This is a genomic window from Paenibacillus sp. TSA_86.1, assembly GCF_052691815.1.
This window is the reverse complement of record NZ_JBQZGE010000012.1, coordinates 1-115343: the sequence shown is the minus strand read 5'-3', so window position 1 is coordinate 115343 and position 115343 is coordinate 1. Positions and strand designations below refer to the sequence as shown.

Sequence of the window (115343 nt, the reverse complement as noted above, 5' to 3'; positions counted from 1 at the left end):
ATCCATATGCGTAATCAAGTCACCCAATTTGATACCCGCAGCTTCACCTGGAGATTTTTGTTCATCCGGATTAGAACGTACCAGATGATGTCCAACAACCAGAATACCCGCAGATTTAACTTTAACGCCAATGGTTTGACCCCCGGGAACGACACGTAAATCAGGAATTACTTTGACATTTACGGTTTTGACAGGAATTTTCCCCCATAATTTCAAGGTTAATTTGGCATGTCCCGTCTGTTGAGGATGAAGATGCAAGGGTTGCTGCCGATTGAGCTTCAACGCAGATTGATGATCCAGTCCAACGATATCCGGCCGATCAACGACTGCGCTTGAACCGGCAGGTACTGCAAGCCTGACGTCTGCTTGCCTGCCTGCAAATACCTGAACTTCATCAGGCAAGGAAGCATAACTTTGCATCGGCTGAATAACCTGGCTGAGTACACATAGAAAGAAAGCAAATAAAAGACCTAACAATTTTCTCCTGAGGGGGGAATTCAATGGCTGTCACACTCCCTTTGCTTCTTTCGCTTGACGAAAGGTGGTCGCCAATTGCGTACCTTTAAGATAACCCTGCCCCCAGGCTTTTATTACTGTCAAACATTACGCCAGCCGTTCGTTTCACCCTTTTTTGGCTTCCGCCAAATTCAGCATTTCCTGTGCATGATGCAATGTTTTTTCTGTAATTTCCACACCACCAAGCATACGTGCCAACTCCTTCACTCGCCCTTCATCAGACAGCGATTCCACTTGAGTCATCGTACGTCCGTCGTACACATGTTTCTCGATCAGATACTGATGATCAGCCATACAAGCCACTTGTGGCAAGTGAGTAATGGAGAACACCTGGCACGTTGAAGACAAACGATGAAGCTTCTCTGCAATGGATTGTGCTGCCCGGCCGCTAACCCCTGTATCCACTTCGTCAAAAATCAATACCGGAATCCGATCATGACGAGCAAAAATACTTTTCATCGCCAGCATCATTCTGGATAATTCTCCACCCGAAGCGATTTTGCCTAATGGACGGAGAGGCTCTCCTGGGTTGGGTGATATCAGGAATTCCGCACTGTCGGCACCTTGGCGGCTTAAACGTATACGGCGTCCATTCCATTCGATGCCTTTTGTATCTTCCGCTGGCACAATCTGAACCCGAAGTGACGTTCTCTCCATCTGTAAGTCCTTGAGCTCGCTCTCCACCTGAGCAGCCAGTTCCTCTGCACATTGCTTGCGTACTTTACTAAGCTCCTCAGCCGATTCCATCACAAGCAGCAATAATTTGTCTCGTTCAGAACGGAGCTTCTCCAATCGTTCATCCTTGTTCTCGAGCTGGTCGGTTTCATAGCTGATCTGTTCATAATAATTCATAATAAGTTCTACACTGTCCCCATATTTACGCTTCAGGCCGGAGAGAAGATTCAATCGCTGCTCGACTTCCTCTAATCTGCCAGGATTGAATTCGATGCGTTCACGGTAATCCCGCAACTGAAACGCGGCATCCTCCAGTTGATAAAAAGCAGACTGTAATTGCTCCAGAATAGGCTGCAATCCTTTGCTGTCATATCCGGAAATATCCTCAATCCGGGATAAAGCGATACTTACCGCCTCTAACCCTCGTTGACCACTCAGCAGCTCATATGCACCAGCAACGCTGTCCATCATTTTCTCGCTATGGGATAGTTTGACCCGTTCTTCGCCGAGTAATTCATCCTCCCCGCGGGTAAGGCCAGCAGCGGCAATCTCTTCCAGTTGAAAACGATACATGTCGAGCAGCTGGTAAGCCCGCTGGCTTGACTCCTGAAGTGCGCGCAACTCTTTCTCGGCCGCGATAAATTTGCTGTATCGCTCCTGATACCCTGCTTTAACCGGACCGATGATATCGGAGCCGTACGTATCCAGTAGTCCGAGATGACTTTCTGCACGCAGCAGACTCTGATGCTCATGTTGACCATGTATGTTGATCAGCTTCTCGCCCACTTCGCGTAGCATCGTCAAGTTTACAAGCTGCCCGTTAATCCGTGACGTACTTTTGCCCTGTGTGTTCAATTCACGCCGAATCACCAGATGCTCTTCAGGCTCACAATGAATACCCAGCTTTTCTAACGTGCTCCACACCGGATGACTGGGTTCCATTTCGAACAGCGCTTCCATCTCTGCCTTGTCACATCCATAACGGATCAGATCGGCTGAACTTCGTCCCCCGGCAATCAAACCGAGAGCGTCTATAATAATGGATTTACCTGCACCGGTTTCCCCGGACAACACATGAAATCCCGGATGAAAGACCACATCCACTTCTTCCACCACGGCGAGATTGCGAATCGATAACGTAACTAACATCTGCAAAAACACCTCCGGCTGATTTAAGCAATATATCCCATGATGCGCTCAATAACAGTGACGCTGTTTTCTTCTGTACGGCAAATAATAAGAATGGTATCGTCTCCACAGATCGTGCCCATCACTTCAGTCCACTCAATATTGTCAAGCAGTGCAGCAATGGAGTTCGCTGTTCCCGGCAAACATTTCATGACCACGAGATTGTTCGTGTGATCAATGTGAAGAAAGTTATCCACGAGAGCACGCTTAAGCTTTTGAATCGGATTATAGCGTTGATCAGTAGGCAAGGAGTATTTATATCTCCCGTCATCCATTGGAATTTTGATTAACAGGAGTTCCTTGATATCCCGAGATACTGTTGCCTGCGTAACCTGAAAACCCGATTTACGAAGCGCTTCAACCAGATCATCTTGGGTTTCTATTTCATTTTGACTAATAATTTCACGAATCTTAATATGTCGTTGTCCTTTCATATATGCCTCCAATTAAAATATATTGCAATTCAGCGGCATTTGCTTCGCCGCAGTGCTGTTCGATCCATTATTTATGCTTGCTATATATTAGTCCATGTCCTCTCCATCATACACGTCTTCCTGATAATCCATAAGCCTGATTACAATAATATCGGAATCTTCGAGGTCTACATACAGTAATCCTTCACATCCGGGATATAATAACAGATACGGAAGGAAACGATCCCTGATCGCAGGCCCGCTCAGTTCGATCGGTTGTCTGCGACGAGATGTTTTGACCAAGTACCTGGCATCTTCCCGCTCCGCGACATAATCAATAAATAACCTGCTGTATAATACAGAATCATCTGTTTCAAAGGCTAGAGGTACTTTCATTTTCCCGCTGATCACGTCATACCCATTTGCTTCAAGCAAAGACAGGGCTGGAGAATCTTGAATGTTCTCATTGAGCTGCAATTCTGCCAAGCTTACCGGGATCGGCCGATTCATCCAACTACGCAATCCGATAAACAACCATACGATCAAACAGACAGCAAAAACACCAATAACGATGGTGTCATATTGACCATTCATCACGGCTCACCTCGATGACATATTCGAGATTGAACAACCGTTTTCCTTTATCCCAAAACATCTTTCCAGCGAAAAGAAACCCATCCTATGATGAGTTTCCCGTAAAAGTATGTGCAGCTTCTTTTGCCACCTGATCTGCAAGTGCATCAAGTGAAGCCTCGTCGTTCTCTGGTTGTGTTGCCTCCGGTGCTTCCAGACGCCAGTGTGCGAGAAATTCGATATTGCCCTCCCCGCCTGTAATAGGCGAGAACGTCAGACCTTTCAAATTCAACCCGAGTTGATTCGCAAAATGTAACATCGTCTGCAAAACATCTTTGTGCACCTTTGGATCACGAACAACCCCGGATTTCCCCACTTTATCTCGCCCCGCCTCAAACTGTGGTTTAATTAACGCCACAATATCCGCAGGTTGCTGCAACAGAGCGAGCAGAGGCGGAAGGATAATTCGCAAGGAAATGAAGGATACGTCAATGCTTGCAAAGTTTGGCACAGGACCATTTAAATCCTCAGGTGTGACATAACGAAAATTCGTTCGTTCCATAACGGTGACCCGCTCATCATTACGCAGGGACCAGTCCAGCTGGTTATATCCGACATCAATAGCGTATACGTGAGATGCACCATGCTGAAGAGCACAATCTGTAAAACCACCGGTGGATGAACCGATATCCAGCATGACAAGATGATTCATATCCAGACTGAAGTGACGGATTGCCTTTTCAAGCTTTAGTCCACCTCTGCCTACATAAGGATGCACCGAGCCTTTTACCTTCAGTTCAGCATCCCTGGGAATTTTCATGCCCGCTTTTTCAATCGGTTCGTTATTGGCGTATACAAGTCCAGCCATAATTGCAGCCTTTGCCTTCTCACGGCTTTCGTAGTAACCCTGTTCCACCAGCAGCACATCAATTCGTTCTTTCGGGAGTGACATGTCTTTCTCCTATCCGCTAATAATTCATTACGTTTTGATACTATGATTAGGAAGGGAACCGTGTTTTGGACATTCCGTATGAAGATTGAACCGCCATTTTGCGCAATTCGGCGCATACATTCTCCAATGTAAGACCTACTTCTTCACGCTGTTCCTTGATGCTGCCATGCTCGATAAAACGATCCGGGATGCCCATCAAGTGCACATGAACATCATGCATTCCTTGCTCAGCATAGAACTCCAACACCGCACTTCCCATACTGCCCGCTTGAGAGGTCTCTTCAAGTACAATCAGTTTTGTCCCCCGGACAGCCAGATCGCGCAGCATTTGTTCATCTAACGGCTTGAGAAAACGTGCATTAATTACGCCAGCATTCATTCCATCACGCTTAACGGTATCTGCTACTTCCTCAGCCAGCTGAACCATCGATCCTGATGCTATAATGGCATACCCTTCTGCTGGCCGTAACTGTTCCCAAGTTCCGATTGGAATTGGCACCAGAACATCGTCCAAAGGTACACCTACCACATTATTACGCGGGTAACGATATGCAATCGGACCTTCATTATAATCAAGCGCCGTTTTCATCATGTGGCGCAGTTCATTCTCATCTTTTGGCATCATTAGTACGATATTCGGAATGTGACGCATAAACGCAACATCGTATACCCCTTGATGTGTCTCACCGTCAGGCCCAACGAAACCTGCACGATCAATTGCAAATATCACATTTGCATTATGGCGACAGATATCATGAACGATCTGGTCATATGCACGTTGCATAAACGTAGAGTAGACGGCATAGACGGGTTTCAGCCCTTCCATGGCCAGTGCCGCGCACATTGTGGCTGCATGCTGCTCAGCAATCCCCACATCAATCATGCGATCCGGAAACTCTTTGCTGAACGGAATCAAACCCGAACCTGTAGGCATGGCAGGTGTAACAGCAACAATACGTTTATCCTGTTTGGCAAGCTCAATCAGTGTCTGACCAAACACTTCCGTATACATCGGTTTGCCAACCGCTTTAAGCACTTGACCTGATTCAATTTTGTATGGTGAAATACCGTGCCACTTATGAGAATCGGCCTCAGCAGGCTGGTAACCTTTGCCCTTGGTAGTAAGCACATGAACCATCACAGGACCATCCACATTGTCAGCCTGTTTGAACGCTTCAACCAATTGTGATATGTCATGACCGTCAATTGGTCCTAAATACGTGAAACCCAGTTCTTCAAAAAGAACACCAGGAACCATCATATATTTGACGCTATCCTTAATCCAGCTCGCTGACTTCGCCAGACGATCACCAATGGCCGGAATCTTTTTGAGAATTCCTTCTACATCATCTTTTGCTTTCAAATAATGACGATCTGAACGAATTTTACTCAAATATTTGTGCATCGCTCCAACATTGGGTGCGATAGACATTTCATTATCATTCAGGATAACCATCAGCTTCCGCTGTTCATGACCGATATGGTTCAAAGCTTCAAACGCCATCCCCCCCGTAAGCGCTCCATCACCAATGATCGCGATAACTTGATTATCCTCACCTTTTAGATCACGAGCGAGAGCCATACCCATAGCAGCTGACAAAGAAGTACTGCTGTGTCCGGCTTCCCATACGTCATGTTCACTTTCGTTCCGTTTGACAAATCCGCATAATCCGTTCTGTTGGCGCAAGGTATCAAAGCGATCCATTCGCCCCGTCAGAACTTTATGAACATATGCCTGGTGCCCTACATCAAAAATCATTTTATCCGTTGGACTATTGTAGCAGTAATGCAGGGCCACCGTGAGCTCAACCACTCCTAAGTTCGGCGCAAGATGCCCACCTGTAACAGACAGCTTTTCAATTAGAAACTGCCGGATCTCTGCTGACAAAAGAGCAAGATCATCCTGTGACATCACCTTTAGATCACTGGGTTGTTTAATTTGTGGAAGCAGCACGAGAATCTCCCCGCTTTCCTAGAATGTTTGTTTATTGGATGTATATCATTTATTATGCGTAATGGATTGAATAACATTGAATCATTATACCATAAAAGAACAAGAATCATAATTTACAGCCCATTACATCCGATTACGAGTTATTCGTTCACGGATCATATCCGACGCTCTGTACTATGTATTCTTGAATAATGGGAACATGCTTACGTACGTTTAATGACGTGAAAAGACCATTATTACCATTACACCGCTCATCTCACATTGAATCAGTTGACTTCGTCAAATCTTAATGATCACGACTCATTAAGTAATCGGCAATCTCCATTAACCGTGAAGCATCCGGCAATTGCGCTCGTTCCAGTGCATCTTTAGCAGATTGCGTGAGTGATTTCACCTCGGCGATTGAAGCTTCCATCCCAATAAAGTACGGATAGGTTACCTTCTGCTGATGGACGTCACTTTGCGTTTTTTTTCCCATCTTCTGCTCGTCGCCTGTCAGATCCAAAATATCATCCTGAATCTGGAATGCCAAACCCAAGTCACGCCCGAATACTCGCAGCGCCTCAAGTTGACCTTCTGTCGCTCCACCGATTCGGGCACCTGCAAGAAGGGAGAAAACAATCAAATCGCCTGTTTTATGCAAATGAATGTACTGGAGCTGTGACAGATCCGTCATCCCCTGCTCACCTTCCATATCCGCAACCTGACCGCCAACCATACCTCTGGCCCCCGCAAGTTCTGCTAAATCCTGGGTAATAGCTAACACTGCCTCAGCACGTACCCCACCATGAAGCCCCGCCTGAACAATGCTGTAAAAAGCATGGGTCAACAGTGCATCACCTGCAAGAATGGCTGTAGCTTCGCCATAAACTTTGTGATTCGTTAATTTTCCCCTACGGTAATCATCATTATCCATAGCAGGCAGGTCATCGTGGATCAAAGAATACGTATGAACCATCTCCACGGCGCAGGCTACCGGCATCGCAGCTGTCCGCTCCGCTCCGAAGGCTTCCGCCGCGGCAACGACCAAAAGTGGACGAAGACGTTTACCGCCGGCCATCAAGGAATACTGCATGGATTCCGTTAGCGAACGTGGCACATCCCAGTGTTCAGGAAGGATATGCTTCAGCGCTTCGGTGACTTCACCAGTAATCTCCTGAAGATAAGCTTCGAATGATACACGGTTACTCATGAATCTCACCGCTCTCATCGTCAGCCGTGCCAAATGGCTTCTTGCGAAGCTCTCCATCTTCTTCTACGATCATTTCAATCTTACGTTCCACTTGTTCCAGCTTCAGACCGCATAACTGGGAAAGTTTCATTCCGCGCTGAAACAAATCAATCGCCTGCTCCAGAGGAACATCCCCATGTTCCAGTTGACCTACGATTTCTTCCAGTGCCGCCATTGCCTCTTCAAAATTCAGTTCCGGTTCATTCGCCATGGTTGTTGTCCTCCTTCATTCCCCAGACCTGACAGTCCAGCTGTCCGTCCGCTAATTTGATTTTCACCGAGTCACCCGGCTGTACGTCATTTATGGATTTGACCAGTTGCTGCTCGTGCTCATCGTAGACGAGACTATAACCACGTGACATTACTTTCAGCGGACTAAGGGCGTCGAGATGCCGAACCACTGATTTCCATTGTTGCTGTTTGCTACGCGTGATCGACCTCATCGCAAGTTCAAGCTGCTTTCGCGCCGCCGCGTTATCCCGGCGAGCTGTGTTCACCTGTTCCCGAGGATTGAAGCGCTGCAAAGCTGTACGCAACCGTTCTTGCTTTTCCACTGTCCATTTCATACGAGTATTCACGCTACGTTGCAAGCGTTGATGAAGCATATCCAGTCGTTCGGTGTGCTGCATCAACGTTCTGCGCGGATGCACCAACACTGGTGAGCGCTGAAGACGAGTTAGGCGTTCACGATGATATACAGCACGTTGCTTCAGACTGTTTTGTAACTGACGCTGTCTTCGTGCAATCTGTTCCAGTAGCTCTGCACGATTCGGCACAGCAAGTTCCGCTGCCGCTGTTGGTGTCGCAGCACGCAAATCCGCAGCAAAGTCTGCAATCGTAAAGTCCGTTTCATGACCAATCGCAGATATTACTGGAATGGTTGAAGCCGCAATGGCGCGAGCTACAATTTCTTCGTTAAAAGCCCACAGTTCTTCGAGTGATCCACCACCCCGCCCGACAATAAGCACATCTGCTTCATCCATATGGTTAAAGTTGTTTATCGCTTTAACGATGGATGGAGCTGCTCCCTTGCCTTGAACGAGTACAGGATATAACACCACTCTTGCCGATGGGTATCTGCGCTGGAGTGTGATCATGATGTCACGAACCGCAGCTCCTGTAGGAGACGTTATAACACCGATCGTTTGTGGATAACGCGGAATAGGTCTTTTGCGAGCAGGAGAGAACAAACCTTCATCCTCAAGTTTCTTTTTCAGTTGTTCATAGGCCAAATACAGACTACCAATACCATCTGGCTGCATATGTGTCGCGTAAAATTGATACTGCCCGTCCCGTTCATACACCGAAACATTGCCACGCGCAATAACCCTTGCACCCTCCTTCGGTACAAAGGGTAACCGCTGATTATGGGATGCAAACATGATCGATTTGATCCGGCTGTCCTTGTCTTTTAACGTAAAATACATATGGCCGCTGGAGTGATGCGTGAAATTGGAAATCTCTCCGCGCAGCCAGACGTCCGACAGAACCTGATCCGATTCCAGTTTCATCCGGATATAACGGTTCAGGTCTTTGATAGAATAGATTTTCTGATCTGCCACAGATCGATACCTAGGCCAATCCGTGAGCGCGCTTCGCGGCGACCAAAGTGTTCTTCATCAGCATTGTGATGGTCATTGGACCCACGCCACCAGGAACAGGAGTAATTGGACCAGAGACTTCCTTTACACTTTCAAAATCCACATCACCTGCAAGTTTTCCGTTATCCAAACGATTCATGCCCACATCGATAACAACAGCGCCTGGTTTTACATAATCTGCGTCCACAAAATTAGCACGACCAATCGCCACGACAAGAATATCGGCCTGACGCGTAATTTCTTTCATGTTGGCCGTACGGGAGTGGCACATCGTCACGGTTGCATTTTCACGCTGTAGCAGCAAGGATACCGGTTTGCCTACAATGTTACTGCGACCGATAACTACTGCGTGTTTACCGGACATTTCCAAACCTGTTCGTTTAATCAGTTCGATGACACCTGCCGGAGTACATGGCAGCAAGCTGTCATCACCAATAACCAGATTCCCTACATTCACAGGGTGAAATCCATCTACGTCTTTCTCTACAGCAATCGCATCGATGACCGCTTTTTCTTCAATATGGCCTGGTAATGGAAGCTGCACCAGGATGCCATTTATCGATTTCTGATTGTTCAGCTTGTCCACAAGAGCAAGCAGATCAGCTTGAGATGTACCTGCATCCAAACGATGTACTTCGGAATAAAAACCGAGGTCGTGACATGCTTTTTCCTTATTACGCACATAAACCTGAGATGCCGGGTCTTCACCGACGAGCACAACTGCCAGACCAGGTACTACCCCCTGTTCGCTAAGCTGTTTCACTTCTGCAGTCATGCTAGCGCGGAGCTCTTGGGATACTTCTTTGCCGTTAATAATAGATGCTGTCATTGTACTCTCTCTCCCTTATATGAACATATATTAGATAAAACGATCTAGATACATTCTTACAGAAAAGCTCATCAGTCCACTCTACTTTATCGAGGACGTTCCACTAGGATAATTTTTGCTTGATACTATCCACTTCCTGAATCATACGGCCAAGAACACCATTGACGAACTTTCCAGACTCATCTGTACCAAAATACTTCGAGAGGTCAATCGCTTCGTTAACCGAAACTTTGGCCGGAACATCGTCACGGAACACCATTTCATACGTAGACAAACGTAAAATTTGACGGTCTACACGAGACAACCGGCTGAGCTGCCAGCCTTTCAAATAATCCACAAGCAAACCATCAATCGCTTCCTTATGACTCCATGTACCTTGTACTATTTCAGTAACATAGCTACGCATCACTTCTTCATCACGAATGACAACTTCTGTTTCATTATCCTCAGCCGCCTCTGTAATCAGCATGTTCACCGCTTCTGCTGCGCTTACTTCGTTCATTTCCATCTGATACAGGCTTTGTACTGCAATTTCCCTCGCCAAACGTCTTTTCATGTCCTGCCTCCTGCAGCGCTCTATCCTGAGCGTCATCATGCTTATTTTAAATTCAAGAAACCACTATTTTCCCCTACCCTATACAGGATACCCATGGCTCTTTCAGATATTGCGATCTCTTCTCACAAAAAAACCTGCAAAACGTTTCCTCCGAAAATCGGGCAACTCAAACTACAGTTCTATTTTCGGAGGAAACATATTGCAGGGTTCTGATAGGCTCATTTGAACGGGCGCCAGCGATCCCCGAGCCATTGTCGTAACTCCACCCAGGGAATAAACGAACCAAGCTTCTCATCGCTTCGTCTGCCAAATGTATAACCAATGAACACCAAAAGTGCAAAGAACAACATATCCCAAAAACCGATCCATACATAAAGAAATCCTAGCAGGATACCAAAGGCAACGCCAAGAATCCGTCCCTTGTAGCTATCCCAAATCTCTCTCCACAACATCAGTGAAACTCACCTCATTCCACGCGACTCTTGTAGTTAGGCGACTGGGTCACATTAGCGATATACACTGTTACAAAAGAAACCGGAATCCCTGTAATCTCCTGAACATGATCGTGTATAGCCTTTTGCAGATCCGTGGTCAGTGCCGGAATAGGTGTCTCCCCATCCACAACGGCCCGAATCTTAATTTCCAGTCCTGACTCAACCACGCGAATGCGCGCTTTGACGTCACGTACTCCACGAAAGCGGGATGTTGCCTTCAGACAGAGGTTCTCAATCGTCTCCATCGAAATCTGCACATCCCCGAACTCGGTACGTTGATCCACAGACGGCAACGAGCCGCGCTCACGCCGAATCGAGATGTAGAAAAAACGTAAACTCAGGACAAACAAAATCGCAGCTGCGACAATGGACGCAACAATGACATTTTGTTCCTGCTGGTAATTCAATTCGTATGGCAGCACACCGCTAATCAGTAAGATGACCGCTGCCGATATTGCTCCTACGCTTATGCTGTATATAAACAACAGAAGCCGATCCAGTATTTTAGCCACGAACTGCACAGCCTCCCTTGCTCACTCACATTGCTTAACTTGCTGAATGGCATAACGTTCATCACCTTGTCCAGCCGAAGTGCATAACCAAAGACCTGTCCAAGACGGGATAACCCCCGACAGGAGTGCCGGGGGAAATCTGTCTTTTTTATTTTACACGTTGCGTGTTCAGGTCGATCTCTTCCACTTTTTCAGCACTCTTGAACTGAACGTCGTGGATGTGCACATTCACTTCATTCACGTTAAGTCCTGTCATATTCTCAATGGAGCGCTTTACGTTTTGTTGGATTTCAGTAGCAACCTGTGGCAGACGGTATCCATACTCAATAATAACGGAAACGTCCACTGCAGCTTCGCGTTGACCTACTTCAACCTTAACCCCTTTTGAAAGGTTTTTGCGGCCCAGCAGTTCTGCGAATCCACCTGCGAATCCACCGCTCATTCCTGCTACTCCCTTTACCTCCACTGTTGCAAGTCCAGCGATCACTTCAATTACTTCAGGTGCGATCTGGATTTCACCGATATCCGTACGTTCAAATTCTGTCGGTAGTGTACTCATAATGTTTAACACACCTTTCGCGAGATAAGTTTGCGGCCATCCGTCAGGGCGCCGGTTCATTTTCATAAACGCTGGAACCCCTCCGGTCCGGCTTTACCGGAACTCCTGCAGCCATCCGCTGGTGTGCGGGCTTATCCGATGCAGGAGACATGCGCTCTTATTATTCATACTATATCATTTGGGCTGCTTTATGACAAACAAGCCCAATATGACTATTAAATCTCGTTTTCCTCAAGGAATTTGATGTCAAAATCTCCGCGGATAAACGTTGGATGCTCCAGAAGTTTCTGATGGAAAGGGATCGTTGTAGAGATACCTTCAATCGCAAACTCTGCCAAAGCACGCTTCATTTTGGCAATCGCTTCATCGCGGGTTGCACCCCAGACGATCAATTTTGCAATCATGGAGTCATAGAACGGTGAAATCGTATAACCAGGATAGGCTGCGCTATCCACACGAACCCCTGGGCCGCCCGGAGCAAGATAAAAACCAATCTTGCCTGGTGCAGGCATAAAGTTCCGATCAGGATCCTCAGCATTAATCCGGCATTCAATCGACCATCCATTGATGACGACGTCTTCTTGACGGAAAGAAAGCGGATTCCCTTCGGCAACAGAGATCATTTCACGGATCAGATCCACACCAGTTACCATTTCGGTTACCGGATGCTCAACCTGAATACGTGTGTTCATCTCCATAAAGTAGAACTCGCCATTTGGGCTAAGCAGGAATTCCAGTGTACCCGCTCCGGAGTAATTCACCGCAAGGGCAGCACGGACAGCAGCGTCACCCATCTGGGTGCGTACTTCCTCGTTCAGCACAGGGCAAGGCGCTTCCTCAACGAGCTTCTGACGACGGCGCTGAACGGAACAGTCACGCTCACCAAGATGAACAGCATTGCCATGCTTGTCAGCCATAATTTGAATTTCAACGTGTTTCATACCTGTCAGGAATTTTTCCAGATATACACCGGCATTACCGAATGCTTTCTGAGCCTCCTGCTGCGCTGCTGTAATCTGTTTCACTAGCTGATCTTCGTCTTCAGCAATCCGAATCCCTTTACCTCCACCACCAGCGGTAGCTTTGATAATGACAGGGTAACCGATATCACGGCCAATCATAATCGCTTCTTCCGTTGTTTCTACAAGGCCGTCTGATCCAGGAATTACAGGCACGCCTGCATCTTTCATGGTCTGTTTGGCTACAGCCTTGTCACCCATTTTAGTGATGGCTTCCGGTGAAGGCCCAATAAATGTAATGTTGCAGGAATCACAGATTTCCGCGAAATCAGCATTCTCTGCCAAAAAGCCGTATCCCGGGTGGATGGCATCACACTCCGTCAAAGTGGCAACACTCATCAGGTTGGTAAAGTTAAGATAACTGTCCTTGGACAGCGTTGGTCCGATACAGTAAGCCTCGTCAGCCAGACGGACATGCAATGAGTCCTTGTCCGCTTCCGAGTAAACAGCCACTGTCGATATGCCAAGCTCGCGGCAAGCACGAATAATGCGCACAGCAATCTCGCCACGATTGGCAATCAATATTTTATGAAATTTCATTTCGTTATTGTCCTCCTTCGAAGCTCATGCGGCTGCTGTTAACCAGTTATAACCGTTATTCGGGTTTTACCAGGAACAGGGGTTGTCCATATTCAACAAGCTGTCCATTTTCAACCAGCACCTCAACGATTTCTCCCTTGATGTCCGCATCAAGCTCGTTCATCAGCTTCATGGCTTCGATGATGCATACGGTTGTTTTCTCAACAACTTTATCACCCACGCTCACAAAAGAACCTGCTTCCGGTGAGGAAGCTCTGTAAAATGTACCTACCATGGGAGATACAATTTTATGTAAATGACTTGTTGTATCGGCTTGTGGAGCAGACTCACTTACAACTGCAGCAGCAGGTTGTGCCTGCGGAGCAGCAATCACTTGCGGTTGTACGGCAGCAGCCTGTACAAACTCCGTTTTGCCCGGTTTGCGGATCGATAAACGCGATCCTTCATTTTCAATTTCCAATTCCTGAACGGAACTTTCATCCACCAATTTGATCAATTCTTTAATTTCACTCAATTTAAACATTTCCATTATTCACTCCTTCGGCATCATGCCAGTCTCACTAGGACGGTCATATGGCTTTTAGTATTATATCATAATCATTAAAAATGGAAAGAGCCCGAGAGTCGAACAAGCTCCCGGGGCTTCCTTATCACATTTTCGCTTACTGTTCTGTGACATATTGCACGCTAATTTTGTTCTGGGATACAGACAATTCTTTCATAACCAGATCAACGATAGAAACCGCCTGTTTAACGTCAAGTTTGTCACTCAGAACCACCACTTTATACTTGTCAGCCTCTTCCTGAACGACTGCATTTGCGTACTGTTGGGAGAGCGTTTCTTCGATACCTGTAATTTTGGCCTGTTTATCTTCGAGCACCCGTAACTGCTCTGTCGCTTTTGCATTCTCTTGCGGTGTTTTACTCAGATCACCTGCAACGGTCATCAATTCCTCGTATTTGCGATTGTTGCTCTCCTCACGTTGCCACTGGTAATTCTGGAACTGACTGCTTGCGGACACAGCGGTATTTTGCTGTTCCATCTCTTTGAGCACTTCCTCGTCCGTCTTGGCAGCCTCGCCCTCTGTTTTCCCTTCGGTCTTCGGCGTGGTCATTGCTCCGTTTTCGGCACTATTCTCTGACTTTTTATCGGTTTCCCCTTCTTTTGCACCTGGCTCAGCTACAGGTGTTTTTTCAGTTTTTCCCGCTTCCTGTCCGTTCGCACCCGTCGTATTTTCAGCCGGATCATCGGCTACACCCGAATCGCCCGTCACTTCTCCGCTATTCACAACTTCGTTAATGACCAAACCCTCTGTTGGATCCACAATACCGGCCGTTTCCTTCGCTTCTCCCTGTTTCATACCATTCACTTGCTGACTATCAGCAACAGGCATTTTTACAGGTCCCGAATCTTCAGTAAACAGATAATATGCGGACAAAATAACCATCAGACTCAGCATGGAGACGAGCCATATCGTTTGACGTTTGTTATTCATTTAGTACATCCTCCTCAAAATAGGGTTGACTCTGGCAACACTTTTCATGTGATCCGTCGTGAATGATTTCTTCAATCCTGTTTGCGCGGAACGACCGAGATCCGGTACGCAGCAACGTTTAAACCTTTTTCAACAGCATCTGTAATCAAGTCTTTCACAACCTTGTTCTCTGCACCTTTTGCCACGACGAGTACACCACGAATCTGCGGTTTTAGTTTTTTCGTGACAATCGGCGTCTGATTTCCTGATATTTCATACGTAATGATCTCTCCGTCACGGGTATATTGCGTCATATGTCGTTTGCCACCATTGGCATCCGTCTCTTCAGTAAGCTGCTGTGAATCTTTGACGTTCCGCTGCACCACCAGTTCTTCGGTGGAATCTACGGTGACCATCACATCAACGGTGCCCACGCCTACGATATTTTCCAGCACCCCTTTGACCTTGTCTTCAAATGCCATTTCGATCGCCTGAAAAGGATTCTCTTCCATTAAATCATTCTGGATGGCTGACATGGAGGAGGCTTGTTCCGGTGGTTCCCGACCGATGTTTTCGGAATCTATTTTTTTGACATTGACAAAAGAATTAAACAGCATGATGCCCACACCGATCAGTCCCAGAATGATCAGCCAACGCAAGGTTTGACTGCGCTTTGCACCACCTTCACCGCCGCCCATCCAGTTTTCCAGCTTTTTGAACCATGGTTTCATCGGATCCCCTCCTTCTCAGAGCACTTCTGCATTTTTCGTCTCAGTCACCTGAACTTGACTCGCATCAATCTTCCATTTTTCTTGTAACAGTTTAATAATCTGTACAGCATGTTCAGACCGTGAAACACTTGTTTTCTCTGCGTCGGAATCTTCACTATCGCCGGGTGTAACAGGTAATTCGGATACAGGATGAGCAGATAATTGATCCTCATCCGTATTTGACTGCTCACCGTTCGACTTAATCTGTACATTAGCAATTTCAATCGGATCAATCTGGATCGATGGAGCACTCCGCTGGTTTCCGTCTTGTTCTGCAAGTTCTTTCGTTTCTGATATCGGATGACTATTGACAGGTTCTGCCCCTCCTGAATCCGGTTTGGATTTTGCCGGCTTACCCGCCATCTTAACCACAACTTGCTGAATGACAGGTAGTTCAACAGAAGTGGTTGCCCCAGTATCGACATCTTGTTTTTTCATTGCCAGCTGCACCTCGACAGACTGAACTTTCGCGCCGATCATTTCTTCAATCTGTCCTTTCATGTTGCTCGCCACTTCCTTGGCCGTCCACTTCAAGGACTGCTGTTGCTCGCTCGCTTGCATTTGCTTCCCCCGAGCAAGTATCTGTTCGAGTGTTGCCTGGCCATCTGTCGGAGCATCCATGGCTGTCATGGCTCGTTTCAGTTCGCCTACCGGATCACTTCGCAGCAGTTTGGTGATGGGTGATAATAGAGTCAGCAGGATGAGAAGGCTCAGCACAAGCTTGACGTACCGTTCCATAGATCGATTTGGAAGCAGCATATCTACAAACGTTGCGAGTAGAACGATCATGATCAGATCCTGCAGCCAGCTGCTCAGCCACCCCATCCTCTCCAGCCCCTTTCTCATGGAAGCACTAACGCATCATAACGGTCAGGTTACCTGCGGTCAGCAGAATTGTAATCGCCAGGAAAAACATAAGTCCCACCGCAGCTAGCGCAGCGAATACATAAATCATGCTTTTACCAATCGCTTGCAGGCACTCTACGATCGGAGTATCTCCGAGCGGCTGCATAATCGCTCCGGTTACGTTGTAGATCAAAGCCAGAGCCAGAATCTTAATGGCTGGGAACGCACACAGGAACAATATAATAATGACGCCCGTCAGTCCGATCGCATTTTTCACAAGCAACGATGCCGTGATGACTGTATCTGTTGCGTCTGCAAATGTCCTTCCTACAACAGGCACAAAGTTTCCTGCGATGTATTTGGCTGCTTTCAAACTGACACCATCGGCAACAGATCCCGATGCGCCTTGTACTGAAATGACACCCAGAAACATCGTCAGCAATATGCCCAGCAAGGCTACGCTAATGTTGCGCAGCAGGTCCGCCATTTGTGTCAATTTGTATTTATCAGAGAGTGAACTCACCAGATGCAGTACAGCCGAGAAGAAGAGTAGCGGGAACACCAGCAGATGAATTAGCGTACTTACGAGGTGAATCATGAAAATAATCAACGGATGTGTCACTGACACGGTGACGACATTTCCCATCGAAGCTAGCAATGTGAATAGAAGCGGGACCATCGCCATCATAAAGTTGATCATGCTGGATATCGCTTCTTTCGCGTACCCTATCGCCACGCTGAAGCTGTTGATCGCAAGAATAATAATGACCAGATAACAGATAGAATAGGCGATTTTACTAATATTATTTTTCTCAAATGCGGTCTGTAGTGTCTCCAGAATCATACTCAGCACGGTTAACATGACGATGGTAACCAGAAGTTTGCCGTTATACAAAACCTCGTGTAGCGCATACGTACCAACCGCAGTGAACACGGATTTCAGACTGAATCCTGTATTCCCGGGAATTAACATATCCATGAAGGATGGCGTTTTTCCTTCTGGAAAAAAACCACCATATTGTTTCATCAACTGGTCCCAATATTTCTCCACCTGATCCTTCGGCAGCTGATCTGCCTGTTGCTGCATCCACTCATTTGACGGGGAACTAGCCGCAACCTGTCCAATTACAGCAAACATTAAACAAACCATCAGCACAATCATGAGACGCCAGCGCGGCTTGTCATGCAGGTATTTCATCTGTTATCCGCACGCCCTTTCTACACCGGCATCAGTTTCATGACCGTTTCGATAATGATGCTGATGATCGGGATGGCAAGTACAAGGATCAATACCTTGCCAGCCAGTTCAATCTTGGATGCAATGCTCTCTTGTCCTGAGTCTCTTACAATCTGTGCACCGAACTCCGCAATGTAAGCAATGCCTATAATCTTCAACACGGTTTTCAAATAGATGCTCTCCATACCGGAATTTTCAGCAAGACGTTTTAACACCTCGATCACTGCACCGATCTTGCCAATCAAGAGCATAAAGATCACAATACCGGTTGCTGCCGCGATCAGAAAAGCAAACATCGGCTTCTGTTCCTTAATCACTAGAATCAGTACGGTTGCAATGAGTGCCAGACCAACAACTTGAATAATCTCCATGGGTCACCACCATCCGGCTTCATGACCATTTTTATTGAAAAAGAAATATGGACTTAATCTCCTGCAGCAGGCTGTCCAGCATCCGGACGACCATGAACAGTACAACGACAAATCCGATTACAGTCACCCAGTGAGCCATATCTTCCTTTCCCATTTGTTTCAGCACGGTATGAATCATCGCTATAATGATCCCTATGCCCGCAATTTGAAAGATTGCGTTCACTTCTAAATTCATGACCTTGGCACCTCGCTATCCCGGCTATTTCAGAAGATCAGAATGACGATTAACGCTCCGACTAGCATCCCCAGGCTGCGGCTCATTCGTTCGTATTTCACTTGATCGGCCTGTGCGCGGGATTCCTCATGCATGAGTTGCTGAATGGCTAACGAAATATGTTTCGTCTGATCCTGACGATCACTGGTGCCAAGGCTGAAACTCAACTGCAGCATAACTTCCCGCTCGTCTGACTTCATCGCAGATCTCCCCCACGTCTGTTCTACACCGGCCTGAAGACTCTCTCGGGCAGTAAGGCCATGCGGAGGTTCCATCTGTGCAGCTGCGTGTAAAAAAAGGGTCTTTATCGGGTCTTTTGTCTGAGCTCCCATCTTCTTCATCGCGTCAGGGAGCGGTGTTAAGCCGTAATTAATCTCTGTCATCAACCGCTGCAGGGCAGCAATCAATTCACGCAGCTGTCTGGGTCGCAATGCATACTGCCTGGCTTTGTAAAAACCGGCGAGTGTGCTAGCTAGCAGAATCAGCAGCGCGCCAAACATATTAACCAAAGGCTTCACCTCCAGCCCCGGCTTGCTGCAGTCCGCGCATCTTGCTATCCGCCAGTCGGAAGCTCAACCCTCGGCTCGTCCTTTGCAACAGCACATAGCGCTGGAACATTTGCTCTGTAATCAGCGTTCTCAGAGCAGGTCTTGCAGACAGTTCAGACAAATCCCGTCCATGGGCAGTGGCAATAACGGAAACCCCTGCATGCAGAGCTTCCATCACGGCTTCGGCATCCTCCGGACGACCAATCTCGTCCACAATCAGAACATCCGGTGACATGGAGCGAAGCATCATCATCATGCCTTCTGCCTTCGGACATCCATCCATGATGTCTGTTCGTGGACCTACATCGAAACCAGGGACACCTCTGTAACTGCCAGCAATTTCAGAACGCTCATCCACAATTGCAACTTTTAGCCGAGGACGTATGCCTTGTTTCCATTCGTCGCCACTAGACAGCTTATTGCCGTTGCTGATCTGTCTTGCCAAATCTCGCAGTAATGTTGTCTTGCCATGCTGGGGCGGGGATAGAATCAGCGTATGCAGCACCTGCCCATTTTTCATATCCAGTAAATACGGAAGAATTGGATCAGCAATCCCCTGCACTTCTCGTGCAACACGGACATTAAAACCGTTGATGTCCCGTAAATATTCTACACGCCCTCCGCTGAGTACCGTCCGGCCTGCGAGTCCGATTCGGTGCCCCCCCGGGATCGTGATGAATCCCTTTCGCAGTTCTTCTTCCAAGGTATAGAGCGAGTGATTGCTTATCAGATCAAGCAGTCTGTGCGTCACTTCTTTTTGAGGAATATACGCTTCCTCAGGTTTTCCTGTGGCTACACCTTCTGATGTGAGGAACTGATAATTGTTCCCTGCATTAATTTCCAAGGGCCTGCCTTCTCGAATACGGACTTCTTCCACTTGTTCCAATAGATCGGGCGGCATTCTGCCCAAGATGGTTCGGATGGGTTCCGGAAAAAGATCCCTCCATTTCACTTTCATGAGTAGGCTCCTCCAACTTTATAATTCATCATGATTGCTTCTCTGATCTTGTTCATATCTCAAGTTTATGCCTGTACATTCATTTTATGACGCTGAAATCTATCATTTCTTCACGATGGCGGTGAGAGCCAAAATTCATAGATACCTGTGATCTAGGCACCTGTCTAGGTATGCATGCATATAATGCTTACAGACAGAATGGACTGTTCCGGTTGAGAAGCAGTTGCATCATTACCAGGAACAGAAAGGAGTTGTGGAGTGTGCGTGTCGACGTTGTAGGTAATGTGAATGAAGTGCGTACTATAGATATTGAGGGTCGGAGTGTAGTGGTGATTGATGTTTTGCGGACGACAAGTACGATTGTGACCGCCCTTGCCCATCAGGCCGCAGGTGTTATTGCTGCAGAGACTGTTCCGCAAGCCAAGCGGATGGACGTACGGAACAGCATTCGAGGTGGTGAACGTTTTGACAAAAAAATTACTGGATTCGAGGCGGGTAATTCCCCCTATGAATATATGAGCCCTGACATTGCGCACAAAGTCATCATCCTGACCACGACAGACGGTACAAGAGCTCTGATCAAGGCATCTAGAGCCAGACATATTCTTGCCGGAGCTTTATTAAATGCAAAAGCTGTTGCTGCCGCTCTGATCGAGTTGCAACGGGATATCTTGTTATTGTGTGCAGGTGAGCAGGATGAGTTTGCATTAGAGGATGGCTTATGTGCCGGATGTATTATTGAAGAGTTGTATCGTCAGACCCGTTCTCCTTTGCAGCTGAATGATCTTGGTATCATTCTTCATCAAGCCGTATCTCAATGTCAGGATCGAATTACCGACTTGGTTCGAACATCATCCAGTGCACGAAGGCTCGATAAGCTGGGGAGAATGCATGATGTTACCTATTGTTCCCAATTAAATCTATTGGATTGCGTGCCGGAAATGCGGGTAGGGAATGAGTTAAAGCCTTACCGTAAATTACGAGGAGGTCATATGTGCAAACAGCTGTAGTACAACAAAAGAGGCGTACTGCGGCCGGTTGGCAACAGTACACCTCTTTGTATTTATGACTATATATCTTCGATCTGTTATCTGCGAACTTGTGGTCCACCAATGACTGCTTGCTCTGCAGTATCCAGATCATACGCTGTATGCAGTGCTTTAATGACATCGTGGAGTTTTTCTCCGTCAATAACACAGGACACCTTGATCTCAGACGTGCTGACCATCTTGATGCTTACGCCTTCACCAGAGATAACCTTAAACATTTTGGCAGCCACACCTGGATGACTCACCATACCTGCACCAACAATCGAGATTTTAACCAGATTCTCTTCGGAAGTCACTTCACGGTAAGGCAAACGGCTATGCAGACCTTCGATGACGCGAAGTGCCTTTTCACGATCAGACAGGGCAACCGAGAAGGAAAAGTCTGCTTTGCCATCTTGTACTCCGCTCTGAACGATAATATCTACATCCAGTTGCTCGGACGCCAGTTCGCCGAATACTTCAGCGAGAACACCCGGGACATCCGGCACACCCAGAATACTGATACGAGCTACGTTTTTGTCATAGGCAATGCCACTTACTACTACCCCTTGTTCCATTGTTGCTTCCTCCTTCACAACCGTTCCTTCATTATGGTTAAAGCTTGATCTAACAATCAGAGGCACACCGGAATGCTTCGCGTACTCTACAGCACGAGGATGCAATACCGCTGCTCCCAGATTCGCAAGCTCCAGCATTTCATCGTAAGATATTTCCTTTAGTTTGCGTGCCACTTTGACGATTCTCGGATCTGTGGAATAGATCCCGTCCACATCCGTATAAATCTCACAAGCGTCCGCTTGAATGGCTGCTGCAAGCGCTACAGCTGTTGTATCCGAACCACCGCGGCCCAGAGTAGTGATCTCACCATCTTCGGTCATGCCTTGGAAACCGGCAACAATAACAATATTGCCTGCAGCCAGAGCAGCATTGACACGCTCAGGACGAATATCCTGAATTCGAGCTTTACCGTGCACCGGCTCTGTTCGGAAACCGGCTTGCCATCCTGTAAAGGATACGGCCTTGCGCCCAAGTGACTGGATTGCCATGGACAGCAATGAGATCGAGATCTGTTCCCCTGTCGTCAGAAGCATATCCATTTCACGAGCAGGCAAATCACTGTTCAGCAGCTTCGCCTGATCAATCAACTCATCTGTAGTATCCCCCATGGCCGAAACCACAACGACACATTGATGTCCTTCATCCGCTTTTTCCACAACACGTCCGGCCACACGCTTCATGCGTTCTGTATCTCCGACCGAGCTGCCCCCAAATTTCATGACGTACAATGACAACGCAAATCCACTCCCTACCTTGTGCAGTATGCATAAATTGATATCATTCGTCATTATTCTCTACGAGAAATGACTTTAACCCAGTATATTACGAAAGCGCCTCTTAGGCTAATCTTTTTTCAAAAAAACCCTTTGCCACATGCATGGCAAAGGGTTTTCATCCGTACCTTCAAGCTTACAGCAAGTTAAAGTTACGCACGGGAAGAATATTTACCTTCACGTGTATCAATCAGAAGCACGTCGCCTTCATTGATGAACAAAGGCACTTGTACATTCAGACCTGTTTCTACTTTTGCATTTTTAGTCGCACCTTGTGCCGTGTTACCTTTAACGCTTGGCTCGGTTTCAATAACTTTCAACTCAACGCTTGTAGGCAGGTCGATACCCAGGATTTCACCTTTGTAGCTAACGATTTTCACGTTCATGTTTTCTTTCAGGAAGTTCAATTCCCATTCCAGTTGCTCACTTGTCAAAGTGAACTGATCGTAAGTTTCGTTATCCATAAACGTGTGCTCTGAACCACTTGCATATAGATAAGATACACCACGGTTCTCGATAATTGCACGGCCAATCGTTTCACCTGCACGGAATGTACGCTCAACGGTGTTACCGTTACGCAGGTTTTTCAATTTGGAACGTACGAAGGCTGCGCCTTTACCTGGTTTTACGTGTTGAAAGTCAATTACAGTGAAGATGTCTCCATCTACTTCTACGGTCAAACCTGTTTTAAAATCGTTAACTGAAATCACAAAAAATCCCTCCTGAATATAAATAAAAATTAGCTGGTGTATTACCCAATAACGGTGAACTTTTTGTCCGATTTCGTAAGAATATGGATACCTGTCTCGGTAATCACAACGTCATCTTCAATCCGTACGCCGCCAAGTCCATCGATATAAATCCCCGGTTCAACCGTAACCACCATGCCCGGTTTCAATACATCATCGCTAAGCTTGGACAAACGCGGAGCTTCATGAACTTCCATGCCCAGGCCGTGGCCTGTACTGTGTCCGAATTGTTCTCCATATCCATAACCTGCAATGATATCTCGAGCAAGTGCATCCGCTTCCCGTCCGGTCATACCTGGTTTCAGGTTCTCCAGCGTATGTAACTGTGCTTCCAGTACGATGTCATAAATTTTGCGCAGCTCAGGTACAGGGTTGCCCGTTGCAATCGTACGTGTCAGATCTGAACAGTATCCGTCCAGCAACGCACCAAAGTCAAACGTAATCAGTTCGTCCTGTCCAATTACCTTGCTACTTGCTACACCGTGAGGCAACGCAGAACGTTCGCCTGAAGCGACAATCGTGTCAAAGGAAGAGCTGGTTGCCCCATGCTTGCGCATGAAAAATTCCATTTCCAGATCGACTTCACGTTCAGTCATACCCGGTTTCGCAAATTGCAAAACGTGGCTGAATGTGGCATCTGCCAAATCTGCCGCCCTCTGCATTACTGCAATTTCGTCATCATCTTTGAACATACGAAGCTGCTCAACAATGCCGGATACTGCGGTAAGTTTAACCGATTGCAACGATTCCGCATAAGAAGCATGCGTACCGAATGTGACCGAATCCTGTTCAAAGCCAACCTCGTTGATATTCGCTTTAACCAGTAAATCACGTACGGAATCCATCGGTTTTGCACCGTGTTCCACAACGTTGAAACCTTGAGCTTGCGAGGATGCCTGTGCCATATAACGGAAATCAGTAAGCAAATAAGCCTCCTGCTCTGTGATAAGCACATATCCCGCCGAGCCGGTAAATCCCGTCGTATAACGACGGTTAATCGGGTTCGTAATCAGCATTGCTTTGAGTTCACGCTCAGCCATTGCCTCGCGCAACTTGTGTACTCGTTTGTTTTCCATCGGTAACCCTTCTTTCTCTCACATTCCCGGGTTTCCGGCTCAGGTTTGTTTGTCCAGATGACGCACGAGAGCCAGCAGTCCCAGTTCATAGCTTACTTCGCCAAATCCGGCAATCTGCCCGATCGTTTCCGCTGCAAGTACTGAATGATGTCTGAATGCTTCGCGTGCATGAATGTTGGATAGATGAACTTCCACGGTAGGAACTTTCACGGCATTGATTGCATCACGTATAGCATAGCTGTAATGGGTAAACGCCCCGGCATTTAACATAATCCCGTCCGACTCACCCATTGCGGCATGAATGCGGTCAATAATGTCCCCTTCATGGTTGGATTGATAAAAAGCGATGGAGACTCCCAGTTCTTCAGCCTGTCTGCGAATTTTGCCTTCAATATCCTTCAGACTAAGCGTTCCATAAATGCCTGGTTCACGTACGCCAAGCATGTTTAGGTTCGGGCCATTGATCACAATAATTCGTTTCATCGCTGCTCCACCCTCTCTGCAAATAACCATCTGCTATTTTAACACAGCCATGACCGGATTGAGAAGCTTTTTTGCGTCTAGGCGCCTGCGTGCTCCGGCTCCCGCTTCCGCTCGTCGGTATACTCCATCGCTACGGTATAACCGATGAACAGTCCCCAAAGGAGAAAGAAACAAAATTCGGTGAAAATTGAATCCCATGTCAACTGGTTTAGCGGCTTCATCATTCCCAGTTTGGGGCCAAGCAATATAAAGAGGATGATCCACCACACGATCCCGTACACCATACCAGGGAACGGCCCTTTTAATTTCCGGATGGTAAAGGTATATAACAGCGAAGCAAGGATGGAGAATACAATAAAACATAGCCAGCCCGTTAAATGACCTGCCGGAGTATAGATATATTTATGTTTGAAGAACGGCTCCGCCAGAAAACCGACAGGTACTACAGTAAAATGCAGCAGATGGAACAGCCAGTGGATGCCGCCCCAGATCAAACCGGCAAAGAATCCCAACTCTAGTGCAAAGGAAAACCGGTTCGTATAATAGTGCGCATCCCCCTGCTTCGGTGCGGAACGCCGCTTCATTACTTTATCATCACGTTCTTGCGAGTGTTGCTCATGTTTATGCTGATCTGATTTTTCTTCGTGATTACTATTCGTGGATACTTTCTCATGGTTATGATCGTTCATCACTAACGTCCCCTTCTTCGCAAGATCATCTCGCAGGCATGCCAGATATTTTCTTACAGTTCTAGGCCGTAGTATGTTCAAAACAGGACAATCTTAACAGCTTCTCCTGCGGATTGGTCTCTAAACTAGAAATTGCTCTCCAAATTCGATACAATAGGGATATTAGACTGCCTTTCACTGTAAAGGCTTAGAACAGAATAGGAAGGTGAATAATTTGCCTCAACAATCCAAGCCTGTCAGCTACGGGGGGCAAGCCGTTATCGAAGGTGTAATGTTCGGCGGTAAACACGTCAATGTTACGGCTGTTCGCAGAAAAGACGGCGAAATTACGTATCTGGAAGTTCCCAAGCAAGACAAGACCTGGGTCATGAAATTGCGGCGGATTCCTTTATTGCGCGGAATTGTCAGCATTATAGATTCAAGTGTCAAAGGCAGCAAACATCTGAACTACTCTGCTGACGCTTATGCTGATGATGAACTGGAACCGGAAGAAAAGGCCAAACAAGAGGAGAAGCAAGGGTCCGGCTGGAGCCTTAGCATGATTATTGGGGTAACAGCTGTCGCCATCCTGTCCTTCCTTTTCGGCAAAATTGTGTTGACGCTGCTTCCTGTTGTGATCGAGGACTTCTTATTTAAAAATGTATTTGACAATCAATTCCTGCATAATGTATTGGAAGGTGTCATCAAACTGATTTTGTTACTCGCCTATCTGTGGTTAATCTCGCAGACGCCGATGATCAAACGTTTGTTTCAATACCATGGGGCAGAGCATAAGGTTATCAGTGCATATGAGGCTGGAGAAAAGTTGACCCCGGAAAATGTTCAGAAATACAGCAGACTGCATTACCGTTGTGGAAGCAGCTTTATCATGTTGACCGTTATTATCGGTATATTCCTGTACTCCGTGTTCACCTATGATAATTTATGGGAACGGATGGGACAGCGTCTGTTGTTGCTGCCAGTCGTGCTGGGTGTTTCGTTCGAACTACTCAAGATTACGAACTCGCTTCGTGATATTCCCATTCTTCGTTATTTGGGATATCCGGGTCTGTGGCTGCAACTACTCACAACGAAAGAACCTACCAACGCTCAAGTGGAAGTTTCCATTGCATCGTTTAACCGCATGCTTGAGCTGGACGCCAAACTTGCCAACGTTTCATCGACAACTGAAGTTCCTGTAGCTACATTTGATCCTGTGAAAGGGTGAATGATATGAATAAGCAGGCCATTATATTTTGGGCATTCATTGTACTGGCCGCTCTTGGAGTCATCAGTTTTTTGACTAGAGCCTCATTGACCAGTATTCTCATCCCTCTGATTGTGTTCGGAGTGGTGTTCCTGTTGTACAAATATCCGCCTGCCCGTTGGTCGAGAAAAGCAAAGACACCAAAGATCAAACCTTCGGCTAAAACGATGGCTAAAGTGAATGCACAGAATAATGTCCAGGCCAGAAAAAGCAGTTCGTCCAAGAAACGCAAGGACTATCCTTTCCAGGTGATTCAAGGCCAAAAAGGGAAAAGCAACGACGAGGACATTCCCAAGTATCACTAAGTTGTCGTCGTGTTAAGGCTGTGTTCCAGTTTTACGGTAAAATAAAACCCAAAAAGCAATTCTCCTCAGCTAAGGAGAATTGCTTTTTTAAGTCTTTACACGGGAATCAGCGGCAGTGCATCCGCCTGTTTCTTGCGAAGTTCTTTTCGCTGCTTTTCCAATTGCTCGTTATACATCTTTGTATTCCACGTGTTGAAAAACTCCAGGCCAGAGGCAACGCCAGACCGATATAAGTTGGTACTGTCCTGAACGGAAAGATTAAACTGGGTTGGTTTAATGCCAAGCGTAGGAATCTTGACTGTTCGAAACCGGTTAATCTGCTCAATGTAACGCTCATCGTGAGCCGTCAGCATTGTCTCAACAAGCGCTTGTAACATCGTTAGCGGACCTTTGATCCGCGTAGGCTCTACCTCGGTTTTGCCTACCATCTTGAAGCCGACTACCGGAATGATAGCCCCTCCTGACTCCGAGCGTTCTCCATCAAACAACCAGAGCGGAAAATTACTAAGCAGCCCTCCGTCCACAACATACACAAACTGATCCTGAAAAGCTAATCCCTTGGACATGATCGGTGATTTCCGGATAATAACCGGATCAAAAAAATAGGGGATGCTGCAGCTCATTCGCACCGCCTTGGCAACCTCAAGTTTCGTCGGTTCGATCCCAAAGCGCCGGATATCATCAGGCAGCACAAGAATGTTGCCGTTAGTAATGTCGGAAGCGGTAATCAGCAGCTTTCCGGGTGGCAAATCGGCGAAGGTTCGTATTCCTTTTTGCGCCAGCATCTTACTTATCCATGATTCCAGCGCTTCTCCCGAATATAGGCCTTTTTTCAAAAACAGCCTTGCTGCCGGGCCGATCCAGCGTGTATTAAATATAGGTGACCGTTGCAATAGCGAAGCAAACGGCGTGCTCTCAATAATCACTTTCATCTCTTCGGCCCGATATCCCGCAGCCAGAAGCGCAGCAACAATCGAACCGGAAGATGTGCCGGCAACCCGATTAAATTGCATCCCGCAGTCCTGTGCTCCCTGTACAGCCCCTGCGAGTGATATTCCTTTCACGCCTCCACCCTCAAATACTCCGTTAATTAACATACCAAAAACCCCCGTTCTCCAGGCAGCCATGCTTGCTACTGCCACTGTATGAGAACAGGGGTTGGTCATATAACTATGATGTGATGAATAAGAGAATGTTTATATGGAAACGTTACCGTGTGGGCCTACATTCCATAGTAGGTTTTCAATCGGTCGATCAAGCCCAGCGGGTTTTTGGTAAGATACTGGGAACTGAAATAGATATCTCCACCGATGGATGGATACTTCTTATTATAAGTCAATTGATCAATGATTTCTTGGGAGGTCTGCCATCCAATCTCTGGTGTTCCCAGTTTATAAGGAGAATGGCCAATGTACAGTTTTACATCGGTATTCGCTACCTCATTAACCCACCAATCTACAACCTTATCGTATCTTGCGGCACTTAGCGTCATACTCCAATACACTTGAGGTGCCACGTAGTCGATCCATCCTTGTTTGATCCATGTCCGAACATCTGCATTCATGCTGTCATATGCCGTCACGCCTGCTTTGGTGTCTGATCCCGTAAAATCATTTGCTTTGTTACGCCATACGCCAAATGGACTGATCCCATACTCTACTTTCGGTTTCACTTGATGGATGCTCTGTCCAAGCTGTTGCACAAACTGATTAATATTGTCACGGCGCCATGCTGCGCGATCTGCAGTCTTTAACGTATTATACATTTTGTAAGCAGCATCATCATTGAAGGTAACATTTGATGGGTAGAAATAATCGTCCAGATGTACACCATCGACATTATACTTATTCACAACTTCCATAATGGTATCCATAATATGCTGTCTTGCTTCTGGAACACCCGGATTAATATATAATTTGCCTGATGCATTTACAATCCAATCTGGATGCAGCTTAGACACGTGGTTTGCTGCCAGATTCGTTGTTGCTGCCGAGTTGGTAGCCCGGAATGGATTGAACCAAGCATGGAATTCAAGCCCGCGCTTGTGTGCTTCCTCAATCATAAAAGCCAGTGGATCGTAGCCAGGGTCTTTACCTTGCGTGCCTGTCAGGACACTATTCCAAGGTGCGAGGCTAGAAGGATAGATGGTGTCAGCATTTGCTCTGACTTGTACAAATACAGCATTGATACCCACATCCTTCAATTGATCCAGTTGACTCGTATACTCCTGCTTCTGTTTCTCTACATTGCCTTTTGCTCCAGAAGAAGGCCAATCGCCATTAACCGTCGAAATCCAGGCTCCACGCATCTCTTGGGTTACTGGCGTTACAGTCCCTCCTGGCTCTGCCGGAATTGCTGGTGTTGGTTCAGGTGTTGGCGTTGTTCCATCTCCGGTATACAGATCGATCGTCTGAGCAGCCTGATTCCAGCTCACTTGAATTCCTAAATTTTCACTTACAAAACGAATGGGAACCATGACACGCCCCTGTTTTAGTTGCACAGACGCATCCAGATTAACCAATGTGTTGTCGACGGTCGCTTGCTGGCGTCCACTCGTCATCGTAATCGTTGAATCCGATTTCTGAATCGTCACCGTCCGGGTTGCCTGAGACCATAACACAGAAGCACCCAATCCTTCACTAATGACACGCAGCGGCACCATCGTGACATTCACCTTTGGTAGTATGTACGGTGAAACATCCGATTCCAGACGCTGACCATCCAGAAAAATAGAAATCTCTTTCGGAGATGCCGCCTGTGCAGTCAAACCTACTGTCTGCAGACCAAGGACAAAAATAAGCAGAAGCACTAAACCTTTACGCAATTTCATCAATACAATCCTCCAACATCATTAAATTTGCGGTAAATTCTACTAGTTTAATAGACGCTTGGGAGACCGGTTTAGTTGCGATATTGACCAATTTTTGGGCGGATTTGATTAGCATAACAAAAAAATGCTCCTCACCTTAGCACTGGGCGAGAAGCATCTCTCTCTTTGTTAACGTATGAATTCAAGGTTCAAGAGTCCGTGTTGCTCATGATATCCTGAAGGTTTTTGAGATCTTGAAGACGACTCTCGTCCTGACGGAAATATTCTACAAGAGTCTCTATACAAGTGATGGAATCCCAGCTCAAATGATGCTCAATACCTTCTACATCATTGTAAATGTTCTCTTCCTGCACACCGATGGTGGTTAAAAACTGCTCCAGCAGATGATGGCGTTCCATCAACCGTTTGCCCATCTTTTTTCCTTTTGGTGTCAGCACCAACCCGCGGTACTTCTCATAGATCAGGTACTCGTCCTTATCCAGCTTTTGGATCATCTTCGTCACGGATGAAGGATGCACTTCCAGTCCTTCAGCTATATCAGACACACGAGCATAGCCCTTTTCATCAATCAATTTGTATATACGCTCCAAATAGTCTTCCATACTGGGCGTTGGCATCTGCTTCCCTCTCTTCTCTCTGACCGGTTCTACGTACCTGGTCCCTATCTTCTAATGATACATGTTATCAATACGCATTGGCAAGTCCTGCCGAATTCACGCCATGCAGCACACAAGGATTTGGCAGGCGTGACTTCTCTTCAAACGAGGCAAACTAAGTTCAGATTCGTACTGAAAGGAGTGATTCTGTGAGCACAAGCGTTGCCCAGCCCCCTGTTCGAAAAGCAAAGTCTACTAAACCCTTTATTCCCGATTTGGTGTATTTTGAACCCGGAGCGCTTGAATATGATAAAGGCAAACGAATTATGGAATGGGTGACATCTCAAAATATTCCTTATCAGATGACCACATCGCACAATCGTATCACAAACCTGCCCGGAGAGACGGAACAGGAGAAATATCGAATGGCCAAACGAACTTTGGTTGTTGGCGTACGCAAAACGCTTAAATTTGACCAGTCCAAACCTTCAGCAGAGTATGCCATTCCAGTCTCAACGGGTTGCATGGGGCATTGCCATTATTGTTATCTGCAGACCACTTTGGGCGCCAAACCTTATATCCGCGTGTATGTAAACACGGAAGAGATTATTGAGGCTGCCAAAGGATACATCGAGGAACGGAAACCTGAAATCACCCGTTTCGAGGCAGCTTGTACATCCGACCCTGTTGGTCTGGAACATATTACGGAAAACCTGAGCGATCTCATTCGTTTTATGGCTGATGAGGAATACGGCCGTTTACGCTTCGTTACGAAATATCATCATGTTGATCCGCTGCTTGACATCAAGCACAATGGTCACACGCGTATCCGGTTCAGCGTCAATTCGGACTATGTTATCAAAAATTTCGAACCTGCAACTTCCCGCTTTGAAGAGCGTATTGAAGCCGCAGGCAAAATTGCCCGTGCGGGTTATCCGCTTGGTTTCATCATAGCTCCCATCATCTGGTACGATGGCTGGCAGGAAGGTTATGCGGAGTTACTGCAAAAGCTGGCAGAAACCCTGCCTGAAGAAGCTACCAGAGATCTTACGTTTGAGATGATCCAGCATCGTTTTACCAAAACGGCGAAAGCCACCATCGAGAAGCGATATCCCAAATCGAAGCTGGAGATGGATATTGAGAAACGTAAAATGAAATGGGGCCGTTGGGGTCAATACAAATACGTTTATAAAGATGATCAGCAGGATGCTCTACGCGAGTTCATTACAGAACGTATTTTCGAACATTTCCCGTTAGCTAAGATTGATTACTTCACCTAACTGAAGAAAACTCCCGTTCTCATGAGATTAAAAAGCAGGTCGCATATTCCAGAATCGTTCTGGTTTATGAGGCCTGCTTTATGTACTTTATTGAAAATTAGTCCTTCGTATTTTCATCTCACATGAAATTTTACATGATTAGTGTTAAATAATCATCCACTGCGGTGTAATTTCCTGAAGCCATATGGTTATTTTGGTCATCTGATTCGTGAACAGCAATATGCCCATTAACAACATTAATGCTCCGCCAATCTTCATCATGATGTTGGAATAACGCAAAATCCACCGTGTGGAGCCAATGAAGAATGCTAGAACAAAGAAAGGCAACGCAAATCCAATAGTATAACCGGTAATCAGTTTAAGCCAAGTGGACGGTTCACTCGCAGCCATCGCAATAATAGCTGTCAGGATCGGCCCTATACAAGGTGACCATCCCGCCGAAAAACCGATGCCAAAAATAAAGGAACCTACATAACCGGCTGGTTTCCACTTCATGTCAAGTTTTCGTTCTTTCATCAAAAACTGCGGTTTGAAAATGCCTAACAGAAACAAGCCCATCAACATAATCAAAATCGCCGACAATTGACGAATCAAATCACGGTTATCGTTAAAGAATTGACCAAACAATCCTGCGCCAAGACCAAGCGAATAAAATACAGCCGAGAAACCGAGAATAAACGCCAGTGTATGCGTTAACGTCTTGAACCGCACCTCGCGCTGATTACGATCATCCTTCAACTGTTGCACGGTCATTCCCGTGATGTACGAGAGATACGAAGGATACAGCGGAAGGCAACATGGAGATATAAAAGAAGCGAGGCCGGCTACAAAAGCCAGCCATACATTAACATCAGGCATGAGGCAATGTCTCCCTTCCTTGGGCTCACTTTCTCGTTAATCGTTAAATGATAAGCATTAGAATATCAGGCACGAAAGCCTTTTTTTGCAATCATCGTTAGAATCAACATGCCAATCAGCAGCAGCACAATCGTTGCTCCCGGCGCCAGGTTCCAGATCCCCGCCGTAACCAGTCCAATCACTACAGCAATCTCTCCAATCACCACAGACAGAATGATAGCTGATTTGAAGCTTCGAGCCAGGAGCAGACTGACGGCAACGGGAATAGTCAACAATGCAGATACCAGCAAAGCGCCCACGATTTTGATCGCTGTACTGATCACTAGTGCTGTCATAACCGTAATTAACATATTCAGCATTTTGACTGGCAATCCCGTCACTGCAGCTGCATCCTCTTCAAAACTGAGCAGGAAAAACTCCTTATGTAAGAAGGCCACCACAATAACAACGATCAGTGTCACGACTCCAACCAGCTTCAGATCCGTTGCATCCAGTGTGTAAATACTGCCGAACAAATAACTCATAACATCCGCGTTATACCCTTTACCCAGTGTAAAAAACAGCGAAGCCAGCGCTACGCCTCCAGACATAATAATTGCAATAGACAACTCTGCATAGGTTTTATATGCTTTACGCAGCTTTTCAATGGCAAATGACGCCAGTACCGCAAAAATCAAACCTACACCAATGGGGTACACTTCTATCAGAAAACCAAGCGCTACTCCCGCAATCGTTACATGGGACAAAGTGTCCCCGATCATCGATAGTCTCCGCAACACCAGAAAAAGTCCGATCAGCGGAGCGGTGATGCCGATAAGCAATCCGCCTGCAAGGGCACGCTGAAAAAAATCACTCCATAATATTTCCAAAACAAACACGACTCCTTCAGCCTGGTTAATCTAATGGCATACAAACATAACTAGCGTACCTGTGCGGTAGTATGCTGCAGGTTAGTCTCTGCACAATCTTCGATCTCATGCGAATGACGCACATGGAAATGGATCTTACCATTCGTTAGGGCCGCTTCCGCGCCCAGATAACTCTCCATTCGATCCATATCGTGAGACACCATCAGGAACGTCATCCGATGATGTTCATGCATGTGGGTAATCAGTTCAAAGAAACTGGCTTGTGACTCTGCATCGATCCCTACTGTAGGTTCATCCAGAATCAAAAGATCCGGGTGATTAATTAGCGCACGAGCCAAAAAGACACGTTGTTGCTGACCGCCGGACAGTTGTCCAATACGTTTATGCGCTATATCCTCAATCCGCATCACCTGCATCGCATCAACGCACTGTTGTTGGCCTTGACGGGAGATACGGCGGAACATGTTCTTGTTGTTATACAAGCCAGACATGACAACTTCACGAACAGTCGCCGGGAACAGCGGATTAAACGCATTTTTTTGGGGCACGTACCCGATCCGGTTCCAGTCCTTGAATCTGCGAATCGACTGTCCAAACAGCTTGATATCTCCTTGTGCAGGAGGCAGCAGTCCTACCAGCATGCGAAGCAACGTTGTTTTTCCCGCTCCGTTCGAACCGATAATCCCTACAAAATCCCGCTGCTGAACCATAAAATTGAGATTTTGTATCACACGCTGATCCCCATAGGAAAAAGACAGATTCTCAATCTCGATAATCGGATCATGACATAATGGCATGATTTGCTGCATGGCAAAGCCGCCCTTCATAATAAATAAAAAACTGTAAATATGCTGCTGAACATTCCAAAAGTCTTCGCCGATGGGACAGCAAAGACTTCTGGATGTTTAACCTTCATTCTTCTTATTTTAATGCGATCAGCAGATTTTGCAAATTTTTCTCCATCAGGGTGAAATAATCATCTTTGTTGTTAACCTGTTCTTGGGTTAGGCCTTCCACCGGGTTCAACACCATGGTTTCAACTCCTGCTTCGCTCGCAAGCGTTTTAGCTAATTTGTCCGATACAAGCTCTTCAAAGAAAATGTACTTGATCCCCTCATCTTTCACCAGTTTAGCAAGCTTCACAATATCTTGCCCTGTTGGCTCAGCATCTGGGGAGAGCCCCATGATGGCATGTTGCTTCAAACCATAATCACGTGCAAGATAACCAAACGCTTGATGTGACACTACAATTTCCTTATTTGGTACAGACGCCAATTCATTGGTAAACCGCTGGTCAAGTGCTTCAAGTTTTGTACGAAGTTCTTCGTAACGTTTCTCATAACCTGCCTTGTGCGCAGAGTCCACTTCCGTCAGACTATTCTTAATATTTTCCGCCATAATTAATGCAGATTTGGGACTGACCCATGTATGAGGATCGATATGATGGTCAGCTACCTGTTCCTCGTTGCCACTCTCGTCTGCATGGTCATCCGCATGTTGGTCCTCATGTTCTTCTCCATGTCCGTGACCGTCATCGCCTTCTGCCGATAAAAGCTTGACACCTTCGCTAACCGCAACGGATTTCACTTTGCTATCACTGTTCAGCGATTTCAGAAAGTTCGGCACCCATCCTTCCAGACCTGCGCCATTGTATAGGAAAAGCTGTGCTTTGGACGTGTTCACGATGTCTTGACTCTTCGGTGTCCAGTCATGCGGTTCTACCCCTGTAGGCAGCAGGTTAATGACATTGGCATCCTCTCCGCCAATCGCCGCAGTAAATGCATATACCGGGTAAAATGTCGTCACTACATTCACTTTGCCTTCAACAATCTTGGCTGTATTCTCGCTGTTCTGTCCACAAGCGGACAATACCAGCAAACTGAGTATCAGCAAACCGCTCGAAAGCAGCCTCATTGTGCTCCGTTTACTGCGTTTGTTGGATCGATCCAATCGAACTTGTCTCTTCGTTTTAAATAATGTCATGTATAATTCACTCCGCATCACTTAATCGTAAATATTACTAAAAGAATTATAGGTAACATCCCTTTGCTTGTCAAGGTCATGCCCTATACATTCTTTCCCGAAGTTCGGAGTTCATAACAATATATGCTTGTTCTCCTGCCAACAGATCATTTTTTCGGCATAAAAAAAGCGGTCCGAATCACTTCGGACCACTCTCGGTTCCAACTTGTGACAATCTCTGTAAGATTGATCACCCTAGTTGCGTTATCTTGCTCTTGGGAGCTGTTATTTCACTTGCGCGCCGTTAGGCATGCTATCCGGCACGGTAGCCAGGGTTAACTGATCCCCATGGGAAGCTGCCAGGATCATACCTTGAGACAGTTCCCCACGCAGTTTTACTGGTTTGAGGTTGGTCACACAGATGACCTTACGTCCAACCATCTCCTCCGGCGAATAAAACTTCGCAATACCAGATACAACCTGACGTTGCTCATAGCCAAGATCCAGTTGCAGTTTGAGCAACTTATCTGCCTTTTTAACTGGCTCACAAGCGATAACTTGTGCCACACGCAGCTCAACTTTGGCAAAATCATCAATACCGATCTCTTCCTTGCCTTCAGGTGCAGTTACCGGTTCTACTGCGGCCGAAGCTTCCGATCCTGCTTCTGGCTGATTCGCATCAGGCTGTGCAGCCTTTTGCCCACCTGTCATCGCTTCGGAGATATAAGCAATCTCCTGTTCCGCATCCAGACGCGGGAAGATCGGCTCACCTTTGCGCAATGCGTTACCCGCAGGTACGATTCCCCATTGTTTCGCTGAATCCCAAGCCGTCAGTTCGCCTTCTTGGATGCCCAGCTGTTCCCAAATTTTGCGCGGCGCACGAGTCAGGAACGGCTGCAACAGAATGGAAGCAATTCGCAAGCTTTCGATCAGATGAGACATCACAGATGCCAGCTCCTCACGTTTCGCTTCATCACGCGCCAGAGCCCACGGTTGAGTCTCGTCAATATATTTGTTACTGCGGCTAACAAATTGACTTATAGCCGTAAGCGCTACAGAGAACTGCAAGTTCTCCATCGCCTGCTCCACTTTTTCCACCGTTGCATGTCCAGCCTCTTCCAGCGAAGCATCAAACTCGGTTACATTGGAAGCAAAAGCAGGAGCTTTGCCTTCAAAGTACTTATCAACCATCGCTACAGTACGGTTCAGCAGGTTGCCCAAATCGTTCGCAAGATCGGAGTTCACACGCTCTACGAAACTTTCCGGTGTAAACGTTCCATCCGAACCAAACGGTACTTCACGTAGCAAATAGTAACGAAGGGAATCCAGACCGTAGCGATCGATCAGGGTTACCGGATCCACTACATTGCCTTTCGATTTGGACATTTTGCCATCTTTCATGAGTAACCAGCCATGTGCAAATACTTTTTTCGGTAAAGGCAGATCCATCGCCATGAGCATGATTGGCCAGTAAATCGTATGGAAACGAACGATCTCTTTCCCCACCAGATGAACATCTGCAGGCCAGAACTTGTTATACAATGAAGCATCCGAAGAACCATAGCCCAGTGCTGTAATGTAGTTGGATAACGCGTCAATCCATACGTAAACGACGTGTTTCGGATCGCCTTTAACTTTGACACCCCACTCAAAAGTTGTACGCGATACAGCCAAATCCTCAAGACCCGGCTTGATGAAGTTGTTGATCATCTCGTTTTTGCGGGATTCCGGTTGGATGAAACCAGGATTCTCTTCATAATATTTCAACAAACGATCCGCGTATTTACTCATACGGAAGAAGTATGATTCTTCTTTGACGAGTTCAACCGGATGGCCGCTATCCGGACTTTTGGCCGAGATAATCTCACCTTGTTCATTTTTTTCTACATCCACCAGTTGTGTCTCTGTGTAATAAGTTTCATCCGGAATGCTATACCAGCCTTCGTACTCACCCTTATAGATATCACCCTGCTTTAGCAAACGGTCAAAGATATCCTGCACAACCGTTTTGTGACGCTCCTCGGTTGTGCGAATGAAGTCATCATTGGAGATGTCCAGCTTGTTCCACAGTTCCTTAATGCCTACGACAATCTCATCGATAAAAGCCTGTGGAGACAATCCTTTCTCCTGAGCCTTGCGCTCAATCTTCTGGCCATGCTCATCGGTACCTGTCAGATAACGCACCTCGTATCCACGCAAACGTTTGTAACGAGACATTGCATCACCTGCTACCGTTGTGTACGCATGCCCGATATGTAGCTTGTCGCTTGGATAATAAATCGGTGTTGTCAAATAAAATGTTTTTTGATCCGTCATGAATGACTTCTCCTCCTTCAATTGTTCTCCTGAATACATGCAATTTTTCGAACGGTTACCTGTTCCTGATCTGAAAATGAACACAAAAAAACTCCCGCCCTGTATGGGACGAGAGTATCTCTCACGTGTTACCACCCAAATTCCCCGCATTTTTCACAAAACACAGGCTCTTCCGGTCCTTCGACCGCCCATTAACGCTGGATCACGCCTCAAGCTTACGACAATAGCGATAATTCACTGATTGCACGCTCGAAAGAGGTTCCTCCGGGACCATTTTCCATCCTCCTCCCAGACCGGTTCTCAGCTTCTCCGGCTCTCTGCACTGGGGGTGTGTCTGTACTTATCCCTTCAATGGAAAATCATATACAAAAAATATACTGAAATGCTGACCTTGTTGTCAAGTACACCGACGATCAGAGCGAGTTTCCCGTTTACAATTACATAGTCTTTAACACTTAGATCAGTCAGAAAATGAAAATCAGGTTTTTCTTCACGTTACGGTTCAGATATCACTACATTTTTCTCCACCTTAGGCGGAACCAGATCTACACCGCCTGGATGAAACGGATGACATTTGGCAATCCGTTTCGCCGTTAGAAGCGAGCCTTTAAGTGCACCATGTACTTCTATTGCCTCCATCGCATATGCCGAACAGGTAGGATAGAACCGACATGTCGGCGGTTTTAACGGAGAGATATAATTGCGGTACACCCGGATCGGAGCTTGCACGATTCTACGCGAAAGTTTCATCTTCAGTTTTTCCCGTGGCTGTGCACATGCTGGTGTGCAGATGTCTTCTTGGCTGGAGCATGTTCGGCACAATCCTTACAGTAACCAAACACTTCAAACTTGTGATCCACGACCTGAAACTGCTCTGGCGCATCAGCGAGCTGCATCGGGCAAAAAACGATGGGATATGTCTTCTGACACTTCAAACAGATCATGTGATGATGATGGTGGCCCTCGCTGCAATGCGCTCTGAATTTCACACCATCTTCAAAGATAACCTGCTCCAGCACACCCAGTTCCTGCATTACACGCAAGTTCCGATACACCGTGTCAAAGCTTAATCCGGTGTAAGTCTTGCCCATATATTCGTAGACGTCCTTGGGTGTAAGATACCCTGGAGACTCGGCAAATAACCGTGCAAGTGTCTTGCGTTGGTCCGTTATACGAAGTCCCTGTGAGGACATGGTTGTTATAATCTGTTCTGTCGACAGCATGATTTAGAGCACCTCCTGTCATACAAACCTTTTGCATTTCTCATCATGCGACATTCTTTTGGCAAAAGCTAATGCTTCTGCTCTTTATATATACTACTAATAATGCATGAAATGGAGATCAGAGTCAACGAGGCATAGAGTCCATTGGCATTTTACGGAATCCTAATAAACAAAGGACCCCATGAACATGGAGTCCTTTGTTGACGATTCAAAAGATGGATCGTACAGGTGACTTTTGGGGTGAACGGGTATATAAGATATAAGCTTTCACTCCAGACCTTGCGTTGTAACTCAAAAAAATTATTTTTCAGCCGGAAGCGGTGTAAATAGAATGTTTACCGGCAAGTTGCTACCTGGTGCAGCAGAGAAAACAATGGTTACACTCTCACCGTAAGAACCTGTGCGATACAGCACATTCTGTTCATTCGGCGCACTTAAAGATTGGCTGTTATTCGATAACTGTACCAACTGTCCGTTCACAAGTGCTGAACCATAATACTTGCCTCCACGAGGATTGAACGAAATCAGTGTACGCGGAGCAACATTGTTCAGGGTGATTTTGTACAGCACACCGAAGTTACCCGCGTTAGAAGCGCTTGTGAAAGCCATCGGATCTGTGCCGTCGAGATTCGGATCACTTGCATTATCTCCTAATGGGAGACGGGAAGGCTTCGTGCCAACTTCCTGATCATACGTGATGATCCGTGTAGCATTTGGATAAGTCCCGCGGTTATGAACCCCGTCGCGATCCAGAACTGGCAATGAGGACAGTACAGCCATCGGATCTTTGTTCTCTTCAATCATGACAATGTTGTAGTCAAGCGTATAGTCACTGAAAGTATCCGAATAAAGGGAGATAACCTGTCCTTCTTTCATTGAAATGTTGTTCAGTTCTGTCAGAATCAGCTTACTTTCTCCTGGCTGGATGTATACTTTCTTCTGATCTGCTCCGGTTTGCATGGATTTGAACCATTTATCAATGGACAACTTACCTGCAACGGTAGCAAATGGCGTTGGTCCTGCAAAGCCCATATTCTGCTGCTCGAATACAGCAGTGTATGGATTATTATTGGTGGCAATCACATACATTTTCACTCTTTTGCCGGTATTGTTGACATGGTGAATCATGAAACGCGTCTGTCCAAAGGAGGATTCCTTGTAGACGATGCCTTCCTGATTAACGGTCTCAGGGCTGTTACTGCGAATAAGCAGGCTTGGCTCATCCGTGTACGTAAATGGTACTTTCTCTGTAGCAGGTACTTCCCCACCGTTAAATGTAAATTTGTCACCTACCGGTGTGAACAACTTATTAAAATCAGACTGACTGTAAAGCGTCTCGCCTGTAATATTAATTACTTTAGTATACGTGTCGCTCAGGCCATGTTTATCTGTAACAGTGAGGGAGACGGTTTTCGGTCCCGGAATGAAAAATGCAAGTGCATTGTTGCTCCAATCTCTTTTTTCGATCGCATCTTCATCATCTGTACTTTGGTCGAGGTAGGAGATCTTTTCACCCATTTTGTATTCTTCCTTGTCCGTTGTAAACATGGCTACTGGTGGAAGATTAGGGCGATCTACCTTGATGGTAAGCGTATACGGGTTACTCCACTGACCGCTGGCATCTTGAACGGTGTAGGTTACTGTGTACAGCCCTGGCTGATCAAAGGAATCTTGGCGTCCAGTCCAGCGCTCATCCACAATGGGAAGGCCGTTCGGCGAGCTGTTTTTGGTCGTGTAATTCACTTGATCCCCTGCAAAAATTTCCTTTTGAACGGTAAAGCTGGCTACTGGCTTGGTATTAAGCTTCAACACAACCGTCTTCGCAGGCTGATTAACGGTATATGTGATATTCAGCGCTTGTGTGATGGAAGTCAGTGGAATCATGAAGGTGTTTTTTTCTTGATAAGCTGCACCTTTCATCATTCTGGATTCACCGTTAACGGTGTACATTTTGCTGTTTGTTTTGAAACGAAGTTCGTCCGTACCACTTTGAATGATCGTCTCTTTGGTTGTATTATCATATTTCACGTTATAACCTACACGATCCACCAGAGCCCGAATCGCTACGTAGGATACTCCATTTTTCACGGCCATAGGCTGTCCGGCCACATAGGTTTTTCCATCCTGAACCATCTTGTTGCTGTTCATATAAAGCGTCAGGTCTCCGCCAGATCTTACAGTTGTAGACGTTCCACCTGTCGTTGGCTGTTGCACTACCGCAGGTGTTGGAGTAGTTGTCTCCCCACCTGACCCTTGCTCCCCATTTGCTCCTGTTTCAGGATTAACGGGTGCCGCTTCTGTTCCAGAAGGAGATGTTGTTCCCGGATTGGTCTCTATTGTGCTTTCATTGTTTGCGGGTGGTGTGTTGTTGGATGGATTGTTAGCAGCATCAGTCGTTGCTCCTGTTTTGACTTCGGACTCAGCGATCGGCTGTTCTTTCTTCACAACCTCAACGGATTTTACTTTTGCGGTATTCACTGGCGTAGTTTCGCTTGATTCTGCTGCTTGTGCATTCGTAGGAATCATTGCAAACGCTTGAAAAACAGCTAAAGCGGTAAGTATGGACAACTTCTTCTTCAAATTCATTCTTTGTCTTTGGCTCCTTCTGCTCCCATTTTATTAGTATCCCCTCTAAAAGTCATATGATTAGACGCTCAAAAACGGGAAAAGTTGCTAAAAATAATGAATAAGAATTGTAAACTCTTAATAGAAGTAAAAAACTATGAAAATAGTTATCTGTTAATATGAACAAGCTTTGCTGAAAACGAATAAGTATAGAAAGCGTCATCTTTTGTAATTCATTATGTTTTAGCAGCGTCACTTTCGAAAAAAATCAAAAAAACAGCCCTTACGACACAAGGTTCGTAAAGACTGCTTGATAAATAAGTGCTTATTTCCCTGAACAAGCCATGCCTGCTGTTTCCGCACGCCCCTGCTCAATCAGGCGATATGCCCGTTCAACTTCTTCTTCAGTTGGTGAAGGCACACCATCCAGCGGATAAACTTTCCCTAGTGCCTCCCATTTGTAGATCCCCATTTGATGATAAGGAAGAATTTCGAACTTCTCAACCCCGTTTAACGTCCCAATGAAACGTCCAAGATTCAACAAGTCCTCCTCCTGATCATGAATGCCAGGTACATACACATGTCTGATCCACATTTTGCGACCATTTTCCGACAACCACTTTGCCGTCTTTAACGTACGTTCATTGGATTTCCCCGTCAGCTTGATATGTTTCTCGTCATCAATATGTTTCAGGTCCAGCAATACAAGGTCTGTGTTATCGAGCAGCTCATGAATGCGATCCGGTTCATTAAATCCGTTGCTATCCAGTGTAGTATGAAGACCCCAGCGACGCTTTACTTCCTTGAACACCTCAGCGACAAAATGCGCTTGCAGTGTGGGTTCACCACCAGATATAGTAAGACCGCCGCCAGAGCTGCGGTAGTAGGACAGGTACGGCTGAATCTCAGCCAGTACCTCCTCCAGTGTCATCTCTTTCCCACCATCCAGTGCCCAAGTGTCAGGGTTATGGCAATACTGACATTTGAGCAGGCATCCTTGCATAAAAAGCACGAAGCGGATGCCTGGGCCGTCAACCGTCCCGAAAGTTTCGAGTGAATGAATATGTCCGTTAACCATGCTGCCTCTTCCTTTCTTTTCGCATCCGCTATGCGCTGATTTTTATTTGAAGCCAGATACCTGTCTCGATTACTGCAAAAGTGACTTACATCGAGCCGTGGAATGTACGGTTAATAACATCCAGCTGCTGCTCACGTGTCAATTTAATGAAGTTAACCGCGTAACCCGACACCCGTACCGTCAATTGCGGATATTGTTCCGGGTGATCCATCGCATCAATCAACTGCTTACGATCAAATACGTTTACGTTCAAGTGATGTGCGTTTTGACCGAAATATCCATCCATCATCGCTGTCAGATTGGATTTGCGTGTAGCATCTTCTTTACCCAGTGCTTTAGGCACGATGGAGAAGGTGTTGGAAATACCGTCAAGGCTGTGTTCATACGGCAGTTTCGCTACAGAACCGAGGGATGCCAGTGCACCTTTTTTGTCCCGTCCATGCATTGGGTTGGCTCCTGGTGCAAATGGTTCGCCTGCTTTACGTCCATCTGGTGTTGTTCCTGTTTTCTTACCGTACACGACATTGGAAGTGATGGTCAGTACCGATTGTGTTGGCATAGCGTTACGATAGGCTTTGTGTTTGCGAATCATACTCATGAAGCTTTCCACCAGCTCTACAGCAATGCTGTCTACACTGTCATCGTTGTTGCCGTAACAAGGGAATTCACCTTCGATTTCAAAGTCAACGGCAATGCCTTGTTCGTTGCGAATCGGTTTTACTTTGGCATATTTGATTGCACTGAGTGAGTCAGCTGCGACCGACAGTCCCGCAATACCGCAAGCCATCGTACGCAGAATGTCACGATCATGAAGCGCCATTTCGATCCGCTCGTAGCTGTATTTATCATGCATGTAGTGGATTACATTAAGAGTATTCATGTACAGTTTAGCCAGCCACTCCATCATTGGTTTGAATCGTTTCATGACTTCGTTGTAATCCAGCACTTCACTTGTAATGGCAGGATACTCTGGACCAACCTGTGCTCCCGATTTCTCGTCACGTCCACCGTTGATTGCATAGAGCAATGCTTTTGCCAAGTTGGCACGTGCGCCGAAGAACTGCATTTGTTTACCGATCTTCATTGCAGATACACAGCAGGCAATACCATAGTCATCGCCGTAAATCGGACGCATCAGATCATCGTTCTCATACTGGATGGAGCTGGTTTCAATCGATACTTTACTGCAATAATCTTTAAAGGCTTCAGGCAGCTTCGTGGACCACAGTACAGTCAAGTTTGGTTCCGGTGCAGGTCCCAAGTTGTGCAGTGTGTGAAGGAAACGGAAGCTGTTTTTGGTTACGCGTGTTTCACCGTTAACGGACATTCCTCCGATGGATTCAGTTACCCACGTTGGGTCACCACTGAACAATTCGTTGTAATCCGGCGTACGCAGGAATTTGACAATCCGTAGTTTCATAACAAAGTGGTCAACCAGTTCTTGAGCCTGTTCTTCTGTCAGGATGCCTTCTTGCAAATCACGCTCAATGTAAATATCCAGGAATGAAGACACACGTCCAAGGGACATCGCAGCACCGTTCTGTTCTTTGATTGCTGCAAGGTAGCCGAAGTACAACCATTGGAATGCTTCTTTGGCCGTTGTTGCTGGCAATGAAATATCGAAACCGTGCATCTCACCCAGTTGTTTTAATTCTTGCAGTGCCCGAATCTGCTCGGACAACTCTTCGCGCAGACGAATGACATCTTCATCAATCACGTCTACTTCCAGTGCATTGAGTTCACCCTTTTTGTTGCGAATCAGGAAGTCTACCCCATACAGAGCAACCCGGCGATAGTCACCGATGATCCGCCCACGACCGTAAGCATCCGGCAGACCTGTGATAATACCTGCTTTACGTGCTGCACGCATATCGGAAGTGTAAGCATCGAATACACCTTGGTTATGCGTCTTACGAATGTTTGTAAATATATCAATGACACCTTGAGGCATTTCGAAACCATATGCTTCACAAGCATCAATCATCATGCGAATTCCGCCGAATGGTTGAATGGAACGTTTGAATGGAGCGTCTGTTTGTACCCCGACAATCTGCTCTTTGCTTTGATCCAAATAACCCGGTTGATGGGAAGTAATGGTCGCTGGCGTATTCACATCAACGTCAAGCACGCCACCGTTATCCCGTTCTTTTTTGGTCAGATCAGATACAATATCCCATAATTCTTTGGTATTTTGGGTTGCATCTGCAAGGAAAGCCTCGTCGCCATAGTACGGGGAAAGGTTATGTTCCAGAAAATCATTCACATTAACCGTCTTGGTCCATGTTCCTTTGGTAAAGTTTCTCCAGCCTGTTTGTTGTTTGACATCTTTTTCGATCACCGACATCGTAATCCCTCCGCTATTTTGGATTTCTGGACACATTATATTGTTGCAATAGACGTATCATCGTGTGTCCAAAGCCGCGATTTATGTGAATTGTTTCACATGATCCGGAACACGTTCTCTCTACTCGGGGACCGGAACCGCGGAATGAATGTTTTTCTTATATTTTCAGTATACGTTGAGCGAGTCACACCATCTGTGATTTTTGTCACAAACTTTGGATGTTGTCTTATTGCACGATACGAGGGTTGTTCACACTTGACCACTCCGCGGGCAGAACAACTTCAAATCGCCGTTATCCCCGGATTTTTTCGATTCACTTTTCCAAAGTGAAAATCCGGTGATAAATGCGAACGCTCCGCTTCTTCCGTCTGTCCTGCCCGCTCCGTTATCGTGTGAACCTCTATTGCGCAAACAGCCACCGTCCCCTTTGTTCCTACCGTTTTGGGGAACCATTGCTGCGCTACGCCCGGAGCAACCAAGGGCTTGAGATAGGTTCCTGAAAAACGGACGCTTCGCTTCTCCGTTTTTCTGCCCACTCTGCTGAGTACACTGCACTTTAAAGTTTGTACTGTCTCGGCAGGCTTGTTACTCCGTTACACTTGAAGTGGACAAGTGCTGAAAAGAGGTTCCTGAAAAACGGGCGCTTCGCCTCTCCGTTTTTCTGCCCGTTACTCACTTCCTCTCTTTCTCACCTCCTTTCCTCACGCTGTTCTTTCCTTCGGCTATGCAACTATACGGCAATCGGGGCTCCCCAATGTGGGGAACCCCTGAATCTATTGCCTCAACCTGATATGGTTTATTTATTATTTATGCTGCTTGTTATTCAAACTTGCCGTAGAAAGCGTTGCGGTACACATCGGCCAGCTCTGTTACCAGCGGTAGTTTTGGATTCGCTGTTGTACATTGGTCTTCGAAGGCACGGTCTGCCAAGTAGTCTACACGTGATTCGAAATCTTTCGCGTCAAATCCGATTTCCTGGAATGATTCTTCGATGCCCAGTTTTTTGTTGAGATCCCGAATGGCTTTGATTAAGCTATTCACGCCTTCTTCCGTTGTACGTGCTGGTAATCCGAGAATGCGAGCAATTTCGGCGTACCGCTCATCCGCTACAAAGTGCGAATATTTCGGGAACGATGCAAATTTCGTCGGTTTTTTCGCGTTGTAACGAATGACGTGTGGCAACAGAATGGCATTGGTGCGTCCATGTGCAGTATGGTACTGACCGCCCCATTTGTGCGCCAAGCTATGGTTAATGCCCAGGAATGCGTTGGCAAAGGCCATCCCGGCAATCGTAGAAGCATTATGCATTTTCTCACGTGCCAGTTTATCGCCTTGCAGTGACGATTGCTCCAGGTATTGGAACACCAGTTGGATCGCTTTAATTGCCAGACCATCGGTGTAGTCGTTCGCCATGACGGATACATATGCTTCAATTGCGTGAGTCAATACGTCCATACCGGTATCCGCTACTGCCGTTTTTGGTAAACTGTATACAAACTCGGGGTCAACAATGGCTACGTCTGGTGTCAATTCATAGTCAGCCAGTGGATATTTCGTATTGCCATGCTCTTTATCCGTAATTACCGCAAACGATGTGACTTCAGAACCTGTACCGGATGTTGTCGGGATGGCTACGAATTTCGCTTTGACCCCAAGTTTTGGATATTTGTAGATCCGTTTACGAATATCCATGAATTTTTGTTTCAAGTTGTTAAAATCGGTGTCTGGATATTCATAGAACAACCACATCGCTTTGGCAGCATCCATTGGTGATCCGCCGCCGAGTGCGATAATACAGTCTGGCTGGAAGCGTTCCATCATCGCTTTACCTCGGTCTACTGTTGTTGTTGATGGATCTGGCTCAACTTCAGAGAATACTTCAATAGCCACAGGTGTTTGACGTTGACGCAGATAATGCTCTACTTTTTCCACATATCCGAGTTTGACCATCACCGCGTCTGTAATAATCGCTACACGAGTAATACCCGGCATTTTGGCAAGGTATTGTGTTGCGCCTTTTTCGAAGTAGACTTTGTTCGGCACTTTGAACCATTGCATATTCACGGTACGGCGAGCCACCCTTTTCACATTGATTAGGTTCACAGCAGTTACGTTGGAAGATGTTGAGTTACGTCCGTACGATCCACAACCCAGAGTCAATGACGGCATGTTGGTATTATAGATATCCCCGATAGCGCCATGTGTGGATGGGGAGTTCACGATAATCCGTCCCGTTTGCAAGCGATCCGCAAATTGGTTGATCACTTCCTCATTGTTCGAGTGAATAACGGAGGAGTGACCCATTCCGCCAAAACCAACCACTTCTGCTGCACGCTCGATACCATCTTTTGCAGATTTTACTTTGTAACAAGCCAGTACCGGGCTCAGTTTCTCAGCGGATAATGGGAATTTTGTACCGACGCCTTCAATCTCGGCTACCAAAATTTTAGTGCCTGCTGGTACTTCGATGCCGCACATTTTGGCAATATTTACAGCGGACTGACCTACGATGGATGGATTAACCGCACATTTCTCTGCGTTGATTGCACCTGCAGTCAATTTGACGGCTTCCTCTTTGTTTACAAAGTAACAACCGTTTGTGATCATTTTCTTTTTCACTTGGTCGAAGATCGGTTCTTCAATAATGACCGCTTGTTCGGACGCACAGATCATACCGTTGTCAAAAGACTTCGACAGAATCAAATCCGTTACCGCCTGGTTGATATCTGCACTTTTCTCGATAAAGCAAGGCACGTTACCTGGTCCTACGCCCAGTGCCGGTTTACCGCAGCTGTACGCTGCACGTACCATTGCGGATCCGCCCGTCGCCAGGATGAGAGCAACATCATTGTGATTCATCAGTGCGTTGGTACGATCCATGGACGGATCATCAATCCATTGGATACAGTCGGCTGGAGCACCTTGTTTCACAGCAGCTTCGAGCAGAATTTTGGCGGCCTCGCGGCTACAGTTCTGAGCGGATGGGTGGAAACCGAAAATAATCGGGTTCCGTGTTTTGATCGCAATCAGTGCTTTAAACATCGTTGTTGATGTCGGGTTGGTTACAGGTGTGATCCCCATGATAATCCCAACCGGTTCCGCAATTTTCTGGAAGCTGTCGTACTCATTGTCTTCAATAACGCCTACTGTTTTTTCGTATTTAATGCTGTTATAAACATACTCTGTCGCGAATATATTTTTAATAATTTTATCTTCATATACACCGCGTCCTGTTTCTTCCACGGCCATTTTGGCGAGCATCATATGTTTATCCAGTCCCGCAAGTGCCATAGCCTGCACAATCCGGTCAATCTGCTCCTGATCCATGGACATGAATGCTGCATGTGCTTTGTTCGCTTTATCAATTAACGTTTGAATATACTGACCTGCTGTCGGTTCTTTTGTTGGGGCGACTTCATTCTTTACAGCCATCTCCCTCATCCTCCTAAAGGTTCGTATTGGTTTTGGTTTGTCTCTCTTCTTTACATGCACATCGTACCATGAGAAAAAGATATATTATGTGATTTTTTTCACAAAGTATGCCAAATTTTAGTTTAAGTTTTTAACATCCCCCAATAGTAGCTTTTCACTTTCTATTATAAATAGTAGACCAACAGCCTCATCTTTCCCCTCAAAAAGTGAATTTAATCACAATGTTTGAAATTTCGCCATTTTTAAAGGCTTTCCATGCCCCTCAAACGGTAAGATTAGGTATATACTGAACTTAAAAATTGAACCACCGCAATTTGTACCGTACCTCCACACGGCCGAGATGCCCACATCAGGATGGCACAGTTTGCGGCGAACCTCGGGGGCATTATTTCGGATAACTATTGGCTTACCGGGGAGACAAAGGGGAGATCAACGTATGGGAGAACTAACAAACGTACTGGAAAAACGCGGGAACACCAACTGTTTCTCGGAAGTGAATTTTAATCATCTGCTCGTTACGATGAAAGACCGTACTTACCCGGAAGGAACGCATCTGTACTGGGAAGGTGATGTCTCTGACAAACTTTATTATATGAAACGGGGACGTGCCCAGATTACCAAATCAACCGATGAGGGCAAGGAACTGATCATGTACATGTACCAAACGGGAGATATGATTGGGCAGGCTGATCCGTTCTTCGGCTCCAGACACAGCTTCTCGGCGGAAGTTCTGGAGGACAGCGAGATTGGCGTGCTCGAACACAAGGATCTGGAAATGCTGATCTGTCAGCATTGTGACTTTGCCATTGACTTCATGAAGTGGATGGGCATTCATCATCGTCTGACGCAAACCAAGTTCCGGGATTTGATGCTGTACGGCAAACCAGGGGCACTCTGTTCTACCCTGATTCGGCTGTCTAATTCCTATGGAGAGCCCCATGGAGATCATGTGATTATTCATAAAAAAATTACTCACACGGACTTGTCCAATATGATTGGAGCTACCCGGGAAAGTGTAAACCGTATGCTTAGCGATCTTCGAAAAAAGGATGCCATCGAATATGACAACGGCATGATTGTCATCAAAGACTTAAAAATGCTGCAAGGCATCTGTCACTGCGAACTTTGCCCGAATGAAATCTGCCGCATCTGAGATCAAAGCACTTCCAGACTGTATTCAGATCGTGCACGCAACCTGCACATCTGACTTAAAAAGAGATCTGTACACGAAAAAAAAGCCCAAATGTACTGAATCAACATTGGGCTTTTTGTACTTTATTTTATATGATCAAGATGCGTTAATTAGCTCAAGCTTCACTGCATCACGAGGACTTAATTTCATATCCAATCCGTTCTCCATTAACTCCTTCTCATTCACCTTGATCACCCAACGTTCGTTCATGCGGGGCATTACGTTCTCGACTGCAACAACAAATTTGTTGTTCTCCGACAACCGCACAACCCCGCTGGATTTCAATACGTCACGAACAGTACACTCCTGCACATAAATACCAGCATATTGCCGATTTAAATTCGGTTTGATGCTGCCGCCACTCACCTTAAGCAGGGTTGTCTGATATGCGACACCTTCTCCCCCGCTGTCAGCAGCTTTGACGTATATAATAACCTCATCTTTGGCATGAAGCTCGGTGCCCCAATTTTCCGGTTTAATATCCTTGCCATTTAACTTCACTGCCCAGGTCAGTGATGAATCAAGAGAAACCTCACCCACCGACTGTATCCGTTTGCCATCTGCCGTTAAATCAACCAGCCCGCTGTTTAGCAAAGCTTTCCTGAGCGTTAATCCTTCACTGAAATCTCGTTTGATGGACTTCGTAGCATCGGGTAAAAAGGTGCTGCCATCAATGGCAACGGTAATCGTATTGGCTGAATCTTTCTCTGAGACAACCGGTTGTTCAGAAGGCTGTATCTCTCTGGTACACCCCGTCAAAATGACAAGAATTAATAGACATAGACCTATGTAACCGGGAATTTTCTTCATCATGTAGGTAACACCACCCTGCGTAAAATCATTCACCCTGTTGTCCATACCCTTTATTATGGCACATTCTTCGATAAAAAACAGTGTCAAAGCCGTTACTTTTACCCATTTCCCTGCTTCGGCACCTACGATCAAAAAAAGGAGAGCCTGCAAGCGAGCCCTCCTGTTCAATCCTTAGTCACCCTTTTGTCTAAACCTTTATTGAACAAAAGCTTGCATATAGGTACGGCCTCCGTCGCCGTCCTTCACATACGGATTGAGTCCAAACGTTTGGGTGTCTGATACAAAAACACCAGTAAGCAAACGACCTTCGAGCAATGCACCGTCTACCTGTACACAGCAGGATGGAGCATCCACGTATTCCTGATATAACGGAATGTGACCGTATGGCTGATGGATCTTGAACAGTTTGCCCTGCTCATGTAGTGGCCGATCCGAAAAATACGTTGGTACAATATACCGTGCGATAACATCCAGTTCATCCGCTGTATAGAATGGCTCATCACCAAGCCAAGGTGCGAACATACGGATTTTTTCATATTGTGACCAGACGACAGCTTGAATGAGCATCTCGATCTGAACCAATTGACCGTTGCCTGCCTTCAGACAAATGCGGTCGTTGTACGTTTGTTGTTTTACATGCGATACACGATCTGGTAACCGCAGCTCACAGCCGATACATTTCCAGCCACTCGGCGCTTGAATCCACTTCTGCAGCACTGCCGGAGACGATCCTGAGCCAGCGCTGTTCAACAAAAAATCTTCTAGTTGAAGCGGCTGATCACTACCCGAATGTGAATCTGCCGAACGTTTGAACAGTTCCGCCGTTTTCTGATAGATCAGATGTACCTGAATGGATGCGCTCTCAAGTTCTGCAATATCTTGTTTGCCGTAGCGTATTTCACGGGATAAGCTTTCTTCTCTCATGACAAGTGGCCTCCTTCGCTCCGGCCGTCTGCGGCCATTTTCTATAGATTATACTACATCTGATGACAACATGTGCACAGGAAGCAGGGAAAAGTAGCAAGGAAACCGCCCCAGAAGACAAAAAACTCCTGATTTCATAGGAAATCAAGAGTTTTTGTTATTACTGCAAGCCATATCCGCCCGGGTTTATTCCACCCAATGCTCCGCCCAGTCTTGAATCTGATTCATAACAGGCTGCAAGGCTTTGCCCTTCTCGGTGAGCTCATATTCGATTCGCACCGGCGTTTCCGGGTAAACATGACGCACCAGAATGCCTTCACTCTCCAGGTCTTTCATCCGTTCAGATAACATTTTGTCACTCATGGACGGTATCAGATTGGAGATGTCTTTGAATCGCTTGGAACCACTCATCAACGTTTGAATAATCAAACCGTTCCAACGTTTGCCCAAAAAAGAAAACGCCGTCTCAAAGCGCGGACACATCCGGATATCTTGATCTTCCACTTTCATCACCTCTTTTTAGAGATCACTCTACTTACGTTTTGTTAGTATATTTCATAATAACACATTTGAGCTTCAAAGAAAATGCCTGCCGCAAAAAACTTCGAATTATAGATGCAAGAGTTGCAACTAAGCGTTATATATTCAGTATACAACACGTCATGGCAGGTAACCACACGAAATATCGTGAACAACTAATATCATTATATTACCCAAAAAGAACCCTTCTACCACAGTCAGACGACCTGGAGAAGGGTTCCCGATATTACTTTATTACGAATTGTCCATGAGCGAAGCTAAAGCTGCTGCCGTTTAGACCAGCACGCCACCAATTGGTCTTAAAGGTTCGCTCTTGCCATATTGCGGCTTCGAGCTACGGGCAGGGTAGGCCCATTTTACAGCGTTGCTGATTACTTTCAAAATTTCCGGCTTGTAATAAGTCGGGTACGTCTCGTGGCCGGGACGGAAATAAAAGATTTTACCTTCGCCGCGACGGAATGTGCATCCACTACGGAAAACCTCGCCGCCCTGAAAATTGCTCACGAACACCAGCTCATCCGGTACAGGAATATCGAAGAATTCACCGTACATCTCTTCTTTTTCCAATACAATCTTACTGTCGATCCCTTCGGCAATCGGATGGGATGGATTGACACACCATACGATCTCTTGCTCATCGGCTACACGCCACTTGAGATCACAGCTTGTGCCCATTAGCGCCTTGAATGGCTTCGAAAAATGACCCGAATGCAACACAATCATACCCATACCGTTCAATACACGTTGCACTACCTTCTGTACAATCTCGTCGTTAACGCGATCATGTGCCATATGTCCCCACCATACAAGCACATCCGTGGAATCCAGCACTTCATCACTCAAACCGTGTTCAGGCTGATCCAGTGTAGCTGTACGAATCGCAAATCCCTCGCCGCCAAGTCCGTCAGCAAGCGCACGGTGTAGACCGTCCGGATAAACTTCCCTAACTTCATCATGTATTTTCTCATGGACAAATTCATTCCAAATGGTGACGTTAATCATAAGCAATTTCCCCCTAGTATAGCTCTAAACCCACCACATATCGCCCAGCGGTTCCTCGATCAATACTTGCTGGAGATTTTGTACGGCTTTAGAGAATCCTTCTTCAACCGACATCAGACCGTCTTCATGTTCAATACTTACAACATAATCATATCCAACCAGACGCAAGGCACTCATAATGTCTGCCCACGTTTTGTTATCATGTCCGTAACCAACCGAGCGGAACTGCCAAGCCCGATCCAGCATGTTGGTATAGTCCTGCATATCTGTTACACCGTGTTTGTTCACGTTTACCGGATCAATCGTTGTATCTTTGGCATGGAAGTGATGGATTGCATTTTCTCGACCCAAAATGTGAATCGCCTGTACCGGGTCAATGCCTTGCCACCACATGTGGCTTGGGTCAAGGTTCGCACCAATGACTTCGCCTGCAGCTTCACGCAGTCTCAGCAAGGTTGCTGGTGTATGCACGGAGAAGCCACCATGCAGCTCCAGACCTACTTTTACGTTACGATCCGCAGCAAATTTACCCCACTCGGTCCAGTAAGGAATCACTTTATTTTCCCATTGCCATTTCAAAATTTCCTGAAAATCATTCGGCCAAGGCGCAACAGGCCAGTTCGGATACTTCGCATCCTCATGGTCTCCCGGACAGCCGGAGAATGTATTAACAACAGGCACTTCCAGCTTTTCAGCCAGCTCTACCGATTTTACAAAATCATCATGGAAGCCCTTCGCAATATCTTTTTGCGGGTGCAACGGGTTACCGTGGCAGCTCAGAGCGCTGATCGTCAGACCGCGTGATTCTACTGCATTTTTGAAATTTTTGAGTGCTGTAGGATTACTTAACAATTCATCTGGTTTACAGTGAGCGTTCCCTGGATGTCCACCTGTTCCGATCTCTACTGCTTTGAGTCCCTTGGAAGCTACATAATCAAGGGCATCCTCCAATTTACGTCCACCGAATAGTACCAAAAATACGCCGAGTTTCAAGTGCAATTCCTCCCTGATTTAGATAGTGTATGATTGCTGTGTTTTGCTCTCCTATATATGTTGAACTAAATCTTTACACGGAGCACTCCGATGACAGAATAACCTTCCAATCGCTGTTATCCCCAGATTTTTTTGATTCCCTTTGTTAAAGGGAAAAATCCGGTGATAAAGGCGAGCGCTTCGCTTTTTCAGGTTTTTTCCGTCCTCTCCGTTGCTGTGTAAATAAAATGTTCAAACTATATAGTTTATCAAACCTGTCGCTGTTGCATTTTTGCTCCGTTCTCATGCTTGTTTAGTTATTGTGGAAAAACAAGCATGATTCTACCCCGAAAATTCAACGTTATCACTCATGGATCTTCAAACTCGAAACTCCATTATCCATTAATGAGATTCAACTGTTTCATTTTCGGATGGACTGGCATTGGTTGTTACAACGGTGTCATAGGTGCTCTCCAGATGAATGTGCTTGCCTTCGAGTGAAGAACGCTGAAACGCATGCATGGCCTCAAGCACATGATATGCCAGCTTACCGCTTGCTTTGTGCTCACGTCCGGCACGAATGGACTCCACCATTTCGGTTACACCAATACCTCTCTCGTTGTGCCCACTTTCAAAATCCGGCTTGACCGTCTCCCATGTATCTTGACCATAACGGCGAAGCTTCACTTCACCATTAAAGAAGTTGGGATCAGGTACACTAAGCGTACCTTCCGTACCATAGATTTCGATACGTGGCAGATCCGAAGCCCCGCGGATATCAAAGCTTGTAATCATCGTCACGATGGCACCATCTGCAAAATCAATGGTTCCGGCCAAATGGGTCGGTGTTTCTACACGAAGCGTGGTTCCCTCTTTGGCGCCTGAGCCGATCTTGCGATCCGCGATCTGAATGCCCGCAGATGCACTGATCCTGCGAATCGGACCAAGTAATGTAATCAGAGCCGTCAAATAATACGGCCCCATATCAAACATCGGCCCGCCCCCTGCTGCATAGAAAAACTCAGGGTCAGGGTGCCAGGCCTCAGGCCCTCCGCCCATGAAGAAGGACGTTGCCGCAATCGGCTTACCAATCAAGCCTTCTTCAATCGCTTTACGAGCAGTCTGGATGCCCGAGCCCAGGAACGTATCCGGCGCAGAGCCAACGTACAGTCCTTTTTCCTCGGCAAGCTCGACTACTTTTCGCCCATCTTCCAGCGAAATGGCCAGCGGCTTTTCAGCATACACATGCTTGCCTGCCTCCAAAGCAGCCAGATCAGTCATCGCGTGACTGCCAGGAACCGTCAGGTTCAGCACAAGCTCAATCTCCTCATGTTGTAACAACTCATCTACATTGTAAACGTTTGCGATATTAAATTCATCTGCCCGTTCCTGAGCACGCTCACGGATTAGGTCAGCGACCGCCACAATTTCGATATACGGATTCGTTTTGAAATTTTCCAAGTAAATTGCACTGATATTACCGCATCCAATGATGCCTGCTTTCATTTTCTCCACAATGATGTTCATCTCCTTACGCATGTAAGAGTCATGTTCAGCTGTTTAAAATGCTTGTTGTAACCATTGTTCGTTTATGTTGCTTAACACTAAGTCTATGGTATTCTGTTTGCGCTTCAATTAAAATGAATAATATGATTGAAACATGAACTATCTGGTCATAATTTTGAAATTACACAAGGAGTACACTTATGCCTACAGACTTTTCCTGCCAAGTTCTTACAGCTGGCTTTTCATTCCATCGTAAACCTTATAGTATGGTTCAACTGGACGGGGTGAAGAATTACCTGATGCGACTGCAAACGGATGGGCGGTGCCGTGCTCGTATTGATGGCTCCATGTCCATGGTGGACGCAGGTGATTTGCTTCTTTTTGACCCGGATGAGCCTTATGAACTGAGAATAGACAATGAGTACAATCCTATGGGGGAGCGGCTTGTGGAGAGTGGGGACTATCATATTTTTTTCAACGGTTCCTGGGTGGATGAGTGGTGGAAACGCCATAAACGGCCAACCCGCATCAAGGTTGAGTTGTCCGAGAGCCTGTTAACCCTGTTCAGGCAGCTGACTCTGGAGCAGCGTCGCCTGTCCAATCCTTATCCTGAGATTTCAAGTTACTACATGCGTATTCTGTGTCTTGAAGTGGATCGATTGTTATCAGAGCACCCGACCAATACAAAAACAAATTATGTGGCTCACGAAATCAAAAATTATATCGAGGAAAATGCTTCTTCACTGTTTAAACTGGACGATGTGGCAACACATCTGGGCATCAGCGTCTCGCGTGGGGTGCACCTCTTTAAAGAAACATTCGGCAAAAGCATCATGCAATATACGCTGGATGTGCGGCTTAACATGGCCAGAGAACGGATTATTTTCAGTCCGATGACCCTGGAGCAGGTCGCTGAATCCTCCGGCTTTAACAATTATACATACTTCCATCGAGTATTCCGTTCCCGGTTCGGCATGTCTCCGAAGGAATTTCGCCTGATTCACCGGGAACAGATGTAACGATGGCCTTGATGTGAGAAACGTAATCACGAATCAAATCATCATCAGTTCCATGGGTATACCGTATTGGTAATGCTACAGTATACGTCACATGAAACTATTTGCGCGCGGCGATGGCCTCGGATACGACCATGGCGAGGTCCTCGTTGCCAAACATAGACAGCACACCAAGCACCGTATCGTCCGGAATATCTCCGGCTTCTTCTTTGGATACAATCAACTTCTGCACTTGTTGCAAACGCTCATTACTATGCTGATCCGGGTACGCTTGCCGGTATATCTCTTCGGGGTCAAGTCCGTTGTTCACACACCACTGGGCAAAGACCAGAATCATCATCTCTTCTTCCTGCTTGTATGTCTCAATGACGGCTTCCTCAATCTGTTTGTTGCGTTCCTTCTGATACTCATCCATGCGGCTGCGCACTCCTTTGCCTGATTAAACTAACTTGCTTTTTTTATTTAAAATAAACCTGGGTAACTTACTCTAAAATAGACTGTGCTTCTCTAAATAAAGTACTTGAATCTACTCTCTAATCAGCCTTTCAGCCAACTCATGGCTGTCCATAACATAACTTGCACTGATCTGGCAGTCATCAGGTGTATCCAGACATGCAAGGAAATGATCTACAGCTCCGGCAAAACCTCTGCGTTCCAGCACCGTTTCCCAGCTTCCAAAATTCTCTTTCGTTTCCAGGCTCCCCTGTTCTGCATAGAAAACCGTATCCATATTCACCACTTCTACCGATCTTGCCCCGCCGTGCATCTCCACCTTCTCCAGATCCGCACCTGCAGCACGTACCATTTCGAATCGGGCGAGCGCAGTCTTCCCTTGCTTGACCGTTCCAGCCGCATGCATCAATCGGCCCTGATCATCTTGGCGAAGCCAATTGTGCACCAATTGCACATCGTTATCTGCGTACCATAACATCAGATCCAGCATATGAATGAGATCATCATAGATGGTCTCGGCAGCTGGGCGATCCTGTATGCTTGTGCGGTGTTTGGTCAGGCTGAGTGTTTCATAACCCTTCCCATCCTGCATCCATTCTTTTGCTTTTTGATACATCGGTGCGAACCTGCGGTTGAACCCGACAGCGAGCAGCAGCCCCTGTGCCTCTGCAAATGCAGTCATCTCTTCCGATTCCCGAAGAGTGTAAGACAATGGCTTATCTACATAAACCGCCAGCCCCTGCTCCAGACACGCCATGACAATCTCAAAATGAGCTTCCGTTGCTGTATGTACAAATACCGCATCCAGTTCCCAGGACAGCAGCTCTTTCAGATCGGTTGTGCCTCGTTCAATTCGATATGCCTGTCCAACCTCCTTTACCGGTTCAGGTGACCGGTTCATGATACCAACAATATCTACACGCGGATGGACAGAGAGTAGTGGCAAATATACTTTACGTGCGATTCCTCCGAGTCCGATAATCGCAATTCGGGTACGCTTGATCGTTTCCATGATGAGCATTCCACCTTCAACTAAATTCATTCGTCAGCCTGATTTCGAAATCCGACCTATGACTTTCCACGTCCTATAGTGTAACCTCTCCGTCTCTAACTTGCCAGTGATCTGCGGTAAAGGTTGTCTGCATTGTTCACAGGATGGCCTGGCGTGGTAAACTTAAGAAGAACGGCAGAACCGGATGAGACTCGGTGTCATCCAAGGGTCTGAATTGAAAGGAGCGTTTGGCTTTTGCGAAAATGGTTATGGCTCCTCGTTTATGTTTTACTTGCCGGAGTCACGTTTATTTACAGATATGAACTGCTGGCATGGACCGATGGCCATCAGTCCATCCCGCTTTTACTTGCCATGGCGACCCTGTTTGCCCTCGTACCTGTCATTCCATACAAGATTGTTATTATCGCTTTTGGGTACAGTTACGGAATAACCATGGCGGCATGGATCTGCTGGCTCGGCACAACGCTGGCAGCGATGCTTGTCTATGCCGGGGCAAGAACCATTTTCCGGGAACAGGCTCGGGGCTATCTTGAACGTATTCGTGGCTTGAATCGTTTTACCGCCTGGATGGAGGCACACCCGTTCATGGGCGTGATGTCAATGCGTTTGCTACCTGTTGTGCCTCAGATGGCCGTTAATATCTATGCAGGTATAACATTCACCCCATTCTGGGTGTTCATGGCTGCGACAGCGATTGGCAAAATGCCCGCAATCTTTGTATTCGCATACGCAGGTGCACAAGCTGGATCATCGATCTGGCTGAGTTTGGGGATACTGGGCGGATATATGATCGTTATGGCTATGATCTTGCTCTTGTTCCGTTACCGGTCACGTAAAAAAGCATGAGTATCTGCTGGCAGCCACATGGCCTGATTCATGCCTGCTTACGTGATCCCGCTTGGTTGACTTGACCATTCGGGATATAATAGAAGAGTAAGTCAAAACTTTATATTTCAAAATTTAAATATAACGAGGATTGCTGGAGTGCATCTTCGAACTTGAGCGAATGTTACGGGTATGCATACAAGCGAAGCAACGCAATAGTTCGAGTGCAAGCGCCAGATCTTCGTCAGAAATGGAGTGAACATCGCATGGAACAACAATCATTGGACAAAGCAACATTTGCAGGTGGATGCTTCTGGTGTATGGTATCCCCTTTTGAAGAACTGCCTGGTATTCATAAGATCGTTTCGGGCTATACAGGTGGACATACCGAGAACCCAACCTATGAGGAAGTCTGCTCGGAAACGACAGGTCATGTGGAGGCGGTACAGATCACATTTGATCCGTCCATTTTCCCTTACGAGAAACTGGTCGAGCTCTTCTGGCAGCAGGTTGATCCGACCGATGCAGGTGGGCAGTTCCATGACCGCGGATCATCTTATCAAACGGCGATCTTCTATCACAGTGAAGAACAGCGCAAGATCGCTGAAGCATCCAAAGCTGCGCTGGAGCAGAGCGGGCGTTTTGACAAACCCATCTTCACTCCGATCCTGCCAGCCAAACCGTTCTATGAAGCCGAAGAGCATCACCAGAATTATCATCGCAAAAACCCAGCTCACTACAAACGTTACAGCAAAGGCTCCGGCCGCCAGGACTTTATTGAGCGTAACTGGTCGGGTAACGTGGACAAAAGCGGGCTGAAGCAGGTTCTGACTCCCCTGCAATATGAGGTGACACAGAACAATGCCACGGAGCCCGCGTTTCATAATGAGTTCTGGGATCATCATGGCGATGGTATCTATGTCGATATCGTATCCGGGGAGCCTTTGTTCAGCTCTACTGACAAATACGATTCCGGCTGCGGCTGGCCAAGCTTCACACGTCCACTTCGGGACTACAATGTGAAGGAAAAGACAGATCTCAGCCATTTCATGATTCGTACCGAAGTACGGAGCCGTGAGGGAGATTCCCATCTCGGACATCTGTTTAATGATGGCCCTGCAGAAGCTGGCGGTATGCGTTATTGCATTAACTCCGCGGCACTTCGTTTTGTACCGAAAGAGGATTTGCAAAAAGAAGGCTACGGCGAATATCGCGTTCTGTTTGAATAAGTTTGTCCAGGATCAACGGTGTGAATAAACGGAGATGGATATATGCCAAAAGAGCAGCGGGTTGATCCCGTTGCTCTTTTTTTAATTTTCACGAATAGATAGGCTTCGATTCTTTCGAGCTGAGCATGTGAGTGTGTAATCTACTTTTCATCACATTAGCTTAATATAGTACCCCTTCCCCTTTTGCCCCATTGCCACCATCGGCCGGGATTTCATCATCGTTAAACCGCACTCTTAAACCCGGGATCATACTCAGCAGCATAATGGTCATCGAGATCACATACACGATAAGCAGCGAAGTATGATTCATAATCACACCAGCAAGCGAAGATCCAATTAACATTGTTCCCATAAATAACGGGGTAATGGTTCCATTCACCCGTCCAATGACGTGCTCATCAATCCGGCTGACCATATAGGAAGAGATAATGATATTTATAAAAGCGAGACTAATGGAACTCAGGAAGGTCAGGCCCATCGTTAACCAAAGCCAACTGGATATAACTTCCCCCATCATCGTTACTGCGAGACAAAGCAGTCCAACGATTAAGGTCTTCGTTTGATTCAACTTGCTGCTGACAGTCGCTGCAATTGCCCCGCCGATGAGCAAGCCAAGCCCGGATGCACCTGACAGATACTGCAGCGCAGTCTGCTCCAGTCCCAATCGTTCTGTAACCAGGAAGATGGCAAGTGGATTAATTAGACCCGCAGAAAGGCCCACACAGGCAAACACCAGACCTAACATTTTAAGTGAACGGGATTGACTGACGTATTGCCATCCCTCTTTGATCTCAGAAAGCAAAGAAGTACCTGTCTCACGCTTGGTAACATCCTTGGGGAGAAACGTGAGGAGTACCGCAGAAGCAATAAACAATATCAACAGTACCAACATGGATGTCTGAATGCCCATGGCCGTATAGATAAAGGTACCCACCACTGGCCCCAAAATGAGAAAAAGGGAGTTTGCGCTTTGCGTTATGGCGATCGCCGACTGTACATGTTCCCTTTTTACATTCCGTCTGACAATCTTGACCGATGAGGGCTGAGAAAACTGACTGACAATGGACGAAACCAGCGTTGCTGCATAAAGGATCTGCCAGTATCCGGAGCTTAAAATAGCAATAATCATCACGATCGACAAGGCACTGAGTACATCCCCTATAATCATCGTACGTTTCGGATTCCAGCGATCCGCGAGTGCGCCGCCAATAATGGAAAACACAAAGATTGGAGCATATTCTAATACGGTAATCAGGGAGATTGCAACCGGGTTTCCTTGTGTCTGATCCATAATATAGTAGAGGATTGCCATATTTCGTATCCATATCGCGAGGTTTTGCAGTAAGTCTGATCCGGTGATAATTAGAAAAGCTCTGTTTCTTAATAACGTACTCATGTTCCATCCCCCTTTTTAAACCGACTGTCCGGTTTATTAATATTTAAAAAGAAAAACTGACATGACATCAGTTTTTTCTCGTTAACGTTGTTGAATGCCTGTTAGCAGACTGGTTATCCCGATATGGTACAAACGCCGGATTTCATCTAACTCTTTCTCAAAATACAGCGTACTGAGTCCGTTGAACAGACCGTAAATAATATGCATTATGTCCTGCGGACTCCCCTGTTTCAGTTCCCCAGCTTCAATGCCTTCGGAGAGAATCCGCTCATAGGTTGCATAGGGTATGCGAATCAGTGAAAGCATATCATCCATCATTTCCTTGCTAACGATCTGACCCGAGACAAATTCGTTAATCGCATGATTCAGCGGATTTGCCATGTCATCTACATAATGATCGGCCAGTCCGTACAGTTTCTCAACAGACGTCTTGTACCGGGACTCTTTCTCAAGCCACTCATTCATCCAGTCTTCGTTATTAAGCTTGATCAGATACATAAACAGCTCTTCTTTGCTTTTGAAATGATAATAGATGCTGCCTTTGCTCCGATTGTTAATGGTACATATGTCTTCCATCGAAGTGGCTCCATATCCCTTCTGGGCAAAAAGCTCTTTGGTGTTGCGAGCGATATCTTTCTTGATCTGAGCAACGTCTTTTCTCCGTTTGACTTCGATAAACTATCCTCTCCTTTGAAGAAAACCGACTATTCGGTCTAATATTAGCATGAGCAAATTTTCCTGTCAATAAATATACCTATAGGCATAGAAAGAGGCGAGAAACGGTTTACGTTTATCCCTTTTCCCTGAGGGTAATATACTACTAACCCATACGATTCAGGAGGGACAACCTATGCCATGGAATAAACATGATTACCCCGTATCGATGAAAAACTTGAAACCGCGCGTCCGGCATAAAGCCATTGAAATCGCAAACGCTCTACTCGAAGACCGTTATGAGGAAGGGCGGGCCATTGCCATTGCCACAGCCAAAGCAGAGGAATGGGATGAAAATCATCCTGATGACAAGGCTTCGGGCTCCGATTCATCTTCTGCCACATCTTCTAAGAAAAACACTAAAGGGACCACCCGCTCGGATACCTCTTCCAAAGAGCGGCGTCACTCCGAACCCGTCTCTTCATCCAAAAGTCATGACAACATCCATGTTGTTCCTACGGATTCGGGCTGGGCTATTAAACAGGAAGGTACCTCGGACTATCATTCCACCTATGATACGAAAGCAGATGCCGTGGATGCAGCCAAAGCATGGAGCAGCAAACAGCATATTCGGGCCATCATTCATAATCAGGACGGACAAATTGCCCGTTCTCTTAAACCGTAATGTACTGCTCTTTAGTTCATGAGCATTCTTTGGTTACTCAGCCATTCAGCATGCATAACAAAAAATCCCTCTTGCTGCGGAATCTGCAGACAAAAGGGATTTCCTCTCCAAATCAAAGCTTGCTTCAAGCCAGTCAAAGCTTGATAAAGCCCGAATACTTTTTACGCCATATAAGCCATGGGTTATTCTGAGTTGCATACTCAATGCGTTACGCCTTGTGCCACGGAAGTCCGTGTTGTAGCCACATTGACCGCTTTGGCGGCAACGGACGGGATCGGCAATTTTACAGCGGATGTTGTAACAACCGTACCGCGAGTCGGCACACTGACCACATACGTAATCATTTTGCTGGCAATCCATACAGCCAGAATTGTATATAAAGTTTCTTTTACCGGAAGAAAGAAGAGTGACAATCCCAGAACGAACGCATCACTGACAAAGAAAACCGTTCCCAGCTTCCATCCCTTCCAGCGGCTAACGAGCACAGCGAGAATGTCGTCTCCACCTGTCGCTCCACCAAAACGAAGCACAATTCCCGCACCGATCCCGGTCAAAACACCGGACAGCACAGCAGGAATCCACAGGTTTCCGTTAAAATTCATCACCAATGTGGAGTATCGCTCAAAGCCGTCGTAAAATAGGGAAAATGCACCCACACCAAGCATCGCTTGAATCATGAATTTCCAGCCTTTAATGAACCAGGCCAGGATCATGACAGGAATGTCGAGCAGCAACATGCCGATCGCCGGCGATAAACCCGTTGCATATTTTCCGAGCAGGGCCAGACCGACAAATCCGCCCTCCGATAAATGATTCTGAAAGTTAATGTGATAATAAGCAAATGCCAAAATAAATGTACCAAGCAGCATAATTGCAAACTTGATCGCTTCTGTCTTAACGTGTTGTAAGGTTAACGATGTTCTCTTCATACAGGTTCCCTCGCAGTTTGTAGTTGGTTTTTTAGACCGACCGTACCCTGCAAAAGGTAAGCCTGGAAGAAATCATCGTGTACGTCCTTCGAATATTCATCCCAATCCCCTCTTTCGCAGAGTCAGCCGTTTTTTTGAACCGGTTGGTTTACTCTACAAGGGGCGCTATGTGTATGAGAGATCGTAACGTTTCCAGATTGTCCTTGGGGAGATTGTCCTTCGGGGACTCATGGTATCCTGATCCTTTCTGTGTGTTGTGGTTAGCTGTGCTTGGTTAAACGAACTGAAACATTACAGAGGCACAACATTGAACACCTTGTTTCACACCTAACCACTCCGATTGCAGTACCCTCTTTCGATCGCTGTTATCCCCGGATTTTTTTGATTCCTTTTTTCAAAAGGAAAAATCCTGTGATAAACGCGAGCGCTTCGCTTCTACAGATGGGTTCTGCACTCTCCGTTCCTGTGTGAATATAAGTTCAAACGTGACTCCAAACCTGTAATCATTCAATTCTGCTTAAACACCAAAGCTAACTTGCTTGTACTTCTATTATATAACACCAATGGAACTGGGTCTAAACAAGCAACCCAGCAAAAACACGCATAAAGCAGTCTCTGGACTGCTCCAGCCGTCATACAGGCACGCGGGCATAAGCAATGCTTACAAATGGTGCTACCTGCTCCTTTATTCTATGACCAAAGCCTTCAAATATAACAGTGCAGTCACCCAACTGTGACAATTACGGGCCTTTTTTTATTTTCTGCTCGTTAGTAAAGGAATCCTTTTCCTGATGCACATACACTATAACAAACGGTAACGACGAATCAAATTCAAACGTTTCCAGACTTACTCTTCTTTTTATGGTATAATATAACAATTGAATCCCATTACCGTTTAAGCGAGGCGGATTGATGAAAACGTTAAAGCCAAGAGTCTTTATTGGCTGCTCGCTGGAAGCGAAGCCGATTGCAGCCGCTGTACACGAAAACTTGCGTTTTTCAGCCGAAGTCACCCCGTGGTATTCGGGGGTATTTAATCCAAGCAGCTACACCATGGACGATCTGGAAGCCGAAGTGCGCACAACGGACTTTGCCATTTTTATCTTCCATCCGGATGACATATCCAAAATTCGCGGAAAGTACTATGCATCGGTTCGGGATAATACAATGCTTGAAATGGGTCTATTCATGGGCCGTCTGGGACGAAAACGTATTTTTTTCATTCTTCCTGAGGATATTACAGATATCAAGGATGCTGCAAAAATCGAAGGACTGCGGATGCCGACCGATCTGCTCGGATTGAATCCACTGGTATATGAGATTCGTTCTGACGGAAAGTGGGCCCCTGCTGTATCCGTGGCCTGCTCCAAAATTGCAGACAGCATTGAAGAACAAGGACGCTGGAGTGATCCCGAAGCCGAGCGTATTATCGAGAATCATAAACGCTCTGAAGATCAAGCCCGCTTACAGTTATTCAAACTGCTGCGTTTCTTTAGAGAATTGCTGCGCACACGCAAAGCAGATGCCCAGATGTTAGAACGGATGAGTGATGCACTACGAAGTGCCTTTGTCTCATGTCCGCCATTCACTGTCCGCGGTACCGCGATCTATCGTACAGACGGTAATGGTTATATTGAGCAATTATGTGGTAATGTTGGAGAACCGGGCAGAAAATACGACTTGTCCGCGAATGATGACAAACCGCCGGATGATCCTAAACGTATTCTCGTTGTCGATTCATATCAGGAAAACAAAATCAAAGTCAATCTGTACGACGATTACCTTGAGAAAGAGTACCTGCTATGCTATCCTGTAGCCAAGAGGTATGTAATTACCGTTCACATTATTGGTCATATTGAAGCGGATGAGGCGGTATTTCAGCACATTGACTTGCAAAATCGTCAACTGTTTAACGCCATCAACGATCTGTTAGGAGGCGAACCGGAATGAAACCGGAAATGAAAAAAATAAGCAAGCGCTGGGGCAGCGAGAAGAAAGTTCGCCTTAGTTCTGCGCCTGATTCATCACGACCGGTTCCGGAACCAAAGGAAGAGGAACGTTTCCACAAACCGGCTGTGCCGCTCATTACGATAGGCCCTTCACTCAAGGGTAAAGAGCGGCCTTACAAGGTCATTTTAGAAAAAGAGGCGTATTACGAGAAACCTCAATATCTTGCTTGATTTTGGCAGCATATCCACTGAACTTTAGCTTCAATAGAGGACTGTACTATCATCAGACTTTTCACTTGATTTCTATCATTGGTGTATAACCATTCCATTCACATTGCCGCTGTAACGGCAACATGTTGATCAAGCCCCGCCCCCACGGCTGGGCTTTTTTGTTTCCTTTTCCATACCTTTAGACCAAGAAGTCGATTGCTTCTGACCTTAGGTTTCCTGCAAAACCCATAAATTATACCTAAATTTTGGTTCAAGCTTGTCCATTTTCACTGAAACTTACCGAACCCCAAACTCCCTCAAATTACAACTTCTTAAACTACAACCTCCAAACCGTAAACCACAAATGCTATGCTCTACATCTTACACATCACACATTCTGTATCACAAATCGTACACTTCTTTTATTGCAATCGATCCAGTTCTCTATCCGTAAACACACCGCTGCAAAGCTTTCTAGAAGCCTTCTAACCTTATGCCGCTCCGCAAAGAAGGAATATTCCTATCTTCTCTCAAGTCTCATTTCCATTATTTCTCGGTTGTATAACGGTTCTCTATTGCATATATTGATTATAATATAGGAACACATGTTCTGTAAACATTTAATTCCAATTATAGGTTAAGGAAGTGAACGTATGGCATCCTCTTCTACTTCCGCCCCCTCTCCTTCAGACGAAGATCATCGCCTGATCAAAGGAATGGTTGTGCGCACGCTTTTGCTCGATGTACTGGAACGGGATATTCGAACACTGGATACGCTGCTCCTAAAAATGCCTGAGGTCTATATTCTGTCCCTCACCCGCATTCAGAATCAGGTTCTTAAGGAAATGCTGGGGTTACGCAAACAGATGAGAAACCGCGGAGTGAAAGTTCTGGAGGAGACACGGGGAAAAGATGGCATTGAAACCGTTTATCTGTGCAGGGGATACGGACAGCGGTTCTATATGCTATGGACATTTGCACGTAACGAGGTCAAAAAAGAGCTGAGTCTTCATCTGCAGATGGATCTGACACAAACCTGAGTACGATTGGTTTTCGGGGTATGAGGCGTGATTTGTTCCCAAGCCAGCAGATGAAAGAAGCCAGGCTCTTCCGAGACTCCATATTCCAGGCAAGTGACTGCTGAACAGGTTGACCATTGCGCGCTCTGTCATTAAGATGGAGAAGACATATCCCACCATTCCCATCCGGGAAACGGATATGCCCTCAACGTCTGTTCAATCAAGGAGCTGTACTTTATGGATAGAAGTTCAAATTCACATTTACCTTCACTTTCGAAAAATAATACAAAGCCACATCCGCTCGTAGCAGCAAATGTGACTGAGTTAATCGGCCAGACCCCAGCGGTTCGGCTCAGCCGGCTCACAGGCAGTGATTCCGCTGACGTGTTCGTCAAGCTGGAGTATTTCAATCCGAGCGGCAGCGTCAAGGATCGTGCGGCCTACAACTTGATCACGCAGGCTGAACGAGACGGATTGTTACAGCCTGGGGCAACCATTATCGAACCGACCAGCGGTAATACCGGGATTGGCCTCGCGATGAATGCTGCGGCCAAAGGCTACAAAGCGATCCTCATCATGCCGGACAACATGTCGAAGGAACGCATCAACATTTTGAAGGCTTACGGTGCTGAGGTTGTGCTTACGCCTGCTGCGGAGCGGATGCCTGGAGCCATTCGCAAAGCGAAGGAGCTTCAAGCCGACCTGCCGGGCAGCTTTATTCCGCAGCAGTTTGAGAATCAGGCGAATCCGGATATCCACCGGATCACGACGGCGCCCGAGATTATAGAGCAGATGGATGGCAGGCTAGACGCCTTCATCGCTACAGCCGGAACCGGCGGCACGATCACCGGAACGGGCGAAGAACTGCGCAAGCAGCTTCCCGCCCTCCGCATCTATGCGGTGGAGCCGCAAGGTTCCCCGGTGCTGTCCGGCGGCGAGCCCGGACCGCACAAGCTCGTCGGTACAAGTCCGGGCTTCATCCCGGACATCTTGAATACCGACATATGGGATGCCATCATCCAGGTGTCCGATGAGGACGCACTGGATACGATGCGGCAGCTTGCTGCCCGGGAAGGGCTGCTGCTCGGCCCTTCGTCTGGCGCTTCGGTGTGGGCCGCCCTTCGCATCGCGAAGGAATTGGGGCCGGGGCACCGCGTGCTCTGCATTGCGCCGGATACCGGGGAACGGTATCTGAGCATGGGTATTTTTTAACAAAGAGGCACGGCATCGATCCAAAAAAGCCTAAACAACACCAAAAAAGCCCTTGCTCCCCTACGAATGTTTAATCCGCAGAGAACAAGGACGTTGTGAAGACAAATATCACTTTTGAAAAACAATATGAAAACATGAAGAAGGATATTCGCTATCCTCTATAACATCCGGCACCCATTAGTGTGTCAGGGTCGTCCATTCCACACCTTCAGGAAGCAGAGCCGCAATGCGGTCTTTGGCTTCCTTTTTGGTATACAGTGATTCATCCAGAATGACTGCAGAACCGGAATCCGTGCTTGTCCGAATCAGACGTCCAAGACCTTGTTTAACACGCAGGAGCATATACGGAAGATCGATCTCTTCATATGGTGCTGCCGAGGCGCTACGTTTCGCATTGAAGACAGGGTCTTGTGGTGGATACGGAAGCGACCAGATCATCACGTTGGATAACGATGGTCCTGGAACGTCAAGTCCCTCCCACAGATTGACGGAGCAGAGCACGCTCTCCTCATCCTGCTGGAATGCTGCGATCAGATCACTGATCTCTCTGTCTCCCTCGTACATAAAGCGTAATCCTTCAGCTTCAGGCACATGAACGATGTCCTGCTTGAACGCACGTAATTCTTCCATTGTACGGAACAGAATCAGTGCACGACCGCCGCTCTCCTGGAGCAAAGCCGCCGCATCACGCAAACGGTTTTCGTTCTCTACATGACCCGGTGCGGCTTGTTCAGCAATCTTCATCTGCATTTTGTCCGCATAGTCATACGGAGAAGCGACCGAGAACGATACAAAATCGTCGATCCCCAGACTGTCCGCCACATAACGGAATGAATTGTCCACGGACAACGTAGCCGATGAAAATACAATCGGAATGCCCGTGTTAAATACACGCTCATTCAGAATTTCTTTTACGGTACGCGGCATGATCGACAATGTAGTCTCTTCCTCACTCTCTTCCGCCCAACAGATGTAACCATCTTCCTTGCGGAACAGAGACAATGCCGTCTGAATCATATCGAGATGTTCTTCCACAACACGCATCTGATACCCATCCAGCGAGAATAATCCACTCTCGAATACCAGCTCTTCGCCGATTGCATCCAGCACACTGTTCAACCGTTCGATCTCTTGCAACAGCGGTGCTTCTACGCGAACTTCCTTCCGTTCGGAGCCGGGAATCGCCACCGTATACGTATCCAGCAGTCGGAACAATCGCTCACTGCTCTCGATTGCTTCATCTACACGCTCGGCAAGGGTTTCACGAATCTCCCCTTCAAGCAAACGTGTGACCAGTTCTTCGAAGATCCGGTGTTTCAATTTGTAACTCAAGGCGTTCAATGCGGCTTCTTCCAGCAAATGCCCTTCATCAAATACAACCGAGCTATGGTCAGGCAACAATGGCAGTTGTCCTTCACGCTTGCGCGCATCATAAGTCCATACATGCTCCATATAGTAATCATGGGAACAGATGATGATATCTTTGGAACGACGGTAATGATCACGCGACAGCGTCAGGCCGCAACGTTGTCTTTTCGGACACACGAAACAATCCTGAAACGGGTCCCAGTTAATCTTGTTCCACTGGCGGTCGTTCAGATGCGGATACTGCTTGCGGTCACCATACGGATGGAATGCCTGAAGTGTTCCCGGCGTGTTCACGAATTCCGGCAGGCTCTCGTATACCTCTTCAATCACTGGCGCATCCTCATCGGCGAATCGGACGGCACTCAGCTTGTTCAGACAGACGTATTGATCTGGGGACTTGCCCAGACGTGCGTCCACTTGCAAATCCAGATGTTCAGCGAGTTTCGCAATATCTCCACCCGGCTTCACCAGCTGTTCAATTAAAGACTCATCGGCACAGGCGATCACCGCCGGTTTGCCCGTATAACGTGCATAACAAACCGCGTAGAGCAGATAAACGAGTGTTTTGCCTGTTCCTACGCCGGCCTCGGCCATAATCGTCTTTTTATCTCCATAGGCCCGTTCGAGCTGGTACGCCATAAAAATCTGTTCGTCCCGTACCTCGAAGCCGGACTCTGGCAAAATATCATAAAACACATCGGCAACCCACTCTCCCAGACGGGATACAAAAGGTTCAGCCGGATCATATGCAAAAGGGTAACGTTGTGTAGACAATCCTGGGTCAGCCTCCATTCTTAGACGCGGTCCTCTTTCATTCATTTTCCGTTCAAAAAAGGCCGCAGGGCAAAATTTAATTATCGCATGTGATGAGGTAAGTGACAAGCTTTTTTTCACTTTACTAATTTCTAAAGCTTGCATGAAGGCAAAATATAGTCAAATCTAGCATCAGAAAGGGAAATTTACTATATATCATTCTGCACCAGAAGAGTGTTCCCCAGACCTTATATATGAGTCCCCCTACCCTTTTGCAATATGACAAAGTTCATTTCGGTGCATCAAGGGTCTTTCTCATGTTTTTTGGTTGGAAAAGGGGAGCTTTCTACGTTCATTTCGGAGGATTGATCGTTAAATAAAGACTATCAACTGATGACAGGATTATATGCTGCCTATAGATCAGACTGCGTTTGAAGGTTCAATGCCTGATGCACCCGGCTCTGAAGCTCATGTGATCAAATGATTATTGATGATAACGTTTACAACATTTACCATCAATGTGTACCACACGAATTCCATATCCCATCTGACCAAGGAGGTCTACCTAATGAAATTATTCCCATCCACATCTACTCATGTCCGTGCACGAACTGAACGTTCACTGAAATCAAAAATGGCTCATCTCTGTCTGAGCGCCACGTTCCCTCTATTATTCATTGGGGGTGGATCCGCTGGTGCTGTCGAACTGATGGAAAGCAGCTTGCAAGATCCCTCAGAATCGGTGGCGACTTCAAATATCACACTTGCTGCGGGTGATCTGTATGTATCTCCTGGCGGCTCTGCCAGCAATCCGGGAACCATCAACAGTCCGACATCACTAGCTAACGCGCTAACCCAGATCGCACCAGGCAAAACGATCTATCTGCGCGGCGGAACCTACAGCTTCTCGCAAACGATTACCATTGAACGCGGTAACAGCGGTACTGCCTCACAACGTAAAAATCTGGTCGCCTACGAATCGGAAAAGCCTGTCTTCGATTTCTCGGCTCAAGCCTTCGCTTCCACGAATCGGGGATTGCAAATGTTCGGAGACTATTGGTTTGTGAAAGGACTTGAGGTCAAAGGAGCCGGCGATAACGGTATCTTCATCGGTGGCAGCTACAACCGTCTGGAACAGATCGAAGCCCATCACAACCGGGATACCGGCATTCAGATCGGACGTTATGCTTCCACTGCTGCCAAAAGTGAATGGCCTTCATATAACGAAGTCATTCGTTCCTACTCTCACAACAACTATGACCCGGATGACGGCGAGGATGCGGACGGTTTTGCCGCCAAGCTGACGGTCGGTTCAGGGAACGTCTTTGACGGCTGTATTGCCGCTTATAACGTAGACGATGGCTGGGATCTCTATAGTAAAACGGAAACAGGCGCCATCGGTGCCGTCACGATCCGTAACAGCATCGCTTACGGCAACGGCGCCACCGCAGACGGAACGTCCACTTCGAACAGGGATGGTAACGGCTTCAAGCTTGGTGGCGAGAAAATTGCCGTGAATCATATTGTGGAGAACAATATTGCGTTTAATAACAAAAAGCATGGCTTTACCTATAACAGCAATCCGGGTTCGATCCAGATGACCAACAACACCTCATGGAACAATGGACAAAGCAACTTTGCTTTTGACAAAGGCACCCACATCTTCACCAACAACCTGTCCTTCCAGGGCGGCGCCAGCGACAAAACCAGCGGAACCGATGTCAGCAGCACCAACATCTGGTGGAAAAACAAAAAAAGCGTCAATGACAAAGGCCTGCTCGCCAGCGTAGTGGACTTTGTCTCCCTCGTGCCTTCCGTAAACCGTGCGGCAGACGGAACCCCTGTATTAGGTAACTTCCTGAAGCTTGCGGGTGGCAGTGATCTGATTGGGTCGGGAACGCCAGCAGGTAAGAATATTGGTGCGCGTTAGTGATAGATTGGTGAGATAAAAAATAATTCATAAAGCAAAGTCCCCTCCCCCATGCCAACCTGATCGGTGGTAATGGAGAAGGGGATTTTTGAATTGCTGGGTATTGTCTGTTGGCTCATAAGGTAGATAGATACTCACGGTTTCGCTAAAACTTCAATTATCAGCTTGCCGCCTGTACGAAAACCTTGCTCAAATGCCGCTTCCATGTACATGGATGTGGACTGTCCGATCAAGTCGATCAGTTGCTCCAAATCATCGTATTCTGTATCTGGGAGCTTTGTTTTGTAGTTTTGCATGATATCCGATATTTGGCTGTTAATTTCGTAATACTCGGCCTGTTCAGGATGAATCGACTCGTCCAATCTTAGGTTCCCGTGAAACAAATCTTCGATCAGGTTTGACATATTATCCTTCATGGTAAGGTCACCTCAGAAAGATTGTAACTCATAGGATGAGGTGAAATGCGGAATTAGCGGGAAATCCGCTAGAATTTATTTAGCTTTTGGTGAGAATAAGTCGAAGTTAAAGTTAAACCATGCCTCAAACACCAAATGAAGCTCATCTTGCTGTAGTAACGCATTTATAGCAACTATGAACGAGGCGAGTTGGACATTCCAATCACTATATTGATAAAGCTGGCTGATTATCATCAAACCAGCACAGATTATCTTTTAAATAGGACTGATATACGGAAACCTTATCCTTAGAACTGAGTGTCAGAAAAGTTTGTGAAAACATACATCTCACATTCTAAATTAAACCTTGTCATTATTAATAATTTCGCTAATTCTTATTACATGATAATTATGTTACTTGTCCTTAACAGATACACCGTCTTTAGAAAACTTTAATCCTATTAATAGTCCCAAGCTATTTCATTCAATTGATTTAAAAACTGTTCTCCTCGTTCAGGCTCAACCATTTTAACAAAAAATGCCATGCCATATAAATGTTCTTTGAAGTTTGACTTTTGTAAGTCTATTCTTCTCATATGGCTGTTAACTCCGTATTTTTTACAATAATATATTTGTTGCCTTAAATATTTTTTCGTTTCCATTGGAACAGTAATATTCTCGTTTACAACTAAACCAGTGACCTCTTGGCGCTTGTTAGAGTATTGAACACGAGTTTTACTGTCGTTGATATAAAAATTTTCTTCATGAATAATGCGTTTGAAAATTGATAAATAATTGATTATATACTTTGGGCCTGAAATTGTGAGGTCGTCCGCATATCTACTGTAATCAGCACCGATACTTTTGCTTAATTTCATAAATCGATCATCAAGCTTATAGCTTACAATATTAGAAATGAAAGGACTTGTAGGAGCACCTTGAGGTAAAAAATTATTAAAAGAACACAATTTCGACAAAACAAATGACACTTCATTAGTGTAGCCATAATATTTGAAAATACGAAATATAGAATCAAATTTTATATTAGGAAAAAAATCTTTTAAATCCATGTTTATTACACATTCTTTTCCTACGTGATTTCTTGCATTGTGTACGATTGATTTACCCTTTACAAAGCCTGTTGTTGCTTCTGAAACACCGACATTGTATAACACATTGTCCAATATCCATCGTTGGACGTATTTTAAACCTTCCGTAGGAACTGAAATATTTCTATACTGACCTATCTTTTTTTTGGGTATTTGTACATTTTTATAGAAGAAATCTGCTTTCATAAATAAATGAAAAAAGTATTTCATATCTAAACCAAGTAATTGTGCTAGATGTTCTTTATCAAAAATAACAGGCAGTGAATTTTCAAGTAACCTAGAACTATAATCCACGCAAAGCTTAACGTAATAATCATCATATTTCTTTTCAAAAAGTACTCTCTTTAATCGGTCAATATAATCTTCATTTTTCATTAATAACCTCATTTTTGGAGGATAAGAGTTAGTTACTTTGACAATCTTTAATTGAAAATATTACCCGCAGAGCGGGTCATGCCTTTGTCTTTTGAAAAGGCATGGCATAGATAGCGCCCTTTGCTATTTATGCCATATCTATTTAGTAACATACCAAATTGAACAGCGACTCGCAGTTCTTTTTCTAACTAATCTTATCCTCCGATATATTAATATCCCTTAAATTTTTTATCAAAATTTTCGGGGACATAGATATCATTAATTTCTAAGGGAGATAATGATATTCTTTCATTCACTAATCCTCTAGTGTCATATAAGTCAAAAATGGTGATCTCTAAGAAATTATTTTCAGAGAGTACTTCACTTCCTTTAATCCCCACTTCTAAGCTCCCATTTTTATTAATAAACAAGTACTCTTCATCAATGAGATGATCAACTTTATCAATTACATAATCGTAAGTTAACCCAAGTAATTCAACTAAATCAGAATAGACATAATTTTGTTTAACCGAATTCATATATAATAATATAAGTATTTCCCTATAGTCCATTATTCCCTCTCTATAAAGACCTTGCAATATAGTTTGACTTTTTTTGTTGCCCGCGTCTTTCTGACAATTTTTTTCCTTTCGAAAATGGGTTGTCGTGTCTTAATCTTGGAAATAGTGGCTTCCATCCAATTGATTCATTTTCTTGCCAAAATGCACTTAAAGTATTGTTAGGAATATTATGATAAAAAGACATTAACGCCTCGGATCCTCCATACCCTAAAACATTCCTTGAATTGTTTGCATTTATTTTCAATTCTAATTCATAAATAATTCTTCTCGAAATCTCTAGTTCTTCTGTAATAAAAAAATGATTTTCAGAGAAGGCTTTTCTATGCAATTGCGAGTAAATCAAGGTCAAATTAATATCAGATTCATTGATATAATTTTCTATCTTTTCAACTCCATGAGAGCATGCCTCAATCACAATTAAAAAATAACGTCTGGACAGTAATTCGTGCTTATCTCCATGTTCCCGAAACAATTTTTGTAGGAATTTAATCATTGTGTCTCCAGTTCCTATCATATCGTCTACGAAAACAATATTCTGTATCTCATTGAATGGGAAATCTTTATCTTCTAAAATTAATGGCAAATCTGTTTTGAAACAATGTTTTGAAAGATTATTAGAATATCTATAGCAACCATGCATATCATAAGAACTTGTCCTTGTTCCATCTTTTTTGTAAACAGGAAAGAAAAGTGTATTAGAATATGCGTTAGTTCCGTATTGATTAAGTAAATCTGCATATATCTCACGAAACTGTGCATGTAAATCAACAAACACTGAATTAACTCTATTTATAGTATAATACTCAAAATTATTCAAAAGTTTTAAAAGGATAGATTGTTCTTTGGTCTCTGCCTGATTTATCCATGCTGAAACTTTCTCCTCTAAATCTTTTATATTGTTATCTATTCCCCACTTCAGTTCACAATCTTCAATAATTTTACTTAACTCATAATTCAATTTTTTTCACATCCATCAGGGACTATATGTGCCAATAAATTATATCAGATTTTGTAAGCATTTGTAACCAATATTCCTTATTAGTTCATCAATAACATCGATGATTTTTCATATTATTGTAAAGTCATTAGTTAAGTTAATTTCTATAAATTGAAACTGTTTGAATCCACCTGAGTTTCTTTTTGAGTCTATTTTTTATAAGTTTATACTTAAAAACAATATGAAAACTATCTTTTCTCAAAATGTATTTGTTGTCTCAAAACAGCAACACCCTTTATATTTTTAAATCCCTTTTCTGTGGTATACCTTTCTATCTTCCCGAAGAATGTAATTTCGATCCTCTCTGCGTTTTTTTTAGCCTCATCTAATTGATACAAGAACCTTTCAAACATTGGCTTGAATAGTTTGATTTGTGCAAACGTGTCAGACTTCTCACTTTTCGACAATGGCGTTTTTTTCAGTTTTATTTGAACCCAAGAGTGACCGTATTCATCTGGATATTCTTTTCCTATAGAAGCAAAAACACCTCTTAAACAAACTAATTCTTTTGGTGTTCTCGATTGGAATTTTTCATAGACCCGTTCCCAATTCTCGAAATAGATATCTGTCCAACGAGCAGTTATACCGAAAAATTTAAATTCCAAAAAACCTTGAGTACCATGCTTCTCAAAATACTGAGCTATTTTTGCGAATGCTCTCGCTGAATTTATATAGTCCGATAACTTTTCCGTAGTAGTTGTATAATTTCCAGGTGATTTTTTTAGTCCTTTATTCTTCTCCATTTTTTCTTTTATTGGGATTAAATCTTGAGATAACAGATCCATTAAAGTTTTCTTCAAGTCAACAGGAATGTTAACTCTTATCACTAACTCTTTATCTATAACCACCCCAGCAACTTTACTTTTAGGCATATTCTGAGTACTAGTATTTGTTTTGTTATAAGGACATTCCCCACCTTGATAATCCAGATGATTCTTCATACCCCTTTTTAGTCTTATAATAGGTGCCACGTATCTTTCATTTCTTATGTGCGTGCCAACGAAACTGACAGCAACGTTACAGAACTCACATTCAAGAGAGTTATTCAGTTTTTCATCTAACTGTATGTCATCTACCGATACTCTACCAGCAGTAGGATGCATAGCCCAACTCATTTTAAGTTTTGAACTCATGATTATCCTCCTTTTCCATCTTATGTTTTATATTGGTACATAATATACTATTTTGTAGTTATTTGGATGATAATTGTGGCATACACTGGAAAAAATAAACCCCAAAACATAACCATTCGAGGTTGTCCTTATTATTACTCTTCATATGTTGTTTATCGGGAAATTGTCCATTTTATCTATACAGATATTTTTCCTTCTTTGAGTTTCTCTATTGAGATAAAACTTCGACTCATTATTTGCTTATAATTATGCCTCACATACCCTTTCTCTTCTATTGAATGTTAGAATGACATAATACCATTTGGGAGTCAGTCTCTAGGATTTTTATCATCGCACCAATCCGGATCATACGATCGGATTTCAATTTTTGTATTTGTCTGCTATTCAAATATAAATCGGATGATAACGAAAATAACAAAAGAATAGGTTGATCATGGTGGTATCTGACCATGATCAACCTGCTGTTATTCATTGAATGATTGAATCATTACTTATTGAGTAGCCCCACTTAATTTCCATAAAGAGATTAAAGAATACCTTATATAATGGCTTTAAAAGGAGCATGACCTGTTTCAGCATTCCTTAATAAAGTCGGTTTTCTAAAACGCAAACTGGTTTCCAGCTTGAAGATAGCGGTATCTTCTTCAATTTCTATAAAAGATACATTAATCCATATAGGAGCTTTCGGAAAAAGCCCCCCTAAAACCCCAACTACATCTTCTAGCAATAGTTTTTTACCACCAATATTCTCTTTAGACAACACAAGACGTTTCATCATTTCATCCCCACCATCTAACATTTTCCCCTGTTCCTCAACAGGCTCTATAATAAACTTAATAATATCGCTCGAAATGTTTTTAGCCTTTTTTATCTTATCAACTGTTTTAGATAAGTTAGTCGAAAAAATTTCCTCATTCATTTGAGTAGTCAAAATATCTCCTCCTTCTATTTCAGTTTAGTTGAATACACTTTCTTTAATTTTCCTATATCAACATAACCACTTCTCGTTACTTCTAGTTGATATATTTCTAACCAAGCGTTTTCTGTCTTTATTCCAGCACTATTGAATATCTGCTCATATTTTTTAGCTTGCTCAGTTGTTGGAGTATAGTGTCCTGATTCATTTGTTATTCTTCTAACATTTCCGTTTGCATCGACTTTTAGTTTTCCAGCAGCTTGAACATCAGCTCCATTTGCTAAATGAGAGTGTCCTCTTCCAACATTTAAGTTACCATCTGTATCTATGACAAAGTCAACCTCTTTAATTCCATCTCGAATCTTAACTTGACCATTCCTCAAAACATAGTCAAAACTCTTTCCTTGCTGGATTTCATTTGGATATCTGTTTTCAATGATCTGGGCAGGTTTAATATCACCCATCCCTTTAATATTACTACCTTTCCTCGCTTCAGCCGCTTCCACATTCTTTTTAATCTTCGCCACAGCCGGATGTGAAGCAGGCAAGCGAAACGGCCCTTTGCGACCCGGCATACTTCCGCGAATCATCTGGAAAGCCATAAAAATCTGGCTGAACTTCAGGGAAGTCAGCATTATCTGAGCATACTTATCGGATACAGGCTCGCCCGTGAAGGGATGGATTCGATTTTCAAAAGCTTTTATCTGCAACGCATTGATATCTTCCCCCGGCTCTTCCACATGACCTGTTGCTTGCATCCGGTTGATATCCAAATGCCCTTGAGCCTTCTCATAAGCCTGCAGAGATGCCTGATCGGGAACACCATTTTCGTTTACAGGCAGCCACATCAGTCTGCCATAGATATTCACTTGAGCCATCCGGTAGCCTTTGTCCTCCGAACCCGCATCACTTGCTGAGCTCTTCATCATTGCTGCCGCACCAACAGCACCAATAACACTGCCCAGACTCCCTTTCTCCGTATCTGCATTCTCAAACCGAGTCGCAATATCCTGTAACTCTTTCGAAGTATACACCATACTCTCCAGTGCTTTCTGTAGTACGGGACGCGACCGCTCAAAATCATCATAAAAGCGCTCCTGTGTCACACCCATCCACATGGCCTGAAGGAACATGATCTGCCTGGAGAGATGATCTTGAATATGCTCCAATTGTTGCCTCGCCTGATCCACCTGACTGGATACGTGATGTAACTGCTCAGGTGTTACTTTAATTGTACTCATCCGTTTTCACCGCTTACTTTATGTAGGATATACCTATGTTAGCAGAAGTTTAATGGCAATTTCATCCGGCTAACTTCCTGATTTCAATTCATGAATCCACTTTCACAGTGTTGAGTTACCATACTGCGGTCCTAAATGCTCACACTCACTTCAATTCTTGTGATATCCCTTCTGCAACGTCAATCCTATAGACCTTATGTATGCCTAACTTTTCGGTAATGGTTAGCTTGTATATTTCAGGTGTTTTTGTAGGTTCTAGTACAGTCCACTGCCAATCTGATCCTGGGCCCGTCGTGATGGCCGCAATCTCCTGCGCATCCAGATCTATTGAGATCGTTTTCTTAATAGCTTGATTAGAGATCTTTTTTACAATTAAATTCACCTGATTATCTCGCTGGGAATTGTTGATTATCTCAAGATTGTACTCGTACTTCTGATCCGATGTGCGGCTGACAGGATCACTTTCTAATCGAATCCATTTATAGTAGTTCAATGTTATGTTTCCAATGGTCTATATAAAATGTAATATTGGATCTGATATTTAACTTTTTCCAATCCTTTTTATCAATCGGAAAGGTTTCTTTGCCAAAAACTGTGGATGCAATGTTCACATAAAAGTAACCTTCATGTTCAATCATTTTAGTAATTACTCCTGTCAAAGGATCTTTTGTCGATTCTTTATTAATCGAAACGATGTATAGATACTTTCCCTCGTTAAAATATCGATAGGTTAGTTCATCCTCTTCTTTCAATTTGCTGCATGATGGACTTTCAAATGTTTCTATCTTCGTTCTGTTGTGCCCCTTCGACGGATCGCTAACAGTTACCTTACATGATGATTCACCCTGTAGTTCAACTGAAACAATGTGCGTGGTCGATGATATAGGTGTAAGGTCATTCATTGAATACCACAACCAACATACTCCTGTAGCGATCAAAAATATACCGATGAGTAATACTCTCTTCAAAAGATCACCTTACCCCCATTATGAAACTTATGACCTTCAACTTATTTAAACCTTTCTAAGTCATGATAAGGATTAGAAATATGAAACTCTTTCAGGACAATTTTGAATACTTACAATAACATTCCTGCTTCTACTCGATCAGGTAACATCTTGACATCCATAACGTTCGTTCGCTCCCTTATCAAAGATATATGGTCCTCCTTGACTCCGATTTAGAATCGCTTATCTCAATTTAGAAATGGAAGAGTGATTTTTTCAGCATCAGATGTCTACATTAAAGGCATTCGACGTTGATTTTTTGGTGCGTTTCGTGCTACCCTCATTTTCACCATACCCAATACTTGGTGCCATTTGTACTTATAAAACGGTATAACCATGTCTCAAAGTTACAGCCTAAACTTTTGAAATCTTCAAATGATGAAGTGCTGTTTCCTGCAAACATATAGTTTTTCTCCCCGTTAGAGTATGCGTTACAGTCTATCATTAGAGTATCATCCGATATATAAGCTATTTCCAAATAACCCCTGCGACTGTTTACGTTAGTATACAAGTACTCTACTTGATCTAGTGGAAAGAGCTTTTTTTCTCCTCCATAGATCTCATGATTAAATAAACTACAACCGTTAGAGTATTTCAGAAAATCAAGATAATCCAACGGAATTTTCTGTCCCGCAGATGCTTCAAACCGATCGATTTCGCCATCACCTACTGGTTGACCAAATGTACAACTGTATCGTTCTACATTACCTTCTCGATCTTGTAAGTACAGATAACCACCAGACAATTCTAACTTTCTCTTCAGGCCGTTCAATGTATTTTGGACTAACGACAATATAACCACTCTCCCTCATATGCATAAGCGGATACTTGATTTCTCGCATCCGCTTATGACTTGTATTTTAGAACATAATACTGTTAATTATTATTTCATTGCTGTATTTAACATCTAGTTACCAAATTGCAGTTCATCTCAGATGTTTTGTAGTGTATTCGTGTCTCTTATTATCCACTAAAAACGGACTATATAGTCCCTCCACCAAGCATTTACAACGTAAACATGAAAATTAGTAGGGATAGGAATCAAGTTACTAAATTCGTTTGTTCCACCGAACTCACGCGGCCTAATATGATGAATATTTATTTCTGCCCCCGACCAATTATATCCGTTCCTCGGATAAAGCTCACTATATTTTTTGATATAATTTGCTCTATCCGTACTTGAGTCCCATTCAATGGAGGGGGTTTTTGCCCACGTTGTGGTCGATGGTTCTGTCATAACTTTCTGTGAGACAGGATCTTTGTAATATGGATAAATCATTGCCTTTATGTTCAGTAAAGTTTGCCTTGTTTGAGCAACATTCGACAATTTGTTATACTTTCGACCAAAAAAATCATACACGTTTAGTTTAAGTTCAGTGAAGTAAAATCCTGTTTTTGAGATTTTAAAGGTATAAGAAACCTCTTTACCAACCTTTACACCTAAGAGACCCTTCAACTGAATAGTAACTCCCTTTGAGAACGTTCCACTGCCCCTCGAATTTCCTCTAAACAAGTTAAAGTCAAAGATAATTTTATTTGGTTTTTTACCTGTGATTGCTATGATTTTTGAGCGAACTTCTACTTGAGAATTACCCTCAATAGGGATTTGAATTAAATTCACAAGTACAGTTCCTGATTGCCCCCCCTTCATTCTTGCCATAGATCTGGCTGTCTCTATATTTTCTATACCCTTCCCCACTTCTACTACATTTGTCACTTCACTCACTTCATCAAATGTAAAGAGATAATTTGTTTCTAAAATTTGATTCTGATTCCCGTCTTCAGGTATCTCTAAATTTTCACTATTAACATGTTTTATGAGATTTTCATTAGCATCCTCAGTCCCAATAACCTCAGCTTCACTAGATCCATTTTCCTGTCCATTGAAGACTCGATACATGCCACCGTATGTCACAGGTTGATCTGAAGTGGTAGTAACTACAACTTCCTTACCGCCCAAGATCAACGGTTCAATTGTAGTAGCTATTCTACGATTGGATTCCATCCCATCAGCGTTGTACACAACATAATCAAACATCCGCTGCTCACTACTAGATGCATCATTTCTAATCCTTTTAGTATCTGAGGTTAAGTTGGTGAAAGCATAACTCTCACCTTTGTTCAGCGTTACACGCAGAAATGCTGGTTCCTGGCTATCTACTACAGAAAAATCATCTGTATATTCGAATAATACGGGTTGACTCCCTACGACGGTAACAATAGCTTCACCGGCAGATGGAATATTAGCGAGACCCCCATTGTTATTGAATTTGTCACTATATGCTTTGCCATCTGATTTATATACAACAACGTCATAGAGTGAACCTGCCGATTTCGCATTACTCCGAATTGGATTCCAAAGTGAACCTCCGTTGTGGAATTTCACCGATTGCCCCGGTTCCACCGTAATCTTACTCAAGGCTTCGTTAGGCCGATCCTCCACATCAAAAATCGTATAAATGGCACCCATTGTAACAGGTTGTGTGGATACACCGGTAACTACAGCTTTATTCCCATAAAAAACAAGCGGAGCTGTTGAGGTTGATTTTCTGGTGCTACGCTCCGTACCATCCGGGTAATAAGTTACATAGTCGAATAAACGAGATTTGTTATTCGAGGAAGCATCACTGTCGAGATATTCTTGACTTTTACCATTGTTCCAAAAAGTCACACTCTCTCCTTGGTTCAAGGTTACACGGTGATGGGAAGGTTCCATGCTATATTCAAAGGAAAAATCATCGGTGTAACTGAATTCAATCGGAACTAGCCCTGCCACGGATACAATGGCATAACCTTGGGATCGAATCATCGGATTGACATTTTTGTTAAAGCCGTCAGAATGTACAATATTTCCCGAGGTATACAGTGTGTAATCAAAAACAGCTCCGTTGGCGCTGCTCGCATTGTTTTTAACCGGGTTGGCTAAGGATCCATTATTCCGAAAAATAACAGATTCCCCTGGATATACAGTCACTCTTGTTATCGCATCTCCGCCAGCTCTCTGAACATCGAAAGTCCTGTAAGGCACACCGTATGTCACAGGTGTTGACGTTATCAGTGTGACAACCGCTTTTCTTCCTCCAGCTACTGTCGGTTTTGTGGTTGAATTGGTTCCTGTAGCACTCTCTGTACCATCGGGAAGATAAACAACATAATCATGTTTATCTTTGGAAGTTCCATTGCTCTGAAGCGCATCCGATTTAGAGCTAATATTCGTAAATTCATAACTCTCTCCTTGATTCAACGTTACTCTTGTATATGCCGGCTCGTCACTCCAGTCGCCCGTGTATACTTCATAGGGAAAACCAACACTAACAGGCTGTAAACCTGCACCTGTAATAATTATTTCGTTCCCTCCAGCAACATAAGGTTTTCCAGATGTTTCAAAATTCGATCCTACAAGACTGCCATCTTCTTTGTAAACGGCATAGTCTATCCTTTTGTCCTGAGCTGTAGAAGTGTCAGCATTTAAAAGCCTTGTTTGAGTTCCTTCATTGACGAAGCGATAACTTTCCCCTTTAGATAAGATGACTCGGTGCAGCGCAGGATTAGCAGACACACTATAGGAAAATTCCGGTCGCATCGTAACGGTAAAAGGGTTCTCTCCGCTTGATGTTATTACAGCAGTATATCCTGCACCTACATTCAGGTTCCCGGCAGAATTCAAGTTATCACTCGCTATGCTTCCATCGGATTTATAAACTGCATAATCGTATGCACTTCCCCTTGAGGCTCCTGCATTAGTAATTAGAGTCCTCAAAGCACTCCCGGTATTGGTGAATGTGTATGATTCTCCCGGATTCATGACTAATGTTTCGTTCGCCAACGCTGCTGCTTGGGTAGTGAACATTGGCTCTCCATATGTATCATCCGTCACCGTAAGTGGGTCTTCCTCTTTCATATGTTCTTCATCTTCATTTACGTCTTCAGGTTCTTCATAGAAATCCGGGTCCCAACCCTCTACATCCCCCTGTTCTAACAGCACAGCATCCTCCGCAGAACGGTTAGGATCATCACCTGTGCTTTCGGACGTTATTATTGAAGCTGATGGATCCGAAAGTGCATAACCGCTAGTCGGAAGCATGGCTCCAATGGCCAACCATAAAGCCAGAAAAATAATAAAGCCTTTTCGCAAATTCATGAAATTTCTTTTCCTCCTTTATTTTCATCTTCCAGTTCATCCCTTAAAAGAGATAAAGATGGTCGAATTATAAGTATCGTCATTTCCCTTAATTTAGGTAATAGTAAATTAGTCCTCAATTATAGGGACTATTTTCCTTTTAAGGGTATGAAAAATAAAAAAAGCCGCCAAATGGCGACTCTTTAATGGAATAAAACAGATTGTTACTCTCTTACATATTAAATAAGCTCCATTACTACTTTTCCTCTGAATAAATAAACACATAAGTACTCTCATCCGACATCTCTTCCGAGAAAACAAATTCTAACCGATCGAATCCTTTGATATCTTCCACATCTGTTAGCTTCCGCTCTGCCATATAACGTACCATCTCACCTCTGGCCATTTTGGCGCGGGTTGCCTTCTCCACAAGTTTCCCACCAACCATTTGTCCGAATACACAAGTAACAAACCGGGTTTTCTCCTTCAAAAAAGGAGTGATGTTCTTGCTATACTCTTTGGAAGCCAGATTGAGAATGCAGTTACTTTCCATCTGAAGCTGATCTGCCAGCTTGCTGCCCCAGAACTGATAGAGCGATCTGAACCCTGGGCCTTGCAGCTTGCCTTGCATCTCCAACCGATAAGGGGTAACCCCATCCAAAGGCCGTAACATGCCATAAAAACCGGATAATATGCGTAAATGCTGCTCCAGGTACGCCAGTTCCTCATGTTGAAAAACACCTGGCGCCATATATTGATACTGAATACCCTCATACGAATAGATCGCTGGCGTAAGATTTGTCTTCACATTCATGTTCTCAATCCGCTGCACATTCTGTTCGGCGATAGCATCGTTACACTTCCAGAGCGCTTTAAGCTCGTCATAGGATAAGGTTTGAAGCAGACTCAATAACTGTTCTGATTCATTTATAAATTGCGGTATCGCGGCGCTAGCCATCAGATCGGTATCAACCTTCATCTTTTTGGCCGGTGATATAATAATCCTCATCGTTCTAATCCATCCTTAATCTACCGTTGTTTTGTCGTTATTCATTGTACAGGATCGGATAGGTAAATCCAATGGTGAGGCATATTAACTCTTACAGGAACTCTTAAGAAAAACTCAAATAAACAAGCTATTCCACTAATGGACTCACTTGTTTATCAGAATTCATAAAATATAATTTTTCACGAATGTGGGTCAGGTGTTAATTGCACCCATTGCTCTCCTCTATAGGTGTAGACATACTCCTGTGGATCATCTTTTAATTTCATTACAACAGGATACTTCGGCATTTTACTACGACGAGCTGTGATGCTTATAATATCGTTTTCATTTAATCCTTTCTCAACAGTTAAATACGTTCTTAAGCCGTCTTCTAGTTTCTTCATATCATTTTCATAGGAACCATACCATATAATTGAAACTACGCCCGCTAATATTATAAAAATGATTGATCCTTTTAAGAACTTCATTTTACTCACCTACCATTTATATTATAACAATATAAGCTGTGTGATGAACACGGCTTATATACCTATGAAAAGACTCAAAAATGAACAAGTCCGCCCCATATTGGACCGGCTTGTTCATTAGAATTTAACATCTTCAATTGTTGAAAAAGTAAGGTATGCATTTCATACCGCTAATTAGGGAGACACGCTACCCGTGCTGCTATTTTGCTCTGTTTTGGTCGTCGGCAATTGAATCATTGGTGTATTTGATCCACTCACATATGGAAGAGCTCCATCCCATTTCTTGATGGTTTCATATTCAACGAGTTGACTGGATAAGGATTGTTGCAGCTCTTTATTGGCTTTAGCCTGACCTTCTGCTTCAATCAACAGTTTGTCTGCATTACCTTGCGCTTCCACGCGCTTGCGATCTGCTTCTTTCTTGGCGATTTCCAGTTCAGTCGTTTTACGTTCCAGTTCTTGAGAAGCTTCGACACGCTTATCGATTGCTTCCTGAGTCTTGGCATCAGGTTGAGGAACACCTACAGTAACGTTAGATACAATAAAGCCTAACTCCTTAACATCATCAGAGAAACGTTGTTGCACGTCTACACCTGCTTCAGATGACTTTTCGCCATAAACATCAATGACTGTAAACTTGGAGATCCCTTTACGGGCTGCGTCACGGAAACGTGTTTTGAGATATGTATCCTCGATTTCTTGAATGCTGATGGGCCCAAATGTATTAAAGATAGAAGATACCTTACTTGGTTCGACTTGGTAGTTATAAGCAAAATCGATGGTGATGTTCTTTCCATCAGAAGTAGCAATCTGAATGTCTCTGTATTCAACCGTTTGAATCCGGATCGGATATTTGGTCACTTTATCAAACGCTCCAACAAGCTTCCAGCCTTGACTCAGTGTACTATCTTTTACGCCTCCATTGGGTGAATAGACAACCCCGACATATCCATTCGGAATTCGTGTTAAAAAGAAAGTCATCAGTACGACTCCCAAGATAATAACCAAGGCAACCGCGATCGCTCCTACCCTAAACGTCTTTGAATTTTTCATCACCATTCTCCTCTTGTTTGAATTTATTGTATTTTTTCAGAATTCTACTACCTATTTTATTGAATAGCGGGAACATTAATGACCATAGAATAAATGCTAGGATAAAAATTATAATGATTCCCCCAATAAATGGCATATTAATCCTCCCTTCTTATGGATGTAACCCAAAGCACAAATTTATAATTAGCAACTAATTATACCCTTCTTTATATATACTTTGTAAATTTATATTTGGTTTCATGGATTTCCAGTACCACTTATATGCATGTCCTGCATAGCCTAAATATAAAATAAACCCCGGTAGCACATCTGCATTCAGCAGCGCACAGCCGGGGTTCATTATTACTATTATTTTTAGTAGTGTTACATTAGATATCTCAACCTACACTTATCTCGTAAAATCATGCTGCCCGATGGTCAGCAGTGTCGGTCTGCTCTTACTCCATTCTGACGTGGCAATCTTCGGATTGTAATAAAACAGCGCACCATGTGTTGGATCGGCGCCATTGAGCGCCTGGCGTGCAGCCTTAATGGATGTCGCGGTTGGCTTCAGATTGAACTGACCATCGTCGACAGCGGTAAACTGACCTTTTTGAAAGATGACTTCGGAGATGGATGACGGGAATTCTCCCGATTGCACCCGATTTAAGACAACAGCTCCCACAGCGACCTGTCCTTCAAAAGATTCCCCGCGCGCTTCCCCATGGATCAGCTTCGCCAGTTGTCGCAGTGTTTCTCCTTCGGCTTTTACCTTTTGGTTCAGCCTGTTCAGCGTCACAGGGCCTGCCACACCATCAGCACTCAATCCCTGCGCTTCCTGAAATTCACGAACCGCGCTCTGAGTGATTGAACCATAATATCCTGTCACTCCAGCGTCAAAATACCCCAGGTTACTCAATTGCTCTTGCAGTTGTACCACGTGTTCACTACGAATGCCCTGCTCCAGCTTCTGCGCTCCAGCCGAAGGCGCAGCAACGGTAAGTCCGAGCGTCACTGCACAGGCGCCAAGAAGCATGCTGACCCGGCCTGCTCTTTTACCATTCTTTCTGCCCCTGCGATGGGTGACTTTCCGGCTCACGGTGATAGGCTCCATCATGTCGAGGCTTGTACGCAAATCATTCGGATCAGAATAACTGTAACTAATATTTATCCCGCCCTCCTCATTCACTCGCATCATATCGTACACACTATGCTGTTCACGCTTCATATTCATTTCATTCATTGTATTCTTCTTATTCATCATTTCATTAACCCTCCATTTTTCTGAATCCAGCTATCCCGCTTCCCCCTGAATCCTCATGGCCCTACATCCCGAGTGTCATTATAGGATATAGAACATATTCAGTCTATCGGACCGATGGAGCATGAAAAAATGAGTCCTGTACAGATCAAAAAGAGGCATGAGCCCATGGTCGTATCAGGGTCACACCTCTTCTTATATCAACCTTGTACCGCTTGTCTAGCCTCCATTTCCGTAGGCAGACAGACCCGTACAAAAGTTGCGCTAAAATTTTCTGACGATTACTCGGCGAGTTCCTGCCCTTTCGTTTCCCGGCCCCAGAACAGCACGGCTGCTGCTCCAATAAGGATCGTTACGAAGAAAATGGTGAAAATCAGGCTGATCGGAACCGCACGCTGAACTAACATACCCACCATAAACGGTGCAAGCACACCACCAATCCGGCCTACCGATGTAGCCAGTCCAACACCTGTGGAACGCACCGAAGTCGGATACAATTCTGGACTGTAGGCGTATAATCCGCCCCAAGCTCCCAGATTGAAGAACGATAAGCAGATTCCTGCGGCTAAAATGGTTGCTTCCGTCGTTGCCAATCCAAAGGCAATCGCACTGAATGCAGTCAAGGTAAGGTACACGACAAGCACGAACTTCCGGCCATAACGTTCAATAAAGTACGCAGCAGTAAAATAACCCGGCAGCTGTGCAATCGTCATGATCAGCACGTACTGGAAACTTTTGACCAACGTAAAACCTTTTGCCATCACAACCGAAGGCAACCACAAAAACATGCCGTAATACGAGAATATAACGGTGAACCATAGAATCCACAGCATCAATGTCGTGCGGCGATGCGGAGCAGACCAGACCGTGGCAACCTTCTCGCGGAACGTAATTTTATGCAACTTCGTATGGTTCTTGTAACGCGGTGGATCTTGAATGGCACGGCGCAGATAGAGCGCGTAGAATGCGGGTAGCGCACCAATCGCAAATGCAATTCGCCATCCGTACTCCGGAATAACAAAGTTGGCAATGAGCGCAGATACAATCCAGCCCCCCGCCCAAAAGCTTTCCAATAAAACAACTGCGCGTCCACGTTCTGCTGTAGGCATGGATTCCGATACCAGCGTAGAAGCTACGGGTAACTCGCCGCCAAGACCGATTCCTGCAACGAGCCGCAGTGCACACAACACGGCAAAACCAGTCGCCAGTGCAGATAGACCGCTTGCAATGGTGAAGATCAGCAACGTCCACATCAGAATCGCTTTCCGTCCGAAACGGTCTGCGAGTGCACCTGCAAGCAAGGCACCAAGCGCCATTCCTATGGAGTTGATACTCGTCAGCACACCGACTTGTCCGGGACTAAGGCTCCATTCCTTCGCAAGTGCAGCCACGATAAAGGAGATCATGCCAACCTCCATCGCATCAAACAGCCAGCTCATGCCGGCACTGAACAGCAGCTTACGCTGCTTGGGATTCCGCAACACTTCCAGTTTGCTCATCAGTTTAATAGCTCCCTTGATCTCTATGTAGTCATTCTGACACTAAACCATTATTATGCAGAATGAACCAGAAATCAATGTAAAATACAACGTCACGCTAATTTACAACGAATATAAAACGAACTCGGTTTTGTGAACAATCTTTCAGTCGTCTTCTCGCCCTCATTATCCTTTGAGTGAACCTGCGGTAAGACCTGCGACAAAATAACGCTGCAGCAACAGGAACAGCACAATCATCGGGATTGCTGTGACGAGAACACCGGTGAGCATCATCGGATAATTCGTCACGTACTCGCCGCGGAATTGCATCAGGGCAAGTGGCAAGGTCAGCTTGGACTTACTGGTGAGCATAAGCATCGGAATGAGCAAATCATTCCAGACCATCACAAGTAGGAACGTTGCGGTTGCCGCCAGCGAAGGTGCAGCTAGTGGCAGTGCAATCCGGGTGAAGAGTCTCCATTCATTAGCCCCGTCCATACTGCCTGCTTCCAAAATTTCCGAATTCAACATACGCATAAACCCCGTCAGCATGAACACAGAGACGGGCATCAGCATGGCGGCGGATACAATAATCAGACCCGTCAGGCTGTCCGACCACCCCAGCGTACGTGTAAGGGAATAGATCGGCAACATGCTGACCTGGGACGGTACGATCAAACCTGCTACAAACAGCGCAAACACGATCTTACCTACGCTGCCGCCCCAGCGGACAATGGCATAAGCAATCATGCTGCTGAGCAACAGCTCAATCGCAACGGTTCCGAGCGTCACAATCATACTGTTTCCGAAGTATTGCCACATCGGCTGATTACGGAATAAACCGGTCACATTGTCCCACGTAAACGGCTCCGGCCAGCTGAATGGACTGGTGAAGAAGTTACTGCTTGTTTTGAACGAAGATACAAATACAAAATACAGCGGCACAAGAATCAGCAGCGCGTACACGAACAGGATCAGCCGATTGAACCATTTTAAAATCACTAAACTCCCTCCTTTCTCTCAACCCACACTTAAAATGAATCTCTGCATTCAACATCAAATTACTTCGTTTTCCTCGAACACGCTCTCGATACTCAACTGCTACTCTTACTCATATTCCTGCATACATTCTTGAATTGCCATTCTCGCCGCTAAACGCTCACGAAAAGAAGCAATCATCTATCCGTTAATAGTTTACCCGGTCGGCACGAAGCGCTTTGAACTGCAACAGTGTCAACAGCGCGAGCAGCACCAGGAAGATCATCGAACCGGCAGAAGCCAGACCAAATGAATAGCTGCCAAAGGCCGTATGATAAATATATGTGGTCAAAATTTCAGTGGCGTAGTTCGGGCCTCCGTCCGTCATGGTGAAAATGAGATCAAACGCCTTGAACGACTGGATGGTCGTATAGGCCACCACAATCGTAGCCGAAGGAGCCAGCAGCGGCCAGGTCACGGTACGGAATACCTGCCATTTGCTGCCGCCGTCCATGCGAGCCGCTTCGTACAGTTCTGCCGGAATCCCTTGCAGACCTGCGATGAACACAATCATCATCTGTCCTGCGTGAGCCCAGACCTGCACCGCAGCAATCGAAAAGATCGCAATCTTCGGATCACCGATCCAGTTACGAGCGATGCTGCTCATGCCCGCCTCGTTTAATCCGTAATTAATTAGTCCAATGGATGGGTCATACATGAAAGCCCAGATCAGACCAACGGATACCGACGACAGAATCGCTGGCAGGAAATACAACGCCCGAAGCACGACTCGTGTCTTGGTGTTGCGTACCAGAAGCAGGGCCAGAACGAGCGAAATAAAGGTTTGTGCAATCACAACCGTGAACATAAACTCCACGTTATTGCCGAAGGCTTTGCGAAATACGATGCTGCTGAGACTGTCCTTGTAATTATCCAGCCCTACAAATGCATACGACGGGGATACCCCGTCCCAATCCGTAAAGGAATAGAACAGCCCCGTCAATGTAGGAAATACGAACAATCCAACGTACAGCAGCAATCCGGGTAACAGAAACAGGGATAGCTGAAACCGGTTTTTCATCGTTTATTTCCCGATATGCTGATCAATGATCGCTTGTGCCTGCTGTGCTGCTTCTTCCGGAGAAGTACCGCTTAACACAGCCTGAATGGAATTGGTTACCGCCTTCTGGTTGTCTCCGTTCAGGATGGTGAACCGTGGCTGGAACACGGTCTTTTTGTTCGCCCATTCTCCCGCAACCTGAAGCTCCGGTGTATCATACTTCACGTCATTGACCGTTACATTTTGTCCCGTCTGGTTAGCGTACGCGCTAGCTACATCCGGTTTGCTCAGGAATTCAAGGAATTTCTTCGCTTCTTCCGGGTGTTTCGATTTACTGTTTACCGCAAGCATGAACGTGGTGGTGTGCACCCCTTCATATTTCCCCTGATCGGCACTTACCGTGATCGGTGCGAGCAACTTTTGCTCCAGATTCGGGTTTTGCTGTTTGTTCTGAGCAAGTTGATACGATCCACTTGCAAGCATCGCTGCTTTCTCCTGAATAAATAGTGCACCTGCTGCCGGGTCTTTCGTACCTAGTGCATTTTGCTGGAAGTATCCTTTATCGTTCAGTTCTTTGATTTGCGTCAACGTTTTTATCCAGAACTCATCTGTCAGTTTGGCTTCGCCCGCTTCAACTTTGGTAAAAATGTCGTCACTCGGTGCATTGTTCATCACCATCGTATTCATGAATTGGCCTGGACCAATGTCCGCTCCGGCAAAGGCAATCGGAATAATGCCATTGTCTTTCAGCTTCTGGCACAGCGCCAGGAACCCTTCCCAATCTTTCGGTGGGGTTAGGCCGTATTTTTCAAACAGTTTGACGTTATAGATCGGATCGTTATATACAAGTTGGTACGGAATCGCATATTGCTTGCCATCATGCTGTCCGGCTTCAATCAGTTTCGGATTATAAGCCGACAGGAACGATGATCCCGTCAGATCCTTGAATAGTCCGGCTTTGGTGAACGCTTGGAACTGAGCACCAGGGAAGGATGCAAACACATCACCCGTGGAGCCGTCGCTGATTTTGGATTGCACGGTGGATTGATATTGATCCGAAGGGAGCGTCTGCATCTCCACATGGATGTTCGGGTTTTCTTTTTCAAACGCATCAATTGTTTTGTTGAATGCTTCGGAATCTTCGCCGCGCCAGTGCATGAAACTAATGGTCACTTGGCCTGAACCGGAGGAGCCGTTCTCTCCAGACGCCGCCTTATCTCCACCGCCGCAAGCGGACAGCAGGATGGACATCACCAGCATACTGACAAGCGGCAGAATCATTTTTTTATTTTTTTTCATGAAAGACGACCTCCTAAGTTGGCAGTAATAGAATGCTTCTGTCTTGTTTTCCATTTTTCACGGATTATGGGCATCACCGTCTTGCCGAAGATTTCAGCTTCTTCCAGATGAGGATAACCGGACAGAATGAATGTCGTCACGCCCAGGTCTCCGTATTCCATCAAACGCTCTGCAACCTGCTCCGCTGTACCCACGATGAGGATGGCTCCGCCGGAACGCACCACCGATAAACCTGTCCACAGGTTCGGCCCAACGACAAACTGCTGTTTTTCAGACAGTTCCCGGAGTTCATTCTGTCTGCGCTGATTGGTGGCATCCGTCTCGGCAAAAGCTGCTTTGGCCTTTTCTATCGCTTCCGGCGGTACTTTACTGATGATCTCCCATGCTGCTGCCCATGCCTCTTCCTCCGTGTCCCGAATAAGCACCTGAGCTCGCATACCATAGCGGAGTTGACGATCTCGGCCTGTCTCCTCTTGTACCTGCTCCCGAATGACCTCGATCTCTTTGATCTGCTCCTGAATCCAGTCATGTGGCTCGCCCCACATCAGGAATGTATCCGCATGTTCAACCGCCACTCGCTTGGCAATCGGAGAACTTCCTCCAAGATAGAACGGTGGATGCGGATTTTGTACCGTCTCCGGCATACCTACCGGGCCTTTGAAGTTGTAATATTGGCCGTTGAATTCAGGATTCGGATCACTGGATGCGTCTGCACCTGATTGTGCACCACTTCCGGCGAACTCTGTCAGATTCAAGCCTGTCGATTGTGTCCACGAACGCTTCATGACTTCCATATACTCGCTTGCGCGAACATACCGTTCATCATGCGCATGCGCCAGCGGATCACCCAACTCTTCCAGATCTCGAACCGAACTGCCTGTAACCACGTTAATCATGGCACGACCGCCAGAGAGCTGATCCAGTGCCGCACCCATGCGAGCCGCGAGTACCGGTGTCACCAGACCTGGGCGAATCGCTACAAGGGGACGCAATGTCTTGGTGTGACTCATCACCGCCGAGCCGACCACCCACGCGTCCAGACAGGCCCCCCCTGTCGGAATGAGTACAAATTCGAATCCGGCCGTCTCCGCCGTCTGTGCCACCTGTACCAGATAATCCAGACTTGCTTCACGTTCCGGCGCTACACCTACATACTTCCCATCTCCAGCCGTTGGTAAAAACCATCCAAACTTCATGTCTTCCTGTTCGCTCACCATCGTCATTCCCTTCTATGGATAAATAAAGTCTCATGTTAAAAATAAGATCGGTGCTCTGCAACATGGCCGTTCCGGGTACGAATCGTTCTTTCGATCGCTGTTATCTCCAGATTTTTCTGATTCCCTTTTCCAAAGGGAAAATCCGGAGATAAAGGCGAACACTACGTTTCTTCAGAATCGATTTCGTCCCCTGCACTACGTTCGCACTCGTTAAACCCTATTTTTAAAGTGCGCCTAATTTCTAATCATTTTATAAAGTATACATCCAAATACCGATTAATTAACTTGGTTTAATAGGTATGGACATCATATCAATTGATTTGTCTGTGATCAATGTCATTTCGCGGTAATTTATTTTTGTCATTTTGTGGTCATTTCTGAAACAAAGATGAGAGCCGTCTTGAATTTATATAAAACCCACCTGTATAATAGGTTATCAATGAATCTTTTAGAAGATATCGACGATACTTATATAACAAAGAGGTGTTCCTGGTGACCGAGCTTGAGCGCATGAAGGAGGACCACCACGAGTTTTTGGATATTTTATTTTTCACTCCGTCTGAATTTGAGAAAGCCGGCGGCGCCTGGCCTATCCGCATTGGCCGTAATCTGGCCAAAAGCAACTATCATATTGGCCCTCGGACTACGCCTTATCATTATTTGTTATTTGTGCTGGAAGGTGAAGGCACCTTCATTCAGAACGGACAGCAGTATTCCCTGCGAGCCAGAGATGCCTTCTGCCTGTTTCCGCATGTGACACATGAGTATTGGACAGATCCCGAGCAACCATTGCAAAAAATATTCATCGCCTTTGACGGAGCATATGCGGCCGAGCTGCTCTCGCGAATCGGATTGAGTCCCGACAACCCGTATCGTTCAGGTGTACTCACACCCGAGACCGCAAGCAGCATGCGTTCATTTATGGAAGACGTTCGTAAATCGCAGGACGGTGCCAGTGATCTGGGGCGACTGATCCGGTTTCTCGGCCTCTTTGACCGCATTGCACATTCTCCGGCGACCAAAGACCTGCAGCCGGATATAGCCACCCCTTGGCTTCAGAAAGGGAAAGAGTATATAGAACTGCACTTTGCAGGCGGGATATCGGTGGAGGGTGTGTCTGCCCATGCAGGGGTGGATCGAACTCACTTTGCCAAACAGTTTCGCAAAGCATACGGCTTGTCTCCTGTGCAATACATCCAGCAACTCAAAATGAAGCAAGCCAAGCTCCTGCTGGTGCAGACTAAGCTCAGCTTAACGGAGGTGGCTCATTCGGTGGGTTATCCAGATTTATTTTCGTTCTCCAAAGCCTTCAAAAAGCAGGTCGGTCTGCCTCCCAACCGTTATCGGACAACGACAACGGAACAGTAGAGAGATTAGATGATTTGGTTAAGAGAACCGGCGCTAACGGAACGCTTTCCTGTTCTCAAGCACTAAAATAACCTGAATAAGGCAAGCCCCTTCACTAGCGAGTGATCGGGATTTGCCTTATTCAGGTTTTCTGTATTAGATGAGCTAGAATCAGCATCTGCTGTCTCTGACGAGTCGAAATGTTTTTTTCATAAATCACAAGTAAAAGCACGAAAAATCTTATCTTACACTTCTAGAACTTACTCCCAAACTATGTAACTTATGTGCCCATTGTTACGTTAATTCTAATGAATATATCTAAGGAGTGGTTGATCATGCGTATTTCCAAGCTTTTAGTGGTGACTGTGCTAACTTTGGCTATGGCTGGTTTTGGTTCCTCCGTAAATGCTGCTTCTTCCCCCGCTTCCGGCTCAACGGTGAACATCAAATCCAATGTGTTGGGCGAAAAATCATTTACAGGTCTGATTATTAAAGGGCACACCTACGTTGATCTCGACGGATTCGTGAACTGCCTTCCGTTCCAGATTAATTCCAAAGCGTTATCCTACCAATCCGAAACCAAAACGTTTAAGGTCCTCAATGAAGACTTTGCAATTCCTACCCCACTATTGCAGTTCAAGGTTGGAAGTGATACGTTCCAGCACAATGATGAGTCATTTCGATTGAGTGATCCCGTTCTTTTGATTCAAAACCGCATTTATTTTCCGCTAAAAGATATCGTTTCGGTCTACGACATTAACGTTTCTTATGACTCGCAGACGAAAACGGTTCAGGTTAGTAAAGAATAGAGTTACACTAAACCTGTTTTGGAAAGATAGGATATTGCCAATACGAGAACAACGGGGAACAAGTGGAGATGACTATTGTCTAATCAGAGACTCCAGATGTATAGGATTATCTCCCGAATAACTGTACTGCTCAATGTGCCCATCCTTAAAAAGACTATAATGATATAAAAATCCCTTCTGAGCTGCAAACAGCAGGAACGAATAACTGCTGATTGCCCAGAAGGGATAATCAACTAAACGTTGAAGTTTGTGCTATTGTTTCTGATGTTGTGATTCTTCCTTCGGTTCCCCGGTCTTGCGCGCCAGCGGAATGCCGTTTTGCTTCGCATACCAAGCCTCATAATGATGCACAGCCACACCTGCAAACGATGAATGCGAGGCGCCCAGCTTGAACACTTTCTGCATCTCTTCATCCATATTGCTTAGTGGTTTGCGGAAAAAGGTCAGATGATCCCCCTCGTGTGTATCCGCGAGTTCTGCTCCAATCCAGACCTTCTTGCCCAGATCATCGGCTTCGGCCAGCTCTTCCTTGGACAGATCGTACATCTGCTGCCCGCTGTCCCGATAAGCCATAATGGCCACCGCATCGAAACGGGAGATCACCCAGCGACTTAATGTTCCCTTGCCTCCCGCTGACTGACGGGCATCGAGCCAGAACGGGATCGCTGCACTCATATACAGGTCTGCAGCCTTTCCAGCTTCAGTCCAGACCTCCATATTGTTCTGCCACTCGGCAATGACGCTGCTCTCCTCGTTCTTCCAGCGTTTTAGCTGGTACGGCTCGACGTCGAGTTGAATGCCTTCAAAGCGTTCATTCTTGGCAGATGATGCATTGTATGCCCGAACCCGTTCAATGAAAGCAAGCCCCTCTGCGCGCTTTTCCCGATAAGCCCAATCGGCATGACCGTTAAGGGCATGCACTTGGATCTCGGCATTGGTCGCTGCTGCAATGAACTTGCGATAAGCTGTATCAGGTACCTCATCCTGGATTTGCAGGAAAATGGTATCCACGCCCTGTTCCTTGGAGAACGCGATAATCTCAGGTGTCTGCTTCGTAATGATGGACGTATCCCACAGCCAGGTTGCCTTGTGTTCCTCGTGCGAAAACCATTTAAACACCCAGGGCAGTAGCAGCAGGCAGAACACCACAGCCACAATAGCCCACTTAGCCTTACCTGCCAACATGCCCTGTCTTCTCATCCGTTGTCTCAGACGAGAACCGCTTCACTTGGCTCCAGCACGGGATGCTGTACCGAGTGACCGATTTTGTAAATGTGTGAATGATTGTACGTACGGAATGCATTACGTGTATCCAGAATCGGTACACCCAGCTCCGCAATATCATAATAAGGCAAGTCGCTGTGGTTGGTGATCAGCACGATGCAATCATACGTTTTGAACTGCTCCAGATTAAAGGCCTCGCTGTGTACGGTTTCGCCATGTTTGTCCTTGAACGATTCAGCATGCGGGTCATAGTAGTTAACGTTTGCGCCACTTTCCTTGAACAGCTCGTATACTTCCAGTCCTGGTGATTCACGCAGATCGGCAATATTCGGTTTGTATGACATGCCGAGTAGCAGAATGTTCGATTTGCGAACAGACTTCGCGTATTCGTTTAGGATGGTAGACGTTTTATTGAGTACATAGTACGGCATATTGTCATTGGTGGATTGCGCCAGTTCAATGAATTTACTATAAAAACGGAATCCCTTCGCCTTCCACGACAGATACATCGGGTCGAGCGGGATGCAGTGTCCGCCAATGCCTGGACCTGGATAGAATGGCATGAAGCCAAATGGTTTTGTCGCAGCCGCGTCAATAACCTCCCAAATATCGATGCCCATGCGGTCGCACATCATCGCCATTTCATTAACAAAGGCAATGTTGACGCTGCGGAAGGTGTTCTCCAGCAGTTTGGACATTTCCGCGACTTTAGGTGAAGACACCGGAACCACAGTCTCTACATATTTACCATATAGCGCTGTGCCCAGCTTCAAGCAGGCTTCGGTCGTACCGCCGATTACTTTCGGTGTATTAAACGTGGTGAAACGGCCGTTAGACGGGTCTACTCGTTCAGGCGAGAAGCAAAGGAAATAGTCTTTGCCTGCCTCATGTCCGATCTTGTCCAGTTCTTGCTGGATCAGTTCTTCCGTTGTACCTGGATACGTCGTGCTTTCCAGTGTGATCAGCATGCCTGGTTTCATATGCAGCTTGATCTGATCTACAACGGTCTCAATGTAAGAGGTGTCCGGATCTTGATTTTCGCTGAGCGGCGTCGGTACGCAGATACTCAGTGCATCAATGACACGCAGCATACTGTAGTCCGTGGTTGGCTGAAAACGGCCGCTTTGCATTACTTTTTTCAATTCGTCGGACGAAATATCGTGAATATAGGAATCTCCATTGTAGATGCTGTCGACTTTGGAAGCATCCAGATCGATGCCAATGACGGTAAATCCTTGGTTGACCATCTCCACCGCAAGGGGAAGGCCAACGTAACCGAGGCCGACAACGCCCAGTACCGCTTCTTTATTTTCGATCGCGTTCAGTAAAGTGTGAAATTGTTGATTCTCCATGATATTCCCTCCGCGCAATATATTTGATGTTAATGTGTAAAAAATAGTTCAGATCATATAGATGTGGTTGTAACTGTAATCGTTGTGACTCTAATCTACTTATCTTCTAGTGCAGGCAGCGTCTGATTCGGGCGTCCAGCTCCACAGGAGAGAACGGCTTCGTCATGTAATCGTCTACCCCGCTGCGGAAGCACTGGCTGATCGTCTGTTCCACCCGCTGTTCTGTCAATACGACGATTTTCGGCGGCTGCTCCATCTCCAGCTTCTGGATATGGTGAATGAATGGAAGCCCATCGATGCCATACAGATTCAGCTCGGTCAGCACCAGGTCAGGTGTCACTTTTTCGATCAGGTCGAGTGCAGCAAGTCCATCCACCGCTTCATAAGTTTCGTATCCTTGCATTTTCAGACGCAGCTGCAAAAATTCACGAACCGTCGGATCGTTATCCACGATCAAAATCCGTTCCGGATCATCCGCAGTATTCTCCAGTGTATAGATATGAATCTCCGATGAATCCACGAGCTTCGAAGATTCGGCCATATGCTGAATCGTTGCCTTCGAAGGGCGCTCCCCCGGCGGGAAACTGGCCAGTGTGATCTGCGGATCAGCACCAGGAAGACTCTCCTGCAGCTCATGCTTGATACGAAGTCCTTCATAGTGAACTTCATCGAGCGTAAGCCCTGGAAGCAGCACGGCCATTGCCTGTGTATGACTATCCTGCCATACCTGGAACGACGTATATCCCGCCTGCTCCAGATGTGTCCTGACCTGCTGCTCCGGCTGAACCTGACCTGCACAGTGAATGAACATTAACCCACAAGCTTCGGCACCCGTTTCCTTCAATCCCTGTTCTACATTGCGGTACACATTAACGGCAGCCTCACGCTGCAATGTCGCCGTATTCGGCATGTTCTTTTCCACCCTTCTATAATGTTGTTACAATTAAGCCGCTTTGCTGGCGTCCTTGGATTCCTCAGACCAGCTTTGGCGTGTCATCGTGCCCCATGAATTGTTGTTTTGCAAAAACTGAATGTGTCCCTGCAATCTCCACAGCACGCCGAGTTGATGATACCCCACAAATTTCAGGGCGGAGTAGACAAGCATTTTCACCAGATCGGAGAGCTTGTTGTAGCGTTTGAAAGCAATCTCCTCCAGAATCAACGCCCCTACACTCAGCAGATATCCACTCACGAAATTCAACAATCCAAACAGAACGAGAACAGGCCACTGAGTCATGTCCAGGAGCACATATCCAGTCAAAGCTAGCAACCCCGTAATACGGAAGTACGGATTCAATGCTTCAAAAATAACGTTATATGGCATGGTAATCATACCCATGACCTTATATTTCGGGTTGAACAACATGCCGCGGTTCTCCAACATGTTTTTCAGATTCCCGCGTCCCCAGCGTTTGCGCTGACTGGACAGAATGCGGTACGAATCCGGCGCCTGTGTCCAGCAAACGGCCTCAGGACAGAAGGCGACGCGATATTTCAGTTTATTTTCCAGCATATAGCGGTGAAGCTTGATAATGATGTTCATGTCCTCACCCGGATAACCATCGCGGTATCCGCCTACAGCAATAACTGCATCCTTACGGAACATACCGAATGCACCGGAGACGATGATCAGACCGTTCATATGACTCCAGCCAATTCGTCCGCCGAGGAAAGCTTTCAAATACTCGATGGACTGGAACATCGGCCAAATCTTACGTGGCAAGGACACGTCCTGTACTGCCCCGTTTTCGATTTTGCAACCATTGGCAATGCGGACATCTCCGCCGATCGCCACGGTTTCTTCCGGATTCTCCATATACATGCGTGCCATGCGAATCAGGGCATCCTTCTCCAGAAGTGAATCGGCATCGATGGAAGAGATCAGCGGATAATGGGACAAATTAATCCCTGCGTTGAGGGAATCGGCCTTACCGCCATTCTCCTTGTCGATGACATACAGATCCGGGAAGTCCGGGTTATGATAGATGCCGCGAATCTTCTGACAAGAGATTTTTCCGCGAATCTGCGTATTCGGTACCAGCTTCAAACGGTATTCCTCCAACAGCACCTTTAAGGTGGAATCGCTGGAACCATCATTCACTACAATGACTTCATACGTTGGATAGTTCAGTGTCATCAGGCAGTTTACATTTTCAATAATCGTCAGTTCCTCGTTGTACGCCGGCACCAGCAAGGAAACCGAAGGTACCAGTTCCGAGCCGGATAACGTATTGTACTTGGAGTAGTGTGACCTCCGGAAGATCGTCCAGATATTACGGAATGATAAAGCCAGTATAGAAAAATATAGCGTATTAACGAACACCACATAATAGATGGCGACCATACCGTAGATGAGTAATAAATCTCTAAGCAGTGTAATCCCCTCCTACTGTTGCAACGCCTGTGCGTTTCTTGGTTGTACGGTTTTCGCCGCCGCGAACCGGGCCAAAATAACGTTCGTACAACAGTCTTTGTTTGTTATGCGCAATCATCTGCTCTACCGCCTTATGGTCGGTTACGGAATGCTGCATCGTGCTCTCGATCTGCTGCATGGCAATCTCGCGCTCTGCACCTGTTCCTTGCACCGCTGCCTGGCACAAAGCTTCGAATCCCGGTTCGCCCAGCTTGCTCAGGCTTTCCGCACTATTGTAGCGAACTCTCCAGTCTTCATCACGAAGTGCTTTGCGTAGTAACGGAATGCTGCCTGATGCATGCTTCGAGCCGAGCGCCTGTACAACTTCCGCGCGGACTTCCGGATCGGTGTCCTGAATCAGCTTCAGAATCGTCTCATCCTTGAGCGCCGGACTCGCACTGAGATACAGCTTCACGGCTTCGGCACGTACATCCTGATGCTCTGCTCCAACAAGTCTGTCGAGTGCAGGCATCACTTCTGGCACCGCTTGTCCCCACATCGCTACGAGTCCAACCTTGACAAAATCAGGGTTGCGATCCTCCAACAGTTCGATCAGTAGACGACTCGTATCCAGGTTTGCTTCCAACAAGATATCTGCAGCCAGATGATGAATCGATTTTCCTTTCGTTAAAAGCAGGGCAAGCATGTCTTTCAACTCGCCGTGCCGGGTCGTACATCTTGCAATCGAACGTCCAATCATGATCGCCATCGGACCTGGCTTCTCATCCTTGAGCAGCTCCATCAAACCCGGAACGGCTTCCGGACAGCGCATGCCTCCCAGACGATACGCCGCATCAATCTGACGTCCGTAACGCAGACGGCCCAGCTCTTTCAGATCGTGTTCGGCGAACCCGGCCTCGCGGCACAATTCGATCAGTTTGTCCTGATACTCTCCCTTGAACTGTTCAATCCATTCGATCAGCTTGTCCTGAATAACCCTGCGTTCTAGTGGGGCCAGCTTGCCTGGCGGCAGCTTAAGCGGACTGTTCTCCGTCAATGCGGTCTGCAAATACGTGAAATAGTCCCGTTGTTTCATTTCATACAAAGCGGTTTTGCGTCGTTTGCCGTTGTGGGACATTTTCATGGCAAACAGAACGATGACGCCCACAATCACAAGTGCAATGCAGGCGATCAAAAACCAATAGGCCAAAGCTAAACTCTGGAACATGTGAAAAAGTCCTCCTTTTACAATCGCCTTATGATGTTCTATACTGATTTATTCGATCCGAAAACTAGGCATTTTTTCATAGCTCTGCTTCATCTTTTCATAGCTTAGCTTCATTCTCTCGCTATACTCAACCTGCTCCCAAGGTTTCCAGCTGTAGACGGGTAAAGTTTTTAAATCCAGCGTGGTTTGTTCGCCTCCAGGCCAAGATACCTGTTTCGTGGAACGATTGGTCAGCCAGGGGATCAAAGTAATACCTTCAACCGTAGTTGTAGAAAACTCACGTCCGTTTTTAGGCGGTCCGTACTGGATCGCCTGCAAGGAGCTTGGATCACCGAAGCCAAGTAACATCCACGGAATTCGCATCTCCACCTGATTGCCGTTATATTGCCAGGCTGTTAACGAATCGGTGTCTGCCTGTCCTGGAGCTGTCGTGCCCCGCTTCAACGTGCCGACGTTCTCCGCCATGAATGGATGCGCCGAACGTGTATCCGGCGGGGTCATCTTCAGACTGACAGCCAGTTCCCACGGATGGAACGGATCGGCTGACTTCAATTGCTCATCTGGGATCATGTTATACCCGTCCTTGCCGTACAGACGCTGGTTGAAATCATAGTCCTTCGCAATCTGTACCTGAGACTCGGTATCCTTGCCCAGTGTAATGACTGTTTCCAGGCCATCACTTAGCGTTTTGCCTGGCAGCATGTTGCTTGGCTGACTGCCTCCGGCAAGAGTGTCTGTTCCAATGCGAAGTATGGTCTTATCCGGGTCAAATGGTTGATCCAGCGTTAAGCTCACATACAGGTAAGCTTCATCATGGGTCATTTTCATTTCCCGGATACCACTCACTTGCCCTTGCCAGACCGTGACATCTTCTTTCTTCAGCTTGTCCCAGTCATCCAGCTTGCCATCAATGGTCAGTTGTTCCTGTTTCCCTGGGTCCATGGCGAGCAAACCAAACATCTTCTCATTCGTTAGAACGTTTAGCCAGTACGCCCGGCGATCTGCCGGAATTTCCAGTGGCATCGTATTCCAGGTTTTCTTAAACCACTCATCCTGCCACATAAACAGAATCGCTCCCGCGTACCCTTCATCATAAATATCCTGCGTCAGCGAAGCATCGATGTCTCCCTGCTGTACTTCGTTATGCCCACCCTGATTTCGGCCACCCATGCCCAGATGTGATATCCCCAGCGAGGATGGTACACCATACTCTGTAATCATTACAGGCATATCGGAAAACTCGGCTTTGAGTTTGTTCAGATAGCTTTTGTACGTGTTGTACTCGCCATTTTCTTCCTTGATTGTTTGCAGCGTCTTATCAACGTGGAACAAATCCGGATAATAAGGGTATACGTGGTAGGCAGCAAAATAACCTCCATCCCATGCTTCTGGCACAATATGCCGTGCATCCACACTGACGAGATCCTCTTCATACAACGGCTCTCCCGGATGATCCAGCACATCGGTTGTCACCCAGTTGGTAAACGTCATCGGATGTTCCCACCCATACTTTTTCTCCTGAACCGCCGTATAGTCCAGCAGTTCTGCCAGCCAGTTTTCGAACGGTGAAGCCTCTGCGCTCCCGGAAAAATGAACACCTTTGTACTGCGGCACATCTGCATGCACCTTGTTGGTGTTGTCCACCATCGCCGGGTCCCACTCGGTACCTACATGCCAGGCCATCAAGTATTTCCCTGCATTCGTTCTATATTTGCCGCTGGATTCTCCATTCTTGGCAGGAATGTCGGCATCCCCATACACGGCGGATACGGCCTTTTCTATCTCCTGCTTGAACCTCTGTTCGATATGATCGGCATAGGCATCCCGCTTCTCGATCAATTCCTCCTCAGGTGACCATATGCCTTGTATAAAATATAACGGCTGCTCCCGGCCACGATTATAATCGACCAGTGCGGAGTAAAAAATCGGCTGATGGACGGTATAGACCCGAATTACATTCGCGCCCAAATCCTGAATCTGCTCGAACCAGCGAAGGTAATCCTCCTCGGTGAGCGGAAACTCTCCCGGGTAATGCCCTGGTGATGTCGCCCCCAGGTTCACCCCTTTGACGAACATTTCCTTCCACGTTCCATCCGGCCCATACTGCATGAACCGGTCTCCATCGGTTTTGAATTTCATCTCCGTGCCGTTCTCCGCTGTATACGTAACAAGCTTTGGTTGCATGTAATGCCATCCGGCAAATAAACCACCCGTCAGCACCACTGCTCCTGTCAAAGCTGTCAGTAACCAGCGTCTTCGTCGTTGTCTGCTCATGACTTCTGATTGCTCACCTCTCTAGTATGCATCCTGCTTCCCCATGAGTCAGGTTCATGCGTTTAGAATGAACCCGTACAGGTAACATACGATCATTCCGCTTCGGATGTCCGCTTGGTAGAGATGTCAGCGGTGTAGTTCTCACTATAGCGCTAAGCCTCTGCATTGTAACTAGGCTGATGGAAGCAAACATGGTATGGAACGTTCTGCCCATACACGGCCAGTTGCACCATCAGTCAGCACACCAAGGCAGCTGTTCCGTTTGCGGTCTTTTTACATTCATGATCTGCCGTAAAGCACAGATAGATGCACTGCTGTTCCTGCACAACTTCGCTTGATATTGTTATGTGCAACGCGGATGCAGGCACCTTTCCCCCGAAAAACATATACCCCATTAAACGCGAGTGTTTTTTTAAAGTTGCGCGTTTTTTACAGTATTAACCATAAAGATTACAAAATTGATACTATAGTCCGATAACGCATCAATGAAAATCCGCGTCACATCAAGGTTTTCTGAAAAGTGCTGAAAATGAAAAAAGGACATCAGTCCCCCTATATAGGACTCTGTCCATGAACTACCCTTTTACAAAAATCAAAATGAACTACCAGTCATCACCCGTAGGTCACAGATCTCTCACATTAAATGTAAAAAGCTATATCTTATTTCCTAATTATTGACTCTAATCGGGCAATCGTATAATTGTGTCCAATTTGCAAAATAATTCCGGTTGCCGCATTTGAAATTGTCCTATATGCTTATAAAACAAGAACACTTGTTCCATACTGTAAATAAACTGTAAATAAACAGCTCTCTGCAAGGATCAGACGACAGGAGCAGCATCAAGAATTGCAGATAAGGAGAGGAAACATCATGCCCCGCCAAGACAGACGTGTCATCATGCTGGCAGACTGCCAGTCGTTCTATGCCAGTGTGGAGAAGTCTGCACATCCCGAGTACAAGGATCGCCCCCTCGTTGTAGCAGGCGACCCGGCCAGGCGTTCGGGTATTATTCTGGCAGCGTGTCCTCTCGCCAAGTCCTATGGTATTACAACCGCAGAACGGCTGGGCGAGGCGCTTGCCAAGTGTCCCGATGTTGTCGTTATTCGCCCAAGAATGGCCGAGTACATTCGTGTGTCCCTTCATATTACACGTATCCTTCAGTCCTATACCGATCTGGTCGAGCCCTACAGCATCGACGAGCAATTTCTAGATGTCACCGGAAGCCTGGATCTGTTCGGCAGTCCCGAAACCATTGCACGCAGCATTCAGTCCCGGGTCATGGATGAAACGGGCGTTTACATTCGGATCGGGATCAGCGATACCAAGGTCGTTAGCAAGATGGCCTGTGACCTGTATGCCAAAAAAGTCCCCGGAGGTATCTATACCCTGCCACGGAAAGATATGCCCTCCACAATCTGGGAAAAACCTGTACGCGATATGTTCATGGTTGGTTCACGTATGGCACAGCATCTCTACAAGATGGGCGTTCATACGATTGGTGATCTGGCGAATACACCGCTGTCCCGGCTCAAAGAGCGCTGGGGTGTGAACGGTGAAGTGTTATGGCGTATCGCCCGCGGTATGGATGATTCTCCCGTGAAACCCGGGACATATACCCACCAGCAGCAAGGCATCGGACATCAGATGACACTACCTCGGGATTACGAGACCTGGGAAGAAATCAAAGTTGTGTTGCTGGAGCTGGCAGAGCTGGTCAGCCGGCGTTCCCGGGACAAATCACTCATGGGGCATGTCGTTTCGGTCGGATGTCGCGGACAGGATTACGATCGGCCAACCGGCTGCTCCCGTCAGATGAAGGTGAATGAACCGACCAACATTACGGATGAAGTATATGATGCGGCGGCAGCTCTGTTCCTGCGCCATTGGGACGGACTACCCATAAGGCGCATCCATGTGTCACTCAGTGGACTGGTACCGGATTCAGAAGTACAGCTGTCCTGGTTTGACGACCGTGAACGCAAGAGAGATCTCGAACGAGCCACGGATGATATCAAGCGCAAGTTCGGGGATACCGCCATTATGCGCGCGTCATCCCTCTGCTCGTCTGCACAGGCACAGGAACGTTCTCACAAAATTGGAGGTCACTATAAATGAGTAAAAAATTACAGCAAAACGGACTTTTTGAATCCTCACGCATGATGCTTCCTGAACATCGGGAAGCTTATATTCTTCACCAGGAGCAGCTTGCTCCTCGCACTCGTCCCTCTCTGGATGCTCAGGCCGCAGATGAAATGTCCCGGTTGCTGAGTAACTCTATGGTACTTGGCGACCGCGTTACCATTACCTTGTTCCATGAGCATGACGATGTTTGTTTTACCGGACGTGTGCTTAGACTGGATCGCCCTGCCCGTACCCTCAGATTGCTAACCGATGACGGAAGTCGGGATCTTCAGATGAATCTCATTACAGGTGTGACTCCAGCAGGTGAATGGATGGATGAGTGAGATTGTGAATTTAGTATAGTAAATGAGCATTTCTTCACATGCTTATATTGTGGAAACTCCATGATAGATGCAGCAGCTTTAAATGGTACAGGACTGAATCCCTACGATTATTCTATGATAATAAAAAAGCAGCCGACTAACGATATCCGTACATCCGCCTCGTTCAAAAGAAGCACAATGTTCGAAATCCGATTCATCCACTGCATGCAAGGGTAAGTATAATGTTGGTTTTTCAAGCCTGATTTGCCCGATAATAAAACACTAGCATTTATATAAGTTGAACTTAGAAGAAACTCCAGTCAAACTCTTTGGACAGACGCTCCAACAAGTGAACACCAGCAAGGCTGTTGCCTTTACGATTGAGTGCCGGGCCGACCACACCGATGCCAAATTGTCCCGGAACCAGCGTCAGAATACCACCGGAAACGCCACTTTTGGCAGGCAAACCAACCTCGATGGCGAATTCACCAGAAGCATTGTACATCCCGCAGGTGGTCATAAAGGTTTTGGCGATCTGCACATAACGACGGGGGATAAGTTCTTCGCCTGTAATCGGATCGGTTCCATCGTAAGCAAGAACAAGCGCCATGCGAGCCAGGTCAGCACAGGTCACTTCAATGGAGCAATGGCGGAAATACACCGCAAGCACATCTTCTACCTCATCTTTGATCACACCGTTATGTTTGAGAAAATAGGCGAGGGAGCGGTTCAGGTGACCACTTTCCGATTCGGAGCGAAAAACATCTTCGTTATAACCCAGTCGTTCATTATTTGCTAACTTGCGGAAAAATTCGAGAATACGGCGGGACTTTTCTTCCTTACAGTCACCACCGATAAGAGAGGATACGGTAATCGCACCCGCATTAATGAGGGGATTAAACGGAATGCCTGGTTCAACCAGTTCCAGCTTGATCATGGAATCATAATCATCGCCGGTTGGTTCTTTTCCTACATTAAAGAAGACCGCTTCTTCCCCATGATCCATCAGGGCCAGAATGAGGGTGAAGACTTTGGAGATACTTTGCATCGTAAAAGGAACACCGCAATCTCCGGCAGACACATGGTTTCCTTCCGCGTCCATGATATGTATTCCCAGATCATCCTGCGATGCTTTGACCAGTTCCGGAATATAGGAAGCTACTTTTCCCTGTCCCGTATGCAGTCGGCTGGTCTCCAGCCACTCCGGCAACAGGACATTCAGTCGTTCCATCGTTGAATCACTCATATGTCATCTCCTCCACTTCTATCTATAGAAGTATCTTACACGAGATACTAGCCCTGCAATACAACACAACGCTGTCTCACGCAAGACACCTTATACTCCTTGTTCTATCCTATGCATTACCCTGTGGTACGTGAAGTTACACGAATTTCTGCCGGGAAAACAAAAAAGCTGCTAGAGTAACAGCTTTTATGGGGACTTTGTTCTATTCTCTGAATCAGGTCGTTCGCGGATCACGACGGGGACTATTCCTTCATTTTTCCAAATTCCATGAATCATATTTCAGTCTTGTTTCCTCGCTGGTTCACAAAATCTTCTGCTCTTTCAGCCATAAGCTCCGAATCAATATTGCTGATGCCAATTCTGGCAAGTTTGTGCACAACCTGACTCGCGGATTGTACATTTTCAATAATGATTTTAACGGCTTCATCAGCATCATCGACAACGCGAATATAACGTTTAAATTCCTCTTCTGTCATATTTTTTGTACCGACAAAAAGTGGATAAAGCAAACCCATCACTGGCATGTGCAGCCTTCCATCCGGGGTTTCTGAATTTGTCCAGAACTGGCTGTCAAGAAACAGCATTGAAGTAATTGGAGCCTTATTATACGCGTCATTCTCACGGTAGTAGACTTGAGCAGCGTCCTGGAATACTTCCTGGATTGTGCCTCCCCGCCCCTCCGAAAAAATGATACCGCATGAAGCCAGTGTAAGAAGCACATCCTCCCGTATACTGTTGAGAAAGTATTTCGCAACGTGGGTAGCAAACGGAGTAAACGGCTCGTGGCCATAATGCCAGGTCGGCAGTGCCAAACTGCAATTGAGTGGGCTGAGTTGATCCTTGAGTTCATTTGCTATTTCCCATGCGGGAAGCATCCATTTATGGAGCTTACTTAACAATTCTTCATTAAAGGTCTGCCCATCTTTACCAATAATATTGCTCATGTTTTGCGGGAATTCAGCGAATGCTTCCTTCTCCAAACGATTCATTGCAGATTCAAGGCAGTCTGCAGACCGTCCAGCGTGAAGAGCACCAAGATGTGTTGCTTCCATACAACCAGGTCCGCCACCGCTAACGACAATAAAACCAGACTCTGATAGCTTCTGGGCAATTCGTGCTACTTTACGATAGGTTTCGCTTCCCCGTTTCTCGCGATGTCCTCCCATAATGGCAACAGGACGACGGCCTGCCTGTAACTCCGTTGCCAGAAATCCGTTCATTTCGCGAACAACGGATGTATCATGCACAGCCTCCATCATCGCAGCATACGGATCTGAGACGGTTGTACCTCCTTGTTGATGAAAATATGTAAAACACCGAAAATCTGGCGTGACTAATAGACTCCGAGCATCATCCGCATGAAAACCCTTAAGCAACTCAAATGGAGTATAAAGCTTATTATGAATAGGGTTAAACGGAGGATGCGTAATCCATTCCAATGATTTTATCATATGCTCTCCTTGTACATGTAATTTAGGGCTGCTCTATCTTATATAGATTGCACAGAAAAAAGCCGCTTTATAAGCGGCTGCAGCATGTAAATGAGAATATATACTTTATCTCTGAAAAGGTTAAGAATAGCCATTGATCATTCAAAGCACTTGTTTTACCATGACTTTCATGTGTATCTAACGTCTTTATCTGTTAGGACTCAGATTCAACTCCAGAATCTCCCCAGGCAGTCCATCATAGTCCCCCACCCAAGTCGATTCAAAGTTCTGTCTCAGCAAAATCTGACGAGATGCCGCATTCGAAGGATCGATAACGGCATATAAAACCTCAATGCCTGCGGCCTGAGCCTGAATAATCAAGCGGGATGCAATGGCTGTACCCTGACCTTTGCCCCAATGCTCCGGCAGAATCATATACCCCATCTCTGCCCGGCTTGGATTATCTTCATCCAAAATCAATTTGGCGTAGGCCACACCTGCATCATCATGCGTGGTCACAAGGTAGTGCCCACATATCGAACGAAGGTTATAATCTAGCATAGAATCGAATTGTGTTCTCGCTTCCGCCTCCGGAATCGCACGCTCGGTAATCTGCTTCATGACGTCCTCATTGGAAACGAGTGCATAATAATGTTCAAAGTCCGGTTCTGTGTATTTCACGAAGTTCATGAATATGCCTCCCTTAGGATAGATCATTTAAATGTAATCGTGCTGCGCCAAGAATCGTCATACCACGTCATCGAAGTACAGTTTGTCTTCGATTCACCTAGAGTATAACAGAAGCAAAGGTCGCAATGCACATCTAGGGACGTACGTCAGCCTCGTTACGTAACTACTACAGTTGAAAGCAAGGGATTTGGGCATTTGTGAGCTTTTTCAAAAGCAAAAAACGGCCTCATCTGAGACCGCTTGCCATTCATCTGTCCACGGGATAAACGACAACCTAACTTGCTCGCGAAGACGGGTTAAGCTGCATCTGTTTGTCATGGGAAGCTTGTGCCCGCAGGCTTGTACCTGGAGGTGTGATGATCAGTGCCATCAGAAGTGATACCGCGCAGAGTACAGCGATAACAATAAAGGTCAGATGGAATCCACCCAGCAGCGCGCTGATGAATGATCCCGCCAGAGCACCCAATCCAAACCCTTGGTAGATGACGCCATAGTTTTTGCTTTGATTTTTCAAACCGAAGTAATCGGCCACAATTGCTGGGAACACAGTAATGTTACCGCCGAAGCAGAAGGCAATGGCTGCTACACAAGCGAAGAAGATTCCAAAGTTCAGCGGCACCAGACTCAGCGTCATGACCGCTACGGCTGTAACCAGGAGCGCTCCGGCGATGACCTTCATCCGTCCCACTTTATCCGACAAAGCCCCCAGAATAATACGGCCCGCCGTGTTACAAATCGCAACCATCGCAACCGCATTCGCAGCCGTTGCTACATGAAGACCTACAAGCTGCACGCCAATATCTTTAACAATGCCGATCAGATAGAGACCGCTCATACAAGCCGTGAAGAAAATACCGAAGAGCATATATGCTTCTTTCGTGCGAAGCATTTCTTTAACGGTATACTCATGACGAACTTCTGCTGTCTTCACACCCGAACCCTCTTTGATACTTGCTGGAGATTGCTCCCGAACCACCGCTTCCCGGATCAGGAATGATCCTGCAACAACCAGTACAAGAACGATAATCCCCCAGTACATAAAGGCTTGCGCTGGACCAACCGCACCAATCAGGGCGGAGTTCACATATTTGAACAACAGACTGCCCGTACCGAAGGCACCCACCGAGATACCCGAGATTAGTCCTTTACGTTCAGGGAACCACTTGATCAGGTTGGACAAAGATGTGATATATGCCGTACCGTCCGCAAACCCGACCACAAATCCAGCCAGCAGATACAGCAGCGTTAACGAGCTAACCTGGGAACTCAGGATAAGTCCCACCCCGAGCACAATTCCGGCTACACGGATCAGACGCTGGAGACCCCAGCGTTCCTGCAATCGTCCTGCAAACAACGTAGCGATGGCCAAAGCAAAACTCGTAATCGAAAAAGTTATCGCGACCGAGCTGACGTCCCATCCGAAACGATCAGACAGCGGTTGATTAAATAAACTCCAGGTGTAGATGGTGCCAAGCCCCATTTGTACAATAATCGTACCTAGTACAATAAGCCAGCGGTTCATTTTTATCGATGATGTCGTTGTTGAATTAGATGCTGATGAAGCGGATGAAATAGCTGCTTTCATCGTAATCTCCCCTTTGCGATGTCTGTAACAGGTTGAACATTCTCTTGTACCGTTCAAAGGTAAGGTACTTGAATGCGTTCACAAGACCATCATACATGAAAGGGGATTCATCGAGCCGTTCTGAGCATGAGTTGCATCAGATGCGGAATGAAATGCCGTTATATGCGCATGAGCTGCCTGAATTCTTTGACCTTGCCACGACTGACCGGAACTTCAGCTTCCAGATCACGCAGACGGAGCAGATACGTATTGTTAAACCAAGGCACAATCTCACGAATTTGAGAAAGGTTCACGAGATAGGAACGATGGCAGCGGAAAAAAGTATCCTGCGGCAAGCGGCTGTGAAAATCCGATATGCTGACCGGCATCGTGAACTCCCCGTTTTTGGTATACACTTTGGTCACTTTCTCCTGAGCCTCTGCATAATAGATGTCCGCCGAATCCGTCACAATGATGTTGTCGTTGCGTAACAGATTGATCCGTGTTCCCGTCAGATGATCCGCCGGATGTGATGGAGAACTAGAAGATACCACTCGCTGCTCCATTCCTTGCTGGGTCTGCGGTATGCCAGAACGAACCTGAGCTTGTCTTTTGTCATTCTCTTGTTCCACTCCAAGTCCATGTGCTGATTCATACCCTTGTATACGTCGATATGCCTGATCTTCCCCTTGTAGTTCGCCAAGCATGCTCTCACTTTGCTCCTGATCCCGCTTGAAGGTCAGCTCCAGCTTGTGCAACATGGTTGCGATCCGTTTCTCGTCATAGGGCTTCAAAATATAATCAAATGCTTCCAGCTCAAAAGCTTCAGCCGCATGCTCCTTATATGCTGTCGTAAATACGATGTAAGGTTTACGTGCAAACTTGCCAATATGTTGCGCCAGCATCATGCCATCCAGTGAAGGAATGTTAATATCGAGAAAAAGCACATCCACTTCCTGCTCCTGTAAAAACTTGAGTACATCCAGACCATCTTCGAGACAATCCACGACCTCAATTTGGCTATGCTCCCGAATCAGATAACTCAGTTCCTCACTTGCCGGAATTTCATCTTCTACAATCAATGCTCTCATCCTTCTTTTGTCTATCGCCCGCAACATTCCTTCATCTAATGCTTTCATCGCTCCATCATCATCTTGTTATGACATCTCCTTTGGGTACATCAAATAAAATCTCGGTCCCTTGCTCCAGCCTTGTAATCGTTAGTCCTTGTCCGTATATCAGTTTCACGCGCCGATGCACGTTATACAGTCCAATCTGGTTGCCCGGCATGCGGTCATGATAGACCTTTTCAATAATATCGTGGCTGATGCCTGCTCCTGTATCACTCACGCTAATACGCACGAAATCAGGGTGATCCTGTACCCGAATCCGCACGGTTCCGGGACCTTTGACCTTCAGAATGCCATGAATAATCGCGTTTTCCACCAGTGGCTGAATGACCAGGCTTGGAATATGCACTGCCACTTCATCAATCCCATAGATAACCGTGAGTCTGCTGCCAAAGCGCGCTTTTTCAATCTCGACATAGTTGCGGACTTGCTCCAGTTCCTTATGAATATCAATTAACTCGTCCGACAGCTCCAGATTGTAGCGCATGTAACCCGAGAGGTTGACGATCAGTTCCCGCGCGCGATCCGGCTTGGTGCGTATAGACGAAGCGATGGCATTTAACGCATTGAACAGAAAGTGAGGATGAATCGTCGTCTGTAGTGCACGCAGTTCCGCTTTGTTCGCCGCAGCTTTAATCTCCTCTACCCGAGACACCTCCATCTGGGTGGAGATAATCTGGGAGAGTCCTACAGCCATCGTTTGTAATGGATACGTGATTTTATAGGCTTTGCGATAATAGATTTTGAGTGCACCCGTCACATCGCCCCGTTCTTTGAGCGGTATAATCAGCAGCGAGTGAATATCCGGGGTTTTCTCATCCGTTACATCATTACTTATCGTAATTTCCCCGCTGGATATCGTCTTCTTTGTCATTTCACTAATAATTTCATTGCCAATATGATAGCGTTCTTCACCAAAACCAACATAAGCCAAAACATTCCGGGTATCCGTAATCGCTACCGCGTCGGCCTGGATATCCTCTTGAATGATTTTGCATATTTTACGGAGCGACTCCTCGTCAATCGAGCGGAAGTAAGGCAGTGTTTTATTGGCAATCTCCAAAGCCAGCTTGGCCTGACGACCTGCAATTAATTCCTTTTCCCCCTCCACACTCTGTACCAAAAGTATGATCAGACCAATGTTCACCTCACCCAGAATCATCGGCAATGCAATTTTCGAAACAATATCTGCTCCCAGAGGATCAGGATACGAGTAAAGAAGAATCAGCAGCATCGTGAGCGCTTCAATAATCATGCCTGCTCCAATGCCGATGATCCAGCGTTTGGATTTGGGAGTGTATTTGTGAATGTAACCTGATACCAAACCCGCCAGAATACTTGTAATGAGGCATGGAATGGCAGTAATACCATCCATATCAATCAGATACCGATGCAACCCCGAGACCATACCCGTAATAATACCAACAGGTGCCCCAAATAATATGCCACCCGACAGAACCGCAATAATCCGCACATTGACGAGTGATCCTTCAACGTTAATTCCTGTATATGTACCAAAGATGGCAAACGCACAGAATAGCACGGTCAAAGCCGTGTACTCCTGCCATCTTAACTTGCCCTTTTGCAGAATCTGCCTGAACCGCGGCACCCGCGACAGAAAAAACAGAAATATAATCAGCAGCGCCGCCCGCTCAAACAACCCCAGCAACATCGTAAACATTTCCAACCCGTTTTCCTCCACATCTATCTAAAAAAATAACAATAACAGCGTCAGATCACCTTCATCCATCCTGCGATGCGACATCATATCTACCCCACTCGTATGCAACAGTTTACCCTTCCCCTTGGAGGAAAGCAAAGGATATCCTGTGAAAACTAAAAAAGGATGTCTCATCAAGTCACACAGGAGGACTAATGCCTCTTCTGACATAACCATTTTCTCTTAAAAGTTATATTCAATAAACTCTTAGCTCTGATAATAAATATGGTATAATCAGGAAACTGATTGCATTACATGAAGATACTCATACTACCCAATTTCTCCACAGAAAGGTGCTCAGTACATGCTTGCAATTCATTGTTCAACTAGGTCTGGGTCAGCGAATGGATGAAGCAAAATTTCTTCTGATGAAATATAACTCGGTATATCCAGCATGACTAACTATTGACTTTTGCTGCCATACGGAAGACAAGTCTTGTCGTCGGGATTATATATCTTCCTAATGTAGTCGTATCTATGAAGTTCTCCATTATACCTTCCTTGCCTTCGATAAATGCTGAATGACCAATCTCGGAAAGTTTCCTCTTCTGCATCACCAAACTACAACCAAGCTACTCGGTTAAGGTAATCCGTGCCACTTCTTTCCTCCTCAACGTAGCGCTCCAAATTCTAACGATCTCAGATGAGCTTATTTGAGCGAAATAGAGCCTTTTGGAATTGTAACGATCACCAGAGAGCCTATTTCAGCAAGAACAGAAGAAACAAGCCTATTTTAGCACCAAACAACTCAAATAAGCTTCCCTGAGATCGTTAGAAAATAAAAAGGCGTGATACACCCTAAATAGCGTCTCTGGTGATCGTTAGAAAAAAACTTCCCCGAGCGGTTCCGATTGAATGGACCTATGTCAAGAAAGTAGACACTTACGCGACGGATTTGTCCGTAAATTTCATTGCA

At 45.8% G+C, this 115343-nt stretch carries 105 protein-coding genes and 2 pseudogenes (1 of these 107 running past the window's edge); 18 read left to right on the top strand and 89 right to left on the bottom strand.

Annotated features, from left to right (window positions below; all coding sequences use genetic code 11):
* From spoIVB to spoIIIAA, 24 genes are all read right to left on the bottom strand, one after another.
* Window positions 1–501: the 5' end (the start) of a SpoIVB peptidase gene (gene spoIVB / locus ACUTVW_RS20305; RefSeq protein ID WP_445647443.1), read on the bottom strand. The gene continues 828 nt to the left of window position 1, outside the view; only the first 501 of its 1329 coding nucleotides appear in the window; its start codon is at window positions 499–501; the stop codon falls past the left edge of the window.
* Window positions 502–621: 120 nt separating this feature from the next.
* Entirely contained in the window at window positions 622–2340 is a 1719-nt protein-coding gene (gene recN, locus ACUTVW_RS20300; protein WP_445647442.1) for a DNA repair protein RecN, read from the bottom strand.
* A 23-nt stretch (window positions 2341–2363) separates the two neighbouring features.
* Window positions 2364–2813 carry a transcriptional regulator AhrC/ArgR gene (ahrC, locus tag ACUTVW_RS20295; RefSeq protein ID WP_434750469.1) on the bottom strand — a complete coding sequence of 150 codons (450 nt, stop codon included), beginning with the start codon at window positions 2811–2813 and terminating at the stop codon, window positions 2364–2366.
* Between the two features lie 87 nt (window positions 2814–2900).
* Complete coding sequence (locus ACUTVW_RS20290; RefSeq protein ID WP_445647441.1) at window positions 2901–3386, bottom strand: hypothetical protein; 486 nt, start codon at window positions 3384–3386, stop codon at window positions 2901–2903.
* 85 nt (window positions 3387–3471) lie between these two features.
* The gene (locus tag ACUTVW_RS20285; protein WP_445647440.1) at window positions 3472–4317 is read right to left on the bottom strand and encodes a TlyA family RNA methyltransferase; all 846 of its coding nucleotides are present in this window, start codon (window positions 4315–4317) and stop codon (window positions 3472–3474) included.
* Between the two features lie 46 nt (window positions 4318–4363).
* Window positions 4364–6271: a 1-deoxy-D-xylulose-5-phosphate synthase gene (dxs, locus tag ACUTVW_RS20280; RefSeq protein ID WP_445647439.1), complete on the bottom strand. Its 1908-nt coding sequence runs from the start codon at window positions 6269–6271 to the stop codon at window positions 4364–4366.
* Between the two features lie 286 nt (window positions 6272–6557).
* A complete protein-coding gene (locus tag ACUTVW_RS20275) occupies window positions 6558–7481 on the bottom strand; it encodes a polyprenyl synthetase family protein (RefSeq protein WP_445647438.1) in 924 nt (307 codons plus the stop codon).
* Window positions 7456–7713, bottom strand: coding sequence for an exodeoxyribonuclease VII small subunit (gene xseB / locus ACUTVW_RS20270; RefSeq protein ID WP_445647437.1), 258 nt, complete (start codon window positions 7711–7713; stop codon window positions 7456–7458). The genes ACUTVW_RS20275 and xseB overlap by 26 nt, the downstream gene beginning before the upstream one ends.
* Complete coding sequence (gene xseA / locus ACUTVW_RS20265; protein WP_445647436.1) at window positions 7703–9064, bottom strand: exodeoxyribonuclease VII large subunit; 1362 nt, start codon at window positions 9062–9064, stop codon at window positions 7703–7705. The genes xseB and xseA overlap by 11 nt, the downstream gene beginning before the upstream one ends.
* 10 nt (window positions 9065–9074) lie before the next feature.
* Window positions 9075–9932 (bottom strand): bifunctional methylenetetrahydrofolate dehydrogenase/methenyltetrahydrofolate cyclohydrolase FolD, encoded by an 858-nt coding sequence (gene folD, locus ACUTVW_RS20260; protein ID WP_445647435.1) that lies wholly within the window; start codon window positions 9930–9932, stop codon window positions 9075–9077.
* Between the two features lie 103 nt (window positions 9933–10035).
* The gene (nusB, locus tag ACUTVW_RS20255) at window positions 10036–10488 is read right to left on the bottom strand and encodes a transcription antitermination factor NusB (RefSeq protein WP_434750461.1); all 453 of its coding nucleotides are present in this window, start codon (window positions 10486–10488) and stop codon (window positions 10036–10038) included.
* A 218-nt stretch (window positions 10489–10706) separates the two neighbouring features.
* A complete protein-coding gene (locus tag ACUTVW_RS20250) occupies window positions 10707–10940 on the bottom strand; it encodes a DUF2273 domain-containing protein (RefSeq protein ID WP_445647434.1) in 234 nt (77 codons plus the stop codon).
* Between the two features lie 14 nt (window positions 10941–10954).
* A complete protein-coding gene (amaP, locus tag ACUTVW_RS20245; RefSeq protein ID WP_090922517.1) occupies window positions 10955–11494 on the bottom strand; it encodes an alkaline shock response membrane anchor protein AmaP in 540 nt (179 codons plus the stop codon).
* Between the two features lie 148 nt (window positions 11495–11642).
* Window positions 11643–12053 carry an Asp23/Gls24 family envelope stress response protein gene (locus tag ACUTVW_RS20240; protein WP_090922519.1) on the bottom strand — a complete coding sequence of 137 codons (411 nt, stop codon included), beginning with the start codon at window positions 12051–12053 and terminating at the stop codon, window positions 11643–11645.
* Between the two features lie 215 nt (window positions 12054–12268).
* Window positions 12269–13612: an acetyl-CoA carboxylase biotin carboxylase subunit gene (gene accC / locus ACUTVW_RS20235; protein WP_445647433.1), complete on the bottom strand. Its 1344-nt coding sequence runs from the start codon at window positions 13610–13612 to the stop codon at window positions 12269–12271.
* 55 nt (window positions 13613–13667) lie between these two features.
* Complete coding sequence (gene accB, locus ACUTVW_RS20230; RefSeq protein ID WP_445647432.1) at window positions 13668–14135, bottom strand: acetyl-CoA carboxylase biotin carboxyl carrier protein; 468 nt, start codon at window positions 14133–14135, stop codon at window positions 13668–13670.
* A 139-nt stretch (window positions 14136–14274) separates the two neighbouring features.
* Complete coding sequence (locus ACUTVW_RS20225; RefSeq protein WP_445647431.1) at window positions 14275–15108, bottom strand: SpoIIIAH-like family protein; 834 nt, start codon at window positions 15106–15108, stop codon at window positions 14275–14277.
* 71 nt (window positions 15109–15179) lie between these two features.
* Window positions 15180–15818 carry a stage III sporulation protein AG gene (spoIIIAG, locus tag ACUTVW_RS20220; protein ID WP_445647430.1) on the bottom strand — a complete coding sequence of 213 codons (639 nt, stop codon included), beginning with the start codon at window positions 15816–15818 and terminating at the stop codon, window positions 15180–15182.
* A gap of 15 nt (window positions 15819–15833) precedes the next feature.
* Complete coding sequence (gene spoIIIAF, locus ACUTVW_RS20215) at window positions 15834–16682, bottom strand: stage III sporulation protein AF (protein ID WP_445647429.1); 849 nt, start codon at window positions 16680–16682, stop codon at window positions 15834–15836.
* 28 nt (window positions 16683–16710) lie between these two features.
* The gene (spoIIIAE, locus tag ACUTVW_RS20210) at window positions 16711–17865 is read right to left on the bottom strand and encodes a stage III sporulation protein AE (protein WP_445647495.1); all 1155 of its coding nucleotides are present in this window, start codon (window positions 17863–17865) and stop codon (window positions 16711–16713) included.
* 56 nt (window positions 17866–17921) lie between these two features.
* Complete coding sequence (gene spoIIIAD / locus ACUTVW_RS20205; RefSeq protein WP_445647428.1) at window positions 17922–18311, bottom strand: stage III sporulation protein AD; 390 nt, start codon at window positions 18309–18311, stop codon at window positions 17922–17924.
* A gap of 31 nt (window positions 18312–18342) precedes the next feature.
* Window positions 18343–18546 carry a stage III sporulation protein AC gene (gene spoIIIAC / locus ACUTVW_RS20200; RefSeq protein WP_017687585.1) on the bottom strand — a complete coding sequence of 68 codons (204 nt, stop codon included), beginning with the start codon at window positions 18544–18546 and terminating at the stop codon, window positions 18343–18345.
* A gap of 29 nt (window positions 18547–18575) precedes the next feature.
* Window positions 18576–19094, bottom strand: coding sequence for a stage III sporulation protein SpoIIIAB (gene spoIIIAB, locus ACUTVW_RS20195; RefSeq protein ID WP_445647427.1), 519 nt, complete (start codon window positions 19092–19094; stop codon window positions 18576–18578).
* Complete coding sequence (spoIIIAA, locus tag ACUTVW_RS20190; protein WP_445647426.1) at window positions 19087–20091, bottom strand: stage III sporulation protein AA; 1005 nt, start codon at window positions 20089–20091, stop codon at window positions 19087–19089. Before spoIIIAA ends, spoIIIAB begins: the two co-directional genes overlap by 8 nt.
* 260 nt (window positions 20092–20351) lie before the next feature.
* Between spoIIIAA and ACUTVW_RS20185 the strand changes: the two genes are divergently transcribed.
* Window positions 20352–21101 carry a 2-phosphosulfolactate phosphatase gene (locus ACUTVW_RS20185; protein ID WP_445647425.1) on the top strand — a complete coding sequence of 250 codons (750 nt, stop codon included), beginning with the start codon at window positions 20352–20354 and terminating at the stop codon, window positions 21099–21101.
* 77 nt (window positions 21102–21178) lie between these two features.
* Here ACUTVW_RS20185 and ACUTVW_RS20180 read toward each other — a convergent pair whose 3' ends face one another.
* The 5 genes from ACUTVW_RS20180 to ACUTVW_RS20160 all read right to left on the bottom strand — a co-directional run bounded on the left by ACUTVW_RS20180 (window position 21179) and on the right by ACUTVW_RS20160 (window position 25363).
* Window positions 21179–22432: an aspartate kinase gene (locus ACUTVW_RS20180; protein ID WP_445647424.1), complete on the bottom strand. Its 1254-nt coding sequence runs from the start codon at window positions 22430–22432 to the stop codon at window positions 21179–21181.
* A 191-nt stretch (window positions 22433–22623) separates the two neighbouring features.
* Window positions 22624–23181, bottom strand: coding sequence for an elongation factor P (gene efp, locus ACUTVW_RS20175; RefSeq protein ID WP_434750450.1), 558 nt, complete (start codon window positions 23179–23181; stop codon window positions 22624–22626).
* A gap of 41 nt (window positions 23182–23222) precedes the next feature.
* A complete protein-coding gene (locus ACUTVW_RS20170) occupies window positions 23223–24296 on the bottom strand; it encodes a M24 family metallopeptidase (RefSeq protein WP_445647423.1) in 1074 nt (357 codons plus the stop codon).
* A gap of 39 nt (window positions 24297–24335) precedes the next feature.
* Window positions 24336–24779: a type II 3-dehydroquinate dehydratase gene (gene aroQ, locus ACUTVW_RS20165; protein WP_445647422.1), complete on the bottom strand. Its 444-nt coding sequence runs from the start codon at window positions 24777–24779 to the stop codon at window positions 24336–24338.
* A gap of 77 nt (window positions 24780–24856) precedes the next feature.
* Window positions 24857–25363: a YqhR family membrane protein gene (locus ACUTVW_RS20160; RefSeq protein ID WP_445647494.1), complete on the bottom strand. Its 507-nt coding sequence runs from the start codon at window positions 25361–25363 to the stop codon at window positions 24857–24859.
* 319 nt (window positions 25364–25682) lie between these two features.
* Between ACUTVW_RS20160 and ACUTVW_RS20155 the strand changes: the two genes are divergently transcribed.
* A complete protein-coding gene (locus ACUTVW_RS20155) occupies window positions 25683–26675 on the top strand; it encodes a DUF1385 domain-containing protein (protein ID WP_445647421.1) in 993 nt (330 codons plus the stop codon).
* A gap of 5 nt (window positions 26676–26680) precedes the next feature.
* Complete coding sequence (locus ACUTVW_RS20150; RefSeq protein ID WP_445647420.1) at window positions 26681–27019, top strand: hypothetical protein; 339 nt, start codon at window positions 26681–26683, stop codon at window positions 27017–27019.
* Between the two features lie 95 nt (window positions 27020–27114).
* Here the strand turns inward: ACUTVW_RS20150 and ACUTVW_RS20145 are convergent, their stop codons facing one another.
* From ACUTVW_RS20145 to mntR, 3 genes are all read right to left on the bottom strand, one after another.
* Window positions 27115–28116, bottom strand: coding sequence for a patatin-like phospholipase family protein (locus tag ACUTVW_RS20145; protein ID WP_445647419.1), 1002 nt, complete (start codon window positions 28114–28116; stop codon window positions 27115–27117).
* A gap of 125 nt (window positions 28117–28241) precedes the next feature.
* Complete coding sequence (locus ACUTVW_RS20140; RefSeq protein ID WP_445647418.1) at window positions 28242–29849, bottom strand: family 10 glycosylhydrolase; 1608 nt, start codon at window positions 29847–29849, stop codon at window positions 28242–28244.
* A 188-nt stretch (window positions 29850–30037) separates the two neighbouring features.
* Window positions 30038–30466, bottom strand: a complete 429-nt coding sequence (gene mntR, locus ACUTVW_RS20135; RefSeq protein WP_434750443.1) for a transcriptional regulator MntR — start codon at window positions 30464–30466, stop codon at window positions 30038–30040.
* Between the two features lie 188 nt (window positions 30467–30654).
* Here mntR and splB point away from each other — a divergent pair, with 188 nt between their 5' ends.
* Window positions 30655–31725 (top strand): spore photoproduct lyase, encoded by a 1071-nt coding sequence (gene splB, locus ACUTVW_RS20130; protein WP_445647417.1) that lies wholly within the window; start codon window positions 30655–30657, stop codon window positions 31723–31725.
* Window positions 31726–31869: 144 nt separating this feature from the next.
* Here splB and ACUTVW_RS20125 read toward each other — a convergent pair whose 3' ends face one another.
* From ACUTVW_RS20125 to adhE, 12 genes are all read right to left on the bottom strand, one after another.
* On the bottom strand, window positions 31870–32583 hold the full coding sequence (locus ACUTVW_RS20125; protein WP_445647416.1) for a cytochrome c biogenesis CcdA family protein: 714 nt from the start codon (window positions 32581–32583) through the stop codon (window positions 31870–31872).
* Between the two features lie 65 nt (window positions 32584–32648).
* Window positions 32649–33452, bottom strand: a complete 804-nt coding sequence (locus tag ACUTVW_RS20120; protein ID WP_445647415.1) for a metal ABC transporter permease — start codon at window positions 33450–33452, stop codon at window positions 32649–32651.
* Between the two features lie 50 nt (window positions 33453–33502).
* Window positions 33503–34261, bottom strand: a complete 759-nt coding sequence (locus ACUTVW_RS20115) for a metal ABC transporter ATP-binding protein (RefSeq protein ID WP_445647414.1) — start codon at window positions 34259–34261, stop codon at window positions 33503–33505.
* Window positions 34262–34373: 112 nt separating this feature from the next.
* The gene (locus tag ACUTVW_RS20110; RefSeq protein ID WP_445647493.1) at window positions 34374–35366 is read right to left on the bottom strand and encodes a metal ABC transporter solute-binding protein, Zn/Mn family; all 993 of its coding nucleotides are present in this window, start codon (window positions 35364–35366) and stop codon (window positions 34374–34376) included.
* A 333-nt stretch (window positions 35367–35699) separates the two neighbouring features.
* Window positions 35700–37730, bottom strand: coding sequence for a methionine--tRNA ligase (gene metG, locus ACUTVW_RS20105; RefSeq protein ID WP_445647413.1), 2031 nt, complete (start codon window positions 37728–37730; stop codon window positions 35700–35702).
* Window positions 37731–38225: 495 nt separating this feature from the next.
* Window positions 38226–38480, bottom strand: a complete 255-nt coding sequence (gene yidD / locus ACUTVW_RS20100; RefSeq protein WP_445647412.1) for a membrane protein insertion efficiency factor YidD — start codon at window positions 38478–38480, stop codon at window positions 38226–38228.
* A 2-nt stretch (window positions 38481–38482) separates the two neighbouring features.
* Window positions 38483–38953: a Fur family transcriptional regulator gene (locus ACUTVW_RS20095; RefSeq protein ID WP_445647411.1), complete on the bottom strand. Its 471-nt coding sequence runs from the start codon at window positions 38951–38953 to the stop codon at window positions 38483–38485.
* Window positions 38954–39253: 300 nt separating this feature from the next.
* Window positions 39254–41539 carry a stalk domain-containing protein gene (locus ACUTVW_RS20090; protein WP_445647410.1) on the bottom strand — a complete coding sequence of 762 codons (2286 nt, stop codon included), beginning with the start codon at window positions 41537–41539 and terminating at the stop codon, window positions 39254–39256.
* 304 nt (window positions 41540–41843) lie between these two features.
* Window positions 41844–42596, bottom strand: coding sequence for a pyruvate formate-lyase-activating protein (pflA, locus tag ACUTVW_RS20085; RefSeq protein ID WP_445647409.1), 753 nt, complete (start codon window positions 42594–42596; stop codon window positions 41844–41846).
* A gap of 85 nt (window positions 42597–42681) precedes the next feature.
* Window positions 42682–44940 carry a formate C-acetyltransferase gene (gene pflB, locus ACUTVW_RS20080; RefSeq protein WP_445647408.1) on the bottom strand — a complete coding sequence of 753 codons (2259 nt, stop codon included), beginning with the start codon at window positions 44938–44940 and terminating at the stop codon, window positions 42682–42684.
* A gap of 281 nt (window positions 44941–45221) precedes the next feature.
* Window positions 45222–45476, bottom strand: coding sequence for a hypothetical protein (locus tag ACUTVW_RS20075; protein ID WP_445647407.1), 255 nt, complete (start codon window positions 45474–45476; stop codon window positions 45222–45224).
* Window positions 45477–45759: 283 nt separating this feature from the next.
* Entirely contained in the window at window positions 45760–48372 is a 2613-nt protein-coding gene (adhE, locus tag ACUTVW_RS20070) for a bifunctional acetaldehyde-CoA/alcohol dehydrogenase (protein WP_445647406.1), read from the bottom strand.
* Window positions 48373–48808: 436 nt separating this feature from the next.
* On the opposite strand from adhE, the gene ACUTVW_RS20065 reads away from it, so the two are divergent.
* Window positions 48809–49525, top strand: coding sequence for a Crp/Fnr family transcriptional regulator (locus ACUTVW_RS20065; protein WP_445647405.1), 717 nt, complete (start codon window positions 48809–48811; stop codon window positions 49523–49525).
* 135 nt (window positions 49526–49660) lie between these two features.
* Here ACUTVW_RS20065 and ACUTVW_RS20060 read toward each other — a convergent pair whose 3' ends face one another.
* The 6 genes from ACUTVW_RS20060 to ACUTVW_RS20035 form a co-directional block, all read right to left on the bottom strand.
* Entirely contained in the window at window positions 49661–50527 is an 867-nt protein-coding gene (locus ACUTVW_RS20060) for a hypothetical protein (protein WP_445647404.1), read from the bottom strand.
* A 45-nt stretch (window positions 50528–50572) separates the two neighbouring features.
* Window positions 50573–51301 carry a hypothetical protein gene (locus ACUTVW_RS20055; RefSeq protein ID WP_445647403.1) on the bottom strand — a complete coding sequence of 243 codons (729 nt, stop codon included), beginning with the start codon at window positions 51299–51301 and terminating at the stop codon, window positions 50573–50575.
* Between the two features lie 186 nt (window positions 51302–51487).
* Complete coding sequence (locus ACUTVW_RS20050) at window positions 51488–51811, bottom strand: winged helix-turn-helix transcriptional regulator (protein WP_434753270.1); 324 nt, start codon at window positions 51809–51811, stop codon at window positions 51488–51490.
* A gap of 303 nt (window positions 51812–52114) precedes the next feature.
* On the bottom strand, window positions 52115–52843 hold the full coding sequence (locus ACUTVW_RS20045; protein WP_445647402.1) for a ThuA domain-containing protein: 729 nt from the start codon (window positions 52841–52843) through the stop codon (window positions 52115–52117).
* Between the two features lie 24 nt (window positions 52844–52867).
* Window positions 52868–53836 (bottom strand): sugar phosphate isomerase/epimerase family protein, encoded by a 969-nt coding sequence (locus tag ACUTVW_RS20040; protein ID WP_090922589.1) that lies wholly within the window; start codon window positions 53834–53836, stop codon window positions 52868–52870.
* A 381-nt stretch (window positions 53837–54217) separates the two neighbouring features.
* Window positions 54218–55330, bottom strand: coding sequence for a Gfo/Idh/MocA family protein (locus ACUTVW_RS20035; RefSeq protein WP_445647401.1), 1113 nt, complete (start codon window positions 55328–55330; stop codon window positions 54218–54220).
* A 191-nt stretch (window positions 55331–55521) separates the two neighbouring features.
* On the opposite strand from ACUTVW_RS20035, the gene ACUTVW_RS20030 reads away from it, so the two are divergent.
* Entirely contained in the window at window positions 55522–56340 is an 819-nt protein-coding gene (locus tag ACUTVW_RS20030; RefSeq protein ID WP_445647400.1) for an AraC family transcriptional regulator, read from the top strand.
* Between the two features lie 97 nt (window positions 56341–56437).
* On the opposite strand, the gene ACUTVW_RS20025 is transcribed toward ACUTVW_RS20030, so the two are convergent.
* Both ACUTVW_RS20025 and ACUTVW_RS20020 read right to left on the bottom strand, forming a co-directional pair.
* On the bottom strand, window positions 56438–56752 hold the full coding sequence (locus ACUTVW_RS20025; protein WP_445647399.1) for a hypothetical protein: 315 nt from the start codon (window positions 56750–56752) through the stop codon (window positions 56438–56440).
* A 111-nt stretch (window positions 56753–56863) separates the two neighbouring features.
* Complete coding sequence (locus ACUTVW_RS20020; protein WP_445647398.1) at window positions 56864–57802, bottom strand: Gfo/Idh/MocA family protein; 939 nt, start codon at window positions 57800–57802, stop codon at window positions 56864–56866.
* A 234-nt stretch (window positions 57803–58036) separates the two neighbouring features.
* On the opposite strand from ACUTVW_RS20020, the gene ACUTVW_RS20015 reads away from it, so the two are divergent.
* Both ACUTVW_RS20015 and msrA read left to right on the top strand, forming a co-directional pair.
* Window positions 58037–58648 (top strand): TVP38/TMEM64 family protein, encoded by a 612-nt coding sequence (locus ACUTVW_RS20015; protein WP_445647397.1) that lies wholly within the window; start codon window positions 58037–58039, stop codon window positions 58646–58648.
* Window positions 58649–58893: 245 nt separating this feature from the next.
* The gene (gene msrA / locus ACUTVW_RS20010; protein WP_445647396.1) at window positions 58894–59856 is read left to right on the top strand and encodes a peptide-methionine (S)-S-oxide reductase MsrA; all 963 of its coding nucleotides are present in this window, start codon (window positions 58894–58896) and stop codon (window positions 59854–59856) included.
* 160 nt (window positions 59857–60016) lie between these two features.
* On the opposite strand, the gene ACUTVW_RS20005 is transcribed toward msrA, so the two are convergent.
* A complete protein-coding gene (locus tag ACUTVW_RS20005) occupies window positions 60017–61252 on the bottom strand; it encodes an MFS transporter (protein ID WP_445647395.1) in 1236 nt (411 codons plus the stop codon).
* An 81-nt stretch (window positions 61253–61333) separates the two neighbouring features.
* Window positions 61334–61882 carry a TetR family transcriptional regulator C-terminal domain-containing protein gene (locus tag ACUTVW_RS20000; protein ID WP_445647492.1) on the bottom strand — a complete coding sequence of 183 codons (549 nt, stop codon included), beginning with the start codon at window positions 61880–61882 and terminating at the stop codon, window positions 61334–61336.
* 220 nt (window positions 61883–62102) lie between these two features.
* Between ACUTVW_RS20000 and ACUTVW_RS19995 the strand changes: the two genes are divergently transcribed.
* Window positions 62103–62591, top strand: coding sequence for a DUF2188 domain-containing protein (locus tag ACUTVW_RS19995; RefSeq protein ID WP_445647394.1), 489 nt, complete (start codon window positions 62103–62105; stop codon window positions 62589–62591).
* A gap of 200 nt (window positions 62592–62791) precedes the next feature.
* On the opposite strand, the gene ACUTVW_RS19990 is transcribed toward ACUTVW_RS19995, so the two are convergent.
* The gene (locus tag ACUTVW_RS19990) at window positions 62792–63520 is read right to left on the bottom strand and encodes a YitT family protein (protein ID WP_445647393.1); all 729 of its coding nucleotides are present in this window, start codon (window positions 63518–63520) and stop codon (window positions 62792–62794) included.
* Window positions 63521–64432: 912 nt separating this feature from the next.
* Between ACUTVW_RS19990 and ACUTVW_RS19985 the strand changes: the two genes are divergently transcribed.
* The 4 genes from ACUTVW_RS19985 to cysK all read left to right on the top strand — a co-directional run bounded on the left by ACUTVW_RS19985 (window position 64433) and on the right by cysK (window position 67910).
* Entirely contained in the window at window positions 64433–65470 is a 1038-nt protein-coding gene (locus tag ACUTVW_RS19985) for a nucleotide-binding protein (protein WP_445647392.1), read from the top strand.
* On the top strand, window positions 65467–65700 hold the full coding sequence (locus ACUTVW_RS19980) for a hypothetical protein (protein ID WP_434750405.1): 234 nt from the start codon (window positions 65467–65469) through the stop codon (window positions 65698–65700). The genes ACUTVW_RS19985 and ACUTVW_RS19980 overlap by 4 nt, the downstream gene beginning before the upstream one ends.
* Window positions 65701–66332: 632 nt before the next feature.
* Window positions 66333–66719 carry a hypothetical protein gene (locus tag ACUTVW_RS19975; RefSeq protein WP_445647391.1) on the top strand — a complete coding sequence of 129 codons (387 nt, stop codon included), beginning with the start codon at window positions 66333–66335 and terminating at the stop codon, window positions 66717–66719.
* A 216-nt stretch (window positions 66720–66935) separates the two neighbouring features.
* On the top strand, window positions 66936–67910 hold the full coding sequence (gene cysK, locus ACUTVW_RS19970; RefSeq protein WP_445647390.1) for a cysteine synthase A: 975 nt from the start codon (window positions 66936–66938) through the stop codon (window positions 67908–67910).
* Between the two features lie 177 nt (window positions 67911–68087).
* Here the strand turns inward: cysK and ACUTVW_RS19965 are convergent, their stop codons facing one another.
* Window positions 68088–70070 (bottom strand): ATP-dependent DNA helicase, encoded by a 1983-nt coding sequence (locus tag ACUTVW_RS19965; protein WP_445647389.1) that lies wholly within the window; start codon window positions 70068–70070, stop codon window positions 68088–68090.
* A 670-nt stretch (window positions 70071–70740) separates the two neighbouring features.
* On the opposite strand from ACUTVW_RS19965, the gene ACUTVW_RS19960 reads away from it, so the two are divergent.
* Window positions 70741–71961: a right-handed parallel beta-helix repeat-containing protein gene (locus tag ACUTVW_RS19960; RefSeq protein WP_445647491.1), complete on the top strand. Its 1221-nt coding sequence runs from the start codon at window positions 70741–70743 to the stop codon at window positions 71959–71961.
* A gap of 134 nt (window positions 71962–72095) precedes the next feature.
* On the opposite strand, the gene ACUTVW_RS19955 is transcribed toward ACUTVW_RS19960, so the two are convergent.
* The 21 genes and pseudogenes from ACUTVW_RS19955 to ACUTVW_RS19855 form a co-directional block, all read right to left on the bottom strand.
* A complete protein-coding gene (locus ACUTVW_RS19955) occupies window positions 72096–72377 on the bottom strand; it encodes a DUF6809 family protein (RefSeq protein ID WP_445647388.1) in 282 nt (93 codons plus the stop codon).
* A 440-nt stretch (window positions 72378–72817) separates the two neighbouring features.
* Window positions 72818–73840, bottom strand: a complete 1023-nt coding sequence (locus tag ACUTVW_RS19950) for a retron St85 family RNA-directed DNA polymerase (RefSeq protein WP_445647387.1) — start codon at window positions 73838–73840, stop codon at window positions 72818–72820.
* 209 nt (window positions 73841–74049) lie between these two features.
* On the bottom strand, window positions 74050–74391 hold the full coding sequence (locus tag ACUTVW_RS19945; protein WP_445647386.1) for a hypothetical protein: 342 nt from the start codon (window positions 74389–74391) through the stop codon (window positions 74050–74052).
* A gap of 10 nt (window positions 74392–74401) precedes the next feature.
* Entirely contained in the window at window positions 74402–75358 is a 957-nt protein-coding gene (locus ACUTVW_RS19940; RefSeq protein ID WP_445647385.1) for a phosphoribosyltransferase-like protein, read from the bottom strand.
* Window positions 75359–75585: 227 nt separating this feature from the next.
* Window positions 75586–76530: a hypothetical protein gene (locus ACUTVW_RS19935; RefSeq protein ID WP_445647384.1), complete on the bottom strand. Its 945-nt coding sequence runs from the start codon at window positions 76528–76530 to the stop codon at window positions 75586–75588.
* A gap of 538 nt (window positions 76531–77068) precedes the next feature.
* Entirely contained in the window at window positions 77069–77449 is a 381-nt protein-coding gene (locus ACUTVW_RS19930) for a hypothetical protein (protein WP_445647490.1), read from the bottom strand.
* A 26-nt stretch (window positions 77450–77475) separates the two neighbouring features.
* Window positions 77476–77889, bottom strand: a pseudogene (locus ACUTVW_RS19925) (hypothetical protein); the annotation flags it as partial.
* Between the two features lie 540 nt (window positions 77890–78429).
* Window positions 78430–78687, bottom strand: a pseudogene (locus tag ACUTVW_RS19920) (WXG100 family type VII secretion target); the annotation flags it as partial.
* Between the two features lie 145 nt (window positions 78688–78832).
* Window positions 78833–79180: a hypothetical protein gene (locus ACUTVW_RS19915; protein WP_445647383.1), complete on the bottom strand. Its 348-nt coding sequence runs from the start codon at window positions 79178–79180 to the stop codon at window positions 78833–78835.
* Window positions 79167–79655, bottom strand: coding sequence for a hypothetical protein (locus tag ACUTVW_RS19910; protein WP_445647382.1), 489 nt, complete (start codon window positions 79653–79655; stop codon window positions 79167–79169). The genes ACUTVW_RS19915 and ACUTVW_RS19910 overlap by 14 nt, the downstream gene beginning before the upstream one ends.
* 325 nt (window positions 79656–79980) lie before the next feature.
* Window positions 79981–80487 carry an SMI1/KNR4 family protein gene (locus tag ACUTVW_RS19905; protein WP_445647381.1) on the bottom strand — a complete coding sequence of 169 codons (507 nt, stop codon included), beginning with the start codon at window positions 80485–80487 and terminating at the stop codon, window positions 79981–79983.
* 177 nt (window positions 80488–80664) lie between these two features.
* On the bottom strand, window positions 80665–83835 hold the full coding sequence (locus ACUTVW_RS19900; RefSeq protein WP_445647380.1) for an HNH endonuclease signature motif containing protein: 3171 nt from the start codon (window positions 83833–83835) through the stop codon (window positions 80665–80667).
* 235 nt (window positions 83836–84070) lie between these two features.
* Window positions 84071–84823 (bottom strand): peroxide stress protein YaaA, encoded by a 753-nt coding sequence (yaaA, locus tag ACUTVW_RS19895; RefSeq protein ID WP_445647379.1) that lies wholly within the window; start codon window positions 84821–84823, stop codon window positions 84071–84073.
* Between the two features lie 179 nt (window positions 84824–85002).
* A complete protein-coding gene (locus ACUTVW_RS19890; protein WP_445647378.1) occupies window positions 85003–85290 on the bottom strand; it encodes a hypothetical protein in 288 nt (95 codons plus the stop codon).
* 174 nt (window positions 85291–85464) lie between these two features.
* The gene (locus ACUTVW_RS19885) at window positions 85465–86343 is read right to left on the bottom strand and encodes an SPFH domain-containing protein (protein WP_445647377.1); all 879 of its coding nucleotides are present in this window, start codon (window positions 86341–86343) and stop codon (window positions 85465–85467) included.
* A gap of 388 nt (window positions 86344–86731) precedes the next feature.
* On the bottom strand, window positions 86732–87586 hold the full coding sequence (locus tag ACUTVW_RS19880; protein WP_445647376.1) for a cell wall hydrolase: 855 nt from the start codon (window positions 87584–87586) through the stop codon (window positions 86732–86734).
* Between the two features lie 278 nt (window positions 87587–87864).
* On the bottom strand, window positions 87865–89082 hold the full coding sequence (locus ACUTVW_RS19875) for an MFS transporter (RefSeq protein ID WP_445647375.1): 1218 nt from the start codon (window positions 89080–89082) through the stop codon (window positions 87865–87867).
* A 165-nt stretch (window positions 89083–89247) separates the two neighbouring features.
* Window positions 89248–90063, bottom strand: a complete 816-nt coding sequence (locus tag ACUTVW_RS19870) for a carbohydrate ABC transporter permease (protein ID WP_445647374.1) — start codon at window positions 90061–90063, stop codon at window positions 89248–89250.
* Window positions 90064–90247: 184 nt separating this feature from the next.
* On the bottom strand, window positions 90248–91120 hold the full coding sequence (locus ACUTVW_RS19865; RefSeq protein WP_445647373.1) for a carbohydrate ABC transporter permease: 873 nt from the start codon (window positions 91118–91120) through the stop codon (window positions 90248–90250).
* Window positions 91121–91123: 3 nt separating this feature from the next.
* Window positions 91124–92398 (bottom strand): ABC transporter substrate-binding protein, encoded by a 1275-nt coding sequence (locus ACUTVW_RS19860; RefSeq protein ID WP_445647372.1) that lies wholly within the window; start codon window positions 92396–92398, stop codon window positions 91124–91126.
* The gene (locus tag ACUTVW_RS19855; RefSeq protein ID WP_445647371.1) at window positions 92395–93615 is read right to left on the bottom strand and encodes an LLM class flavin-dependent oxidoreductase; all 1221 of its coding nucleotides are present in this window, start codon (window positions 93613–93615) and stop codon (window positions 92395–92397) included. Before ACUTVW_RS19855 ends, ACUTVW_RS19860 begins: the two co-directional genes overlap by 4 nt.
* A gap of 492 nt (window positions 93616–94107) precedes the next feature.
* Between ACUTVW_RS19855 and ACUTVW_RS19850 the strand changes: the two genes are divergently transcribed.
* Both ACUTVW_RS19850 and ACUTVW_RS19845 read left to right on the top strand, forming a co-directional pair.
* Window positions 94108–94983, top strand: a complete 876-nt coding sequence (locus ACUTVW_RS19850; protein ID WP_445647370.1) for an AraC family transcriptional regulator — start codon at window positions 94108–94110, stop codon at window positions 94981–94983.
* Between the two features lie 314 nt (window positions 94984–95297).
* Window positions 95298–95771 (top strand): stalk domain-containing protein, encoded by a 474-nt coding sequence (locus ACUTVW_RS19845; protein ID WP_445647369.1) that lies wholly within the window; start codon window positions 95298–95300, stop codon window positions 95769–95771.
* A 252-nt stretch (window positions 95772–96023) separates the two neighbouring features.
* On the opposite strand, the gene ACUTVW_RS19840 is transcribed toward ACUTVW_RS19845, so the two are convergent.
* The 6 genes from ACUTVW_RS19840 to ACUTVW_RS19815 all read right to left on the bottom strand — a co-directional run bounded on the left by ACUTVW_RS19840 (window position 96024) and on the right by ACUTVW_RS19815 (window position 104202).
* Complete coding sequence (locus ACUTVW_RS19840; RefSeq protein WP_445647368.1) at window positions 96024–96956, bottom strand: hypothetical protein; 933 nt, start codon at window positions 96954–96956, stop codon at window positions 96024–96026.
* Window positions 96957–96979: 23 nt separating this feature from the next.
* Window positions 96980–98347, bottom strand: a complete 1368-nt coding sequence (locus ACUTVW_RS19835) for a nucleotide sugar dehydrogenase (protein ID WP_445647367.1) — start codon at window positions 98345–98347, stop codon at window positions 96980–96982.
* 106 nt (window positions 98348–98453) lie between these two features.
* A complete protein-coding gene (locus ACUTVW_RS19830) occupies window positions 98454–99257 on the bottom strand; it encodes a response regulator transcription factor (protein ID WP_445647366.1) in 804 nt (267 codons plus the stop codon).
* Window positions 99258–99290: 33 nt separating this feature from the next.
* A complete protein-coding gene (locus tag ACUTVW_RS19825; RefSeq protein WP_445647365.1) occupies window positions 99291–100691 on the bottom strand; it encodes a glycosyltransferase family 2 protein in 1401 nt (466 codons plus the stop codon).
* 22 nt (window positions 100692–100713) lie between these two features.
* Complete coding sequence (locus ACUTVW_RS19820; RefSeq protein ID WP_445647364.1) at window positions 100714–101928, bottom strand: HEAT repeat domain-containing protein; 1215 nt, start codon at window positions 101926–101928, stop codon at window positions 100714–100716.
* A 48-nt stretch (window positions 101929–101976) separates the two neighbouring features.
* Window positions 101977–104202: a hypothetical protein gene (locus ACUTVW_RS19815; protein WP_445647363.1), complete on the bottom strand. Its 2226-nt coding sequence runs from the start codon at window positions 104200–104202 to the stop codon at window positions 101977–101979.
* An 871-nt stretch (window positions 104203–105073) separates the two neighbouring features.
* Between ACUTVW_RS19815 and ACUTVW_RS19810 the strand changes: the two genes are divergently transcribed.
* Both ACUTVW_RS19810 and ACUTVW_RS19805 read left to right on the top strand, forming a co-directional pair.
* The gene (locus tag ACUTVW_RS19810) at window positions 105074–106318 is read left to right on the top strand and encodes a DNA polymerase IV (RefSeq protein WP_445647362.1); all 1245 of its coding nucleotides are present in this window, start codon (window positions 105074–105076) and stop codon (window positions 106316–106318) included.
* On the top strand, window positions 106315–106668 hold the full coding sequence (locus ACUTVW_RS19805; RefSeq protein WP_434750377.1) for a YolD-like family protein: 354 nt from the start codon (window positions 106315–106317) through the stop codon (window positions 106666–106668). Before ACUTVW_RS19810 ends, ACUTVW_RS19805 begins: the two co-directional genes overlap by 4 nt.
* 283 nt (window positions 106669–106951) lie before the next feature.
* Here the strand turns inward: ACUTVW_RS19805 and glsA are convergent, their stop codons facing one another.
* From glsA to ACUTVW_RS19775, 6 genes are all read right to left on the bottom strand, one after another.
* Window positions 106952–107893 carry a glutaminase A gene (glsA, locus tag ACUTVW_RS19800; RefSeq protein ID WP_445647361.1) on the bottom strand — a complete coding sequence of 314 codons (942 nt, stop codon included), beginning with the start codon at window positions 107891–107893 and terminating at the stop codon, window positions 106952–106954.
* 272 nt (window positions 107894–108165) lie between these two features.
* Window positions 108166–109344 carry an LOG family protein gene (locus ACUTVW_RS19795; RefSeq protein ID WP_445647360.1) on the bottom strand — a complete coding sequence of 393 codons (1179 nt, stop codon included), beginning with the start codon at window positions 109342–109344 and terminating at the stop codon, window positions 108166–108168.
* Between the two features lie 186 nt (window positions 109345–109530).
* A complete protein-coding gene (locus tag ACUTVW_RS19790) occupies window positions 109531–110013 on the bottom strand; it encodes a GNAT family N-acetyltransferase (protein WP_445647359.1) in 483 nt (160 codons plus the stop codon).
* Window positions 110014–110287: 274 nt separating this feature from the next.
* Window positions 110288–111535 (bottom strand): L-lactate MFS transporter, encoded by a 1248-nt coding sequence (locus ACUTVW_RS19785; protein WP_445647489.1) that lies wholly within the window; start codon window positions 111533–111535, stop codon window positions 110288–110290.
* Between the two features lie 221 nt (window positions 111536–111756).
* On the bottom strand, window positions 111757–112668 hold the full coding sequence (locus ACUTVW_RS19780) for a LytR/AlgR family response regulator transcription factor (protein ID WP_445647488.1): 912 nt from the start codon (window positions 112666–112668) through the stop codon (window positions 111757–111759).
* Window positions 112669–112726: 58 nt separating this feature from the next.
* Window positions 112727–114379 carry a LytS/YhcK type 5TM receptor domain-containing protein gene (locus ACUTVW_RS19775; RefSeq protein WP_445647487.1) on the bottom strand — a complete coding sequence of 551 codons (1653 nt, stop codon included), beginning with the start codon at window positions 114377–114379 and terminating at the stop codon, window positions 112727–112729.
* Between the last annotated feature and the right edge of the window lie 964 nt (window positions 114380–115343).

What these genes read in the sequence shown, in the direction of transcription:
- recN (WP_445647442.1), bottom strand. Translation starts at nt 2,340, where the DNA reads ATGTTAGTTACGTTATCGATTCGCAATCTCGCCGTGGTGGAAGAAGTG.
- ahrC (WP_434750469.1), bottom strand. Translation starts at nt 2,813, where the DNA reads ATGAAAGGACAACGACATATTAAGATTCGTGAAATTATTAGTCAAAAT.
- ACUTVW_RS20290 (WP_445647441.1), bottom strand. Translation starts at nt 3,386, where the DNA reads ATGAATGGTCAATATGACACCATCGTTATTGGTGTTTTTGCTGTCTGT.
- ACUTVW_RS20285 (WP_445647440.1), bottom strand. Translation starts at nt 4,317, where the DNA reads ATGTCACTCCCGAAAGAACGAATTGATGTGCTGCTGGTGGAACAGGGT.
- ACUTVW_RS20275 (WP_445647438.1), bottom strand. Translation starts at nt 7,481, where the DNA reads ATGAGAGCGGTGAGATTCATGAGTAACCGTGTATCATTCGAAGCTTAT.
- xseB (WP_445647437.1), bottom strand. Translation starts at nt 7,713, where the DNA reads ATGGCGAATGAACCGGAACTGAATTTTGAAGAGGCAATGGCGGCACTG.
- folD (WP_445647435.1), bottom strand. Translation starts at nt 9,932, where the DNA reads ATGACAGCATCTATTATTAACGGCAAAGAAGTATCCCAAGAGCTCCGC.
- nusB (WP_434750461.1), bottom strand. Translation starts at nt 10,488, where the DNA reads ATGAAAAGACGTTTGGCGAGGGAAATTGCAGTACAAAGCCTGTATCAG.
- ACUTVW_RS20250 (WP_445647434.1), bottom strand. Translation starts at nt 10,940, where the DNA reads ATGTTGTGGAGAGAGATTTGGGATAGCTACAAGGGACGGATTCTTGGC.
- ACUTVW_RS20240 (WP_090922519.1), bottom strand. Translation starts at nt 12,053, where the DNA reads ATGAGTACACTACCGACAGAATTTGAACGTACGGATATCGGTGAAATC.
- accC (WP_445647433.1), bottom strand. Translation starts at nt 13,612, where the DNA reads ATGAAATTTCATAAAATATTGATTGCCAATCGTGGCGAGATTGCTGTG.
- accB (WP_445647432.1), bottom strand. Translation starts at nt 14,135, where the DNA reads ATGTTTAAATTGAGTGAAATTAAAGAATTGATCAAATTGGTGGATGAA.
- ACUTVW_RS20225 (WP_445647431.1), bottom strand. Translation starts at nt 15,108, where the DNA reads ATGAATAACAAACGTCAAACGATATGGCTCGTCTCCATGCTGAGTCTG.
- spoIIIAG (WP_445647430.1), bottom strand. Translation starts at nt 15,818, where the DNA reads ATGAAACCATGGTTCAAAAAGCTGGAAAACTGGATGGGCGGCGGTGAA.
- spoIIIAF (WP_445647429.1), bottom strand. Translation starts at nt 16,682, where the DNA reads ATGGGGTGGCTGAGCAGCTGGCTGCAGGATCTGATCATGATCGTTCTA.
- spoIIIAE (WP_445647495.1), bottom strand. Translation starts at nt 17,865, where the DNA reads ATGATTGTGCTGATGGTTTGTTTAATGTTTGCTGTAATTGGACAGGTT.
- spoIIIAD (WP_445647428.1), bottom strand. Translation starts at nt 18,311, where the DNA reads ATGGAGATTATTCAAGTTGTTGGTCTGGCACTCATTGCAACCGTACTG.
- spoIIIAC (WP_017687585.1), bottom strand. Translation starts at nt 18,546, where the DNA reads ATGAATTTAGAAGTGAACGCAATCTTTCAAATTGCGGGCATAGGGATC.
- spoIIIAA (WP_445647426.1), bottom strand. Translation starts at nt 20,091, where the DNA reads ATGAAAGTGAAATGGAGGGATCTTTTTCCGGAACCCATCCGAACCATC.
- ACUTVW_RS20170 (WP_445647423.1), bottom strand. Translation starts at nt 24,296, where the DNA reads ATGGAAAACAAACGAGTACACAAGTTGCGCGAGGCAATGGCTGAGCGT.
- aroQ (WP_445647422.1), bottom strand. Translation starts at nt 24,779, where the DNA reads ATGAAACGAATTATTGTGATCAATGGCCCGAACCTAAACATGCTTGGC.
- ACUTVW_RS20160 (WP_445647494.1), bottom strand. Translation starts at nt 25,363, where the DNA reads ATGAAGCGGCGTTCCGCACCGAAGCAGGGGGATGCGCACTATTATACG.
- ACUTVW_RS20150 (WP_445647420.1), top strand. Translation starts at nt 26,681, where the DNA reads ATGAATAAGCAGGCCATTATATTTTGGGCATTCATTGTACTGGCCGCT.
- ACUTVW_RS20145 (WP_445647419.1), bottom strand. Translation starts at nt 28,116, where the DNA reads ATGTTAATTAACGGAGTATTTGAGGGTGGAGGCGTGAAAGGAATATCA.
- ACUTVW_RS20140 (WP_445647418.1), bottom strand. Translation starts at nt 29,849, where the DNA reads ATGAAATTGCGTAAAGGTTTAGTGCTTCTGCTTATTTTTGTCCTTGGT.
- mntR (WP_434750443.1), bottom strand. Translation starts at nt 30,466, where the DNA reads ATGCCAACGCCCAGTATGGAAGACTATTTGGAGCGTATATACAAATTG.
- ACUTVW_RS20125 (WP_445647416.1), bottom strand. Translation starts at nt 32,583, where the DNA reads ATGCCTGATGTTAATGTATGGCTGGCTTTTGTAGCCGGCCTCGCTTCT.
- ACUTVW_RS20115 (WP_445647414.1), bottom strand. Translation starts at nt 34,261, where the DNA reads ATGCAGCAAATCATGCCATTATGTCATGATCCGATTATCGAGATTGAG.
- ACUTVW_RS20110 (WP_445647493.1), bottom strand. Translation starts at nt 35,366, where the DNA reads ATGAGGCTGCTTTCGAGCGGTTTGCTGATACTCAGTTTGCTGGTATTG.
- metG (WP_445647413.1), bottom strand. Translation starts at nt 37,730, where the DNA reads ATGACGGATCAAAAAACATTTTATTTGACAACACCGATTTATTATCCA.
- yidD (WP_445647412.1), bottom strand. Translation starts at nt 38,480, where the DNA reads ATGAAACTTTCGCGTAGAATCGTGCAAGCTCCGATCCGGGTGTACCGC.
- ACUTVW_RS20095 (WP_445647411.1), bottom strand. Translation starts at nt 38,953, where the DNA reads ATGCTGTCGACAGAACAGATTATAACAACCATGTCCTCACAGGGACTT.
- ACUTVW_RS20090 (WP_445647410.1), bottom strand. Translation starts at nt 41,539, where the DNA reads ATGAATTTGAAGAAGAAGTTGTCCATACTTACCGCTTTAGCTGTTTTT.
- pflA (WP_445647409.1), bottom strand. Translation starts at nt 42,596, where the DNA reads ATGGTTAACGGACATATTCATTCACTCGAAACTTTCGGGACGGTTGAC.
- pflB (WP_445647408.1), bottom strand. Translation starts at nt 44,940, where the DNA reads ATGTCGGTGATCGAAAAAGATGTCAAACAACAAACAGGCTGGAGAAAC.
- adhE (WP_445647406.1), bottom strand. Translation starts at nt 48,372, where the DNA reads ATGGCTGTAAAGAATGAAGTCGCCCCAACAAAAGAACCGACAGCAGGT.
- ACUTVW_RS20065 (WP_445647405.1), top strand. Translation starts at nt 48,809, where the DNA reads ATGGGAGAACTAACAAACGTACTGGAAAAACGCGGGAACACCAACTGT.
- ACUTVW_RS20055 (WP_445647403.1), bottom strand. Translation starts at nt 51,301, where the DNA reads ATGAGAGAAGAAAGCTTATCCCGTGAAATACGCTACGGCAAACAAGAT.
- ACUTVW_RS20050 (WP_434753270.1), bottom strand. Translation starts at nt 51,811, where the DNA reads ATGAAAGTGGAAGATCAAGATATCCGGATGTGTCCGCGCTTTGAGACG.
- ACUTVW_RS20045 (WP_445647402.1), bottom strand. Translation starts at nt 52,843, where the DNA reads ATGATTAACGTCACCATTTGGAATGAATTTGTCCATGAGAAAATACAT.
- ACUTVW_RS20030 (WP_445647400.1), top strand. Translation starts at nt 55,522, where the DNA reads ATGCCTACAGACTTTTCCTGCCAAGTTCTTACAGCTGGCTTTTCATTC.
- ACUTVW_RS20025 (WP_445647399.1), bottom strand. Translation starts at nt 56,752, where the DNA reads ATGGATGAGTATCAGAAGGAACGCAACAAACAGATTGAGGAAGCCGTC.
- ACUTVW_RS20020 (WP_445647398.1), bottom strand. Translation starts at nt 57,802, where the DNA reads ATGGAAACGATCAAGCGTACCCGAATTGCGATTATCGGACTCGGAGGA.
- msrA (WP_445647396.1), top strand. Translation starts at nt 58,894, where the DNA reads ATGGAACAACAATCATTGGACAAAGCAACATTTGCAGGTGGATGCTTC.
- ACUTVW_RS20005 (WP_445647395.1), bottom strand. Translation starts at nt 61,252, where the DNA reads ATGAGTACGTTATTAAGAAACAGAGCTTTTCTAATTATCACCGGATCA.
- ACUTVW_RS19995 (WP_445647394.1), top strand. Translation starts at nt 62,103, where the DNA reads ATGCCATGGAATAAACATGATTACCCCGTATCGATGAAAAACTTGAAA.
- ACUTVW_RS19990 (WP_445647393.1), bottom strand. Translation starts at nt 63,520, where the DNA reads ATGAAGAGAACATCGTTAACCTTACAACACGTTAAGACAGAAGCGATC.
- ACUTVW_RS19985 (WP_445647392.1), top strand. Translation starts at nt 64,433, where the DNA reads ATGAAAACGTTAAAGCCAAGAGTCTTTATTGGCTGCTCGCTGGAAGCG.
- ACUTVW_RS19980 (WP_434750405.1), top strand. Translation starts at nt 65,467, where the DNA reads ATGAAACCGGAAATGAAAAAAATAAGCAAGCGCTGGGGCAGCGAGAAG.
- ACUTVW_RS19975 (WP_445647391.1), top strand. Translation starts at nt 66,333, where the DNA reads ATGGCATCCTCTTCTACTTCCGCCCCCTCTCCTTCAGACGAAGATCAT.
- cysK (WP_445647390.1), top strand. Translation starts at nt 66,936, where the DNA reads ATGGATAGAAGTTCAAATTCACATTTACCTTCACTTTCGAAAAATAAT.
- ACUTVW_RS19965 (WP_445647389.1), bottom strand. Translation starts at nt 70,070, where the DNA reads ATGGAGGCTGACCCAGGATTGTCTACACAACGTTACCCTTTTGCATAT.
- ACUTVW_RS19960 (WP_445647491.1), top strand. Translation starts at nt 70,741, where the DNA reads ATGGAAAGCAGCTTGCAAGATCCCTCAGAATCGGTGGCGACTTCAAAT.
- ACUTVW_RS19955 (WP_445647388.1), bottom strand. Translation starts at nt 72,377, where the DNA reads ATGAAGGATAATATGTCAAACCTGATCGAAGATTTGTTTCACGGGAAC.
- ACUTVW_RS19950 (WP_445647387.1), bottom strand. Translation starts at nt 73,840, where the DNA reads ATGAAAAATGAAGATTATATTGACCGATTAAAGAGAGTACTTTTTGAA.
- ACUTVW_RS19945 (WP_445647386.1), bottom strand. Translation starts at nt 74,391, where the DNA reads ATGGACTATAGGGAAATACTTATATTATTATATATGAATTCGGTTAAA.
- ACUTVW_RS19935 (WP_445647384.1), bottom strand. Translation starts at nt 76,530, where the DNA reads ATGAGTTCAAAACTTAAAATGAGTTGGGCTATGCATCCTACTGCTGGT.
- ACUTVW_RS19930 (WP_445647490.1), bottom strand. Translation starts at nt 77,449, where the DNA reads ATGAATGAGGAAATTTTTTCGACTAACTTATCTAAAACAGTTGATAAG.
- ACUTVW_RS19900 (WP_445647380.1), bottom strand. Translation starts at nt 83,835, where the DNA reads ATGAATTTGCGAAAAGGCTTTATTATTTTTCTGGCTTTATGGTTGGCC.
- yaaA (WP_445647379.1), bottom strand. Translation starts at nt 84,823, where the DNA reads ATGAGGATTATTATATCACCGGCCAAAAAGATGAAGGTTGATACCGAT.
- ACUTVW_RS19890 (WP_445647378.1), bottom strand. Translation starts at nt 85,290, where the DNA reads ATGAAGTTCTTAAAAGGATCAATCATTTTTATAATATTAGCGGGCGTA.
- ACUTVW_RS19885 (WP_445647377.1), bottom strand. Translation starts at nt 86,343, where the DNA reads ATGAAAAATTCAAAGACGTTTAGGGTAGGAGCGATCGCGGTTGCCTTG.
- ACUTVW_RS19880 (WP_445647376.1), bottom strand. Translation starts at nt 87,586, where the DNA reads ATGATGAATAAGAAGAATACAATGAATGAAATGAATATGAAGCGTGAA.
- ACUTVW_RS19875 (WP_445647375.1), bottom strand. Translation starts at nt 89,082, where the DNA reads ATGAGCAAACTGGAAGTGTTGCGGAATCCCAAGCAGCGTAAGCTGCTG.
- ACUTVW_RS19865 (WP_445647373.1), bottom strand. Translation starts at nt 91,120, where the DNA reads ATGAAAAACCGGTTTCAGCTATCCCTGTTTCTGTTACCCGGATTGCTG.
- ACUTVW_RS19860 (WP_445647372.1), bottom strand. Translation starts at nt 92,398, where the DNA reads ATGAAAAAAAATAAAAAAATGATTCTGCCGCTTGTCAGTATGCTGGTG.
- ACUTVW_RS19855 (WP_445647371.1), bottom strand. Translation starts at nt 93,615, where the DNA reads ATGGTGAGCGAACAGGAAGACATGAAGTTTGGATGGTTTTTACCAACG.
- ACUTVW_RS19845 (WP_445647369.1), top strand. Translation starts at nt 95,298, where the DNA reads ATGCGTATTTCCAAGCTTTTAGTGGTGACTGTGCTAACTTTGGCTATG.
- ACUTVW_RS19840 (WP_445647368.1), bottom strand. Translation starts at nt 96,956, where the DNA reads ATGTTGGCAGGTAAGGCTAAGTGGGCTATTGTGGCTGTGGTGTTCTGC.
- ACUTVW_RS19835 (WP_445647367.1), bottom strand. Translation starts at nt 98,347, where the DNA reads ATGGAGAATCAACAATTTCACACTTTACTGAACGCGATCGAAAATAAA.
- ACUTVW_RS19830 (WP_445647366.1), bottom strand. Translation starts at nt 99,257, where the DNA reads ATGCCGAATACGGCGACATTGCAGCGTGAGGCTGCCGTTAATGTGTAC.
- ACUTVW_RS19825 (WP_445647365.1), bottom strand. Translation starts at nt 100,691, where the DNA reads ATGGTCGCCATCTATTATGTGGTGTTCGTTAATACGCTATATTTTTCT.
- ACUTVW_RS19820 (WP_445647364.1), bottom strand. Translation starts at nt 101,928, where the DNA reads ATGTTCCAGAGTTTAGCTTTGGCCTATTGGTTTTTGATCGCCTGCATT.
- ACUTVW_RS19815 (WP_445647363.1), bottom strand. Translation starts at nt 104,202, where the DNA reads ATGAGCAGACAACGACGAAGACGCTGGTTACTGACAGCTTTGACAGGA.
- ACUTVW_RS19810 (WP_445647362.1), top strand. Translation starts at nt 105,074, where the DNA reads ATGCCCCGCCAAGACAGACGTGTCATCATGCTGGCAGACTGCCAGTCG.
- ACUTVW_RS19805 (WP_434750377.1), top strand. Translation starts at nt 106,315, where the DNA reads ATGAGTAAAAAATTACAGCAAAACGGACTTTTTGAATCCTCACGCATG.
- glsA (WP_445647361.1), bottom strand. Translation starts at nt 107,893, where the DNA reads ATGAGTGATTCAACGATGGAACGACTGAATGTCCTGTTGCCGGAGTGG.
- ACUTVW_RS19795 (WP_445647360.1), bottom strand. Translation starts at nt 109,344, where the DNA reads ATGATAAAATCATTGGAATGGATTACGCATCCTCCGTTTAACCCTATT.
- ACUTVW_RS19790 (WP_445647359.1), bottom strand. Translation starts at nt 110,013, where the DNA reads ATGAACTTCGTGAAATACACAGAACCGGACTTTGAACATTATTATGCA.
- ACUTVW_RS19785 (WP_445647489.1), bottom strand. Translation starts at nt 111,535, where the DNA reads ATGAACCGCTGGCTTATTGTACTAGGTACGATTATTGTACAAATGGGG.
- ACUTVW_RS19780 (WP_445647488.1), bottom strand. Translation starts at nt 112,668, where the DNA reads ATGAGAGCATTGATTGTAGAAGATGAAATTCCGGCAAGTGAGGAACTG.
- ACUTVW_RS19775 (WP_445647487.1), bottom strand. Translation starts at nt 114,379, where the DNA reads ATGTTGCTGGGGTTGTTTGAGCGGGCGGCGCTGCTGATTATATTTCTG.